General features: G+C 66.2%; 93 protein-coding genes and 1 other RNA gene (1 of these 94 cut by a window edge). 31 read left to right on the top strand and 63 right to left on the bottom strand.

Annotation, left to right across the window (positions count from 1 at the left end; all coding sequences use genetic code 11):
• Positions 1-528, top strand: partial view of a ribosome small subunit-dependent GTPase A gene (gene rsgA, locus AruCF_RS05105; protein ID WP_049072378.1) — the 3' portion only. It extends 435 nt beyond the left edge of the window; 528 of the gene's 963 nt are visible here — the last part of the coding sequence; its start codon lies off the left edge, out of view; its stop codon occupies positions 526-528.
• Between the two features lie 165 nt (positions 529-693).
• Here rsgA and AruCF_RS05100 read toward each other — a convergent pair whose 3' ends face one another.
• Both AruCF_RS05100 and rplS read right to left on the bottom strand, forming a co-directional pair.
• Positions 694-1,425, bottom strand: coding sequence for a CoA pyrophosphatase (locus tag AruCF_RS05100; RefSeq protein ID WP_049072377.1), 732 nt, complete (start codon positions 1,423-1,425; stop codon positions 694-696).
• 124 nt (positions 1,426-1,549) lie between these two features.
• On the bottom strand, positions 1,550-1,930 hold the full coding sequence (gene rplS / locus AruCF_RS05095; protein ID WP_006218237.1) for a 50S ribosomal protein L19: 381 nt from the start codon (positions 1,928-1,930) through the stop codon (positions 1,550-1,552).
• 239 nt (positions 1,931-2,169) lie between these two features.
• On the opposite strand from rplS, the gene AruCF_RS05090 reads away from it, so the two are divergent.
• Positions 2,170-3,042, top strand: a complete 873-nt coding sequence (locus AruCF_RS05090) for an EamA family transporter (protein ID WP_049072375.1) — start codon at positions 2,170-2,172, stop codon at positions 3,040-3,042.
• An 80-nt stretch (positions 3,043-3,122) separates the two neighbouring features.
• On the opposite strand, the gene AruCF_RS05085 is transcribed toward AruCF_RS05090, so the two are convergent.
• The 17 genes from AruCF_RS05085 to AruCF_RS05005 form a co-directional block, all read right to left on the bottom strand.
• Positions 3,123-3,578, bottom strand: a complete 456-nt coding sequence (locus AruCF_RS05085) for a hypothetical protein (RefSeq protein ID WP_049072374.1) — start codon at positions 3,576-3,578, stop codon at positions 3,123-3,125.
• Between the two features lie 72 nt (positions 3,579-3,650).
• Entirely contained in the window at positions 3,651-5,066 is a 1,416-nt protein-coding gene (locus tag AruCF_RS05080) for a PA0069 family radical SAM protein (protein WP_049072373.1), read from the bottom strand.
• A gap of 212 nt (positions 5,067-5,278) precedes the next feature.
• On the bottom strand, positions 5,279-6,577 hold the full coding sequence (locus AruCF_RS05075) for a sulfate adenylyltransferase subunit 1 (protein WP_049072372.1): 1,299 nt from the start codon (positions 6,575-6,577) through the stop codon (positions 5,279-5,281).
• 43 nt (positions 6,578-6,620) lie between these two features.
• Positions 6,621-7,529 (bottom strand): sulfate adenylyltransferase subunit CysD, encoded by a 909-nt coding sequence (gene cysD, locus AruCF_RS05070; protein WP_049072371.1) that lies wholly within the window; start codon positions 7,527-7,529, stop codon positions 6,621-6,623.
• A gap of 40 nt (positions 7,530-7,569) precedes the next feature.
• Positions 7,570-8,319: a phosphoadenylyl-sulfate reductase gene (locus tag AruCF_RS05065; protein WP_049072370.1), complete on the bottom strand. Its 750-nt coding sequence runs from the start codon at positions 8,317-8,319 to the stop codon at positions 7,570-7,572.
• The gene (locus AruCF_RS05060; protein ID WP_049072368.1) at positions 8,316-9,380 is read right to left on the bottom strand and encodes a sulfate/molybdate ABC transporter ATP-binding protein; all 1,065 of its coding nucleotides are present in this window, start codon (positions 9,378-9,380) and stop codon (positions 8,316-8,318) included. Before AruCF_RS05060 ends, AruCF_RS05065 begins: the two co-directional genes overlap by 4 nt.
• 25 nt (positions 9,381-9,405) lie before the next feature.
• Positions 9,406-10,305, bottom strand: a complete 900-nt coding sequence (cysW, locus tag AruCF_RS05055) for a sulfate ABC transporter permease subunit CysW (RefSeq protein WP_049072367.1) — start codon at positions 10,303-10,305, stop codon at positions 9,406-9,408.
• Positions 10,302-11,192: a sulfate ABC transporter permease subunit CysT gene (gene cysT / locus AruCF_RS05050; protein WP_049072365.1), complete on the bottom strand. Its 891-nt coding sequence runs from the start codon at positions 11,190-11,192 to the stop codon at positions 10,302-10,304. The genes cysW and cysT overlap by 4 nt, the downstream gene beginning before the upstream one ends.
• A 24-nt stretch (positions 11,193-11,216) precedes the next feature.
• Positions 11,217-12,245 carry a sulfate ABC transporter substrate-binding protein gene (locus AruCF_RS05045; protein WP_049072363.1) on the bottom strand — a complete coding sequence of 343 codons (1,029 nt, stop codon included), beginning with the start codon at positions 12,243-12,245 and terminating at the stop codon, positions 11,217-11,219.
• A 225-nt stretch (positions 12,246-12,470) separates the two neighbouring features.
• Positions 12,471-13,112, bottom strand: coding sequence for a peroxiredoxin (locus AruCF_RS05040; RefSeq protein ID WP_006388282.1), 642 nt, complete (start codon positions 13,110-13,112; stop codon positions 12,471-12,473).
• Positions 13,113-13,265: 153 nt separating this feature from the next.
• Positions 13,266-15,092, bottom strand: a complete 1,827-nt coding sequence (locus tag AruCF_RS05035; protein ID WP_049072362.1) for an acyl-CoA dehydrogenase — start codon at positions 15,090-15,092, stop codon at positions 13,266-13,268.
• A gap of 161 nt (positions 15,093-15,253) precedes the next feature.
• Complete coding sequence (aspT, locus tag AruCF_RS05030; RefSeq protein ID WP_063569844.1) at positions 15,254-16,957, bottom strand: aspartate-alanine antiporter; 1,704 nt, start codon at positions 16,955-16,957, stop codon at positions 15,254-15,256.
• Positions 16,958-16,992: 35 nt separating this feature from the next.
• A complete protein-coding gene (locus tag AruCF_RS05025; RefSeq protein ID WP_049072360.1) occupies positions 16,993-18,807 on the bottom strand; it encodes a bifunctional aspartate transaminase/aspartate 4-decarboxylase in 1,815 nt (604 codons plus the stop codon).
• A 98-nt stretch (positions 18,808-18,905) separates the two neighbouring features.
• Positions 18,906-20,597: an aspartate-alanine antiporter gene (aspT, locus tag AruCF_RS05020; protein WP_049072359.1), complete on the bottom strand. Its 1,692-nt coding sequence runs from the start codon at positions 20,595-20,597 to the stop codon at positions 18,906-18,908.
• A 200-nt stretch (positions 20,598-20,797) separates the two neighbouring features.
• On the bottom strand, positions 20,798-21,727 hold the full coding sequence (locus AruCF_RS05015; RefSeq protein ID WP_049072358.1) for an electron transfer flavoprotein subunit alpha/FixB family protein: 930 nt from the start codon (positions 21,725-21,727) through the stop codon (positions 20,798-20,800).
• A gap of 1 nt (position 21,728) precedes the next feature.
• Positions 21,729-22,478: an electron transfer flavoprotein subunit beta/FixA family protein gene (locus tag AruCF_RS05010; protein WP_006388274.1), complete on the bottom strand. Its 750-nt coding sequence runs from the start codon at positions 22,476-22,478 to the stop codon at positions 21,729-21,731.
• Between the two features lie 79 nt (positions 22,479-22,557).
• Positions 22,558-23,481, bottom strand: coding sequence for a histone deacetylase family protein (locus AruCF_RS05005; protein ID WP_080977347.1), 924 nt, complete (start codon positions 23,479-23,481; stop codon positions 22,558-22,560).
• 10 nt (positions 23,482-23,491) lie between these two features.
• Here AruCF_RS05005 and mltB point away from each other — a divergent pair, with 10 nt between their 5' ends.
• Complete coding sequence (gene mltB, locus AruCF_RS05000) at positions 23,492-24,649, top strand: lytic murein transglycosylase B (protein ID WP_049072356.1); 1,158 nt, start codon at positions 23,492-23,494, stop codon at positions 24,647-24,649.
• Between the two features lie 166 nt (positions 24,650-24,815).
• On the opposite strand, the gene AruCF_RS04995 is transcribed toward mltB, so the two are convergent.
• Positions 24,816-25,865, bottom strand: a complete 1,050-nt coding sequence (locus AruCF_RS04995) for a cyclase family protein (RefSeq protein ID WP_049072354.1) — start codon at positions 25,863-25,865, stop codon at positions 24,816-24,818.
• Positions 25,866-25,932: 67 nt separating this feature from the next.
• Between AruCF_RS04995 and AruCF_RS04990 the strand changes: the two genes are divergently transcribed.
• Both AruCF_RS04990 and AruCF_RS04985 read left to right on the top strand, forming a co-directional pair.
• A complete protein-coding gene (locus AruCF_RS04990; RefSeq protein ID WP_083036569.1) occupies positions 25,933-26,709 on the top strand; it encodes an IclR family transcriptional regulator in 777 nt (258 codons plus the stop codon).
• On the top strand, positions 26,706-27,686 hold the full coding sequence (locus tag AruCF_RS04985; protein ID WP_083036568.1) for a Bug family tripartite tricarboxylate transporter substrate binding protein: 981 nt from the start codon (positions 26,706-26,708) through the stop codon (positions 27,684-27,686). Before AruCF_RS04990 ends, AruCF_RS04985 begins: the two co-directional genes overlap by 4 nt.
• Before the next feature lie 147 nt (positions 27,687-27,833).
• Here AruCF_RS04985 and cysM read toward each other — a convergent pair whose 3' ends face one another.
• The 15 genes from cysM to gyrA all read right to left on the bottom strand — a co-directional run bounded on the left by cysM (position 27,834) and on the right by gyrA (position 44,549).
• Positions 27,834-28,745 carry a cysteine synthase CysM gene (gene cysM / locus AruCF_RS04980; RefSeq protein ID WP_049077573.1) on the bottom strand — a complete coding sequence of 304 codons (912 nt, stop codon included), beginning with the start codon at positions 28,743-28,745 and terminating at the stop codon, positions 27,834-27,836.
• A 94-nt stretch (positions 28,746-28,839) separates the two neighbouring features.
• A complete protein-coding gene (locus tag AruCF_RS04975; RefSeq protein WP_080977346.1) occupies positions 28,840-29,358 on the bottom strand; it encodes a ComEA family DNA-binding protein in 519 nt (172 codons plus the stop codon).
• A 191-nt stretch (positions 29,359-29,549) separates the two neighbouring features.
• Entirely contained in the window at positions 29,550-30,539 is a 990-nt protein-coding gene (gene rfaD, locus AruCF_RS04970) for an ADP-glyceromanno-heptose 6-epimerase (RefSeq protein ID WP_049072350.1), read from the bottom strand.
• Positions 30,536-31,477 carry a D-glycero-beta-D-manno-heptose-7-phosphate kinase gene (gene rfaE1, locus AruCF_RS04965; RefSeq protein WP_053085994.1) on the bottom strand — a complete coding sequence of 314 codons (942 nt, stop codon included), beginning with the start codon at positions 31,475-31,477 and terminating at the stop codon, positions 30,536-30,538. Before rfaE1 ends, rfaD begins: the two co-directional genes overlap by 4 nt.
• A complete protein-coding gene (lapB, locus tag AruCF_RS04960) occupies positions 31,474-32,691 on the bottom strand; it encodes a lipopolysaccharide assembly protein LapB (RefSeq protein WP_049072349.1) in 1,218 nt (405 codons plus the stop codon). Before lapB ends, rfaE1 begins: the two co-directional genes overlap by 4 nt.
• Positions 32,692-32,752: 61 nt before the next feature.
• The gene (locus AruCF_RS04955; RefSeq protein ID WP_049072347.1) at positions 32,753-33,067 is read right to left on the bottom strand and encodes a lipopolysaccharide assembly protein LapA domain-containing protein; all 315 of its coding nucleotides are present in this window, start codon (positions 33,065-33,067) and stop codon (positions 32,753-32,755) included.
• 191 nt (positions 33,068-33,258) lie between these two features.
• Complete coding sequence (locus AruCF_RS04950; RefSeq protein WP_049072346.1) at positions 33,259-33,618, bottom strand: integration host factor subunit beta; 360 nt, start codon at positions 33,616-33,618, stop codon at positions 33,259-33,261.
• A gap of 3 nt (positions 33,619-33,621) precedes the next feature.
• Positions 33,622-35,334 carry a 30S ribosomal protein S1 gene (gene rpsA, locus AruCF_RS04945; RefSeq protein ID WP_026382780.1) on the bottom strand — a complete coding sequence of 571 codons (1,713 nt, stop codon included), beginning with the start codon at positions 35,332-35,334 and terminating at the stop codon, positions 33,622-33,624.
• Between the two features lie 273 nt (positions 35,335-35,607).
• Positions 35,608-36,297 (bottom strand): (d)CMP kinase, encoded by a 690-nt coding sequence (gene cmk, locus AruCF_RS04940; protein ID WP_049072344.1) that lies wholly within the window; start codon positions 36,295-36,297, stop codon positions 35,608-35,610.
• A 30-nt stretch (positions 36,298-36,327) separates the two neighbouring features.
• A complete protein-coding gene (gene aroA / locus AruCF_RS04935) occupies positions 36,328-37,650 on the bottom strand; it encodes a 3-phosphoshikimate 1-carboxyvinyltransferase (protein ID WP_049072342.1) in 1,323 nt (440 codons plus the stop codon).
• A gap of 5 nt (positions 37,651-37,655) precedes the next feature.
• On the bottom strand, positions 37,656-38,558 hold the full coding sequence (locus AruCF_RS04930) for a prephenate dehydrogenase (RefSeq protein WP_049072341.1): 903 nt from the start codon (positions 38,556-38,558) through the stop codon (positions 37,656-37,658).
• Complete coding sequence (gene hisC / locus AruCF_RS04925; RefSeq protein ID WP_049072339.1) at positions 38,555-39,676, bottom strand: histidinol-phosphate transaminase; 1,122 nt, start codon at positions 39,674-39,676, stop codon at positions 38,555-38,557. Before hisC ends, AruCF_RS04930 begins: the two co-directional genes overlap by 4 nt.
• Positions 39,677-39,683: 7 nt before the next feature.
• Positions 39,684-40,769 (bottom strand): prephenate dehydratase, encoded by a 1,086-nt coding sequence (gene pheA / locus AruCF_RS04920; RefSeq protein WP_083036566.1) that lies wholly within the window; start codon positions 40,767-40,769, stop codon positions 39,684-39,686.
• Positions 40,762-41,892, bottom strand: a complete 1,131-nt coding sequence (gene serC, locus AruCF_RS04915; protein WP_049072336.1) for a 3-phosphoserine/phosphohydroxythreonine transaminase — start codon at positions 41,890-41,892, stop codon at positions 40,762-40,764. The genes pheA and serC overlap by 8 nt, the downstream gene beginning before the upstream one ends.
• Positions 41,892-44,549 (bottom strand): DNA gyrase subunit A, encoded by a 2,658-nt coding sequence (gyrA, locus tag AruCF_RS04910; RefSeq protein WP_049072335.1) that lies wholly within the window; start codon positions 44,547-44,549, stop codon positions 41,892-41,894. The genes serC and gyrA overlap by 1 nt, the downstream gene beginning before the upstream one ends.
• Before the next feature lie 413 nt (positions 44,550-44,962).
• Between gyrA and ompA the strand changes: the two genes are divergently transcribed.
• The 5 genes from ompA (at position 44,963) to ssrA (ending at position 49,140) form a co-directional block, all read left to right on the top strand.
• Positions 44,963-45,556 (top strand): outer membrane protein OmpA, encoded by a 594-nt coding sequence (gene ompA / locus AruCF_RS04905; protein ID WP_049072334.1) that lies wholly within the window; start codon positions 44,963-44,965, stop codon positions 45,554-45,556.
• A 148-nt stretch (positions 45,557-45,704) separates the two neighbouring features.
• Positions 45,705-46,433, top strand: coding sequence for a bifunctional 2-polyprenyl-6-hydroxyphenol methylase/3-demethylubiquinol 3-O-methyltransferase UbiG (ubiG, locus tag AruCF_RS04900; protein ID WP_049072333.1), 729 nt, complete (start codon positions 45,705-45,707; stop codon positions 46,431-46,433).
• Positions 46,430-47,104 (top strand): HAD-IA family hydrolase, encoded by a 675-nt coding sequence (locus AruCF_RS04895; protein WP_049072332.1) that lies wholly within the window; start codon positions 46,430-46,432, stop codon positions 47,102-47,104. Before ubiG ends, AruCF_RS04895 begins: the two co-directional genes overlap by 4 nt.
• Before the next feature lie 381 nt (positions 47,105-47,485).
• A complete protein-coding gene (locus AruCF_RS04890; RefSeq protein ID WP_049072331.1) occupies positions 47,486-48,661 on the top strand; it encodes an MFS transporter in 1,176 nt (391 codons plus the stop codon).
• A 90-nt stretch (positions 48,662-48,751) separates the two neighbouring features.
• Positions 48,752-49,140: a transfer-messenger RNA gene (gene ssrA, locus AruCF_RS04885) on the top strand.
• A 105-nt stretch (positions 49,141-49,245) separates the two neighbouring features.
• On the opposite strand, the gene AruCF_RS04880 is transcribed toward ssrA, so the two are convergent.
• Positions 49,246-50,139, bottom strand: coding sequence for a cation diffusion facilitator family transporter (locus AruCF_RS04880; RefSeq protein WP_049072318.1), 894 nt, complete (start codon positions 50,137-50,139; stop codon positions 49,246-49,248).
• 517 nt (positions 50,140-50,656) lie between these two features.
• Here AruCF_RS04880 and wecB point away from each other — a divergent pair.
• The 11 genes from wecB to AruCF_RS04825 are packed head-to-tail and all read left to right on the top strand — an operon-like array spanning position 50,657 to position 65,820.
• Positions 50,657-51,817 (top strand): non-hydrolyzing UDP-N-acetylglucosamine 2-epimerase, encoded by a 1,161-nt coding sequence (wecB, locus tag AruCF_RS04875; protein WP_049072317.1) that lies wholly within the window; start codon positions 50,657-50,659, stop codon positions 51,815-51,817.
• A 35-nt stretch (positions 51,818-51,852) separates the two neighbouring features.
• Complete coding sequence (locus tag AruCF_RS04870; RefSeq protein ID WP_083036562.1) at positions 51,853-54,066, top strand: cellulose biosynthesis cyclic di-GMP-binding regulatory protein BcsB; 2,214 nt, start codon at positions 51,853-51,855, stop codon at positions 54,064-54,066.
• Between the two features lie 18 nt (positions 54,067-54,084).
• Entirely contained in the window at positions 54,085-55,782 is a 1,698-nt protein-coding gene (locus tag AruCF_RS04865) for a glycosyl transferase family protein (protein ID WP_049072315.1), read from the top strand.
• Positions 55,779-58,508, top strand: a complete 2,730-nt coding sequence (locus AruCF_RS04860; protein ID WP_083036559.1) for an NfrA family protein — start codon at positions 55,779-55,781, stop codon at positions 58,506-58,508. The genes AruCF_RS04865 and AruCF_RS04860 overlap by 4 nt, the downstream gene beginning before the upstream one ends.
• 41 nt (positions 58,509-58,549) lie before the next feature.
• Positions 58,550-59,548, top strand: coding sequence for an alginate O-acetyltransferase AlgX-related protein (locus AruCF_RS04855; RefSeq protein WP_053086038.1), 999 nt, complete (start codon positions 58,550-58,552; stop codon positions 59,546-59,548).
• Positions 59,549-59,552: 4 nt separating this feature from the next.
• Entirely contained in the window at positions 59,553-60,653 is a 1,101-nt protein-coding gene (locus AruCF_RS04850; RefSeq protein ID WP_049072313.1) for an alginate O-acetyltransferase AlgX-related protein, read from the top strand.
• Positions 60,654-60,659: 6 nt separating this feature from the next.
• Positions 60,660-62,240: an MBOAT family O-acyltransferase gene (locus tag AruCF_RS04845; RefSeq protein ID WP_049072311.1), complete on the top strand. Its 1,581-nt coding sequence runs from the start codon at positions 60,660-60,662 to the stop codon at positions 62,238-62,240.
• A gap of 25 nt (positions 62,241-62,265) precedes the next feature.
• The gene (locus tag AruCF_RS04840; RefSeq protein WP_049072309.1) at positions 62,266-62,505 is read left to right on the top strand and encodes an acyl carrier protein; all 240 of its coding nucleotides are present in this window, start codon (positions 62,266-62,268) and stop codon (positions 62,503-62,505) included.
• A 22-nt stretch (positions 62,506-62,527) separates the two neighbouring features.
• A complete protein-coding gene (locus AruCF_RS04835) occupies positions 62,528-64,003 on the top strand; it encodes an AMP-binding protein (RefSeq protein WP_049072308.1) in 1,476 nt (491 codons plus the stop codon).
• The gene (locus tag AruCF_RS04830; protein ID WP_049072307.1) at positions 64,000-64,680 is read left to right on the top strand and encodes an alginate O-acetyltransferase AlgF; all 681 of its coding nucleotides are present in this window, start codon (positions 64,000-64,002) and stop codon (positions 64,678-64,680) included. The genes AruCF_RS04835 and AruCF_RS04830 overlap by 4 nt, the downstream gene beginning before the upstream one ends.
• A gap of 9 nt (positions 64,681-64,689) precedes the next feature.
• On the top strand, positions 64,690-65,820 hold the full coding sequence (locus tag AruCF_RS04825; protein ID WP_049072305.1) for an acyl-CoA dehydrogenase family protein: 1,131 nt from the start codon (positions 64,690-64,692) through the stop codon (positions 65,818-65,820).
• A gap of 12 nt (positions 65,821-65,832) precedes the next feature.
• On the opposite strand, the gene AruCF_RS04820 is transcribed toward AruCF_RS04825, so the two are convergent.
• From AruCF_RS04820 to AruCF_RS04800, 5 genes are all read right to left on the bottom strand, one after another.
• Complete coding sequence (locus AruCF_RS04820) at positions 65,833-66,699, bottom strand: DUF4434 domain-containing protein (protein ID WP_269449565.1); 867 nt, start codon at positions 66,697-66,699, stop codon at positions 65,833-65,835.
• Positions 66,700-66,842: 143 nt separating this feature from the next.
• Positions 66,843-67,256 (bottom strand): YidB family protein, encoded by a 414-nt coding sequence (locus AruCF_RS04815; protein WP_049072304.1) that lies wholly within the window; start codon positions 67,254-67,256, stop codon positions 66,843-66,845.
• Positions 67,257-67,378: 122 nt separating this feature from the next.
• Positions 67,379-68,575, bottom strand: coding sequence for a lytic murein transglycosylase (locus AruCF_RS04810; RefSeq protein ID WP_144419091.1), 1,197 nt, complete (start codon positions 68,573-68,575; stop codon positions 67,379-67,381).
• Positions 68,572-69,288, bottom strand: coding sequence for an MOSC domain-containing protein (locus AruCF_RS04805; RefSeq protein WP_049072302.1), 717 nt, complete (start codon positions 69,286-69,288; stop codon positions 68,572-68,574). Before AruCF_RS04805 ends, AruCF_RS04810 begins: the two co-directional genes overlap by 4 nt.
• 12 nt (positions 69,289-69,300) lie before the next feature.
• On the bottom strand, positions 69,301-70,131 hold the full coding sequence (locus AruCF_RS04800) for a ferritin-like domain-containing protein (protein WP_049072301.1): 831 nt from the start codon (positions 70,129-70,131) through the stop codon (positions 69,301-69,303).
• 106 nt (positions 70,132-70,237) lie between these two features.
• Between AruCF_RS04800 and AruCF_RS04795 the strand changes: the two genes are divergently transcribed.
• On the top strand, positions 70,238-71,377 hold the full coding sequence (locus AruCF_RS04795; protein WP_049072300.1) for a GNAT family N-acetyltransferase: 1,140 nt from the start codon (positions 70,238-70,240) through the stop codon (positions 71,375-71,377).
• A 4-nt stretch (positions 71,378-71,381) separates the two neighbouring features.
• On the opposite strand, the gene AruCF_RS04790 is transcribed toward AruCF_RS04795, so the two are convergent.
• Both AruCF_RS04790 and AruCF_RS04785 read right to left on the bottom strand, forming a co-directional pair.
• Positions 71,382-71,852: a cyanophycin metabolism-associated DUF1854 family protein gene (locus AruCF_RS04790; protein ID WP_049072299.1), complete on the bottom strand. Its 471-nt coding sequence runs from the start codon at positions 71,850-71,852 to the stop codon at positions 71,382-71,384.
• A 14-nt stretch (positions 71,853-71,866) separates the two neighbouring features.
• Positions 71,867-74,152 (bottom strand): cyanophycin metabolism-associated ABC transporter, encoded by a 2,286-nt coding sequence (locus tag AruCF_RS04785; protein WP_049072298.1) that lies wholly within the window; start codon positions 74,150-74,152, stop codon positions 71,867-71,869.
• 260 nt (positions 74,153-74,412) lie between these two features.
• Here AruCF_RS04785 and cphA (AruCF_RS04780) point away from each other — a divergent pair, with 260 nt between their 5' ends.
• The 5 genes from cphA (AruCF_RS04780) (at position 74,413) to AruCF_RS04760 (ending at position 81,070) form a co-directional block, all read left to right on the top strand.
• Positions 74,413-77,028, top strand: a complete 2,616-nt coding sequence (gene cphA, locus AruCF_RS04780) for a cyanophycin synthetase (protein WP_049072297.1) — start codon at positions 74,413-74,415, stop codon at positions 77,026-77,028.
• Positions 77,029-77,087: 59 nt separating this feature from the next.
• Entirely contained in the window at positions 77,088-79,658 is a 2,571-nt protein-coding gene (cphA, locus tag AruCF_RS04775) for a cyanophycin synthetase (protein WP_049072296.1), read from the top strand.
• A 598-nt stretch (positions 79,659-80,256) separates the two neighbouring features.
• Positions 80,257-80,457 (top strand): CsbD family protein, encoded by a 201-nt coding sequence (locus AruCF_RS04770; RefSeq protein ID WP_006389412.1) that lies wholly within the window; start codon positions 80,257-80,259, stop codon positions 80,455-80,457.
• 25 nt (positions 80,458-80,482) lie between these two features.
• A complete protein-coding gene (locus AruCF_RS04765) occupies positions 80,483-80,647 on the top strand; it encodes a DUF1328 domain-containing protein (RefSeq protein WP_006389411.1) in 165 nt (54 codons plus the stop codon).
• 84 nt (positions 80,648-80,731) lie between these two features.
• A complete protein-coding gene (locus AruCF_RS04760) occupies positions 80,732-81,070 on the top strand; it encodes a BON domain-containing protein (RefSeq protein WP_024068163.1) in 339 nt (112 codons plus the stop codon).
• A gap of 179 nt (positions 81,071-81,249) precedes the next feature.
• Here the strand turns inward: AruCF_RS04760 and AruCF_RS04755 are convergent, their stop codons facing one another.
• Complete coding sequence (locus AruCF_RS04755) at positions 81,250-82,122, bottom strand: PhzF family phenazine biosynthesis protein (RefSeq protein ID WP_049072295.1); 873 nt, start codon at positions 82,120-82,122, stop codon at positions 81,250-81,252.
• A gap of 114 nt (positions 82,123-82,236) precedes the next feature.
• Between AruCF_RS04755 and AruCF_RS04750 the strand changes: the two genes are divergently transcribed.
• A complete protein-coding gene (locus AruCF_RS04750) occupies positions 82,237-83,508 on the top strand; it encodes an IS256 family transposase (protein WP_116523155.1) in 1,272 nt (423 codons plus the stop codon).
• A 102-nt stretch (positions 83,509-83,610) separates the two neighbouring features.
• Here the strand turns inward: AruCF_RS04750 and AruCF_RS29030 are convergent, their stop codons facing one another.
• The 16 genes from AruCF_RS29030 to AruCF_RS04675 form a co-directional block, all read right to left on the bottom strand.
• Complete coding sequence (locus AruCF_RS29030; RefSeq protein ID WP_144419090.1) at positions 83,611-83,949, bottom strand: hypothetical protein; 339 nt, start codon at positions 83,947-83,949, stop codon at positions 83,611-83,613.
• Positions 83,946-84,188: a VENN motif pre-toxin domain-containing protein gene (locus AruCF_RS30180; protein ID WP_158324573.1), complete on the bottom strand. Its 243-nt coding sequence runs from the start codon at positions 84,186-84,188 to the stop codon at positions 83,946-83,948. Before AruCF_RS30180 ends, AruCF_RS29030 begins: the two co-directional genes overlap by 4 nt.
• A 200-nt stretch (positions 84,189-84,388) precedes the next feature.
• Complete coding sequence (locus AruCF_RS04740; protein WP_080977343.1) at positions 84,389-84,712, bottom strand: hypothetical protein; 324 nt, start codon at positions 84,710-84,712, stop codon at positions 84,389-84,391.
• On the bottom strand, positions 84,709-86,034 hold the full coding sequence (locus AruCF_RS04735; RefSeq protein ID WP_080977552.1) for a VENN motif pre-toxin domain-containing protein: 1,326 nt from the start codon (positions 86,032-86,034) through the stop codon (positions 84,709-84,711). Before AruCF_RS04735 ends, AruCF_RS04740 begins: the two co-directional genes overlap by 4 nt.
• Positions 86,035-86,226: 192 nt before the next feature.
• On the bottom strand, positions 86,227-86,547 hold the full coding sequence (locus AruCF_RS04730) for a hypothetical protein (protein ID WP_076468251.1): 321 nt from the start codon (positions 86,545-86,547) through the stop codon (positions 86,227-86,229).
• 45 nt (positions 86,548-86,592) lie between these two features.
• Positions 86,593-96,645, bottom strand: a complete 10,053-nt coding sequence (locus tag AruCF_RS04725; protein ID WP_080977342.1) for a hemagglutinin repeat-containing protein — start codon at positions 96,643-96,645, stop codon at positions 86,593-86,595.
• Between the two features lie 24 nt (positions 96,646-96,669).
• Positions 96,670-98,391, bottom strand: coding sequence for a ShlB/FhaC/HecB family hemolysin secretion/activation protein (locus tag AruCF_RS04720; protein ID WP_235432749.1), 1,722 nt, complete (start codon positions 98,389-98,391; stop codon positions 96,670-96,672).
• 171 nt (positions 98,392-98,562) lie between these two features.
• On the bottom strand, positions 98,563-99,960 hold the full coding sequence (locus tag AruCF_RS04715) for a 4Fe-4S binding protein (protein WP_049077546.1): 1,398 nt from the start codon (positions 99,958-99,960) through the stop codon (positions 98,563-98,565).
• Positions 99,961-100,008: 48 nt separating this feature from the next.
• Positions 100,009-100,854 (bottom strand): FTR1 family iron permease, encoded by an 846-nt coding sequence (locus tag AruCF_RS04710; protein WP_049072293.1) that lies wholly within the window; start codon positions 100,852-100,854, stop codon positions 100,009-100,011.
• Between the two features lie 13 nt (positions 100,855-100,867).
• Positions 100,868-101,218, bottom strand: a complete 351-nt coding sequence (locus AruCF_RS04705) for a cupredoxin domain-containing protein (protein WP_049072292.1) — start codon at positions 101,216-101,218, stop codon at positions 100,868-100,870.
• Positions 101,219-101,229: 11 nt separating this feature from the next.
• Positions 101,230-101,766, bottom strand: coding sequence for an iron transporter (locus AruCF_RS04700; protein WP_006389401.1), 537 nt, complete (start codon positions 101,764-101,766; stop codon positions 101,230-101,232).
• 213 nt (positions 101,767-101,979) lie between these two features.
• A complete protein-coding gene (gene phaR, locus AruCF_RS04695; RefSeq protein WP_049072291.1) occupies positions 101,980-102,549 on the bottom strand; it encodes a polyhydroxyalkanoate synthesis repressor PhaR in 570 nt (189 codons plus the stop codon).
• Between the two features lie 120 nt (positions 102,550-102,669).
• Positions 102,670-103,407, bottom strand: a complete 738-nt coding sequence (locus tag AruCF_RS04690) for a 3-ketoacyl-ACP reductase (RefSeq protein ID WP_006389399.1) — start codon at positions 103,405-103,407, stop codon at positions 102,670-102,672.
• Between the two features lie 75 nt (positions 103,408-103,482).
• A complete protein-coding gene (gene phaC / locus AruCF_RS04685) occupies positions 103,483-105,120 on the bottom strand; it encodes a class I poly(R)-hydroxyalkanoic acid synthase (protein ID WP_054416825.1) in 1,638 nt (545 codons plus the stop codon).
• Between the two features lie 112 nt (positions 105,121-105,232).
• Positions 105,233-105,997, bottom strand: a complete 765-nt coding sequence (gene pgeF, locus AruCF_RS04680; protein ID WP_049072289.1) for a peptidoglycan editing factor PgeF — start codon at positions 105,995-105,997, stop codon at positions 105,233-105,235.
• Positions 105,985-107,019, bottom strand: a complete 1,035-nt coding sequence (locus AruCF_RS04675) for an RluA family pseudouridine synthase (protein WP_049072288.1) — start codon at positions 107,017-107,019, stop codon at positions 105,985-105,987. Before AruCF_RS04675 ends, pgeF begins: the two co-directional genes overlap by 13 nt.
• A 107-nt stretch (positions 107,020-107,126) precedes the next feature.
• On the opposite strand from AruCF_RS04675, the gene AruCF_RS04670 reads away from it, so the two are divergent.
• Positions 107,127-107,915 (top strand): outer membrane protein assembly factor BamD, encoded by a 789-nt coding sequence (locus AruCF_RS04670; protein ID WP_049072287.1) that lies wholly within the window; start codon positions 107,127-107,129, stop codon positions 107,913-107,915.
• Between the two features lie 86 nt (positions 107,916-108,001).
• Here the strand turns inward: AruCF_RS04670 and yoaA are convergent, their stop codons facing one another.
• Positions 108,002-110,083, bottom strand: coding sequence for a DNA repair helicase YoaA (gene yoaA, locus AruCF_RS04665; protein ID WP_049072286.1), 2,082 nt, complete (start codon positions 110,081-110,083; stop codon positions 108,002-108,004).
• 227 nt (positions 110,084-110,310) lie between these two features.
• Here yoaA and tex point away from each other — a divergent pair, with 227 nt between their 5' ends.
• The gene (tex, locus tag AruCF_RS04660) at positions 110,311-112,692 is read left to right on the top strand and encodes an RNA-binding transcriptional accessory protein Tex (RefSeq protein WP_049072285.1); all 2,382 of its coding nucleotides are present in this window, start codon (positions 110,311-110,313) and stop codon (positions 112,690-112,692) included.
• Between the two features lie 311 nt (positions 112,693-113,003).
• A complete protein-coding gene (locus tag AruCF_RS04655) occupies positions 113,004-113,507 on the top strand; it encodes a hypothetical protein (RefSeq protein ID WP_049072283.1) in 504 nt (167 codons plus the stop codon).
• Positions 113,508-113,582: 75 nt separating this feature from the next.
• Here AruCF_RS04655 and AruCF_RS04650 read toward each other — a convergent pair whose 3' ends face one another.
• Both AruCF_RS04650 and AruCF_RS29420 read right to left on the bottom strand, forming a co-directional pair.
• The gene (locus AruCF_RS04650; RefSeq protein ID WP_049072282.1) at positions 113,583-114,935 is read right to left on the bottom strand and encodes a tryptophan--tRNA ligase; all 1,353 of its coding nucleotides are present in this window, start codon (positions 114,933-114,935) and stop codon (positions 113,583-113,585) included.
• A gap of 138 nt (positions 114,936-115,073) precedes the next feature.
• Positions 115,074-115,343, bottom strand: a 270-nt coding sequence (locus tag AruCF_RS29420; RefSeq protein ID WP_083036557.1) for a DUF3325 domain-containing protein, incomplete at its 5' end; no start/stop codon positions are given.

Here is a 115,343-nt window from a genome sequence, read left to right as displayed (position 1 = left end):
CTGCCCGCCGCCCGCGCGCGCCTGGCGCCGATCGCCGCGCTGGGCGTGGACATCATCGAACTGAGCGCGCTCGAACCCGAAAAGGTCCACACGCTGCTGGCGCCGCGCCTGGCCGGGCGCACCAACCTGCTGCTGGGGCAGAGCGGCATGGGCAAGTCGACCCTGCTGAACGCGCTGGTGCCGGATGCCGCCGCGCCCACCCGCGAGCACTCGACCGCGCTGGACATGGGCAAGCACACCACCACCAGCACCCGCCTCTATCACCTGCCCGCGCCGGGCGGCGACCTGATCGATTCCCCCGGATTCCAGGCCTTCGGCCTGCAGCACCTGAGCCGCGAAGACATCATTCGCGGCTTCCCGGAATTCACCAAGCCGATCGAATCCTGCCGCTTCTACAACTGCACCCATCGCCATGAGCCGGGCTGCGGCGTGGTCGCGGCGCTGGACGCGGGCGCGATCGACCCGGCCCGCTACGCGCTCTACCTGCGCATCCTGGACGAGAACCTGGCGGGACAACAGCGGTATTGAGCCGCCGGTTGGCGGCCTCCCGGCGTGGCCCGCGCAAGCGGCGCCATTGACGGGCAGGCACCGCCGCGGCGCGCGCGCCATCCGATCGGCGGGCGCACGGCAGATCGGCTCGCGGCAGTTGAAGCGGCGGGCAGCGGCCTGGCGAGCCGCCAGCCAGCGGGGGTCTCAACGCGGCTCGAAGCCGTTGCGCAGCAAGTGGTAAAGGTTGCGCAGCATGCCTGCGGTGGCGCCCCAGATGAAATGCCGGCCATACGGCATGCCGTAATAGTGGCGCACACGGCCGTCCTCCAGCCGCGCCTCGTACAGGCGATGGTTGGCCGGATCCATCAGGAACGCCAACGGCACTTCGAACACCTCGGCCACTTCGAACGCATCCGGCGCCAGCTGGAAGCCGGGCGTCACCAGCGACACCACGGGAATGATCGAAAAACCGGTGGCGGTCAGGTACGGGGGCATGCTGCCCAGCACCTCGACATGATTGGCCGGCAGACCGGTTTCCTCTTGCGCCTCGCGCAACGCCGCCGCGACCGGCGTGGCGTCGCTGGTTTCGATGCGGCCGCCGGGAAAACTGATCTGGCCCGCGTGATCATGCAGGTGCGCCGCGCGCTGGGTCAGCATGATGTGCACGCCGTCGTCGCGCGTCACCAACGGGATCAGCACGGCGGCGGGAACCGGCGCGCCCTCGCGCCCGGGATAACGCAGGTCGTTGTCGCGCGACAATTCCAGCGTCCAGGTGGATGGCTGGCTGAGCGTGCCGCGCAGCAGGTCGGGCGTCAGCAGGCCGGCCGGCACTGCCGGCAGGGAATCGTTGGCGACCACCCAGGGTTGCGACGCCGGATCGAACCCGGGACGCGCCAGCGGCCGGCGCGGCCGCGCAGAAGACGAGGAATCAGACATTCGGCTTTTCAAAAAGAAAAAAGGCACCCTCGCAGGTGCCTTTTTAACCCGGAAACCCGTGCCGAACGAAAACGCTGGATGGCGTGAGCGTCCGACACTGGTGGGGCCGTGTGCCGATAAGCGATCAAGCCGCCGAGGCTTGCTTGCTGACCAGCTTTTCCTTGATACGCGCCGACTTGCCCGAGCGGTTGCGCAGGTAGTACAGCTTGGCGCGGCGCACGTCGCCGCGGCGCTTGACTTCGATGCCGGCGATTTGCGGCGAGTACAGCTGGAACGTACGTTCCACGGCTTCACCCGACGAAATCTTGCGCACGGTGAACGCGGAGTTCAGGCCGCGGTTGCGCTTGGCGATCACGACGCCTTCGAAGGCCTGCACGCGCTTGCGGGTGCCTTCAACGACGTTCACGCTCACGATGACGGTGTCACCAGGAGCAAATTCAGGCTTGGCTTGGCCGCCGGTCAGGCGGGCAATCTCTTCCTGTTCCAGGATAGCGATAAGGTTCATTGAGAACTCCTAGATCATCATGCCTTTGCGGACTAAAGCGCTTTGCCGTTCGATGTTGTTCGGGCCGGGGCTGAAAAATGCGCCTGGCCGTGTACCGCAAGCAGAGGATGAGATTTGGCAAACCAATGATTCTACACCAAAAATTGGCGGATGCCTCAGGTAACATGGCGCCCTGCCCGCAGGTTTGCGGTACCCTAGCGGTTTCTGTAACAAACACGTCATAAGACGCTGTTCCCCTCATGTCGTACTCGTCCCTGTTATTGGTCGTCCTGGCGGCGATGGCCCACGCAACGTGGAATCTGCTCGCCAAGCGCGCGGCCATGGTGGGCGCTCCCTTTGTGTTCGCCTATGGGCTGTGCGCCTCGGTGCTGTATGCGCCTTGGGTCGTGTGGGTGCTGCTGCATGACGGCATGACCTGGACCTGGCCCGTGGTCGGGGCGATCCTGACCTCCAGCCTGTTGCACCTGGGCTACAGCCTGTGCCTGCAACGCGGCTATCAGGTGGCCGACCTGTCGGTGGTCTACCCCATCGCCCGGGGTACCGGTCCGCTGCTTTCCACCACCGGCGCCTTCCTGCTGCTGCGTGAACCGGCCACCGCCACGGGCATCGCCGGCATGCTCTGCGTGGTGATCGGGGTGCTGTTGATCGCCACCCAGGGGAGGCTGGCGATCTTCCGCAACGCGCAGGCCTGGGTGGGCGTGCGCTGGGGCATGGTGATCGGCCTGTTCATCGCCGCCTATACCGTAGTGGATGCCTATGGCGTCAAGGTGCTGCTGATCAGCCCGGTGCTGTTCGACTGGTTCACCTGTGTCACCCGCACCGCCATGATGACCCCCCATATGGTGAAGCGCCGCGCGCAGGCGTGGGAACTGATGCGCGGCCATTGGCACCTGGCCCTGGCGGTGGGCCTGCTGTCGCCGCTGGGCTACATCCTGGTGCTGTACGCGCTGCGCAATGGCGCGCCGCTGAGCCTGGTGGCGCCGGCACGGGAAATGTCGATGATGCTGGGCACCTTGGCTGGCATGTTCCTGCTGCGCGAGAAAGTCGGCCCCGGCCGTCTGGCCGGCTGCCTGTCTATCCTGGCCGGCGTGGTGCTGCTGGGTTCGAGCTGAAAGCGCGCCAGCCCTGGCGCGGGCCGGCGGCGTGAAGCGCCTGGATGCGTCCGCGCACCGGCCCGGACGGTGGCGCAACCTCAGAAGCCGCCAGCCACGCCCAGCCACATGAGCGCCGGGATCATTGCGCCCCACGCCAGCACCAGCACCACATCCAGCACCATGCTTTTCACGCTGACCTGATCCGACACGGGTTCGACCGTGGCGTTGCCCAGGCTGCGCTCGCGCGGGCCACGAACTGTGGGCGCGGCCTGCTCGGCTGCCGGCGGAAACGGCCACTTGCCCGGCAATGTGCCGGCGCGCTCACGTTGGCGCGGCGCGGTTGCGGCGGGTGCCCCCGCCTCGCCGCCAGCAGGCGACAGCAGATCCCCGGTCGTGGCGCTGGCGTGGCGCCCCGCCGGCACACCCCCCCAGGGCATGGCCAAGCCGGTGTAACGGGCACCCAGGGCGCGGACGCGCTGCACCGCACGGCGCAGCGGCGTCAACGAGACGACGGCAAGTTCATCCGGCAGGACGGAAAGTTGAGCGGTGTTCATGAGGAACTCCTTGTAACGCAATCAGGAACCGCGGCAATTCGCCACGGCGGCAACCCGTGGGCGAGCCACGGGTCAGTCGAACAACGACAATTGCCCCGCGACCATGGCGCGCAGTTGGCGCGCACCGCGCCCGTAGGCGCCGGCCACGGGCATGGCACTGGGAAAAGGGACCCCTGAAGACGCTTGCGCGCCAACCGGGGATGGAAAAACGGAGGCTTGGGCCGTACCGGCGGCGGCCGTGAACAACGAGGCGGAAGCGCCGGCGGACGCGGGCGGCTGGAAGCGGTCGCAGTCGAGCGACAGGCGGTGGCGATTCAGGCCCAGCTTGCGGGTCGCGACGGCGAAGCGCTGACGCAGCAGGTCGGCCCAGATGCCGGTGCCGCGCATGCGCGAACCGAAGTTGGGATCGTTGCGGCGGCCGTTGCGCAGGTCTTCGATGCGATGGAGCACCCGCTGGGCGCGGTCCGGGAAATGGGCGTTGAGCCAGTCCTCGAACAGCGTCTTGACTTCCCAGGGCAGGCGGATGACGGTGTAGCTGGCGTAGTGCGCGCCGGCCGCCTTCGATTCCTGCAGGATGTGTTCCATGGCGTCATCGTTGATGAACGGGATCACGGGCGCCACCAGCACGCCGACCGGCACGCCGGCGGCGGTCAGGGTGCGCACGGCCTCCAGGCGGCGCCACGGAGCGGCGGCGCGCGGCTCGAGCGTGCGGGCCATGTCGGCGTCCAGCGTGGTGATGCTCATGTAGACCACCACCAGCTTCTGCTCGGCCAGCGCGGCCAGCAGGTCGAGGTCGCGCGCCACCAGGGCGTTCTTGGTGACGATGGTGAGGGGGTGGCGGGTCTCGAGCATCAGCTCGAGCATGCCGCGCGTCAGGCGCCAGTCGCGCTCGATGGGCTGGTAGGCGTCGGTGGCCGAGCCGATGTTGATGGGCGACGGCTTGTAGCCGGGCCGGCTGATTTCCGCCCGCAGCGCCTGGACCGCGTTGGCCTTGGCCACCAGCCGGGTTTCGAAGTCGAGGCCGGGGGAATAGCCCAGGTAGGAATGGGTGGGACGGGCGTAGCAATAGACGCAGCCATGCTCGCAGCCACGGTAGGGATTGACGGCCACGTCGAAGGGGATGTCGGGCGAATCGTTGCGCGACAGGATCTTGCGGGCTTCTTCGGCGGTGACGGTGGTCTTGGGGGCTGCGGGCGCCCGGCGGACGTCGGGCAGGATGGGGATGACCGTGGCCGCCGCCCAGGCAGGGGCATCGACCTGATCGGCCAGGCCGGTCTTATCGATGGAATCGTCAGGGGAAATATCGGGGACGGTATCGACGAAATCAGCCGGAAGACCCGAGCCGGACCAGCCGTCATCGACCTGCGCGCGGTCGTCTTTCTGGAAGCGATGCCGAACATTAGTAACCGCACCCCGACCGCGCAAGGCGGCGGGGGCGGCAGCCGGGGACCCAGAACCGGCGGGAAAAGAATGATCGGTGCGTGCCATGAAAACTACTGTACAAAAACACAGTGGTTTTGACAAGCACCAAAAGCCTTTTCGTAAGACAGCCCCACTTTACCGCAAGACGAAGACGGCGTCCGGACAATTCGATTTCATCTTGCGATATCGCCCGGAAACCCGCGCCGGCATTGGGTTTGGAATAAAAACAACACCCAAAAACCGGTGCGGGGCGGACTCTTCCCGCCCCGACTTGCGGTTTACCGAAGCATGCCCGCCGCCGCGGTCTGATGCGTGGCTTCGTCGATCAGGATGAAGGCACCGGTGGCGGGCACATCGGCGTATCGATCGACCGCCAACGACTCGCGCGTGGTGAACGCGACGCGGCCAATGTCATTCATGCGCAGCGTGCCTTCGGTGTTCTCCACTTCCTGCAGTTCGTGGATGTCGCGATGCGAGAGCACCGCGCGGATCTTCGCCGACGTCAGTCGCGTGCCATGCTTGAGCAGATACTTGCGCGCGGGGTTGAGCGCCTGCGCATCGAGCCAGCACAGTTCCGCCTCGAATTCGCGCGCGACTTGCGCCGGCGCGGCCGCGTGCACGATCACGTCACCGCGCGAGACGTCGACGTCGCGGTCCAGTACCAGCGTCACCGAGTCGCCCGCCACCGCTTCATCGAGCGCGCGATCGAACAGCCGCACTTCCTGCACGCGCGCCGTCACGCCCGACGGCTGCACCACGATCTCGTCGCCGGGACGCAGCACGCCGCTGGCGATGCGGCCCGCGTAGCCGCGGAAATCGTCCCTGCTGCTGCCGTCGTGGCGCGACACCCACTGCACGGGAAAACGCAGCGGCCCCGCGCCGCCGTCACCGGCCAATTCCAGCGATTCCAGCAGCGTCAACAGCGGCTGGCCGGCGTACCACGGCGTCTTGTCCGACCGCGTCACCACGTTGTCGCCGTTCAACGCCGATAGCGGCAGCGCGTGGAAGTGCGCGATGCCAAGCCGGGACGCCAGATCGGCGTAGGCGTCGCGGATGCGCTCGAACACGGCCTGGTCCCAATCCACCAGGTCCATCTTGTTGACGGCCACCACGATGTGGCGGATGCCCAGCAGGCGGGCGATGGTGCTGTGGCGCTTGGTCTGCGGCAGCAGCTTGCCATCGGCGGCGCGGGTGGCGTCGATCAGGATCACGGCAACGTCGGCGGTGGAGGCGCCGGTGACCATGTTGCGGGTGTACTGCTCGTGGCCGGGCGCGTCGGCGATGATGAACTTGCGCGCCGGGGTCGAGAAGTAGCGGTAGGCCACGTCGATGGTGATGCCCTGCTCGCGCTCGGCCTCCAGGCCGTCGGTCAGCAGGGAGAAGTCGATGCCGCCCTCGGCCACGCGCTTGTACTTGGCGCGCGAGATGGCGTCGAGCTGGTCGGCGAACACGCCCTTGCTGTCATACAACAGGCGGCCGATCAGCGTCGATTTGCCGTCGTCCACCGATCCCGCCGTGATCAGGCGCAGCACGCCCGAGTCGGCGCCCGAAAGAAAAGAATCGTTTACTGCGTTCATATGCGTCCCCTGTCGGCCGGCCAGGCGCCGGCCACTCGTGCGATCAGAAATAGCCTTCCTTCTTGCGGCGCTCCATCGAGGCCTCGGAAGTCTGGTCGTCCATGCGCGTGGCGCCGCGCTCGGTGATATCGGTCACCGCTGTCTCGGCGATAATGGCGGCGGTGTCGGCGGCATCCGAGGCCACCGGGCAGGTGCAGGAAATGTCGCCCACGGTGCGAAAGCGCACCGACAGGCGCTCGACGGTGTCGCCGTCCTGCGGCGGCGTCAGGCGCGTGACCGGCACCAGCAGGCCCTTGCGCCGCACCACCTCGCGCTCGTGACTGAAGTAGATCGACGGCAGCGCCAGCTGTTCGCGCTGGATGTACTGCCAGACGTCCAGCTCGGTCCAGTTGGAGATCGGGAACACCCGCATGTTCTCGCCGCGGTGCACCTTGGTGTTGAACAGGTTCCACAGTTCCGGGCGCTGGGCCTTGGGGTCCCACTGGCCAAACTCGTCGCGGAACGAGAAGATGCGCTCCTTGGCGCGCGCCTTTTCCTCGTCGCGGCGGGCGCCGCCGATGCAGGCGTCGAAGCCGAATTCCTCGATCGCCTCCAGCAGCGTCACGGCCTGCGCCGCGTTGCGCGAATCGGTCTCGCGCCGCAGCACCACGCTGCCGCGCTTGATCGAGTCCTCGACGCTGCGCACGATCAGGGTCTCGCCCAGTTCGGCCGCACGCGCGTCGCGGAAGGCGATGACCTCGTCGAAATTGTGGCCGGTGTCGATGTGCATCAGCGGGAACGGAAAGCGCCCCGGCCGGAACGCCTTTTCGGCCAGGCGCAGCAGCACCACCGAATCCTTGCCGCCCGAGAACAGCAACACGGGCTTCTCGCTCTCGGCCGCCACCTCGCGCATGATGAAAATGGCTTCCGATTCCAGCCAGTCCAGGTGGCTGCGTTGAATCACTGCGGACATAGGTATTCCCCTAAAACGAATTCTTGATACGTGACGGGCGTCAGGCGCGCGTGGTTTCCGCGACGATGCCAATGACCCGGTTGCCTGCGTGCAGGCCGCATTCCTTGGAGTCCGACGACTCCCACCACCAGCGCCCGGCCCGCAGGTCTTCGCCCGGGCGGATAGCGCGGGTACAGGGCTCGCAGCCGATGGACGGATAGCCCTGGTCGTGCAGCGGGTTGTAAGGAATGCCCAGGCCGCGGATCACGCCCCAGACATCCTCTTCGCTCCATTCGGCCAGCGGGTTGAACTTGTAGAGGCCGAAGGTGGCGTCGTCCTCTTCCAGGTGCAGTTCACCGCGCGTGGTCGATTGCGCGCGCCGCTGCCCGGTGATCCAGGCGCCGCGTCCGGCCAGCGCGCGCTTGAGCGGCTCGACCTTGCGGATCTGGCAACAGGCCTTGCGCAGCTCGACGCTCTCGTAGAAGGCGTAGGCGCCGTGCTCGGCCACATGGCGCTCGACCGCCCCGGAATCGGGTCGATACACGGTGATCTCGCGTCCGTAGCGTTCGCGCACCGCGTCCAGCACGCCCAGCGTTTCCGCGTGCAGCCGGCCGGTGTCCAGCGTGAAGACCTCCAGGTCCAGGCCGGCGCTGTAGATGGCGTGCGTCAGCACCATGTCCTCGGCCGCCAGCGACGAGGCCAGCGCCGCGTCGGGATAGCGCTGGCGCGCGTCCGCCAGCCGCGCGGTCAGTTCGTGCCAGCGAACCGCAAGGGCCGGCGCCAGGCCGGCGGCGAGATCGGCGGCCGTCATGCTTGCACCGCGAAGACACGCGCCCGGCGCGGGCGGGCCAGCAGGATATCGCCATCGCGCAGCGCCAGTTCGCGATAGAGATGCTCGGGCACCTCGGCCTCGATGACGGCGTCGGAATCCTGGCTGGCCAATTCCAGGTAGGCGCTGGGGCCGGCCAGGTAGGCATGCGACAGGCGCACCGGGATGCCGGCGCCGCCAGCGTGATAGCGTTCGATATCGAATTCGTGCGGCCGCACGTAGGCGGTGGCGCGTTGCGACTCGGCCTGCGCCAGTTCAGGCGCCGGCAACGACAGCCCGGCGCCTTCCCAGACGCCGCGGCTCGCCACGCCCTGCAATTGATTGACGTCGCCCAGGAAGCCGTAGACGAACGGCGTGGCCGGTCCTTCCCAGACCTCGCGCGGGGTGCCGACCTGTTCGATCCTGCCGGCGTTCATCAGCACCACGCGGTCGGCCACTTCCAGCGCTTCTTCCTGGTCGTGGGTGACGAACACGCTGGCCACGTTCAGCTCATCGTGCAGGCGGCGCAGCCACCGGCGCAGCTCCTTGCGCACCTTGGCGTCGAGCGCGCCGAACGGCTCGTCCAGCAGCAACACGCGCGGTTCCACCGCCAGCGCGCGCGCCAGGGCGATACGCTGGCGCTGGCCGCCCGACAGCTGCGCCGGGTAGCGGTCGGCCAGCCAATCGAGCTGCACCAGGTTGAGCAGGTCATGCACCTTGCGCCGGATCTGGTCTTCCGGCGGCCGCTGCGAGCGATGCTTGACGCGCAGGCCGAAGGCAACGTTCTCGAACACCGTCATGTGCTTGAACAGCGCGTAGTGCTGGAACACGAAACCGACCTGGCGCTGGCGCACGTCCACCGCGGTGGCGTCCTCGCCGGCGAACAGCACGCTGCCCGTGTCGGCCGATTCCAGCCCGGCGATGATGCGCAACAGCGTGGTCTTGCCGCAGCCCGAAGGCCCCAGCAGCGCCACCAGTTCGCCCGTCTCGATGTGCAGCGATACGTCATTGAGCGCGCGGAACTGGCCGAAGCGCTTGGATAGATTGCGAACCTCGATACTCATGCTTGTCTCCGTCTGGCCGGCCGCGTCAGGCGACGGCCGGCTTGATGGCCGTCGCCGGCCCGGGATACTCGACCGGCAGCTCCGCCGCCTTCAGGTAGCGCGCGTTGCGCCACTCGACCACGTTCTTGGCCACCAGCGTCACCAACGCCAACAGCGCCAAAAGCGAGGCCACCGCGAATGCCGCCGAATACTGGTATTCGTTGTAGAGAATCTCCACATGCAGGGTCATGGTGTTGGTCAGGCCGCGGATCTGGCCCGACACCACCGAGACCGCGCCGAACTCGCCCATGGCGCGCGCATTGCAGAGAATGGCGCCGTACAGCAGGCCCCACTTGATGTTCGGCAGCGTCACCCGCCAGAAGATCTGCCAGCCGTTCGCGCCCAGCGTCAGCGCGGCCTGTTCTTCCTCGCTGCCCTGCGCCTGCATCAGCGGAATCAGCTCGCGCGCGACGAAGGGAAAGGTCACGAACAGCGAGGCCAGGATGATGCCGGGCACGGCGTAGACGATCTTCAGGTCGTGCGCCTGCAACCAGCCGCCGAACCAGCCCTGGGTGCCGAACAGCAGCACGAACACCAGGCCGGCCACCACCGGCGACACCGAGAACGGCAGGTCGATCAGCGTGATGAGGAACTGCTTGCCGCGGAACTGGAACTTGGTGATGGCCCAGGCGGCGGCCACCCCGAACACCAGATTGACGGGCAAGGCGATCGCCGCCACCAGCAAGGTCAGGCGGATCGCGGCCAGGGCGTCCGGCTCGACGATCGCTTCCAGGTAGAGCGCCCAGCCTTTGCGGAATGCTTCGTAGAACACCGCGGCCAGCGGCACCAGCAGAAAAAGCGCCAGAAAGCCCAGCGCCAGGAACAGCAGAATGCCGCGCACCCAGCGCGGCTCGGTCAGGTGGGCGGGACGGTCAACAAAGCTCATGCCTGTCTCCCCAGGCCGCGACGGGCCTGCCAGCCCTGCAGCAGATTGATGACGAAAAGCAGCACGAACGACAGCACCAACATCACGGTGGCGATGGCGGCGGCGCCGGCGTAGTCGAACTGCTCCAGCTTGGCGATGATCAGCAGCGGCGTGATCTCGGACACCATCGGCATGTTGCCGGCGATGAAAACCACCGAGCCATACTCCCCGACGGCGCGGGCGAACGCCAGCGCGAAGCCGGTCATCAGCGCCGGCAACAGGGTCGGCAGCAGCACGCGGCGGATGGTCTGCCAGCGATCCGCGCCAAGGCTGGCGGCGGCCTCCTCGATTTCGCGCTCGATGTCTTCCAGCACCGGCTGCACCGTGCGCACCACGAACGGCACGCCGATGAAGATCAGCGCGATCACGATGCCCAGCGGCGTGAACGCCACCTTCAGGCCGAACCAGTTGGCCAGCGGCGCGCCCAGCCAGCCCTTTTCGGCATACAGCGCGGTCAGCGCGATGCCGGCCACGGCGGTGGGCAGCGCGAACGGCAGATCCACCAGCGCATCCAGGATCTTCTTGCCGGGAAAGCGGTAGCGCACCAGCACCCAGGCCACGATGGTGCCGAACACCAGGTTCACCAGCGCAGCCAGCAGCGAGGCGCCGAAGGTGAGCTGATAGGACGCCAGCACCCGTGGCGCCGTCACCGCGTCCCAGAAGCCCTGCCAGCCCAGCGAGGCGCTCTTGATCGGCAGCGCCGCCAGGGGAATCAACACGAGCACGCTCAGGTACAGCACCGCGTAGCCCATGGAAATGCCGAAACCGGGCAGCACGCCCGGGCTGTTGCGCCGAACGGCAAAAGGCGCCTGCGCGCCCTTTGCCGCCGGAATCGAGGCTGAAGTCATGGCCGTCGTCCGCTGGTTGTCCGCTTACTTCTTCTGCGGCTGGTAGATCTGGTCGAAGGTGCCGCCGTCGCTGAAGTGGTCCTTCTGCGCCTTGCGCCAGCCGCCGAAGATCTTGTCGTCGATGGTCACCAGCTTGACCTTGGGGAACTTGCTTTCGTACTTGGCGGCCACGGTCTTGTCGATCGGCCGGTAGTAGTTCTTGGCGATGATCTCCTGGGCCGCTGGGGTGTAGAGGAATTCCAGGTAGGCCTGGGCCGCGGCACGGGTGCCCTTCTTGTCGACGATCTTATCGACGATGGCCACGGGCGGCTCGGCCAGGATCGACAACGACGGCACCACGATGTCGAACTTGTCCGGGCCCAGTTCCTCCAGCGCCAGGAAGGCTTCGTTTTCCCAGGCCAGCAGCACGTCGCCCACGCCGCGCTCGACGAAGGTGGTGGTGGCGCCGCGGGCGCCGGTATCGAGCACCGGCACGTGCTTGAGCAGCTCGCCGACATAGGCGCGCGCCTTCTCTTCGCTGCCACCGTTCTTTTCCAGCGCGTAGGCCCAGGCGGCCAGATAGTTCCAGCGTGCGCCACCCGAGGTCTTGGGATTGGGCGTGATCACCTGCACGCCGTCCTTGACCAGGTCGTCCCAGTCCTTGATGTGCTTGGGATTGCCCTTACGCACCAGGAACACGATGGTCGAGGTGTAGGGCGAACTGTTTTGCGGCAGGCGCGCCTGCCAGTTCTCGGGCAAGAGGCCGCGGTCGGCGATGGCGTCGATGTCGTAGGCCAGCGCCAGCGTCACCACGTCGGCTTCCAGGCCGTCGATGACCGAGCGCGCCTGGCGGCCGGAGCCGCCGTGCGACTGACGGATGGTCAGGTCGACGTTGGCTTTTTCCTTGTACTGCTTGATAAAGGCGTCATCGATGGCGCGATACAGTTCTCGCGTCGGGTCGTACGACACGTTCAAAAGAGTCTGCTTCTGCTGCGCCTGCGCCGGCGCGATCGCGGCGAGAGACATCGTCACTGCGGCCAAGGCGGCCAACCATCCGGCTTTCCTGAAAGACATTCCCTGCTCCCTTCGCGTGTTTGGCAATGTGGAAGCAAGTTTGCCGGGGGCCTGTTCTGAACGGAACGAATCATTCTTTGATTGCTCATCGCTCCCAGGCATATAGCGCGGCCGCCGCCCCCTGTGAAAAAGCCGCGCATTCCCAGGAAATACGCGGCTTTGCGGGTGGCTGGCGCCAGAATCCGGGCAAGCGGTGACGCACCGCCTTGCGCACGGATTTCTTATTTACTTATTCGGTTGGGGAGTAATGCGCAGATAGGGACGCACCGCCTTGTAGCCCTTCGGGAACTTCTGCTTGATCACCGCTTCGTCCTGCAGCGACGGCACGATGATGACGTCGTCGCCGTCTTCCCAGTTGACCGGCGTGGCCACGCTGTGGCTGTCGGTCAGTTGCAGCGAGTCGATGACGCGCAGGATCTCGTTGAAGTTGCGGCCGGTGCTGGCCGGATACGTGATGATCAGGCGCACCTTCTTGTTCGGGTCGATGATGAAGACCGAGCGCACCGTCAGCGTGGCGTTGGCGTTGGGGTGGATCATGTCGTACAGCTCGGACACCTTGCGGTCCTTGTCGGCCAGGATCGGGAAATTGACCTTGGTCGACTGGGTGTCGTTGATGTCCTCGATCCACTTGGTGTGCGAGTCGGTGCCGTCCACCGACAGCGCCAGCACCTTCACGTTGCGCTTGGCGAATTCGTCGGCCAGCTTGGCGGTGTATCCCAGCTCGGTCGTGCAGACAGGCGTGAAGTCGGCCGGATGCGAGAACAGCACGCCCCAGCTATTGCCCAGATACTCATGGAAACGGATCGGGCCGGCGGAGGATTCCTGTTCGAAATCGGGCGCGGTGTCGCCCAGGCGTAGATGGCTCATGGTGTCTCCTGCTTGCGGATTCGGGTTACGGAATCGACCGGCCGCCACGTCCGGCGGCCGGCCTGAAAAACGTTTCGGCGGCGGCCTGTGCCGCCCCTGGAAACGATTCTTCCATCAAACCTGTTGCAGGGGAAATACGCAAGACATATAACCTTATGCAATATTCGCGGCCGCGCCGCAGGCGTCCGCCACCACGCCGGCGCGCACCGCCGCCGATAGCGCCAGCGCGCGCGGCAGAATGTGGGCGGCGTAGAACAATCCGGTCGCCAGCTTCTCGCGATGGAACGGATCGGTCGATCCCCCCGCCAGGTGCCGGCGGCACGCCAGCACCGCGCGCGCCATCTGCCAGCCGCCATGCACCACGCCGGCCAGCATCAGGTACGGCACGCTGCTGGCGTATACCGCCCGGATATTTGCCGCGGATTGTTCAAGGATGAATTCCACGCCCGATTCATAGGCCTGGATGGCGCTGTCGAGGTTGTCGCGCAGCAAGCGCAGGCCGTCGCGGTCGGCGGCGGCTGCCCGCGACGACTCGGCCTCGACCGCCCGCAAGGTCTCGCGCATGGCCGAGATGGCGGCGTAGGCGGTGGCGCCGCCATCGCGCTGCGTCTTGCGGCTGACCAGGTCGTTGGCCTGGATCGCGGTGGTGCCCTCGTAGATCGGCAGGATGCGCGCGTCACGGTAATACTGCGCGGCCCCGGTCTCCTCGATATAGCCCATGCCCCCATGCACCTGGATGCCGAGCGAGGCTACCTCCACCGCCGATTCGGTCGAGAAGCCCTTGACGATGGGCACCATGTATTCGTAGAACGCGCGGTTGCGGGCGCGCTGTTCGGGATCCGGGTGATGCGTGCCTTTGTCGTGCGCGGCGGCGGTCACGTACGACACGGCGCGCGCCGCCTCGGTGAGCGCCTTCATGGTCAGCAGCATGCGCTGCACGTCCGGATGGCGCGCGATCGCGACCGCCGCGGAGGAACCTTCCACCGCCCTGCCCTGCACCCGTTCGCGCGCATAGGCCAGCGCGTGCTGGTAAGCCCGCTCGGACACGCCGATGCCCTGCTGCCCGACCGAATAGCGGGCCGCGTTCATCATGATGAACATGTATTCCAGGCCGCGATTCAACTCGCCCACCAGATAGCCGACCGCGCCCTCGCCCGCCTCGCCCTTGCCCGAACCGTACAGCAGCACGGCCGTGGGACTGCCATGGATGCCCAGCTTGTGCTCCAGCGAGGCGCACCAGACGTCGTTGCGCGCGCCCAGGGCGCCATCGGCGCCGACCAGGAACTTGGGCACGATGAACAGCGAGATGCCCTTGACCCCGGGCGGCGCGTCCGGCGTGCGCGCCAGCACCAGGTGGATGATGTTCTCGGCCAGGTCGTGCTCGCCGTAGGTGATGAAGATCTTCTGACCCGACAGGCGGTAGCTGCCGTCCTCCTGGCGCACCGCGCGCGTGGCCACCTGGGCCAGGTCCGAGCCGGCCTGCGGCTCGGTCAGGTTCATGGTGCCAGTCCATTTACCGCCGATCAGGTTGGGCACGAACGTCTTGCGCTGTTCTTCCGAGCCGACGGTGAGGATGGCCTCGATCACGCCGTCGGTCAGCATCGGGCACAACGAAAACGCCAGGCTGGCGGCCTGGATGTTTTCGCCAGGCGCGGCCGCGACCAGCTTGGGCAGCCCCTGCCCGCCCCAGGCCTGCGGATGCTGCAGTCCCTGCCAGCCGCCGGCGGCATAGTCCTTGAATCCCTGGGCGTAGCCTGGCGTCGCGGTCACATGGCCGTCGTTCCAGACGGGCGGGCGGGTATCGCCGGGTACATTAAGCGGCGCGATCGCCTGCTCGACGAAGCGGCCGTTCTCTTCCAGGATGGCGTCCACCAGATCGGGCGTCACCTCTTCGAATCCGGGCAGTTTGAGGACATCGTCCAGGCCGGCCAGTTCCTTCAGCGCGAAGCGGAAATCCTGCAGCGGGGTAAGGTAGGGCATCTTGTCTCCATGAGCCTGCGCCCGTGACGGCGGGGGCGGCGGGGTGCGATGGGATGCCGCCTTGGGTGACACGCATGGCGCGGTCGATGGCGGTCTCGGTAGTTTCCCTAGCCTATGTTAAACCCTGGCTCCGCCTCATGGGGCGACGCGCCCTGCCGGCCTCATCCACCAAGGTGATGCGCCAGCGACACAATGATCGGTCCCAGCACCGGCAACAGCACGTTGGCGATGGCGTAGGTCACGGTGTAACCCAGCAGCGGCACCGCGCTGCCGCTGGCCCCCAGGATGGCGCTGATCGCCGGCGTGCTGACGTGCTGGCCCGCGATGGCGCCGACCAGCAGCGGCCCCTCTATTTTGAGCAGCTTGTGCCCGACCCACAGCGACAGGCAGGCCGGCCCCAGCGACACCAGCAGGCCGATCAGCGGCAGCACCGCGCCGTGCTCGCGGATCAGCGCCACCGCCTCCGGCCCGGCCGACAGGCCGACGCAGGCGACGAACACCGCCAGCCCCAGATCCTTGAGCAATTGCACCGCCTGGTCCGGCATGTGCCCCAATGCGGGCCGCTTGGCGTTGATCCAGCCGCACACCAGGCCGCTGACCAGGGCGCCGCCGCCGCTGCCCAGCGACACCGGAATGCCCCAGAGGCGTGCCCCCAGCGCGCCGATCATCAAGCCGGCGAGAATGCCGAAGGCCAGGAACACCAGGTCGGTCACGCCGCTGCGCCGCAGTTCGTTGCCCAGCCCTGCGCCGGCCTGCGACAACTCGGGCTCGGCGCCCACCAGCGTCACCAGGTCGCCATACTGCACCACGGTGGCAGGCGTGAGCGGCAGCATGTGACCGGACCGCTGGATCGACTGCAGGAACACGCCCCGCGCCCGCTGCGCGCGCGGCCCCTTGGCCAATTCGCCCAGGGTGCGGCCATTGGCCGTCTTCCTGTTGACGATGACCTGCAGCTCGGCCAACTGCAGGTCATCGGCATGCGCCTCCGGCAACTGGATCTCCGGCCCGACGACCGAGCCGGCCCGCAATGCGAAGCGGCGCAGGCCCAGCACGACGACGATGTCGCCGGTGGCCAGGCGGTCCTCAGGCGTGGGCGCGATCGCCTCGCCATTGCGCAGGATGCGGCTGATGGCGGTGCGTCCGCCCAATTCGGCTTCGACCTCCCCCACCGTCCTGCCGTCCGCGTCCTTAACCACGTGCGAGCGGCCCACCAGCCGCGGCAGGGTCGGAAGCAGGTTCTCGTCGGGCTCGCCCGGTCCCCCGCCCAGTTTTTCCTCAAGCGCTTTGGAGGCTTCGCGCAGGTTGATGCGCAACAGGGCTGGCGCCACCTGGCTGGTGAAGAACACGATGCTGATCAGGCCCACCAGATAAGTCAGCGTGTAGGCGGTGGCGATATTGGCCTCCATGCGCTGCACGTCGGCGTCGGGCAGACCCAGGTGCTTGAGCGCCTCCGCCGCGGTCCCGACCACGGCCGACTCGGTTGCCGCCCCCGCCGCCAGCCCCGCCGCCGTGCCCGCGTCGAGCCCGAACAGCGGCACCGCCAGCAGCACGACGGTCAGCACCAGCAGCGCCTCGATGACCGGCAGCACGATGTAGCGCAGGCTGGAGCGGTTCAGATTGGCGAAGAACTGCGGCCCGCCGGAATAGCCCATGGCGAAGATGAACAGGGCGAACGCGACCTCCTTCAGGTCGCCGCGCATCTGGCAGCCGGTCTGGCCAATCAGCAGGGCGACGATGAGCGTGCCGCACACGCCCCCCAGCTGAATCGGCCCGACCTTGAGCTTGCCGATCAGGTATCCCAACCCCACCGTCAGGAACAGCACCGCGATGGGAACGTTATTGAAAAACCCGACTGAGCACGTCATGAGGTCATGTCACCCTGGATGTCCGACGATGGCGACTACTTCGCCCCTTTGGTGGCGGAACGCTCGGCCTTGGCGGCCTGCTTGACCGCCTGCTTCACCGCCTTCTTGGCGGCTTGCTTGCCGGCGGCCTTGCGCTTGGCGGCGGCGGGCTTGACCTTCTGGCCCTTGCCGGCGGTCGGACCCGAACGCACCAGTTGGCCGGCCTTCCAGGCCTCGACGTACTCCGTGGCGGCCTCGACCATATGCTTGCCGATCTTGGAATAGTCGCCATCGTCCAGGTTGGCCAGGGAAATGCGGATCGACCACGGCGGGCCGCCGAAGCCGCCGCCATCCATGAGCACCACGCCGGATTTCTCGGCCAGGCGGAACAGGAAGTCGACCGGCTCGTAGTTCGACGCCATGTACTTGCAGAAGGCGTCGCCATAGGTGTTCTTGGCCCACACCATGAAGTCCAGTTCGACGTAGTACCAGCCACGCATCGGATCTTCCGGCGGCAACGGCGCCCCCAGGCCACGCCACAACGCATCGCGGCGGGCGCGCACGATCTGCATGGTCAGGTGTTTGTACGCGTCCTTCAGGTCCAGCAGATGAGATAGCGCGAAAAAGCCCATCTGCACCTGCTGCGGCAACGACAGGCCGGCGGTGTGGTTCAACGCCACATTGCGGCTGTCGGCCACCAGCCGGTCGATGAACTTGAGCTTCTCGGGCTCCATGGTCATGGCGCCGTAGCGCTTGTTCAGCCGGTTTTTCCAGGATGCCGGCAATTCGGCGATGCGGCGGTCCATGGTGTTCTTCTCGTGGGTCGCGATCACGCCCAGGCGCCAGCCGGTGCAACCGAAGTTCTTCGAGAACGAATATACGCAGATAGTGTTGTGCGGCACCTCGGCCATCAGCGAACGGAAGTTGGGCACGAAGGTGCCATACACATCGTCCGTCACCAGCACCAGGTCCGGATTCTTGCGGATCAGCCCCACGATCTGTTTCATCTCTACCGGGCTGAAAGCCACCGACGGCGGATTGCTGGGATTGACGGTCACCGCCAGCTTGATCTTGGGGTTCTCCAGCTTGGCGATTTCCGAGGCGGGATAGTGCCAGTCGTGGGTGCCGTCAGCGCGCACGCTGCTGGCATTGATGGCGACAATCTTGAACTGGAAGCGCTCCAGATGCGCGATCTCGATATACGGCGTGAAGGTCGGCAGGAACAGCGCAATGGTGTCGCCCTGCTTGAGCAGGCCGTTCTGCATCAGCGAATCGAAGATGTAGCACATGGCCGCCGTGCCGCCTTCGACCGGGAACAGGTCAAACTTGCCCTTGGGCGGACGGCCATCGCACATTTCCTTGATCAGGTAGTCGTGCAGGATCTGTTCAAGGTGCACCAGTGCGCGCGGCGGCACCGGATAGTTATCGCCGATGATGCCGTCGGTCAGCTCGTGGATCCACTCATCCGGCACGAAGTTCTTGACCTTCACGCCATACTCCAGGACGCCGGCCAGGAAGTCCGCTCCCGCCGCGCCCTTGTTCTTGGACAGGAACTTGCGCAGGCGGTCGGCGCAGCCTTTCTTGGGCGGCATGCCCGCCAGGATGACGTCGTCGCGCACCCGGCGCGCTTCCTTCATCGCGAACTGGCCCAGCAGAAAGAAGGCGTCGCGCGGCTCGGTGGCGATCCAGTTCGGATTGCCACGCCCGGCGTTCAGCATGGTCAGCACGGCGGTCTGCTGGCTTTCCTTGGCCAACGTGATCAGGTAGTCCTTCAATTCGAAGGGCGACAGTTGCTCCAGGTCGCGCTGGCGCGAACGGGTGGTCTTGAGGGCCGAAGCCAGGCTGACGGTGAGAGGCGCGGTGGAAGCCATTATTCAGTACTCCTGGTTTGCGATTGACAGGCGCTTGCCCGGGGGCGCGGCCCCCGGAATCCGCAGGCCCGCCCGCATGCGCGCGGGCGGGAATCCCGCTAGGTCATGAGCATGACGATGACAATGCCCCAGATGATGAGCAGGGTATTGCCGATGGCGTAGGGCACGGTGTAGCCCAGGGCGGGCACCTGGCTCTTCGCGGTCTCGGTGATCTGGCCGATGGCGGCCGTGGTGGTGCGGGCCCCGGCGCACACGCCCAGCACGATGCCCGGGTGGAACTTGAAGACGTAGCGCGCGATGTACACCCCCAGGATCATCGGTACGCTGGTGGCGATGATGCCGGCGATGAACAGCTTGGCGCCGAGCTGCTGGAAGCCCTGCACGAAGCCCGGCCCGGAACTGATGCCCACTACCGCCACGAAGGCCGTCAGGCCGACCGAGGTCAGGAACCAATGCACCGGTTCCGGCACCCGGCCGAAGGTGGGATGCACCGACCGCAGATAGCCGAAGATCAGGCCGGCGATCAGCGAGCCGCCCGAGGTCGACAGCGTGATGGGAATGCCGCCGACCGTCAGCACCAGCGTACCGAACAGGCCGCCCAGCAGGATGCCGAAGCCCACGAACACCATGTCGGTCTGCTCGGTGGCGCGGTCCACGTAGCCCAGCTTGCTCACCACCCGTTCGACGTCGCGCTTGGCGCCGAGGATGAACAGGCGATCGCCGCGGTCGAGCTTCAGGCCCCAGTTGACCGGCATTTCGTGACCGCCGCGCACCACTTTGCGCAGGAACACGCCGCGCCCCAGCTCGCGCACCTGTTCCATTTCGGATATTTCCTTGACGGTCTTGCCGGCCAGGTTCTTGTTGGTGAGCACCACCTCGACAATCTCGGCGGGCAGGTTGATCAGGTCACGGTCCTCGACCTCGGTGCCGATGATCCCGGCCGCCTGCAGCACCAGCGCGTCATGCCTGCCGGCCACGCCCAGCACGTCGCCGGCCTGCAGCACGGTGGTGGAATCGGCGTCGAGGATCTGGTCGCCGCGGCGGATGCGTTCGATGAATACGCGCGCCTCGACGAAGCGCGATTCAATCTCGCCCACTGTCTTGCCGACGAATTCGGGATGGTCCAGCCTGTAGGCGCGGGAAATGAACTTGCGATAGCCCGACAGCTCCATCGAATCCGCCCCGCCGGACATCTTGGCTTCGTACTCCTTGCACTCCTTGACGATGTCCACGCGCATCAGCTTGGGGCCAAGCGAGGCCAGCAGCCAGGCGCTGCCCACCGTGCCGAAGATGTAGCAGACCGCGTACGCCACCGGGATGCTGTCGATCCATTTCTTCTTGGTGGCCGCGTCGATGCCCAGGCCGTTGATGGTATCGGTCGCCACCCCCATCACCGCCGAAATGGTCTGCGCGCCGGACAGCAGCCCCGCGCCGGTGCCGGCATCGAAGCCGAAACCCACGGCAGTGCCCCAGGTCACCAGCAGGCAGATGACGCAGATGATCACGGCGAAAATGACTTGCGGCAGGCCATCGCTTTTCATGCCGCGAAAGAATTGCGGCCCGACGCCATAGCCCAGGCCGAACAGGAACAGCAGGAAGAAAACCTGTTTGACGATCGGGGCGATCGTGATATTGAGCTGGCCGACCAGCACACCGACCAGCAAGGTGCCGGTCACCGCCCCCAGGTTGAATCCGAATATCTTCTTGGCGCCTATCCAATACCCCAGCCCGAGGGTAAGGAATATTGCCAGTTCAGGGTATTTCCGCAGAGTGTCAAATAACCATTCCATCCCGAATCTCCTTCGTTATGTACCGGCCAAGCACTTGCGCGAATCCTAGCTGCGCGCGGCATACATTATCAGAATCTTTCCAAAGATCAAAAGATTCCCACTATAAATATCAAATAGTTTCGTTTGCCAGGTGCAATAAAAAAGCCCGCGGACACATAATGTCCGCGGGCTTTTGGCATTAACGCCGGGGCGCGTCGGCTTTATAGCGCGCCGGTCAGTTCGGGAACCACCTGGAACAGATCGCCCACCAGGCCATAATCGGCCACGCCGAAAATCGGCGCTTCGGGATCCTTGTTGATGGCGACGATGACCTTGGAATCCTTCATGCCGGCCAGATGCTGGATGGCGCCCGAGATACCGACGGCCACGTACAGTTGCGGCGCAACAATCTTGCCGGTCTGGCCGACCTGCCAGTCGTTGGGCGCATAGCCGGCGTCGACCGCGGCGCGCGAAGCGCCCAGGGCGGCGCCGAGCTTGTCGGCCAGCGGATCCAGGATCTTGAAGTTCTCGGCGCTGCCCAGGCCACGCCCGCCGGACACGACGACGCGGGCGCCGGCCAGTTCGGGACGGTCGCTCTTGGCGACTTCGCGGCCGACGAAGCTCGACAGGCCGGAATCGGCCACGGCGGCAACGTCTTCCACGGCGGCCGAGCCGCCCTGCGCGGCCACGGCATCAAAGCCGGTGGTGCGCACGGTGATGACCTTGACCGGGTCGGCCGATTGCACGGTGGCGATGGCGTTGCCGGCGTAGATCGGGCGCTGGAAGGTATCGGCGGATTCGACACCGATGATGTCGGAGATCTGAGCCACGTCGAGCTTGGCGGCCACGCGCGGGGCGACGTTCTTGCCCGAGGCGGTGGCCGGGAACAGGATGTGGCTGTAGCCGGAGGCCACGGCCAGCACCTGGGCGGCGACGTTCTCGGCCAGGCCGTCAGCCAGTTGCGGCGCGTTGGCCAGCAGCACCTTGGCCACGCCGGCCGCCTGCGCGGCCTGGTCGGCCACGGCGCGGGCATTGGCGCCGGCGACCAGCACGTGAACGTCGCCTCCGATCTTGGCGGCGGCGGCGACGGCGTTCAGGGTTGCGCCCTTGAGCTGGGCGTTATCGTGTTCGGCAATAACCAGCGTCGTCATCTCAAACCACCTTCGCTTCGTTCTTGAGTTTGTCCACCAGGGCCGCGACATCGGCCACCTTGATGCCGGCCTTGCGGGCGGGCGGCTCGCTGACCTTGAGCGTCTTCAGGCGCGGCGCCGGATCGACACCCAGTTCTTCCGGGGTGACGGTGTCCAGCTGCTTCTTCTTGGCCTTCATGATGTTCGGCAGCGTGACGTAACGCGGCTCGTTCAGGCGCAGGTCGGTGGTGATGATGGCCGGCAGCTTGAGCGTCAGCGTTTCCAGGCCGCCGTCGACTTCGCGCGTGACCGTGGCCTTGCCATCGGCCAGCTCGACCTTGCTGGCGAACGTGGCTTGCGGCCAGTCCAGCAGCGCGGCCAGCATCTGGCCGGTCTGGTTGGCGTCGTCGTCGATGGCCTGCTTGCCCAGGATCACCAGTTGCGGCTGTTCCTTGTCGACGAGGGCCTTGAGCAGCTTGGCCACGGCCAGCGGTTGCAGTTCGGCGTCGGTCTGGACCAGCACGCCACGGTCGGCGCCGATGGCCATGGCGGTGCGCAGGGTTTCCTGGCATTGCGCAACGCCGCAAGAAACCGCCACGACTTCGGCCACGGCGCCCTTTTCCTTCAGGCGGGTGGCTTCCTCGACGGCGATCTCGTCAAAGGGGTTCATCGACATCTTCACATTGGCGATATCCACGCCGGTCTGATCAGACTTGACGCGCACCTTGACGTTGTAGTCAACGACGCGCTTGACAGGTACCAACACCTTCATCCCGCTGCCTCCAAATGGAAATAATTACCCGGCGGATCAACGACCCGCCGGGATCGCATTGCACAATTTTTTCCTGATTCTACAGCTTCGCCAGCGCCCGTATATGGGCCACGACGCTGCGCCCCAGGGCGGACAGGTTGTAACCGCCCTCGAGCGTGCTGACGATGCGCCCCTGGCAATGGCGTTCCGCCACCTCCACGAGCTGCTCGGTGATCCATGCATAGTCGGCCTCCACCAGCCCCATTTGACCCATGTCGTCCTCGCGGTGGGCATCGAAACCGGCCGAAATCAGAATAAGTTCCGGGCGGTGCGCCTCCAGCCGCGGCAGCCAGGTGTCCGTGACGATGGCACGGACAGCAGCGCCCGCCGTATAGGCGGCCACAGGCACGTTGACCATGTTGGCCGCCGGATGTTCGGTGCCGCTGTTGGGAAAGAAGGGATGCTGGAAAATGCTGCACATCAGCACCCGCTCATCGCCCGCGAAGACGTCCTCGGTGCCGTTGCCGTGGTGCACGTCGAAATCGACGATGGCAACCCGCGACAAGCCGTGGAAGTCCATGGCGTGGCGGGCCGCGATGGCCACGTTGTTCAGGAAGCAGAAGCCCATGGCCTGCGAACGGCAGGCGTGGTGTCCGGGAGGACGCACCGCACAAAACGCCGTGCGCGCCTCGCCGCCGATCACCGCGTCCACGGCCGCCACGCCCGCGCCGGCGGCGTACAGCGCGGCCTCGTAGGTGTGGGGGTTCATGAGGGTGTCGGGATCTATCGGGTAATACCCGTGTTCCGGGGTATGTTCGCGCAGACTGTCCAGATACTGGACAGTGTGCACCCGCAGCACGTCATGGCGCGACGCCTGCGGCGCCTGCCGGTCATCCAGATAGGGCATCAAACCGCTGGCGAGCAATTGGTCGGAAATGGCATCCAGCCTCTGCGGGCTCTCCGGATGCCAACTGCCCATTTCATGCAAGCGGCATGCCGGGTGGGTAAGATACATGGTCTCCATAAGGAAGATTATGTTCACCTGTCGGCGATTACTGCAACTCGGCACCTTGTCGGCCCTCCTGGCCGGCTGTGCCACCACCGCTCCCAGCTCCCCCAATCCGCCCGCCGGCCAACCGCCGGCCGCCACCCCCGGCACCACGCCCATCCGCATCGGACCCAGTACGCCGACACTCGGTGCCGAGCCCGCGGACGACGGCCCGGCCGCCCTGACGCCTAGCGGCGCCCTGCGGCCGGAGGTGCGCGCCTTCGTCGAAAGCCTGGCCGCCGAGCGCGACCTGCCGCTCAAGCCCATGGTCGCGGCGCTCGAGGGCGCCCGCTACAACGCCACCGTGGCGCGGCTGATCGCCCCGTCGCCGCCCGGCAAGAAGATCTGGCGCAGCTGGCTGACCTACCGTTCGCGCTTCGTCGAACCCAAGCGCATCGGCTGGGGCGTGGAGTTCTACAACGAGCACCGCGACCAGCTCAACCAGGCCGCGCAACGCTTCGGCGTGCCCGCCCCCATCATCGCCTCGATCATCGGCGTTGAAACGCTCTATGGCCGCAACATGGGCAATTTCCGCGTGCTGGACGCGCTGACCACGCTGGCCTTCGATTATCCGGACCCGGCCAAGCCCGAGCGCGCCACCATGTTCCGCGGCCAACTGGCCGACTTCCTCACGCTGGTGATGAAAGGCAAGCTGGACATGGAAACCCGCGGCTCATACGCCGGGGCCATCGGCATGCCGCAATTCATGCCCACCAGCATCAAGCACTACGCGGTGGACGGCGATGACAGCGGCCATATCGACCTGACCAACAACACCCGCGATGCCATCATGTCGGTCGGCAGCTTCCTGTCGCAGCACGGCTGGCAGCGCGGACTGCCGGTATTCGCGCCGGTGACGTTGCCGGCCGATCCCACCGCGCTGGTGGACGGCGGCCTGGAACCCAAGCAGACCTGGGGCACCCTGACCGCGGCGGGCGCGCGCCTGCAGCCCGGCGCCTCGGCCAACGGCTGGGGCAGCCAGCCCATGGGCGTGGTCGACCTGGTGGAAGAAGCCCGCGGCACCGCGCAATACCGCGTTGGCACGCCCAACTTCTTTGCCCTGACGAAATACAACCGCAGCTACTTCTATGCCACCGCGGTGGCCGACCTGGCCGCCGAGATCGAGGCGCGCGTCGGCCGCTGAGCGCCCGGGAGCCACTGCCCAAGGCCCGGGCTGCCCCGGGCTGTGAAGTCGGCGCAGTGCCGGTTAGCTCGTCCTGGGTCGGCGCGTGCCGCGCCGTTCCGAGCGGCGCCGGCTCGCCCGGCGCAGGCCCGATCCAGAGGCCTGCCCGATTGCGTCGCCTTCAGGCTCAGACCGTGGCCACCGGCGTGGCGGGCGAACCCACCGCCCCCGGCAGGTTCAACGGCGGCGCGGTCAACAGGAAACGGCTGCGCCCGTGGGCCGTCAGCCAGCGCGCCAGCGCCCCGAGGTACCACATCTCGCCGATCGGCAGGCCGAGCTTGAAAATGCAATGGTGATGCAGCGGCAACGCCGCGCAGCAGGCGTTGGGTTTTTGCGTCGGGTAGATTTCCAACGCATGGTTGTCCGAGGCCATCGCGGCCACCCTGGAATCGGTGATCCACTGCAGCAGCTTCTCGTCGCTGCCATCCAACCCGGCGCAGATCTCGTGCAAGGTGTGATGATCCGGCTGGCGCTGCTTTTCCAGCAGCGCATCGCCGAACTCGGTATGGAACAGCAAGATGTCGCCCTGCTCGATCTCGATGCGGTCGGCCTCGATGATCCGCATCAGGTCGTCGTAGCCCACGGACTTCTGCTCGCGTCCATAATGCCGCGCCAGGTCGATCATCACCCCGCGGCTCTGCAGACAGGACTCGGCCAACTGGGTAATGTCCAGTTTCTTGGCATGCGAGGCGCCGCCCTGGCCCAGGTCGGTCTTGGCAAAGCCGTTGTCCACGTCATAGTCGACCGGGCCGACAACGTGCTCGTTGGGTCGGTAGCCGTTGTAATAGACGCGTTCGGGCAGGCCGTCGCCGTTGGCGTCGAACAACGCGCCCACGTGCGCCAGCGAATCCCACTGGGTCGAGTACTGCAGGCTCATTTCGACGATGTCATCGCTCAGCACGTCGACACAGCCCGGACGCAGCCGGCCCAGGGGGAAGTTCAGGTACTGGTCGCCGTCGCGTTCGGTGGGGCGCAGCTTCGGAGGATGGCGGCGCACATTGACGCCGTTGCCGCCGGGATAATCCAGCGGCAGCGACAGACAGAAGTTCAACCCCTCGCGGACCTCCTGGATTCCCTTCATCACGTTCGCGGGAGTGATGTAATTCAGGCAACCTCGTTGGTCATCAGGACCGAAGTCTCCCCAGTTCGACCCTTCGGGACGGTTCTTCCATCTCATGCGGCGCGGCTCCTTGGCTGGAATTAAGAATTTGACACAAATTTATCACATATAGGATAATAACATCATGGATGTGAAAACAGCTGCCAGAGTCCTGGATGTCCTGAACCTCTTCGCCGAGGCGCAGAAGCCGTTGCTGTACAGCGAAATCGCCGCGCAGATGGAGATCCCGCTGTCCAGCTGCCATGGCCTGCTCAAGACCATGGTGGCGCGCGGCTATCTGTACGAGATCGGCAAGAAGCACGGTTATTACCCGACACAGAAGCTGATCCACGTCGCCACCCTGATCTGCCGCAGCGATCCACTGAAAGCGGTGATCGAGCCGGTACTGGCGCGGGTGCGCGATCTCACCGGCGAAACGGCCCTGCTGGCCAAGCTGGCGGACGACAAGGTGGTCTACCTGATCGTTGCCGAATCCAAGCAGACCATCCGCTTCTCTCACCAGCCGGGCGGTTTCAAGGCGGTGCACGCCACCAGTTCGGGCAAGGCCCTGCTGTCGGTGCTGTCCGAGGACGAGCGCCAGAAATGGTTCAAGACCTACCCCGGTTTCGCCTCGTATACCGAGACCACGCTCACCAGCCAGGCCGCCTTCGACCGCGACCTGCAGGCCGGCATCCAGCGCGGTTGGCAACGCTCGCTTGGCGAGAACGTCGAGGACGTGATGTCCATCTCGCTCGGCTTCAAGGCCTATGAACAACCCTTCGCCATCGTGGTGGCCGGCCCCCTGGGGCGCATGCAGAAAAACGAAGCCACCACGGGCCAGCAACTCAAAGAGGTCAAGGCGCTGCTGTACGCGGCCCTGCCCTCGGCCAACCTCACCTTTGTAGGAGAAGACAGCAGATGAACAAGCGCACTTTGCTCGCCGCGGCATGCTCGGCAATCGCCATCGGGACCTTGCCGCTCGCCAGCGCGCAGGCGCAGGACACCTATCCGGACAAGCCGATCCGCGTGATCATGCCGTGGGCGGCCGGTGGCCCGACCGACGTGGTGGGCCGCGTGATCGCGGTGCGCATGGGCGAGATCCTGGGCCAGCCGCTGGTGATCGAAAGCCGCCCTGGCGCCAGCGGCACGATTGGCGCCGCCCAGGTGGCGCGCGCGCCGGCCGATGGCTATACGGTGCTGATGAACCCGTCCGTGCAGGGCATCTACCCGGCCCAGTTCAAGAGCCTGACCTTCGATCCGATCAAGGACTTCCGCATGGTCGGCGTGCTCGGCACGGTGCCGATGGTGGCGGTGGTACCGCCGGACTCCAGGTTCAAGACCTTCGGCGAACTGCTGGCGCAGGCCAAGGCCCAGCCGGGTTCGCTCAGCTTCGCCTCGCCCGGCGTGGCCACGTTGCCGCACCTGGCCGGCGAGCTGATCAACACCACCACCAAAGCGTCGATCTCGCACGTGGGCTACCGTGGCAGCAGCCCGGCCCTGCCCGACGTCGCCGGCGGCCACGTCGACCTGATGTACGCGCCGCTGGCCCCCGCCCTGCCCTTGATCCAGAGCGGCAAGGTGCGTCCGATCGCCGTCACCACCAAGACCCGCCTGGCCGAACTGCCGGACGTGCCCACCATCGCCGAGAACGGCCTGCCCGGTTTCGACATCGTCACTTGGTATGGCATGTGGGTGCCCAAGGATACGCCGGAACCCATCATCGCCAAGCTCAACAAGGCCATGATCGAGGCGTCGCAATCGCCCAAGGTCGTCGAGGCGCTGAAGTCGCAGGGCACCCTGCCCAGCACCATGACCTACCAGGAAGCCGAAGCCTTCAACCTGGCCGAAAGCGCGCGCTGGATCAAGGTCATGAAGGACGCCAACATCCAGCCCGAGTAAGGCCTGGCGACGGCCCGCGCCACATGGCCGGGCCTTCGACGCGAACGCCCCACGCCCCGGACGGTTCCGGGACGTGGGGCGTTTTTTCTGGGCACGGGCAGCCGCCCGCGGTCGGCTATGGTCACGGGCGGTCGCCCGCCGGCGGCATCAGGCGTTGAAGACGCCCGTGGACAGGTAGCGGTCGCCGCGATCGCAGACGATGAACACGATGGTCGCGTCATTGACGCGCTCGGCCACGCGCAAGGCCGCGACCAGCGCCCCGGCCGACGAGATGCCGCCGAAGATGCCTTCTTCCGAAGCCAGGCGCCGCGCCATGGCCTCGGCCTCGGCCTGCTCGATCGATTCGTAGGCATCCACGCGGCTGCGGTCGAAGATCTTGGGCAGGTAGGCTTCCGGCCACTTGCGGATGCCGGGGATGGACGAACCCTCGGCGGGCTGCGCCCCCACCACCTGCACTGCGGGGTTGCGCGATTTCAGGTACGTGGATACCCCCATGATGGTGCCGGTGGTTCCCATCGCGCTGACGAAGTGCGTGACGCGGCCCTCGGTCTGGTTCCAGATCTCGGGGCCGGTGGTCTCGATGTGCGCGCGCGGATTGTCCGGGTTGGCGAACTGGTCCAGCACCACGCCACGGCCATCGGCCTGCATTTCGGTGGCCAGGTCGCGGGCGTATTCCATGCCGCCCTTGTCGGCCGGCGTCAGGATCAGCTCGGCGCCATAGGCCGTCATGGCCGCGCGCCGCTCTACCGACAGGTTGTCGGGCATGATCAGAATCATGCGGTAGCCGCGCATGGCGGCAGCCATGGCCAGCGCGATGCCGGTGTTGCCGCTGGTCGCCTCGATCAGCGTGTCGCCCGGCTTGATGTCGCCGCGCTCCTCGGCATGCTTGATCATGGACAGCGCGGGACGGTCCTTGACCGAACCGGCCGGATTATTGCCTTCCAGCTTGGCAAGAATGACGTTGCCCCGCGCCGCACCGGCGGCTCCGGGAATGCGCTGCAGGCGCACCAGCGGTGTATTGCCGACGGTCTGCTCGATGGTGGGATAGGTAGTAGTCATGCCGCCGATCATAACCCCGCCCGGCGCCGGGCGCCGCCAAAAGCCGCGCTCGCGCCAGGGGTTCAACACAGCGCCGGGATCGGGCCGGCGCGGATCAGGGGCGTGGCCGGGCCGCGGCCGGCCCACCCGCCCGCGTCGCCCCCGCCGCCTTCGCGGCCACGGGCGGTTTGACCGCCGCCGCGGCCGCGGGCGGATGGCCGACGGGTCGGGCACCGGCCGGCTTGGCCATGCCATCCGCGGCCTTGGACGCGGAACCGGCCTCGCCCACCGTCAAGCCGGCGGCGCCCAGGGCCTCGGCCTTCTTCTGGCTGATGCCGCGCACCCGCTCGGCCAGGTCCTGCAAGGACTCGAACCGGCCGGCTCGTTCGCGCTCGCTGACGATCATCTGCGCCGTGCGCGGGCCGATGCCGCGAATGGCCTCGAGCTGTTGCGCGGTGGCGTCGTTCAGATCGAGCGCCTGCGCCGGCGCGTGCGCCACGCCGGCGGCCAGCAGGGCGGCGCCCAACGCCCGGCGCAGGCCGGGCTGGCAGCGTCCTGTGACGGCGGCGCACGAACGCCGCCACGGCAACGCCGGCAGGCGACGGGCGATGGGGGAATAGAGGAAGGGATTCATGGACAGGTCTCCGGAAAAAAAGCGGCGCAACGGCTGTGGCGCCACCTCCGGATCATGGCCCGCCGGAACACGCCGGCGGGCGCGCAGTGAACGGTTTGATCCACCTCGGCAACCACGCAGGCAAGAAAAAAGCCGCCTGTCGCGGCGGCTTCTTACCCCGGGCGCCCCCCCCGGGACGGCCACGTGCCGGCTTACTTGCGGGCGCGCCAATAACGCACGTACTCGGACACGCCGGTCTGCACATCGCGCATGGGCGCCTTGAAGCCGGCCGCGCGCAGGCGAGTGACGTCGGCCTGCGTGTAGCTCTGGTAGCGCCCTTTCAGATCGTCGGGGAACGGGATGTAGCGGATCAGGTCCAGCTCCACCAGTTGTGCCAGCGTCAATTGCGCTTCGCCGCGTTCGGCGCGCAGGGTATTGACCACGGCCGCCGCGACGTCATTGAACGGCTGGGCGCGGCCCGTGCCGCAATTGAAGATGCCCGATTGTTCGGGATGGTCGAGGAAATGCAGGTTCACCGCCACCACATCCTCCACCGAAATGAAGTCGCGGCTCTGGCCGCCATCCACATAGCCGTCCCAGCCGGCGAACAGGCGCACGTGGCCATGTTCCAGGAACTGGTTCATGTTGTGGAAAGCCACCGAGGCCATGCGGCCCTTGTGCTGCTCGTGCGGGCCGTAGACGTTGAAATAGCGCAGGCCCACGACCTGCGCGGTCAGGCTGTCCATGCGCTTGCGCAGCACCTGGTCGAACAGCAGTTTCGAATAGCCGTAGACGTTCAGCGGACCTTCATTGGCCGGGTCTTCCACGTAGACCGAAGAACCGCCGTAGACCGCGGCCGACGAGGCATACAGGAAAGGAATGCGGCGCGCCTGACAGAACTCGAACAGCTCCAGCGTGACGCGGTAATTGTTGTCGAGCATGTAGCGGCCATTGCGCTCGGTGGTGTCCGAGCAGGCGCCCTGATGCAAAACGGCGCGGATCTCCGGCAGGCTGCCATCGGCGACGCGGCGGCGAAAGTCGTCCTTGTCCAGGTAGTCGGCGATCTTGCAGTCCACAAGATTGACGAACTTGTCGCCCTCGGTCAGGTCATCGACCGCGATGATGTCTTCGATCCCGCGGCGGTTCAGGCCGCGCACCAGGTTGCTGCCAATGAAGCCCGCGGCTCCGGTAACAACGATCATGAGAGTTCTCCTGCCAGTTCGGCGGCGGTGACAACGGACGTGCCCAGCTTGCCCACGGCGATGCCGCCGGCCCGGTTGGCCCAGCCCATGGCATCCGCCCACGGCAGGCCGATGGCGCGCGAGACGGCCAGCGTCGCCAGCACGGTATCGCCCGCGCCGGACACGTCGAACACCTCGTGCGCCTGCGCGTCGATGTGCTCGCGGCCCGTGTCGGTAAACAAAGTCATGCCCTGCTCGGAACGCGTCACGAGCAAGGCTTCCAGGTCCAGATCGGCGCGCAGGCGCTGCGCCCGATCGGTCAGTTCGGATTCGGAATTCCAGCGGCCCACGGCCTGCTGCATTTCGGAACGGTTGGGCGTGACCAGCGTGGCGCCGCGATAGCGCGAATAGTCATCGCCCTTGGGATCGACCAGCACCGGGATGCCGGCGCTGCGGGCCAGCGCGATCAGCGACTCGACCCGCGTCAGCACACCCTTGGCGTAGTCGGACAGCACCACGATGTCGTGATTGGCCAGGTGACGCGCCAGGGCGGCATCGATGCTGTCGAGCGCTTCCGGCGCCGGATGCTGTTCGAAGTCGACGCGCAGCAACTGCTGCTGGCGGCCCAGCACGCGCATCTTCAGCGTGGTGTGCAGGCTCAGGTCGGTGATCAGGTCGGCCTGGATGCCGGCCTCGGCGGCCAGGCGGCGCACGCTGTCGCCAGCCTCGTCCTCGCCCAGCACGCCCACCAGCGTGACATGACCGCCCAGCGCGGCGACGTTGCGCGCCACGTTGGCCGCGCCGCCCAGGCGGTCCTCGCGGCGCGCGACGCGCACCACCGGCACCGGCGCCTCGGGGGAAATGCGCTCCACCTCGCCAAACCAATAACGGTCCAGCATGACATCGCCCACCACGAGCACGCGGCTATGCGAAATGGATTCGGCGGGAAATTGGCTCATTCAAGTTCTTCCAGACGACGCGGCGCGTAGGTTTCCCAGGCATTGCAGCCAGGACATTGCCAGTAGAAACGGCGCGCTTGAAAACCGCAGCTCCGGCACGCGTAGCGGTCCAGTCGTTGCGTATGCTTGTGGATCAGGCTGCGCAGCAGCGTGAGGTCGGCTCCGGGCACGGGGCCCTCTTCGGTGGCGCCTTCCGAGTTGGCCAGTTCGGCCTCCAGCAGACGGTCCAGGCCAAGCAGCGAGGGATGGCTGCGCAGGGCGCCGCGGGCAAAGGCCCAGGCCGGCGCCGAGCCCTGCTGCACGCGCAACTCGCGGAACACAACATTGAACAGGTCGAGCGAGGCATGGCGGGCGTACTGGCGCTGCAACAACTCCAGCCCGGCCTCAGCCTGGCCCGCGGCGCGGTAGTTGGCCAGCAGCTGCTCGGCCACCAGGCCGGCGTACTCGGGGGCGTCGGTCATGACCGACTCCAGGTACAGGCGCTCGCGCTTGGGATCCTGCTCGATCAGCGCCAGGCGGGCGCGCAGCATCGCGGTGCGCACCATGGCGCCCTTGCTCGACATGCCGGCATCGGCGGTCGACAGGGCGTGGTCGGCGGCATCCAGGGCGGCGTGCGCGGCATCGGCATTGGGAGGCTTGGCGGCCAGCGCGGTCGCGGCCTGCTCGCAGTAGTAATGCACGATCTGCGGCACCGGCTCGTCGACCAGGCCATGCAGCGTCTTGACGGCCTCGATGGCGCGCGGCCAGTCGTGCTCGGATTCGTAGATGCGGATCAGCGAACGCAGCGCCGGCAAGGCGTAGCGCGTGTCCTTGAGCTGCTCGAAACCGGATTCGGCGCGGTCGAGCATGCCGGCCTTGAGGAAGTCCTGCGCCAGTTCGTGCTGGGCGTGCTCGCGCTCGGCGGCGGGCAGGTCGGAACGGTTCAGCAGGCTCTGGTGCACGCGGATGGCGCGTTCCATTTCACCGCGGCGACGGAACAGGCTGCCCAACGCGAAGTGCAGTTCGGTGGTTTCGGGATCGAGCTTGGCCACCTCGACGAACGCGTCGATGGCGCGGTCGGGCTGCTCATTGAGCAGGAAGTTCAGGCCCCGGAAATACGAATCGGGCAGGCTGCGGGTCTCCCGCAGCATCTGCCGGATGTCGAAGCGCGCGGCCAACCAGCCCAGCGCGAACAACACCGGCACGAATATCAACCACCAAGGTTCAAAATCCACTATGCGGGCTCTTGCGTAGATTCAATGCGGAAAAGAAAGGCCTGCGGATGGCGCGGCGCCGTCACAGCGGCGACATCGGGGCGACGGCTTCCGGCGGCACGGCCGGCGTGGTGCCGGCCACGGCGGCCTGCACGCGGTCGAGTTCGCGGCGCAGGCGGATGGCCTCGCGGCGGCGGCGCATGGCGGCGGGCACGGTCAGCAGCAGGCCGAACAGGGCGCCGACCACGAACACCACCAGCATGACGACGATCAGCGGCACGTCCTGCACCACGTAATCGGCATAGAACTTCACGGCGACGGGATCGGTGTTCTTCAACGCGAACATCAATACCGCCACGAACACGAGCAATCGCAGGGCCCAGACAAGGTAGCGCATGACGCATGCTCCTAAGAATTCGAGAGGGTCAATTGTAAGCGACCTCCACACCTCGTGTATCGCCCTTCAAAGGCACGCCTTCGATGGTCGCCACGCCCGTGGGCGGGAAGCCCAAAAACAAAGCCCCTTGATTGCTCAAGGGGCTTTGCTCGCGGTCCGATCCGCCCGCAGGCGGCTTGCTGGCCGTGCCGTCAATGCATGGCGTGCAAGCTTGCCATGGACGGCATCGGTTCGCTCGATCCAGAGGATTGAGCGTCCTCGTCGTTGCCGCCGACCAAGTCCACCCGCTCGCGCAATTCCTTGCCCGCCTTGAAGTGCGGCACCTGTTTGCCAGGCACCAGCACTTGTTCGCCGGATTTCGGGTTGCGGCCGATACGGGGAGACCGCTGCGACAGCGAGAAGCTGCCAAAACCGCGGATTTCGATGCGCTGGCCCGAGGCCAGGGCCTGGGTCATCGCATCGAGCACGGTCTTGACCGCGTAATCGGTGTCGCGGGCGGCCAGCTGAGGATAGCGGGCCGCCAAGGCGGCGATCAGCTCCGACTTGGTCACGAATTAACCGTCGTTGCGCTGTTGGTCCAGCTTGGCCTTCAGCAGCGCGCCGAGGTTGGTGGTGCCGGACGAAGCGCTGGCGTCGGACATGCGCTGGATCGTTTCGGCGGTTTCGGCGTTGTCGCGGGCCTTGATCGACAGCTGGATCGAACGCGTCTTGCGGTCGATGTTGACGATCATGGCTTCGATGTTCTCGCCGGCGGTCAGCACGGTGGTGGCATCTTCGACGCGGCCCGAGGAGATCTCGGAAGCGCGCAGGTAGCCCTCGACGTCCACGGACAGCGTCACGACGGCGCCCTTGGCTTCGACCGACTTGATGGTGCCCGGAACCACGGCGCCCTTGTCGAACGTGGCAACGAAGTTGTTGAAGGGGTCGCCTTCCAGCTGCTTGATGCCCAGCGAGATGCGTTCCTTGTCGGTATCGATGCCCAGAACCACGGCTTCGATCTCGTCGCCCTTCTTGAAGTTGCGCACGGCTTCTTCGCCGGTTTCCGTCCACGACAGGTCGGACAGGTGAACCAGGCCATCGATGCCGCCGGGCAGGCCGACGAACACGCCGAAGTCGGTGATCGACTTGATGGCGCCGCGGACCTTGTCACCACGCTTGAAGTTGGTGGCGAACTCTTCCCACGGGTTCTGGCGGCACTGCTTCATGCCCAGCGAGATGCGACGACGGTCTTCGTCGATTTCCAGGACCATGACTTCGACTTCTTCGCCCAGGGTCACGACCTTGCGCGGATCGACGTTCTTGTTGGTCCAGTCCATTTCGGAGACGTGCACCAGGCCTTCGATGCCGGCTTCGACTTCAACGAACGCGCCGTAGTCGGTCAGGTTGGTGACCTTGCCGAACAGGCGGGTGCCTTGCGGGTAGCGGCGAGCCAGGCCCACCCACGGATCTTCGCCCAGCTGCTTGACGCCCAGCGAGACGCGGCTCTTTTCCTGGTCGAACTTGAGGACCTTGGCTTCGACTTCCTGACCCACTTGCAGGACTTCGGACGGGTGACGCACACGGCGCCAGGCCATGTCGGTGATGTGCAGCAGGCCGTCGATGCCGCCCAGGTCCACGAACGCGCCGTAATCGGTGATGTTCTTGACCACGCCCTTGACCACCGCACCTTCGTGCAGGGTTTCGAGCAGCTTCTGGCGCTCTTCGCCCATGCTGGCTTCCAGCACCTGGCGACGCGACAGCACGACGTTGTTGCGCTTGCGGTCGAGCTTGATGACCTTGAATTCGAGGGTCTTGCCTTCGTACGGGGTGGTGTCCTTGACCGGACGCAGGTCCACCAGCGAACCCGGCAGGAACGCGCGGATGCCGTTGGTCATGACGGTCAGGCCGCCCTTGACCTTGCCGGTGATGGTGCCGGTGACCAGCTCGCCGTTTTCCAGGGCCTTTTCCAGTTGCAGCCAGGCCGACAGGCGCTTGGCGCGGTCACGCGACAGGATGGTGTCGCCGTAGCCGTTTTCCAGGGAATCGATGGCCACCGAGACGAAATCGCCGGGTTGCACTTCGAGCTCGCCCTGGTCATTCAGGAACTCTTCCAGGGGGATCAGCGCTTCGGACTTCAGGCCGGCGTTGACGACGACGAAGTTGTGGTCGACGCGCACGACTTCGGCGCTGATGACCTCGCCGGACTTCATGTCCTGGCTCTTGAGGCTCTGGGCGAAAAGGTCGGCGAAACTTTCGCCGCCGGTGGCGGTAGTGGAAACGGAAGACATGGGGTTGAAATCCATTGGGCCGAAATGGCCGTTAAAAACACACCGCAGCGGATTGCCCGCCACAGTGGAGTCAAAATACCTGCCTGCCGGTTTGCCCTTGCGGGGTGTCCCGTGGGGGTGTCGCCTGGCCAGGACAGGGCCGATAAAAAAGACTGGCGGGTGCCTGCGCCGTAAGCCTCATGCGTTTCATGTGCATCGACTCATGTGCATCGACTCATGCGCTTGATACACCGCGCTCGATACACCGCACTCGATACGCCACACTTGATACGCTTAATGCGTCGGACGGGCCTGCCAGAGATCCAGTATTGCCTGCACGGTTTCCGCAATCGTCAGATTCGACGAATCCAGCACGTGTGCATCCGCTGCGGGAGCCAAGGGCGCCGTGGCGCGCTGCGTGTCGCGGGCATCCCGCTCGCGCATATCCCGCAAAAGGTCGTCTAGATTAGCAGAAATTCCCTTTTCGATCAACTGCTTACGCCGCCGCTCAGCCCGCGCGACCACATCGGCCACCAGGAACACCTTCAGGGACGCATCAGGGAACACCACCGTGCCCATGTCGCGGCCGTCCGCGACCAGCCCGGGAAGCAGGCGGAAAGCGCGCTGGCGCCCGAGCAGCGCCTGCCGCACCCCGGGAAAAGCGGCCACGCGGGAAGCGAAATTGCCAACGGCCTCGCGCCGGATCTCATGGCCGACGTCGGCGCCCTCCAGGTAGACATGGGGGCCGTCGAAACGCACGTCCAGCGTCTCGGCCACGCGGGCCACGGCGGGCTCGTCGGCCGCGTCGACGCCGCGGTTGATCGCCGCCAGGGCGGTCAGCCGGTAGAGCGCGCCGCTGTCCAGCACCGCCCAGCCCAGCGCCTTGGCGACGCGGTGGGCGACGGTGCCCTTGCCCGAGGCGGTCGGGCCGTCGATGGTGATGACGGGAGCAGCGGAAGTCACGATCGGATCAGTCGAAGTCATGTAGGGAAAATGGGCCGGAGCCCGTGGTCGCTACGCCGACACCAGGCCGGCGTAGACATCAAAGTAACCCGGGAACGTCTTGCTGACGCAACCCGGATCCAGAATCCGCACCGCCGCCGGGCCAAACGCGGCCAGCGAGAAGCACATCGCCATGCGGTGGTCGTCCCAGGTGCCGATGTGCGCGCCGCGCCAGCCCCCCTCGGCGGGCGGCGTCACGCTCAGCCAATCCGGCCCCGATTCCACCCGCGCACCCAGCTTCTCCAGCTCGGTCTGCATGGCGTGGATGCGATCGGTTTCCTTGACGCGCCAGCTGCCGATATTGCGCAGGCGGCACGGGCCATCGGCGTACAGCGCCAGCGCGGCGGCCGTCATGGCGGCGTCGGGAATCAGGTTGAAATCGGTGTCAAAGGCCTTCAGGCGACCGCCCTCGGCCACGCGCACGCCGGTCACTTCGATCCAGCCGTCGCCGTAGGTCACGCTCGCGCCCATGGCAGCCAGAGTCTCGGCGAATTTGACGTCGCCCTGGATGCTGTCGGCGCCCACGCCGGTCACCCGCAGCGGACCGCCGCCGATGGCGCCCAGCGCCAGGAAATACGACGCGGTGGAGGCATCGCCCTCGACCGCGATGCGGCCCGGGCTGCGGTAGCGGGCGCCGCCGGCGATGGTGAAGCGGCTCCAGCCATCGCGCTGCACGGTCACGCCGAAACGCGCCATGAGATTCAGGGTGATTTCAATGTAGGGCTTGGAGATCAGTTCGCCCAGCACCTCGATCACCACCGGCTGGCCGCTCTGGCCGGCCTGCAGCGGCGCGGCCATCAGCAAGGCGGTCAGGAACTGGCTGGAGACCGAACCTTGCACCTGCGTCACGGCCGGCGTCGCGATCTCGCCGCGGCCGATATGCAGCGGCGGGTAGCCAGGCTGCCCCAGGTAGTCAATGCGGGCGCCGAGCGCCTTGAGCGCATCGACCAGGTCGCCGATGGGACGCTCGTGCATGCGCGGCACGCCGGACAGGCGGTAGTCCCCGCCCATCAGCGCCAAGGCCGCCGTCAGCGGCCGGATGGCGGTGCCGGCGTTGCCCATGAACAGGTCGGCGCTGTCGACCGGAAAGCGGCTCACGCCGCGCACGGTGACACGGCCCTCGGCCAGCTCGGACACCGCCACGCCCAACTGCCGCAGGGCGGCCAGCATCACGCGGGTGTCATCCGAATCCAGCAGCCCCGTGATGGCGGTCTCGCCCTCGGCGATGGCTGCCAGCAGCAACACGCGGTTGGAAATGCTCTTGGAGCCGGGCAAGGCCATGACGCCCTGCGCGCGCCGCACGCGCGGCAGATCCAGGAAAGGCAACGCGCCCATGTCGATTACTCCTTGCGCCAGTTGCGGCGCGCCTGCGCCGCCGTGTCCAGCAATGCCAGCAAGGCCGCGCCGTCGCCGCCATCGATCGCGCGCTCGGCCCGATCCAGCACGGCGCGCACGGCCGCCAGCTCGGCCAGCATGGCGTTGCGGTTGGATAGAAAGATATCGCGCCACATCTCGGGCGATCCCGCCGCGATGCGGGTGAAATCGCGAAAGCCGCTGCCGGCCAGCGCCAGCCGCGTGGCGGCGTCCTCGGCGGTCGCGACCTGTTCCATGTACACCGACGACAGCAGGTGCGGCAGGTGGCTGACCGACGCCAGCACCCGGTCATGCGCGCCGGCCTCCATGTCGATCACTTGCGCGCCACAGGCCCGCCACGCGTCGCGCACCAGGGCAATGGCGGCGGCACTGTTCTCGGCCAGCGGCGTCAGGATGACGCAACGGGTTTGATACAGGTCGGCATCGGCGGCCTCGGGGCCGCTGCGCTCGGCGCCCGCGATGGGATGGCCCGGCACGAACTGGCCGATGCGCGCGCCCAGCGCCAGGCGGGCGGCATCGACCACCTCGGCCTTGGTGCTGCCGCCATCGGTCAGCAGCGTCGCATCACGCAGATGCGGCAGCATGCGCGCCAGCATGTCCTTCAGGCCGCCCACGGGCGTGGCCAGGAACACCAGGTCGGCGCGGGCGGCGGCCTCTTCGGCGCTGACGGCTTCGTCGATCAGGCCCAGCTCCACCGCGCGCGCCAGCGACGCGGCATTGCGGCCCACGCCCAGCACCCGTCCCACCTGCCCCGCCCGGCGCAAGGCCGCGGCGAAGGAACCGCCGATCAGGCCCACGCCGACAACGGCCAACACAGGAATCAGGGGGCCAGCGGCCCCCTGATTCGGCTTGGAGGAAGCGCCGTTCATTCGGACAGGATGGCGGTCAGCGCGTCGATGAAGCGGGCGTTTTCCTGCGGCAGGCCGATGGACACGCGCAGCCACTCGGGCAGGCCGTCGCCGGCCACGGGGCGCACGATCACGCCGCGCTTGAGCAGCGCCAGATTGATGCGCGGCGCATCGCCCACGTGCACCAGCACGAAGTTGCCGTAGCTGGGCACGTAGCGCAGCTTGAGGCGGTCGAAGGCTTCGCACAGCTGCGCCTTGCCGGCCTTGTTGGACGTGTACGCCTGTTCCAGGTAGGCGGCATCGCCCAGCGCGGCCACGGCGGCGGCCTGCGCCAGCGTGTTGACGTTGAACGGCTGGCGCACGCGGTTGAGCAGGTCGGTCAGGGCCGGCTGCGCCACCGCGAAGCCCACGCGCAGGCCGGCCAGGCCGTAGGCCTTGGAGAACGTGCGCGAGACGATCAGGTTGGGATAGCGGCGCACCAGCGCGGTGCTGTCGAACCGGAATTGCGGTTCCAGGTATTCGTTGTAGGCCTCGTCCAGCACCACCGTGACGCGATCGCCGTGGGCGGCGTGGACGCGCTCCAGGAACGCGGCCACCTGGTCGCCCGGCACGAAGGTGCCGGTGGGGTTGTTGGGGTTGGCGATGAACAAAAGGCGCGTGTCGTCGGCGATGGCCTCGAACATGGCGTCCAGGTCATGGCCGTAGTCCTTGGCCGGCACCACGATGTGGCGCGCGCCGCGGGCCTGCGTGGCCAGGCGGTAGACCGCGAACGAATGTTGCGCGTAGACCGCCGACGTACCCGGCTCCAGCAGCGCCAGCGCTGCGATTTCCAGGATGTCGTTGGAGCCATTGCCCAGCGTGATCCAGTTCATCGGCACTTCGTAGCGCGCGGCCAGCGCGGCCTTCAGATCGAAGCCGTTGGGGTCCGGATAGCGCGCCAGCGACTCGGCGGCGGCCAGCATGGCGGCGCGCGCCGACTGCGGCATGCCCAGCGGGTTCTCGTTGGAGGCCAGCTTGACGATCCCGGCCGGATCCAGCCCGAATTCGCGGGCCAGTTCCTCGATGGGCTTGCCTGCCTGGTAAGGCGCGATGGCGCTGACGTGCGCGGGAGCGGCGAGAGGCTTGGAGGTGTTGGTCATGGAGGACTCACGGCGCCGGGTAGGAACCCAGCACTTTCAGGTAGGCAACCTGCGCCCGCAGGGTATCCAGGGCGAGCGCGACATTCGGATCGTTGCGATGTCCCAGGACATCGACGTAGAAATAGTATTCCCACTCGCCGGTGCGGGCCGGCCGCGACTCGAAGCGCGTCATCGACACGCCGTTGGCCGCCAGCGGCGCCAGCATTTCATAGACCGCGCCCGCGCGATTCGGCACCGCCAGGATCAGGCTGGTCTTGCCCTTGCCGCTGACCAGCGGCTCGATGTTGCCGATGGCCAGGAAGCGCGTGCGGTTGTGCGGATCGTCCTGGATGCCGGCGCTGACGACCTGCAGGTTCCAGGCCGGCGCGGCCACTTCGCCAGCGATGGCCGCGATGGTCGGATCGGACGCGGCCACGCGCGCGGCCTCGGAATTGCTGGCCGCGGCGACGCGTTCCAGGTCCGGGTAATTGCGCGTCAGCCAGCCCTGGCATTGGGCCAGCGCCTGCGGATGGGCAGAGATCGTCTTGATGCCGTCCATGTTGCCGGACTGCGACATCAGGCAATGGCGGATGACCAGCGAACGCTCGCCCAGGATGCGTAGCGGCGTGTTCAGCAGCAGGTCCAGGCTGCGGTTGACCGCGCCCTCGGTCGAGTTCTCGACCGGCACCATGCCGACGTCGGCCTGCCCCGCCTCGACGGCGCGGAAGACTTCGTCGAACGACACGCACGGCAGCTTTTGCACCGCGTGGCCGAAATGCTCCAGCGCGGCCTGCTCCGAAAACGAGCCCTGCGGGCCCAGGTAGGCGACGGTCATGCCGCGCTCCAGGCCACGGCAGGCCGAGATGATCTCGGTCCAGACCGAGGCCACGCCGGCCGCGGGAAACGGACCGGGGTTGAGTTGCTGCAGCCGACGGATGACCTCGGCTTCACGCTCGGGGCGCAGCACCGGGCCGTCGGCATGGGCGGCATGCTTGGCTTCGCCCACTTCCTGCGCGGCGCGGGCGCGCTGCGACAGGAGGTCCAGGATCTGGGCATCGAGCGCGTCGATGCGGTCGCGCAAGGGGCGCAGCTTGCGCTGCAGGTCGTCATCCATAGCGGCGCTCGAATTCCTTCAGGTACTCAACCAGCGCGGCCACGGCGGCCAGCGGCACGGCGTTGTAGATCGAGGCGCGCATGCCGCCCACGCTCTTGTGGCCCTTGAGCTGGGTCAGGCCGGACGCGTCGGCGCCTTGCAGGAAGGCGTCGTTGAGCGATTCGTCGCGCAGCACGAACGGCACGTTCATGCGCGAGCGCACGGGGGCGTGGATCGGATTGCGGTAGAAGCTGGTGCTATCGAGGTAGCCGTACAGCAGTTCGGCCTTGGCCTTGTTGGCCGCTTCCATGCCGGCCACGCCGCCATTGGCCTTGACCCACTTGAACACCAGCCCGGCGATGTAGATCGCGAAGGTCGGCGGCGTGTTGTAGCGCGAATGCTCGGCGGCCACGTTGGCGTAGTCGAAGGCCGACGGGCAGATCGGCAGTGCATGGCCGATCAGGTCGCGGCGGCAGATGGCCATGGTCACGCCGGCCGGGCCGGCGTTCTTCTGGGCGCCGGCGTACATCATGCCGCAGCGGCTCACGTCCATCGGACGCGACAGGAAATGCGAGGAGGCGTCGACCACCAGCGGCACGTCGGGCGCGCCGAGCGCGGCCGTGTCGGGCCAGTCCAGGAATTCGACGCCGCCGATGGTCTCGTTGCTGCACAGGTGCAGGTACGCCGATTCCTTGCGCACCTTCCAGGTGTCGACCGGCGGCACCCAGGTGAACGGCGCCTGTTCGCGCCCGTCCAGCTGCGTTGCCTGGCCGCTGGTGGCCGCGACCTGCGCGTCACCATAGCGGCCGGCTTCCTTGTGGGAACGCGAAGACCAGTGGCCGGTCACGACGAAGTCGGCCGCCGGCGTGCCGCGCCGCCCCATGAGATTCATGGGAACGATGGCGTTCTCCCCGGAACCCCCGCCCTGCATGAACATCACCGCGTAGTCGGGAGACAGGCCGAGCAGATCGCGCAGATCGCTTTCGGCTTCGTCGCAGATCTGCACGAAGTGCTTGCCGCGATGGCTCATTTCCATCACGGACATGCCGCTGCCGTGCCAGTCCAGCATTTCCGCAGCGGCTTGCTGCAGTACCACCTCGGGCAAGGCCGAGGGGCCTGCCGAGAAGTTCCAGGGGCGGGCCATTATTGCTCCGTAGGTTCCGTCGAATCCGTTGCAGCGGCGTCGCCGTTGCCCTCTTCCTGGCCATCGTCCAGGTCTTCGCTGTCATCGTCCGCGTCGCTCTCGACCACGCGGCGCACGCCGGACAGCGAGCTGCCGTCGTCGACGTTGATGAGGGTGACGCCTTGCGTGGCGCGGCCCATTTCGCGGATTTCCGCGACCCGGGTGCGCACCAGCACGCCGCCGGTGGTGATCAGCATGATTTCATCCGACGGCATCACCAGCACGGCGCCGACCACCTTGCCGTTGCGCGAGCTGGTCTGGATGGCGATCATGCCCTTGGTGCCGCGGCCATGGCGCGTGTACTCGGTGATCGGGGTGCGCTTGCCGTAGCCGTTTTCGGTGGCGGTCAGCACGCTCTGCGTTTCGTCCCCGGCCACCAGCAGCGCGATCACGTTCTGCGTGTCCTCGAGCATCATGCCGCGCACGCCGCGGGCGTTGCGGCCCATCGGGCGCACGTCGTTCTCGTCGAAGCGCACGGCCTTGCCGGCGTCCGAGAACAGCATGACGTCGTGCTTGCCGTCGGTGAGATCAGCGCCGATCAGGTAGTCGCCATCGTCCAGGTCGACCGCGATGATGCCGGCCTTGCGCGGGTTGGAGAAGTCGGACAGCGGGGTCTTCTTGACCGTGCCGCGCGAGGTCGCCATGAAGACGTAGTGGTCTTCGCTGAATTCCTTGACCGGCAGCACCACCGTGATCTTCTCGCCTTCGGCCAGCGGGAACATGTTGACGATCGGCTTGCCGCGCGAGTTGCGCGTGCCTTGCGGCACTTCCCAGACCTTGAGCCAGTAGACCCGGCCACGGTTCGAGAAGCACAGCAGGAAGTCATGGGTGTTGGCGATGAACAGCTGGTCGATCCAGTCGTTTTCCTTCATCGCCGTGGCCTGCTTGCCGCGGCCGCCGCGCTTCTGCGAGCGGTACTCGGACAGCGGCTGGCTCTTGATGTAGCCGCCGTGCGACAGCGTCACGACCATGTCGGTGGGCGTGATCAGGTCTTCGGTGTCGAGTTCGGTCGCGTTCAGCTCGATTTCCGAGCGGCGCGTGTCCTTGGCGCCGGTGGAGAACTCGGCCTTGATGGCCTGCAGCTCTTCGCCGATGATGGTCGTGATGCGCTCGGGACGGGCCAGGATGTCCAGCAGGTCGGCGATGGCGGACATGACGTCCTTGTATTCGCCGACGATCTTGTCCTGCTCCAGGCCGGTCAGGCGCTGCAGGCGCATGTTCAGGATTTCCTGGGCCTGGGTATCGCTCAGGCGGTACAGGCCGTCGCCCTGCAGGCCGAACTCGGCGCCCAGGTCGTCCGGGCGGAAGGCCGCGCGGCCTCCCGGCGTGTCGCCGTCGGCGCGCGACAGCATTTCGCGCACCAGCGAGGAATCCCACGACTTGGCCATCAGTTCCTGGCGCGCGACGGGAGGCGTCGGCGCGGCCTTGATGATGGCGATGAAGTCGTCGATGTTGGCCAGCGCCACGGCCAGGCCTTCCAGCACGTGGCCGCGTTCGCGGGCCTTGCGCAGCTGGAACACGGTGCGGCGGGTGACCACTTCGCGGCGATGCTGCAGGAAGTAGTCGATCATCTGCTTCAGGTTGAGCAGGCGGGGCTGGCCGTCGACCAGCGCCACCAGGTTCATCCCGAAGGTGTCCTGCAGTTGCGTGTTCTTGTAGAGGTTGTTCAGCACCACCTCGGGCACTTCGCCGCGCTTGAGCTCGATCACCAGGCGCATGCCGTCCTTGTCGGACTCGTCGCGGATGTCGGAAATGCCTTCGATCTTCTTGTCGTTGACCAGCTCGGCGATGCGTTCCTGCAGCGTCTTCTTGTTGACCTGGTAGGGGATCGCGTCGACCACGATGGCCTGGCGGTTGCCCTTCTCCATGTCCTCGAAGTGGGTCTTGGCGCGCATGATGACGCGGCCGCGACCGGTGCGATAGCCTTCGCGCACCCCGGACATGCCATAGATGACGCCGCCCGTGGGGAAGTCCGGCGCCGGGATGATCTCCATGAGTTCATCGACCGAGCACGCGGGATTGCGCAGGCAGTAAAGGCAGCCGTCGACCACTTCCTGGAGGTTGTGGGGCGGAATGTTGGTGGCCATGCCGACCGCGATGCCCGAACTGCCGTTGACCAGCAGGTTCGGCAGGCGCGAGGGCAGCAGCAGGGGTTCTTGCTCGCTGCCATCGTAGTTGGGACCGAAGTCGACCGTTTCCTGGTCGATGTCCGCGAGCAGCTCGTGGGCGATCTTGGCCAGGCGGATTTCGGTGTAACGCATCGCCGCGGCGTTGTCGCCGTCGATGGAACCGAAGTTGCCCTGGCCGTCGACCAGCATGTAGCGCATGGAGAAATCCTGCGCCATGCGGACGATGGTGTCGTAAACGGACTGGTCGCCGTGGGGGTGGTACTTACCGATGACGTCCCCGACGATACGCGCGGACTTCTTATAGGCGCGGTTCCAGTCGTTGTTGAGCTCGTGCATCGCGTAGAGCACGCGCCGGTGGACGGGCTTGAGCCCGTCCCGCACATCCGGTAGCGCCCGCCCGACGATCACGCTCATCGCGTAATCGAGGTAACTGCGGCGCATCTCTTCTTCCAGCGATACCGGAAGCGTCTCCTTGGCAAAGGAATCCATATATATAACGACAGAATCGTGTAAGGAGGAACCCGGGCCGGGTAAACAGGAAATTCTATCATTCGATTGGGATCGCGGCCCCAAGGGCCCCGAGCGGCCATCGGCGCGGCCCCGCACGCGGATGTCGGCGGCAAGCGGCACCGGCACGTTCGCCAACGTCCGGCGAGCCTGTTGTCAAAAACCAACATGGCAAACGGATGGAGCGCGGAAAACGTCATATCCAGCACCAATGCGGCTGTCCAGGGAAGCCAAAGCCCCCCAAATGCCTTAAGATTGTTTCCAGCACGCAGGAAACCCAGTAGCTATTCCTTTGAACCAGCTCTTGGCGTTGCTATACTGGCCCCGTTTTCCTGATATGCGGCGGGGGTTCGCTGCGAGTCACTTATCCAGCTTCAAGCTCAACGAGGAGAAACATGAACAAACCCTCCAAATTCGCTCTGGCGCTCGCCTTCGCCGCCGTCACGGCCTCGGGTGTAGCCTCGGCCCAGTCCTATCCGCAGACGGTGGACAACTGGCGCAATCCGTTCGGTAACGTTTGGAAGAACGGTACGAACGAACTGTGCTGGCGCGATGCGTTCTGGACCCCGGCCACCGGCATCCCCGGTTGCGACGGCGTTCCGGTCGCTCAACAGAAGGCGAAGCCGGCCCCGATGGCGGCCAAGGTCGTGTTCAACGCTGACACGTTCTTCGACTTCGACAAGTCGACCCTGAAGCCCGAAGGCCGTCAACTGCTGGACCAAGTCGCCCAGCAAGCTCGCGGTATCGAGCTGGAAACCATCATCGCCGTCGGCCACACCGACTCGATCGGTACGGACGCCTACAACCAGAAGCTGTCCGAGCGTCGTGCCGCTTCGGTCAAGGCCTACCTGGTCAGCAAGGGCATCGATCCGAACCGTATCTACACGGAAGGCAAGGGTAAGAAGAACCCGATCGCTTCCAACAAGACGAAAGAAGGCCGCGCCCAGAACCGTCGCGTTGAAATCGAAATCGTGGGTAGCCGCAAGTAATTGCCGGACTAGCTACAATAAAGGGCCTCGCATAGCGAGGCCCTTTTTTTCGCCCGGCTTGCACCAACACGGTGCAATCAACCCGGCGCCCGCGAGCGCCGCCGTCCCGCTCTATATATATAGAGTGCCGCCTTATGCTGGACCGCCCATGAGCCCCCACACTTCCGACTCCGCCCAAGCCACCATCAACGCCGACCAGGCCGAACTGGACAAGTTCGCCGCGCTGGCCAGCCGTTGGTGGGACCCCGAAAGCGAATTCAAGCCCCTGCACGCCATCAACCCCTTGCGCCTGGAATGGATCCAGGAAAGCGTGGGCAGCCTGGCGGGCAAGAAGGTGCTGGATGTCGGCTGCGGCGGCGGCATCCTGTCGGAAGCCATGGCCCGCGGCGGGGCGGACGTCACGGGCATCGACCTGGCCGACAAGTCGCTCAAGATCGCCAAATTGCACGGACTGGAATCAGGCGTCAAGGTCGAGTATCGCAAGGTGCCCGTAGAGCAATTGGCGGCCGAGCAGCCGGGCCAATACGACGTGGTCACCTGCATGGAAATGCTGGAACACGTGCCGGACCCGGCCTCCATCGTGCGCGCCTGCGCGGCGCTGACCAAGCCGGGCGGCTGGGTGTTCTTCTCGACCCTGAACCGCAATCCGAAGTCGTTCCTGTTCGCCATCATTGGCGCCGAATACGTGCTGCGCCTGCTACCGCGCGGCACCCACACCTACGACATGTTCATCAAGCCGAGCGAACTGGCATCAGCCGCCCGCGGCGCCGGCCTGGAACCGGTCGGCATGCGCGGCATGGAATACAACCCGATCACCCAGATCTATTCGCTGACGTCCGACACTTCGGTCAACTACCTGATGGCTACCCGCAAATGAGCGCCCTGATCCTGTTTGATTTCGACGGCACGCTGGCCGACACCGCTCCCGACCTGGCCGCCGCCGCCAACCAGCAGCGCACCCGCCGCGGGCTGGAACCCCTGCCCTACGAAACGCTGCGCCCGGTCGCGTCACAGGGCGCGCGCGGCCTGCTGCGCGTGGCGTTGGGGCTGAAGCCGGGCGATGACGAGTACGAGCCGACCCGCCTGCAGTTCCTGGAAGACTACGCCGCCAGCTCCACGGTCCACAGCAAGCTGTTCCCGGGCATCGAGGCGTTGCTGTCCGATATCCGCCAGCGCGGCCTGTCATGGGGCATCGTCACCAACAAAGTCACCTACCTGACCCTGCCGATCGTCGAGCACCTGAACCTGACCCGTGACAGCGCCGTGCTGGTCTGCGGCGACACCACAGCCCACGCCAAGCCGCATCCGCTGCCGCTGCAGCACGCCGCGCGCGAGGCCGGCTTCGCCACCGACCGCTGCGTCTACGTCGGCGACGACCTGCGCGACATCCAGGCGGCGCACGCGGCCGGGATGCCGGCGGTTGCCGCCGCCTACGGATACGTCGGCGAAGAAGACAACATCAGCACCTGGGAAGCCGAGACCTGCGCCAACACGCCAGCCGAACTGTGGACGGCGATCGCGCCGCTGCTGCCGCGCGATCTGCGTTGAAGCATCGTCATCCGCGCTGATCTCCCTCGACTCGCATCGCCGCCCTGCCCGGCGGCATGCGGGCCGGCATGACAGGAGCACGGTCGGATTAGTTGGCCTGACCGAACAATTTATCCGGCCCAAAAGGGTTTATCCCTGGCGGCCGGTGAATTAAAGTACCTTCAATGCAGGGCAATGCGGGTGCCTCCCAATTGCCTTTCCCGGCCAAGGCCGGATGCCGCGCGGCCACGCCCGCACGGCGATTCTCGTTACGCATCGACGGCTTGCCGCCCTCATGCGCCCGCGCGCCGACGTCTCCCCGGCGCGCAACCTGGACCTTTTAGACCTTTCATCCACTCACCGCGTGTTGCCTCACGGCTTCGCGCGTACCTGGAATTGCCCATGCTTTTGCCCATCCTGTTACTTTCGGCCGCCGGCTTCACCATCCTGACCACCGAATTCCTGATCGTCGGCCTGCTGCCCAGCCTGGCCCGCGACCTTGATGTGACGGTGTCCCAGGCCGGCCTGCTGGTCTCGCTGTTCGCCTTCACCGTGGCCGCCACCGGCCCGCTGCTGACCGCGCTGATGGCCAATATCGAGCGCAAGCGCCTGTTCATCAGCGTGCTGGTGCTGTTCGGGCTGTCCAATGCCCTGGCGGCCGTGGCGCCGAATATCTGGGTCATGGCAGTGGCCCGCTTCGTGCCGGCGCTGGCGCTGCCGGTTTTCTGGTCGCTGGCCAGCGCCACCGCGGTGGAACTGGTGGGCCCGGCCCGCGCCGGCCGCGCCATCTCGATGGTGGCGTTCGGCATCGTCGCCGCCACCGTCTTCGGCATTCCCATCGGCGTGCTGATTTCCGATGCGTTCGGCTGGCGCGCGGCCTTCGGCGTGCTGTCCGCGGTGGCATTCGCCAAAGCGCTGTTGTTGCTGCTGGCCTTCCCCAGCACTCGCATCCGCGCCGAAAACGTGAAATTGGTGACGCAGCTGCGCATCCTGCGCAATCCGATCGTGGTCGGCCACGTGCTGCTGTCGCTGCTGGTGTTCACGGGCATGTTCACCGCCTATACCTATCTGGCGGACATGCTGGAACGACTGGCCGGCTTCAATGGCCAGATCGTCGGCTGGACCATGATGGCGTTTGGCGCCGTCGGCCTGATCGGCAACACCCTGGGCGGCCGCATGGTCGACCGCAGCCCGCTGGGCGCCACCGCCCTGTTCTCGTCGCTGATGGCGGTCGGCCTGGCGTTCGTGGCGCCGGTGATGCAATCGCACGGCCTGCTGGCCGTGGCCCTGACGATCTGGGGCATCGCCCAGGCGGCCCTCTTCATCGTCTGCCACGTGCGGCTGATGAAGTCGGCGCCCGAAGCGCCCGCCTTCGCCGCCTCGCTCAACATCTCGGGCGCCAATATCGGCATCGGCCTGGGCGCGGTGGTCGGCGGCCACGTGATCGACCAGTACGGCCTGGCTTCGCTCGGTTGGGCGGCGGCGGTCATCGTGGCGATCTCGATCGCCCTGGCCTTCGTGCTGATGGCGGCTTCACGCGCGCGCCCCGCCGGCAAGGCGGCCTGCGCCAACGCCTGACCTCCGATTGAGGCCTGCGCGCCACGCCTCCCCCGGCGGGCGCGGAAACACAGCGGACTATCGCGTTTACCAGTACAATAGAAAGTTCTTGGGGCCGATCCGGATTCGACGTGGGTCGCGAAACAACTCAGGGCATGCCGAGCACCAGTACGCTCGTTAAACCACTGGAACACTACAAACGCCAACGACGAGCGTTTCGCTCTCGCCGCTTAAGCGGTGAGCCGCTGCACTGATCTGTCCTTGGGTCAGGCGGAGGAAGGCAACTTCCCAGGGGGGCAACCCTCGAACCGCAGCAGCGACATTCACAAGGAATCGGTTTGAACTGGGGTCACACGGTTCAAATTTAAATTACGTGAATCGCTCTGGTCCGGCCTGTCGGTTGGCTAAGTCCAGGGTTAAAACCAAATAGATCGACTACGCATGTAGAACTGGTTGCGGAGGGCTTGCGGACGGGGGTTCAATTCCCCCCGGCTCCACCAAATTTCCGCCATAGCGCCAAATGGCCGACCTTCACGGGTCGGCCATTTTTTTTTACAGCCGCCACCGAGCGGGCGTCCACAACGCTTGCTGTCCGCCCGCCGTGCTCAGTGGATATGCTCCTGTTCCGAACGGTCCGAACGCTCCATCTGCAGCGTCGTGTGATGCAGGTCGAAGCCCGCCTGCAGGCGGCGCTCGATCTCCAGCCGGACAGTCTCGCCGTCGGCGCCCGCGGCCAGCACCACGTGGCCGGTCAGGAGCGGCTGCTTCTGCGTGATCGCCCACAGATGGATGTCATGCACGCTGGCAACACCATCGGTGCCGGCAATGGCGTCGCGCACCGCATTCAGGCTCATGCCCGGCGGCACGCCTTCGAGCAGCAGGTTGATACATTCGCGCAGCAGCACCCAGGTGCGCGGGAACACCATGAAACCGATCGCCACGGCCAGCGCCGAATCGACCCAGCGCCAGTCCGTCAGCCAGATGATCACGGCCCCCGCGATGACGGCGACCGAGCCCAGCATGTCGGCCCAGACTTCGAGATAGGCGCCTTTCACGTTCAGGCTGTCGTCCTTGGAGCCGGCCAGCAGCCGCATCGACACCAGGTTGATCACCAGCCCGGCGATGGCGACGGCCAGCATGCCCGCGGACTGGATATCCGGCGGCGTCTCGAGACGCCGCCAGGCTTCGTACAGGATGTAGAACGCCACGCCCAGCAACACCAAGGCATTGACCGCGGCCGCCAGGATCTCGAAACGCGCATAGCCGTACGTGCGCATCAGGTCCGCGGCCTTGCGGCCCGCGCGGATCGCGATCAGCGCCAGCAACAGCGCGATGGCGTCGGTCATCATGTGCATGGCGTCGGAGATCAGCGCCAGGCTACCGGTCCACAGGCCTCCGACGATCTCCACCACCATGAAGGTGCTGGTCAGCCCGAACGCGAGCCATAGCCGGGATTCGGGCAGCGCCCGCGCGTCGGCGTGCTCATGGCCGCCGCTCATGCCCGCTCCCCCGAAACGGCCGTGGCGGGGGCGTGGATGTGGTGGCTTTCCAACAGTCTTTTCGGCGAATCCATGGCGCTACGCTCCGGCTGAGGTGGGGCGGCACCGTGGCGGGGGTGCCATGGCCGTATGAGAAAGCCTGAAGTCACTACAAGGTCAAGCGGTGTTCAGGCGCCCTTGAGGCAATCAAAGAATGCAAGTGTTTTGGAAACTTGACGCGTCCGAAGCAGGCTGGTGGATTACTTAATGCATTATCTACAGAGGGATAATGCAAGACATTAGTAACAAAAAGAAACGAAATAAAATAACAGCCGACACACAACTGACAGGCAATTGAAACCAGATATGGCCCCAATTTATGGCTCGCGGGGCCCGTCCCTTTCACCACCGTCAGAACGATCTCGCGAACTATTGCCAGCCATTCGGAATCTGGGGAAATACTCCGTCACATATTACGAATGCTCTCAAGACATAATAAACGCAAGAAAATGCCACCGGCTCGGGCCGCTCGATTGCGATGAAGATACTTTCCATTTTCGGAACGCGTCCTGAAGCCATCAAGATGGCCCCCCTGGTCGCCGCCCTGCAGAATGAATCCCAATTGAACAGTGTCGTCTGCGTGACCGGCCAGCATCGCCAGATGCTGGATCAGGTGCTGGCCTTATTCGACTTGCGGGCGCAGCACGACCTCGACATCATGGTGCCCAACCAGACCTTGAACGGTTTGTACGCGCGCCTGATCAGCCGGGTGGATGAGGTGCTGGAACAGGAGCAGCCGGACTATGTATTGGTACATGGCGACACCAGCACCGCATCGGCCTGCGCGCTGGCCGCGTTTCACCGCCGCATCCGCATCGGCCACGTCGAGGCCGGCCTGCGCACCGGCAACCTGGCGATGCCCTTCCCCGAGGAAATGAACCGCCGCGTGGTCGACGCGATCGGCGACTGGCTGTTCGCGCCAACCGCCGAATCGCGCGCCAATCTGCTGCGCGAAAACCTGGCCGGCCGTATCACCGTGACCGGCAATACCGTCATCGACGCACTGGCCATGACCTGTGCCAAGCTGGCCCCGGAGGCGCCGCTGGCGCGTGCGCTCGCGGCCCGTTACGACTGGCTCGATGCGCGACGCCGGCTGCTGCTGGTGACGGGCCACCGGCGCGAGAGCTTCGGCGGGGGCTTCAAGAATATCTGCGCCGCGCTGGCCGAACTGGCGCGCCGCGAAGACCTGCAGATCGTCTACCCGGTGCACCTGAATCCGCAGGTGCGCAATGTCGTGATGACCGATCTGGCCGGCCTGCGGCACGTCCACCTGATCGATCCGCTGGATTACCTGGACTTTGTCTGGTTCATGCAGCGCGCCTATCTCATCCTGACCGATTCGGGCGGGGTGCAGGAAGAGGCGCCGTATCTGGGCAAGCCGGTGCTGGTGATGCGCGAGGTCACCGAACGTCCGGAAGCCGTGCAGGCCGGCACGGTGGCACTGGTCGGCACCGATACGCAGCGCATCATCGCCGAGGTCAACCGGCTGCTGGACGACCCGGCGTTGCATGCCTCGTTTTCGCGTCGCATCAACCCCTACGGCGACGGCAAGGCCAGCGCGCGCATCGTTGACGCGCTTTGCGGCCGAACCGTTTCTGAATTCGATCCTTACGGAACGGCCGCCGGCACGCCAGCCTGATGCCATTCGACCTGAATCCGCTGCCTGGAGCACCCATGCCAAAACCCACTTCCCTCCCCGCCGCCCAGGCGCTCTGCCGCGCACTGATGGCCGCCGGCCTGCTGTTGCCGCTGGGCGCGATGGCCAGCCCGGCCGGTGACGCGCTGCGGCAATTGCAGGGCGACGACTGGGTCACCCGCAACACCACGCTGGCGGATCTGGGCATCAGCGAGCCCGTGGTCCTGAGCAACAGCGATGCGCGCCAGGAGTTCTACGTGCCGGTGCCACGCGGCGTGCCGATCGCCGACGCCACCCTGAATTTCGACGCCAAATACACCAAGGGCGAACCCGGCCGCACCAGCCTGGTGTTGTGGGCCGACGGCGTGCCGCTGAATGCACAGCGCATCGCCGATGGCGACGGCAACATCGCGCACGGCTACACGGTGGACCCGCGCAGCCGCGAGACCGGCTTTCTACGCGTGGGCGTGGACTGGCAGTCGGAAATCGCGCTGCGCCACTGCGAGAGCAACCGGGCTACCGCCAACGCGCTGACCATCTCGCCGCAGACACGCCTGACTTACCGTTACGACGCCTCGGCCATCGGCAACCTGGATGATGCCTGGGGCACCCTGCCCGGCAAGCCAACGCTCATCGTGGGCAGCGCCAAGCTCGATCAGCAGGCCTTCGACAGCGCCTGGCGTGTCGGCGTGGCGCTGGAACGCGCAGGCAAGCGCGTGGCGGTGCGCGCCTTCCCGTCGGTGGGCGACGAAATCGACACACGCGGCCTGCAGGCCCCGGCCGGGCTGGCACAGATTCCGGCCTTCGCCGCGCTGGCGGACAATGGCAAGCACAAGATCGCCAATGCCGCCGAGATCGGCGCCTTGCTGGTGCTGGGCGCGCCGGCGGTCGCCGGCGACGTGGAGATCGCCGACGCCACGCTGCGCGCCCGGTTGAACGAAGCGCTGGACGCCTTGCAATCGCAACTGGGCAACGACGCTGACGCCGCGGCGGCGTTCAAGTCCTGGCGCGAGCGCCGCGTGCCGCTGGCCGCCGCCGAGATGCCCTCCAAGGAGATCCGACTGGCCGCGATGGGCCGGCAGGCGGTGATCGCGCTGGCCGCGGACGCCGGCGCGCAGGGGGCGGGCGCGTTCGATAACGCCTGGCGCCGCATCCTGGTGACACGCCAGGTGCAGGTCAAGACGGCCACGCCGCCGGAAACCTTCAAGGACGGCGGGCTGCGCCTGACGGCGCTGGGCGGCTCGCCCAACAGTTTCAACGTGGTCGCCAGCGGCGACTGGAACACGACGTTCCCGCTGGCCGCGGTCTCGGCCGACGGCCAGATGCCGGGCGAGCTGGTCATGGACGTGTCGGCCGCGCCCGGCGCCTCGTCGACGCGCCCGGTGGCCTCGGTCTTCTGGAACGGCATCCTGCTGGCGGCCAAGCAACTGGACGCCGACGGACGCCCCGAGCGCCTGCGCGCGCGCGTGCCCGGCTACGTGCTGGGGGTCACCAACGCCGTGCGCGTCACGTTCCAGCGCCAGCCGGTCTCGGTGGACTGCAACGAAATCCCGCAGGGCTATCCGGTCAACGTGCTGCCGACCAGCTACGTCAAGCCTGAGAAGGCCGAGCCGGACGGCACCTTCGTCGGCCTGCTGCCGCTGCTGGCCGGCACCCCGCAAGTGATCGTGCCGGACAGCTACCTGGCCAGTGCGCCGGACAACCTCAAGCGCCTGATCGGCATCGCCTCGGCCAGTGGCATCTCGACCACCCGCGCCGAACTGTCGGTGGCGGCCGGCGGCCAGGCCGTCAAGCCGACCCGCCCATTCCTGGCCATGGAAGTGCCGGTGGAAGGCGCCAAGCCAATGGTGACCGTCACCGACCGCAAGCAGCTGCGCGTGGATGGCAAGAACACCACGTGGCTGGACATTTCCGGACTGGACCATCTGAGCTCGGCCGAGGTGGTCAGCGCCGGCGGCCAGGACGGCGTGCTGTGGCACACCCTGGGCCAGCAGGCCGGCATGCTGGATGCGCCGTTCGTGTTGAACCGCGGCAACATCGCGTTGATCGGCGCCGCCGGCCCGGTGGCCTGGATCGACAGTGGCAACCCCGACGCCAGCCATCCGCCCGGCGCCGGCGAAAGCGCCTTCTTCGAATGGCGCCGCTACATCTCGTGGAGCGTGCCGGCCATCAGCGTCGGCCTGCTGGTGCTGCTGCTGATCCTGATTTTCGCCATGCGCATGAGCCGCAGGAAGAACAAGGAAAACAAGTAAACCCGGATCCGGCTGCCCATGTCCTCGCTTTACTGGCCCTATCTCATCGCCGACTATTACCGCGGCCTTGAGATCGTGACCGCCGTCGTCGGCGTGATCATCCTGCTTTCGAGCCTGGATGATCTGTTCATCGACGGCTGGTACTGGGTGCGCGAACTGCGCCGCTCGCTGACGATCAAGCGCCGTTACGCACCCCTGACGGCGGCGCAATTGCGCGAGAAAGAGGAACAGCCGCTGGCCATCATGGTGCCCGCGTGGCTCGAGTATGACGTCATCGCCTCGATGCTCGAGACGATGGTGTCGACGCTCGAATACAAGAACTACATGATCTTCGCCGGCACTTACCAGAACGACGAGCGCACCATCAAGGAAGTCGAGCGCATGCGGCGGCGTTACCGCCAGTTGATCCGGGTGGAAGTGCCGCACGACGGCCCGACCTGCAAGGCCGACTGCCTGAACTGGATCGTGCAGGCCATCTTCGCCCAGGACGCCAAGCAACCGGTGCCGTTCGCCGGCGTCATCCTGCACGACAGCGAGGACGTGCTGCACCCGCTGGAACTGAAGTACTACAACTACCTGCTGCCGCGCATCGATTTCATCCAGCTGCCGGTGACCTCGCTGGAGCGCCACTGGTACGAACTGGTGGCCGGCACCTACATGGACGAGTTCGCCGAATGGCACACCAAGGACCTGGTGGTGCGCGAAAGCCTGTCAAAAATGGTGCCCTCCGCCGGCGTGGGCACGTGTTTTTCGCGCAAGGCGCTGGTCGAACTGGCCGCCGAAACCAATAACCAGCCCTTCAACACCGACACCCTGACCGAAGACTACGATATCGGCGCGCGGCTGGCGCAGCGCGGCATGCGGCAGATCTTCGGCAAGTTCGGCGTGGAATACGTGACCCGCCGCCGCGCCTGGTTCGGCCTGGGCCGGGAGAAAGTGTCCAGCATCCACATGCCGCTGGGGGTGCGCGAGTACTTTCCCAACACCTTCCGCACCGCCTACCGGCAGAAGGCGCGCTGGACGCTGGGCATCGGGCTGCAGGGCTGGCAACAGGTGGGCTGGACCGGCTCGCTGGCTACCAAGTACCTGCTGTTCCGCGACCGCAAGGGCCTGGTGACATCATTCATCGCGATCCTGGCCTACCTGCTGCTGGCCAATTTCTTCCTGTTCTACCTGGCCGACCTGTTCGGCTGGTGGACCGTGTATTACCCGTCGTACTTCCGTCCCGGCGGCTGGCTGGTGACGCTGATGTGGATCAACGCGGTGGCGCTGCTGTTGCGGGTGGTGCAGCGTGCCTATTTCGTCGGCCGCATGTACGGCTGGGAGCACGCGCTGCTATCGATTCCGCGCATGATCGTAGGCAACTTCATCAACGCCATGGCGGCCGCGCGCGCCTGGAAGCTGTTCATCGGCCACCTGATCACCGGCAAACGGCTGGCCTGGGACAAGACCATGCACGACTTCCCGTCCACCGACCAGCTGGCGCAACAACGCCAGCGCCTGGGCGAATTGCTGTTGTCCTGGCAGGCGATCGACGAGGACAAGCTGGCGCTCGCGCTGGAGATCCAGTCGCGCGACAAGCGGCCGCTGGGCGAAATCCTGATGGAACAGGGCTGGCTCGATGAAGGCACGCTGAAGGAAGCCATCCATTTCCAGCAGGGTGGGCAGGCCGACGCCGCGCCGACGCACTCCAAAGACAAACCCGCGACCCCATGAAGCCATTGACCCGTTCGCTCCTGCTGTCCGCCGCGCTGGCCTGCGCCGGGCCCGCCGCCGCCCAACCGGCGCCGCGCGCCGCCGAGGCGCCGCTGGAAGGCGCCGCCTATCAGTTCGCCGACGAGGGCTACAAGAGCTACGACGCGGGCAACTACGCGCTGGCGCAGCGGCAGGCCGAATCCGCCATCGCGCTGCGCCCGGACGTGGAACGGCTGCGCCTGCTGCTGATCTACGCGCTGCAGAAACAAGGCAAGCTGCAAGAGGCCGACAAGGCCGCCGCCGACGCCATCAAGAGCGGCCTGGATACCCCCGCCTTGCGCCAGGCGCGCGCCAACCTGCGGCCGCGCGCCGCCCAACCGGCCGCGGCCGGCGGCAGCGGCGCGCCCGGCACCACCGCCGCCTACCGCCGCGGCTTTCCGATCGCCACGCGCGCCTATGCCGACTACAACCGCGCCGACTACCCCGCCGCCCAGCGCGGCGCCGAACAAGCCTTCCGCATCGATCCCAAGCAAGGTGCCTGGGCCATGCTGTGGCTGGACGCGCTGGAAGCCCAAGGCAAGTACGCCGAGGCCGAGGCCGCGGCCGACAAGGCCATCGCGCTGGGCGCCCCCAACAAGAACGACCTGACCGCGCGCCGCACCACCATGAAGCGCCGCCTGGCGATCAAGCCCGCCGAACAAGGCTACCAGGCGCTGATCGCCAACCGCCCCGGCGACGCCGTGCCGCTGGCGCGCGAGGCCGTGGCGCTGGCGCCCGACACCGCCAGCCATCGCCTGTTGCTGATGACCGCGCTGATGCTGGACAACCAGCTTGCCGCGGCCGAGGACGCCGCCACCGACGCGCTCAAGCAGGACGACGAGAACACGGTGGCGCTGGTAATGCGCGCCTACCTGCGCCAACGCCAGGGCAAGACCGACCTGGCCAATGCCGACTTCGACGCCGCGCTCAAGCAGGACTGGCTCGACGACGACCAGCGCCGCAATGTGCGCCTGATCGCGGCCGATGCCGCGCTTGCCGGCGGCGAGACCAAGCGCGCGCTGGCGCTGCTGGAACCGCTCGGCGGCAAGGACGAAGCCGCCGCGGCGCGCGTCAAGCGGGCGCGCTCGAGGCCGGCGGTGCCGGCTACGCTGACGCTGGCCAACTACCCAGCGCCCCTGCAGGACTGCCGCGATACGCCCTATGGCACCTCCTGCGAGCTGCTGCCGTCGGACGCCGCCGGCAGCGGCGGCCCGGCCGCGCTGGCCTATGCCGCCTATGCGCGCGAGGACTACCAGGAAGCCATCGCCCAGGCGCGCAAAGCGGTCGAACAGGACCCCGCCAACAAGGAACTGCAGCGCCTGCTGACCACCACGCTGGCGGCCGGCAACGCGACGCAACTGGCGGAGGCCGAGAAACGCATGGGCGAGGCGCTGGCCGCGCAACCCGACGACCCCGCCCTGTTGATGCAGCGCGGCTATCTGCACCAGCGCATGGGCCAGCCCAGGCTGGCGCTGGAGGATTTCCAGGCGGCCCGCGCCACCGGCAAGGCGCCGCCGACCGTGATCCTGGACGAGGGCTACGCCCTGTCGGGCGTCGGCGACAAGCGCGGCGCGGTGGAAAAACTGAAGCAGGCCATCGACGAAGCCGACGCCGGCAGGCTCGAGCTGACGCCGCAGCAGCGTTTCGACACCCGCAGCGGCATCGCCGGACTGTCGCGCGAATGGGGCGGCTATGTCTCGGCTGGCTATCGCGGCGCGCGGCCGGCCTCGTCGGGATTGGGCGGCGCGGCCATCACCGTGCCCGGCGACGCGGTGTTCAGCACCGCCGAGATCTTCTGGCGTCCGTCGGACTTCCTCAATTCGTCGACGCGCACGTTCGAACTGTATGGACGATTGTCCAACACGCTCTACAACAAGGGCGGCAAGACCACCAGCCAGACGGTCTCGGATCCCTGCGGCGGCACCATCGACGTGGCCGAAACCTCGAACCAGGGCATCTCCGGCATTCCCACCACCGTGGGCTCGCTGGGCATGCGCTTCACGCCCTCCACCGAGGTGGGCCTGACCTTCGGCCTGGAACGCCAGTTCAATCTGGGCACCGCGACGCGCAAGGGTTCGTTCAGCCCGGCGCCGGCGGACCTGCGCTGCAGCCTGAACCGCAACAACCAGACCGCCTACTACAAGACGGACGCCGGCAGCGGCGGCTGGCTGGCCTACGTCACGTATGGTCTGTACGAAGGCACCACGCTGCGCATCGACCGTCCCGACTGGTTCACCATGGAAGGCTACGTGCAGGCGGGCTATTCCTGGCAGGACATGTCCGCGCGCCTGTGGAAGCGCAACAATTCCACCGGCGCCGATACCGACCAGACCTCGGGCAAGATCAAGCGCGACCAGGCCTTCGGCGCCGGCGAATTGCGTGTGGGCCGCAGCTATCGGGTGGACGCGATCAGTGACCGCCTGGTGTTCTTCCCCTACGCGGTGGTTGGCGCCGACTGGCTCTGGAACAGGAACCGCATGGTCGGGCTGGACATCGATGGCTCGGACTCGTATTCCCAGCTGGGCGACGGCTCGTCGTGGTCGATGGGCGCGGGCCCCGGCTTCAACCTGCGCTACTGGTTCCGCGAAGACCACTACAACGCCCCCCGGTCCTACCTGGACCTGACCACCCAATACCGTTTCAACATCGGCGGCGGCCAGGCCGACCGGGCCAAGGGTCTGTTCATCAACCTGACCCTGTCCTACTGAGCCGCGCCGATCGATACGCATTCATGAAGGAATCCATCAACATGACTACCCCGACCCCATCCCTGACCCGCCGTCCGCGCCTGGCGTCGGCCCTGTGCGGCGCGCTGCTGGCGCTGGCTGCCGGCGCCTCGCAGGCGCAGCAGGCCTCGTCCATCGTCATCCAGGGCAAGGATAACTGGCTGTTCCCCGGCTGGGGCAGCTTGACCCAGGTGGACACGCGCGGCATCGACGCCGCCACCCAGCTGGTGCGCGAGACCCGCGACGCGCTCGCCGCCAAGGGCGTCCAGCTGGAAGTGCTGGTCCTGCCCGACAAGACCCTGTTCTACCAGGACAAGCTGCCGGACGGCACGGCGCTGAGCGCCGAGGTCAAGAAGCGCTACCAGACCATCCAGGACAAGCTCAAGGCCGCCGGCATCTCCACCATCGACGACGAGGCGGTGCTGCGCCGCCTGAAGGATGGCGGCCAGGACGTGTTCTACCGCACCGACCAGCACTGGACCCAGGCCGCCGCCGACGCCACCGCCGAGGCCCTGGCCCAGCGCATCAAGCAGGACGTGAAGACGCTGGCCGGCAAGCCGGGCACCGGCATGGCGCTGGGCAGCGTGGTCAACGAACGCCGCTATGGCGACCTGGCCGAGCTGTTCTTGACGCCCGACCAGCGCAAGCAGGCCGGGCGCGAGACCTTCACCGTGCGCCGCCAGGCCGACAACCAGAGCCTGATCGATGACGCGCCCGCCCCGGTGCACGTGACCGGCCACAGTATGGTGCAGCCATACTTCGGCTTTCCGCAGAAACTGTCCAACGTGCTGGACCGGCCCGTTTCAGTGAACTGGAAACCGGGCAACGTCGGCCACTGGATCATGCTGCTGGAGTACCTGGAATCGCCCGCCTTCAAGCAGAATAAGCCGCAGGTGCTGGTGTGGCAGATGTTCGAGCCCACCTATGCGCAGGGTCCTGACGCCAAGGGGTTGTGGGACAACGCCTCCATCATGACCGCCGACGCCTGGCGCGGCCGCATGAAGGCGGCGGTGGGGCAATAACGCCGTGGCGCAAGCGGAGAAGACCGCGCCGCCCGAATCGGGCCATCGGCGCAACGCGATCGTGATCGGCGTGCTGCTGGCGCTCGGCCTGGGCTGGGGCGCCTGGTGCCTGGCGCAGGCCAGGCTGAGCGCCGCCGATGTCGCGCCCGCCGCCTGGATGAACGGCACCGCGGGGACCGCGTTGAACCAGTCGCTGCGCCTGCCGGCGCAGGGCGCGGTCAACACCTGGAACGCGGCGATCCGCTACCGTGTGCTCGGCGACCTGGGCGACCAGGTCGCGATGGGCTGCCCGCAATGGCTGTTCTATCGTGATGGCCTGCGCCCGCAACCCGGTGTGCATGTATTCAACGAACGCCTGCGCCTGATGCGCCACTGGGTCGACCAACTGCGCCAGCGTCAGGTGCAGGTGCTGGTGGTCGCCGTGCCCGACAAATCGCGCATCGAGGCCGATCACCTGTGCGGCCAGACCGTATCGTTGCCGATGCGACGCACGCTGGACGACTGGCAGGCCGCGCTGCGCGCGCAGGGCGTGCCGTTCGTCGATCTGCGCGATGCCCTGGCGCAGGCCGAGGCGCCGCGCTACTTCCGCACAGACGTGCACATGAACGCCACCGGCGCGCAGGCCGCCGCCGCGCGCGTGGCGCAAGCCGCGCTGCCGCTGCTGGGCGGCTCGGGCGCCCAGGCCTTCAAGGAAGATCCGGCGGGCGCGCCGCGGCCGCGCATGGGCGACCTGATCGTGCTGGCCGGGCTGGAACAGGCACGGCCTGGCTGGCGTCCCGAGCTGGACCTGGCCGCGCCGCAGAAGATCGAACCGGTGCGCGGCGGCGGGCTGCTCGACGACACGCCACCGGTGGAAGTGTTGCTGGCCGGCAGCTCCAACGGCCGTCGCAGCAATTTCGCCGAGCGGCTGGGCATGGGGCTGGGCCGCGAGGTCTGGAACCTGAGCCTGGATGGCGGGCAGTTTTCCGGGGCTTTGCTGGTGGCGCTCAAGCAACTCGAGCAATGGCCCAAGAGCCTGAAGCTGGTGATCTGGGAGTTTTCGGAAATGGCGCTGTCGCTGCCGCTGACCGACGACGAAAAATCCGTGCTGGCCCGACTGCCCTGACCCGAGATGCTATTCAACTCTTATCTGTTCCTGCTGATCTTCCTGCCCGTCACGCTGGCCGTGTACTACGGCGCGGGCCGCTTCAACCTGCGGCTGGCGGCGCTGTGGCTGTGCCTGACGTCCTTCGTGTTCTACGGCTGGTGGAATCCGCAATTCGTGGTGCTGCTGGCGGGTTCGATCGCCTTCAACTTCCTGGTCAGCCTGCTGATCCTGCACACGGCGGCGCGGCCGAAGCTGCAGGGGCTGATCACGGGCCTGGGCGTGGGCGCCGACCTGGCGCTGCTGTTCCACTACAAGTACTTTGCCACGCTGCTCAATTTCCTGACCGACCTGGGCATGACCAGTTCGACCATGGACGCGATCATCCTGCCGCTGGGCATTTCGTTCTTCACCTTCACGCAGATCGGCTATCTGCTGGATTGCCGCGCCGGCGTGGTCAAGGAACGCAGCCTGCTCAGCTACGTGTTGTTCGTGACCTTCTTCCCGCATCTGATCGCCGGCCCGATTCTGCATCACAAGGAGATGATGCCGCAGTTCGCGCAACCCGAGAATTACCGCTTCAAGGCCGAGAACCTGTCGGTGGGCGGGATGCTGTTCGTGATCGGACTGGCCAAGAAGGTGCTGCTGGCCGACGGTATCGCGCCCTACGCCGACGCCGGTTTCGCCGCGCCGGGCGAGTTGCAGTTCTGGGGCTCGTGGGGCGCCAGCCTGTGCTACGCCTTGCAGCTGTATTTCGACTTCTCCGGCTATTCGGACATGGCGCTGGGCCTGGCCAAGATGTTCGGCATCCGCTTCCCGCTGAACTTCAACTCGCCCTACAAGGCCGGCAGCATCATCGAGTTCTGGGCCCGCTGGCATATGACGCTGACGCGCTACCTGACCGCCTATCTCTACTATCCGGTGGCCATGGCCGTCTCGAAGTGGCGCACCGACCGTAACCTGCCGGTCGGCGCCCAGGGCGTGGCCACGGCGGGCGGCTTCCTGGCCAGCATCGTCACGCCGACGCTGTTCACGATGGCGCTGGCGGGCGTGTGGCACGGCGCCGGTTTCCAGTTCCTGGTGTTCGGCCTGCTCCATGCCATGTACCTGTCGGTGAACCACGCCTGGCGCATCTTCGTGGTCGGCCGCAAGCCCGCCGCCGCGCGCAACCTGAATGTGGTCAAGCGTGCCGCCTGCGTGCTGCTGACCTTTGTCGCGGTGCTGGTGGCGCAGGCCTTCTTCCGCGCCCACGGCGTCGGCGACGCCATGCTGCTGATGCAGGGCATGATCGGGTTGCGCGGCGTGGAAACGCTGGACCTGGCCACCCACGTCAGCGGCCTGGCCTGGGGCGATGCCTGGCGCGTGCTGGTCGGCCATCACCTGCAGTTGATCTATGCTGTGGTGCTGCTGGGCATCGCCTGGTTCGCGCCGAACGCGCACCAGATCCTGGGCCGTTACTCGCCCGCGCTGTTCAAGCCCCAGGAAGCGCCCTCGCCCTGGATGCGCTGGCGCCCCAACCTGGCCTGGCTGGCCGTGATGCTGGCGCTGCTGTTCTTCTGCCTGGTTAACCTGCACAAGGAAACCCGGTTCCTCTATTTCCAATTCTGACCGCGACGCGGTCGCGGAGTACGCGATGGACATCAAAGAAATCGAAACCAAGGTGGCCGACCTCATCGAAGGCATCATCCTCACCAAAGTCGATCCCGACACCCTGCTGATCGATTCCGGCCTGGTGGACTCGCTGGCCGCCGTGGACGTGGCGCTGGCGGTGGAACGCCAGTTTGGCTGCAAGATCCCGCCGACCGAGATCGACGTGCACCTGGAATCGGTGCACACGCTGGCCACGTTCATCGCGGAGCGCGCCCGCGCCTGACGATTCTCCTGGGGGCAGCACCATGCGTTTCGATTTCAATGCCTACGATTTCGCCGACACGTCCGTCGGCGCCGATGCCATCGCGGTGGTCGACGCGCAGGGCACGCTAACCTGGGACGCGCTGCGGGCCGCCACGCTGGCCTGGGAGCAGGAAGCCTTGCGCGCCGGCGTCACCGCCGGCGTGCCATTGGTGATTTCCGGCCACAAGGAAGCGGCCTTCCTGGTGGCGATCCTGGGCTGCCTGCGGTTGCGGGTGCCATTCGTGCCGGTCGACGTCATCAACCCGCCCGAACGCATCGCCCGCATCGGTGAACTGGTGCGCGCCGGCCTGCGCTATGACGCCCAGGCCCGCACCTTCGCCGCCGGCTGCGCCAGCCCCGCGCCGCTGGCCGAGGCCGGCCTGGCCTACATCATGTTCACCTCCGGCAGCACGGGCGATCCAAAGGGCGTGCAGATCGGACGCGAAAGCGTCAGCCTCTTCGCCGGCTGGATCCGCGACTGCCTGGACCTGGGCGCGGCGCCCGCATTCATGGACCAGATGCTGTTCAGCTTCGACTTCTCGCTGTTCAACTGGGTCGGCGCGCTGGAACTGGGGGGCGCCTGCGTCCTGTGTCCGCGCGAGACCATCGCCCAGCGCGACCGCTTCGTGCAATATCTGGCCGACACGCACATCAATGTCTGGGCCTCGACCCCGTCGTTCGTGCGCCAGCAGCTGTTCAACCCGGACTTCGACCACGCCCATCTGCCGCGGCTGCGCGTCTTCGTGTTCGGCGCCGAGTCGCTCACGCCGACGCTGGCCGAGGAGCTATGGCAGCGCTTTCCCGATGTGCGCATCATCAACTCGTACGGTCCCACCGAGGCGACCTGCTCCACCACCTGGGTCGAGATCGACCCGGCCCTGCGCGCCGAGGCGCCCAACCCCTTCCCCATCGGCCGCGCCAAGCCGTATGCCGAGGTCTTCATCGAGAACGGCGAGATCAGCATCGCCGGCGATCACGTCATGCGCGGTTACCTCAACCGTCCCGACCTGAATGCCTCGCGCATGTTCACGCGCAACGGCAAGCGCGGGTACCGCAGCGGCGACCTCGGCGACATCGACGCGCGCGGGCTGGTGACGTTCCGCGGCCGCATCGACGACCAGATCAAGTTGCACGGTTACCGCATCGAACTGGCCGAGATTGACGCCGCCATCGCCGCCCTGCCGGGCGCGCGCGCCGGGGCCACCGTCGCGCTGCGGCGGCCCGATGGCACTATCATCCGTCTCATAGGATTCGTCGAACCGGCCGAAGCCGGCCCCGAGGGCCTGCAGCCCCTGCCCGCGACGCTGGCCGACTGGAAGGCCGTACTGGGCCGCCGGCTGCCCCCCTACATGATCCCGTCCGAGCTGATAGCCTGCCATCGCTTCCCGACGACCAGCACCGACAAGGCGGACCGCAAACAGCTCGAGCGCATGTACCTCGACGCCCGCCTCAGCAAGAAACCGGAGCCGCAAGCATGACCCGTCGCATCCCTTTCCCCGCCCTGGCATTGGCGCTGGCATTGGCCACCGCCGCTGGCGCCACCCAGGCCGAAGGCGTGCTCGCCCAACTGTATGCCGCCCGCCCTCCGGCGGGCTCGTCGTTCGTGCGCGTCATCAATCCGGAAACCGGCCCCGTGCGCGTGCAGATCGCCAACGGCCCGTCGCAGGAGATCAGCCCGACCCAGCCCGCCAGCACCTACGCCATCGTCAAGGGCAACCAGCCGTTCAACCTGCTGATCGACGGCAAGCCGGCCGCCAGCCTGCAGGTCAAGCCCGATACGTTCACTTCGCTGGTGGTGCGCCGCGACGGCGTCAACGTGACCTATGTGGCGATCGACGACAGCAACGGCGCGCAGGACGCGCTTAAGGCCGAGCTGCGTTTCTACAACCTGGCGGCCGCTTGCCCCGGCGCCAGGCTCGAAGTCAGCCCGACCGGGCCCGTGCTGTTCCAGGACATCAAGCCGGGCGCCTCGGCGGCGCGTGCCATCAACCCGGTCAGCGCCACGCTGGCGGCCGGCTGCGGCACGGTGCTGTCGCCCTCGCTGGCGCTGCCGGCCCTGCAGCCAGGCGACCACTACAGCCTGTTCCTCACCGGCAGCGCCACCGCGCCCACGCTGCACGGCCAGACCAGCGCCACCGACCCCTATAGCAAGTAAGGAGGCCGCATGCGCCGCGTATTCCGGGACGACCACGAACTCTTTCGCGACCAGGTGCGGCGCTTCGTCGCCGAGGAGATCGCGCCACACTACGCCGAGTGGGAAAAGGCCGGCATCGTGCCGCGCGCGCTGTGGCGCCGCGCCGGCGAGGAAGGCCTGCTCAACTGCGCCCTGCCCGAGCCCTACGGGCTCGGCGGCGACTTCGGCCATGCCGTCGTGGTGATCGAGGAACTGGCGCGCGCCAATTTCCTGGGCATCGGCTTCTCGATCCATTCCGACATGGTCGCGCCCTACCTGAACGCCTTCGGCACGACCGCGCAAAAGGAACGCTGGCTGCCCGCCATGACACGCGGCGACATCATCGGCGCCATCGCCCTGACCGAACCCGACGCGGGCAGCGACCTGAAGGCGGTGCGCACGCGCGCCCGCCGTGAGGGCGACCACTACATCCTGAACGGCCAGAAGACCTTCATCACCAACGGCGTCAACGCCGGCCTGGCGATCGTGCTGGCCAGCACCGACCCCGACCTCGGCGCGCGCGGCCTGTCGCTGTTCTGCGTCGAGGAAAGCCTGCCCGGCTACACCAAGGGCGCGGCCTTGAACAAGATCGGCCAGCACTGCCAGGACACCTGCGAGCTGTACTTCGATGACGTGCGCCTGCCCGCCGATTGCCTGCTGGGCCAGGAAAATGGCGCTTTCGAATACCTGACGCAGGAACTCGCGCGCGAACGCCTGGCGATCGCTCTGCGCGCCGGGGCCTCGCTCGAGGGCATGCTGGACGAGGCCGCCGACTACACCCGCAACCGCAAGGTATTCGGCCGCCGGGTGTTCGACTACCAGAACTCGCGCTTCAAGCTGGCCAGCGCGCGCGCCCAGAGCACCATGCTGCGGGTGTTCCTGGACGATTGCCTGGCGCGCCACATGGCGGGTGAACTCGACGCCACCAGCGCCGCCATCGCCAAGCTCAACGCCACCGAAATGCAGGGCGCGGTGCTGGACGACCTGCTGCAGCTGTACGGCGGCTATGGCTACATGGCCGAATACGGCATCGGCCGCGCCTGGGTCGATGCGCGCGCGCTGCGCATCTTCGGCGGCACCAGCGAAATCATGCGGGAAATCATCGGCCGCAGCTTCCTCTGAGCGCCCGCGGGCTCAGACGCGCGCCGCCATCCAGGCATCCCTGAGCGCGCGGGCCTCGGGCGTATCGCCGATCACCCACGGGTCCATCGTGAATGCCACGATGCGCTTGGCGCCATAGCCGCGCGCCACATCCCACTGCTGCTTGACCCGGCCGAAATCGGCGGAGCGCGCCTTGAACGTGGTGCCGTCCGTGCTGCCCGAGGGCAGTTCCTCGAACAGCTCCATGATCAGGTCGAACGAGGCGCGGCGCTTGAGCAGCATGTCGTGCAGCGGCTCCAGCGCCCGGTAGTTGGCCAGGCCCGCCACGCCCACGCCGTCCTGGATCATGGGGTGGATACGCACCGCGTCCAGCACCCGCGACCATAGCTGCATCAACGAGCCGTCCCCGGCAAGCCGGCTGTGGTAGGTCGAAATGGACGGAATGCGATGACAACTGGCCAGCGAGGCGCGGGTGAAAGCGTCCAGCCACGGCACCAGCAGCGCCTGGCGCTCGGGCCGGGCCCAGTTGTATTGCTCCAGCTCGTACGGCACGTACCAGCCGCGGAAATTGCGGCGCTTGGGCCAGGCGGCGGTGCGCATGTAGGCCACGCCACGGTCGCGGGTATGGTCCAGGTAGGACGCCAGCGCCGTGTCGTCGGGCGCGGCCAGCACGTTCCACCAACGCTGGTCATAGGGCAGGCCCACGTGCACACCCAGGCCGTTGTGGTCGGCTTCCTCGAAGATGATGTCCAGCATCGATGGCGGCGCCATCCAGTCATCCGGCCGGCCGCCTTCCAGGCCGACCCACTGCAGGAACAGCTCGCGGCAGCCCAGCCGCCGGCAAGCGGCGAGGCGGCGGCGCCATTCGTCACGCGTCAGGTCCCGGTGGCTGAGCCACAGTTGCAGGAAAGTCGCATTCAGCGAGATGGGCGGTGCACAGGCCGCCAGCGGGATGAGCGCGCCCAGCGCCGCCGCCTGCAGCAGGCGGCGGCGCGCGAGGGATTGAAGCCGCGGGCGCGTCAGGGGAACAATCCTTGCCGGAATCAGCCGCGATTGCCGAACAGGCCCGACAGCGATGCCAGCAGGTCGGTCGGGTTGAAGGACTGGCCCGGCTGGACGGCGCCTTCGGGCGTGGCCTTGTCGATCAGTTGCGGCAACAGCGAGGACAGCGAGCCCAGCACCGAACCGGTGTCCTGGCCGGTCTTGGCGGCCAGTTCGTTGACCACGCCCGGATCCAGCACCTGGCCGAGCTGGTCGGCGCTGACCGGCAGGTTCTGGCCCTTGCCAATCCACGATGCGACGATTTCCCCCAGGCCGCCCTGCTGGAAGCTGGCGATCAGGCCCGACAGGCCGCCCGGGTATTTGTTCAGTTGTTCGATCAGGGCCGGCAGCAACGAGGCCGAGCCCCCTTGCTGACCGCCTCCGGCCATCGAGGCCAAGGTATCCAATAGACTCATCGCCGTACTCCAGGAAAATCGGAAATCCAGTATAGGCCCATGGCGCCGCGGACACCGTCATCCAACGGATACCGGCCCCGATCTTTGCAAAACTTGTCCTTTGCCGCGGACTGGCCTGCGCCTCAGCCCGCGCCGCGCAGCGCCTGCAATGCCTTCTGGCCGGCGCGGCCGTCGGCGGGCAGGCCCAGCGCGCGCTGCGCCGCGCGCAAGGCCTCGCGGGTGCGTTCACCGATCATGCCATCGGGTTCGCCCAGTTCATAGCCCCGGGCAATCAGCAGCCGCTGCAGCTCGCGCCGCTCGGCCCGCGACAGGCCCGGATCGTCGGTTGGCCAGGCCTGCGCCAGCGGCCCGCCGCCGCGCAGGCGGTCGGACAGGTGCGCGATCGCCAGCGCGTAGCTCTCGGCCGCGTTGTACGAGTAGAGCGCGTCGAAGTTGCGCGTCACCAGGAAGGCCGGCCCCTGGGGGCCGGCCGGCAGCAGCAGGCCGGCCGGCGTCTCGCCCGGCGGCAGCGGCGTGCCATCGGCGCGCGTCACGCCCTGGCCGCGCCAGAATGCCAGCGGGCGCTTGTTCTTGCGTCCCGCGCCGGCGGTGCCCAGGCCGGGCGGCAGCCTGACCTCGTAGCCCCAGTCCAGCCCGCTGTTCCAGCCGGCGCGCTTGAGGAAATTGGCCGTGGACGCCAGCGCGTCCGGCACGCTGTCGATCAGATCGCGCCGGCCGTCGCCGTCGAAATCCACCGCCAGCCGCAGATAGGTGGACGGCATGAACTGGGTCTGGCCAAAGGCCCCGGCCCACGAGCCCTTGAGCTTGTCCGGATCGATATGCTCGTCCTGGATGATCTTGAGCGTGGCGTAGAACTCGCCGCGGAAATAGGCCTGGCGGCGGCCGAAGCACGACAGCGTCGACAACGACGTCAGCAGCGGCCGTCCGCCCAGGGTACGGCCGTAATTGCTCTCCACGCCCCACACCGCCGCGATGGTGGCGGGATCCACGCCGTAGCGCGAGGCGGCGCGATCGAGCTCGGCGCGCCAGCGCGCGATGCTGTCCTTGCCGTCGGCGACACGCTCGTCATCGACCAGGGCCGCCATGTAATCCCAGATCGGCGTCTTGAATTCGGGCTGGGCATCAAGCAGGCCGATCACCGCCATGTCGGGCGCCAGGCTGGCGGTGTGCCTGTCGAACGTGGCGCCGGACACGCCGGCCTTGGCCGCGGGCGCGCGCAGGCCCGCCAGGCAGGTCGCGAAGGCGTCCGCGGCCTGCGCGGCGCCGCTGGACAGCGCCAGGGCGAAGACCGCCAGGGACGCGGTATAGCGGATTTTCATGTCGTGGAGGTTCCTGTGGAGGGATCGGCCGCGTCGCCTTGCAGGCGCCGTTGCCAGTCTTCGACCTGGCCCAGCCTGGCGCGCTTCTCGAACAGCGCGCGCCAGTTGGGCGACAGCGCCGGCAGCGCGGCCAGCTCGGTCAGCGTGGGCACGTCCAGCACCCGGCGGTTGAGAATGTCCTGGATGCGGGCCAGCGTCCATTGGGGATAGGGCCGGTCACGCAGCGACAGCGTATCGCCCGGCGCCAGCCAGCCCTCGCGCAGCACGCGGTAGTACCAACCGGTCCTGCCGCTGGCCTGCACCCGGGCCGACATGCCGGCGTGGTCGAAACGGTGGTTCAGCTTCCAGCACGGCTGGCGCGCCTGCGACACCTGGATCAGGGCCTGGCCCACGGCATAGGTGTCGCCGACGCAGACGTCGTGCTCGGTCATGCCCGTGGTGGAAAGGTTCTCGCCAAACGCGCCCGGCGCACGCAACACGGCGCGTTCGCCCAGATCGCGCAGCCAGGCCGCATAGTGTTCCCGCGCGTAGTGGTGCAGCGCCTTCTCGGGGCCGCCGTGGAAGCGCCGGTCGGCCTGTTCATCGCCGCGCAGCCCGTGCGCGCCGAGCCACAGCGGCGCGGCCGCCGGATGCTTGTCGATGCCGCTGTCGCGGCCGGAATCGCCCAGCGGGCGCACCGCGCCCGTCAGCAGCGCATCGATCACGATTTCCATGCGCGTGCATCCTCAAGCCAGCAACGCGGCCAGCTCGGCCTCGTCGAAGCCGGCGGCGCGCCGCGCCTGCAGGTTAAAGGGTCCGCGCAGGCGTGGCGCCTTGTAGCGCGCGGCCAGTTCGGCATAGCAGGCCACGGGCTCCCTGCCCTGCTCGGCGCAAAGATGCTTGTACCAATGATTGCCGATCGCCACATGGCCGATCTCGTCGCGCAGGATGATGTCGACAATGGCCGCGCTCTGCGCATCACCGGCGCCCGCCAGCTTGTTGCGGATCAGCGGCGAGGCATCCAGCCCGCGCGCCTCCAGTGTTCGCGGCACCAGCGCCAGCCGCGCCAGCAGGTCGTCACAGGTGCGCTCGGCCATTTCCCACAAGCCGTTGTGGCCGGGAAAATCGCCATAGGCGTAGCCCAGGTCGGCCAGGCGCCGGTTCAGCAGTTCGAAATGGCTGGCCTCTTCATGCGCCACGCGCAACCAGTCGCGGTAGAAGGCATCCGGCATCCCCGCGAAGCGCCAGAGAATATCCAGCGCCAGGTTGACCGCGTTGAACTCGATATGCGCCAAGGCGTGCAGCAGCGCGGCGCGGCCCTCGAGCGTGGCCATGGAACGCTGCGGCACCTCGGCCGGCGATACCAGCGCGGGCGCGGCGGGCCGTCCCGGCAGGGCGGCATGCGCGACATAGCGCCGCGCGCCATCCAGCGGCGCATCGGCGCCGATGGCGCGCACCCGCGCCAGCTTGTCCGCCCAGCCGGTGGCGGCCAGCGCTTGCAGCGCCTGCGCCCGCAGGCAGGCCGCGCCGCCGTCCGGGCCGCTCCCGCCCGGGGAAAGGATCGAATTGCTGTCCATGAGAATTTCCGCTGCGTGGCGACCCCGCGCCGCCCGCAAGACAATAACCCTGCGCACTCATCAGGCGCGGTGCGCCACGCGCCAACGAAGACTTTATCATTCGTCCATGGATTCGCCGCTCCGCCTGACCATCGAGACCGACCTTGCCCGCGTCGACGCCCGCCAGTGGGACGCGCTGGCCGGCGACCAGCCGTTCCTGCGGCACGCCTTCCTGCACGCCCTGCACGACAGCGGCTGCGCGGCGCCGCGCACCGGCTGGTCGCCGCACTACCTGATGCTGTGGCGCGGCGCGGCGCTGGCCGGCGCCGTGCCGCTCTATCTGAAATCGCATTCGCGCGGCGAGTACGTATTCGACTACGCCTGGGCCGACGCCTTCGAGCGCCATGGCCTGCGCTACTATCCCAAGCTGCTGGCGGCCGTGCCGTTCACCCCGGTCTCGGGCCCGCGCCTGCTGGCCGCCAGCGACGAAGACCGCGATACCCTGGTGCGCGGGCTGGTGGCCTTCGCCGAAGAGATCCAGGTGTCCTCGCTGCACCTGCTGTTTCCCGCCGTGGCCGATCTGCGCGCTCTGCGCGAGGCCGGTTTCATGGTGCGCGAAAGCGTCCAGTTCCACTGGACCAACCCGGGTTACGCCGACTTCGACGCCTTCCTGGCCACAATGAGCCACGACAAGCGCAAGAAGATCCGCCAGGACCGCAAGAAGGTGGCGCAGGCCGGGCTGGCGTTCCGCTGGCTGCGCGGCGGGCAGATCGAGGCGGCCGACCTGGATTTTTTCTACCAGTGCTATTGCCATACCTACTTCAACCACGGCAATCCGCCCTACCTGAGCCGCGAGTTCTTCCTGCGCGCCTATCGCGACCAGCCCGATGCCTTCGTGCTCATCCTGGCCGAGCGCGACGGCCAGCCGGTGGCCGCCGCCCTGAACCTGGCGGGCGGCGACACGCTGTACGGGCGCTATTGGGGCGCGACGGAATACGTGCCGGGGCTGCATTTCGAAACCTGCTACCTGCAGGCCATCGCCTATTGCATTGCCCATGGCATGACGCGCTTCGAGGGCGGCGCGCAAGGGGAACACAAAATGGCGCGCGGGCTGCTGCCCACGCCCACCTGGTCGGCGCACTGGGTCGCCGACGCGCGCTTCGCGGCAGCGATCCAGCACTTTCTGGATGAGGAAACCGCCGCCGTGGACGATTACCTGGGCGAGCTCGAGGCCCACACGCCATTCAAGCGCGCGGCTCCGGACTGACCGGTCAGAGGAAGCGATCCAGCAGCTTGCGGCTGTGCTTGTCGAGCGACAGGATATCGCGCACCAGGTAGAAAATGCCGTGGCTGTCGGCGATCAGCAGCGTCTGCGGGCTCAGGCGGCGGATGTCCTCCTCGCCCCGCAACGTGAAGCTGGTGGCCCCGCGGTCGGTCTCCACCTTCCAGACGCTGGGCGTGGCAAAGGTCGACACGCTGGCGAGCTTGCGGATCTCGGGCATGAATTCACGCCCGGCCAGTTCTTCTTCGATCAGGGCGCGTTCGGCGGCGGGCACATCGGCCAGCCGTTCGATCCACAACAGTTCGCGACCTTCGCCGGTCACCAGCGACAGCCCGCGATCGGCCTCGCTGATCGGAAAGGCCCGCACCGGAATCACGCCTTCGTGCGCGACGCCGTCGGCGCCCTGGAACACCAAACGCCCGAACGCATTGCGTCGCAGCTGAAAAACGGGAAGCGTCATGACGGTTATCTCGCTCAGGCCACGGCGGCCATGTCTTCGCTGCCGGAGGACTGCGCGTCCGCCTCATTCTGGCGCGCCTGCGCCTGGTACAGCCGGTAGTAGGCGCCCTCGCGCGCCATCAGTTCCTCGTGCGGCCCCTGCTCGACGATCTGGCCACGGTCCAGCACCACCAGCCGGTCGGCCTTGCGCAAGGTGCTCAGGCGGTGGGCGATGGCGATGGTGGTGCGGCCGCGCACCAGGTTGTCGAGCGCCTTCTGGATTTCCTTCTCGGTGGTGGTGTCCACCGACGAGGTGGCTTCGTCCAGGATCAGGATGCGCGGGTCGATCAGCAGCGCGCGCGCGATCGAGATGCGCTGGCGCTCGCCGCCGGACAGCGCCTGGCCGCGCTCGCCGACCAGCGAGTCGTAGCCATGCGGCAGACGCAGGATGAATTCATGGGCATGGGCGGCGCGCGCGGCGGCCACGATCTCGTCGCGGGTGGCGTTGGGCTTGCCGTAGGCGATGTTCTCGGCGATGGTGCCGAAGAACAGGAAAGGTTCCTGCAGCACCAGCCCGATGTTGCGGCGGTAATCCGCCACCCGCACCGAGCGGATGTCGGCGCCGTCCACCAGGATCGCGCCTTCCGACACGTCGTAGAAGCGGCAGATCAGGTTGATCAGGGTGCTCTTGCCCGAACCGCTATGCCCCACCAGGCCGATCATTTCGCCGGGCGCGATGCTCAGGTCCAGGCCGCGGATGACCTGGCGGTTGCCGTAGCGGAAGCCGACGTCGCGCAATTCGATGCGGCCATTGATCTGCGGCAGCTTGGCCGGGTTCTGCGGCTCCGGCACGCTCGAAACGTGGTCCAGGATGTCGAAGATACGCTTGGCGCCGGCGGCCGCCTTCTGCGTCACCGACACAATGCGGCTCATCGAATCCAGCCGCGTGTAGAAGCGCCCGATGTACGCCAGGAACGCCGCCAGCACACCGACCGTGATCTGCTTCTGCGAGACCTGCCAGATGCCGAAGATCCACACCACCAGCAGCCCGACCTCGGTCAGCAGCGTGACGGTGGGCGAAAACAGCGACCACGTGGTATTGACCCGGTCGTTCACTTCCAGGTTGCGGTTGTTGGCCTCGCGAAAGCGCGCCACTTCGCGCTTTTCCTGGGCAAACGCCTTGACCACGCGAATGCCGGGAATGGTATCGGCCAGCACGTTGGTGATCTCCGACCAGATCCGGTCGACCTTCTCGAAGCCATGGCGCAGGCGGTCGCGCACCGCGTGGATCATCCAGATGATGAACGGCAGCGGCACCAGCGTGACCAGCGCCAGCCACGGATTGATCGACACCAGGATCGCGGCGGTCATGGCGATCATCAGGATGTCGTTGGCGAAGTCCAGCAGGTGCAGCGACAGGAACACGCAGATGCGATCGGTCTCGCTGCCGATGCGGGAAATCAGGTCGCCAGTGCGCTTGCCGCCGAAATACTCCAGCGACAGCTGCTGCAGGTGTTCATACGTGGTGGTGCGCAGGTCGGCGCCGATGCGCTCGCTGACCCAGGCCAGGATGTAGGTACGCGCCCAGCCCAGTCCCCAGGCCAGGAAGGCCGAACCGAGCAGCCCGCCCAGGTACAGGCGAACCTTGCTGTAGTCGATGGGCGCGCCGTTCTGGAACGGGATCAGCACGTCGTCCATCAGCGGCATGGTCAGGTACGGCGGCACCAGGGCCGCCGCGGTCCCCATCAGGGTCAGCAGGAAACCGGCGAGCAACGGCAGGCGGTAGGGCCGCGCGAAACGCCACAGGCGCAGCAGCGCCCAGGTGGTGGACGGCGCCGCCTGTTCCTGGTTGCAGGTGGGGCATTCGTCCTGGCCCGCGGGAATGGCGTTGTTGCAAATGGTGCACTGGCGCTCGCCCGCCTCGGCTTGCGGCTGGCCGGACAGGCGGATCGCCTGCTGGGCCTCGAACTGACCCAGCAGCCGCAGCGCCGCCGGGTTGCAGGCCAGCGTGAAGCGCCAGATGCCCAGGCGCGCGCTGTCGTCGTGCAATTCCAGCACGGCGGCGCCGGCGTGGTCGGAAAGATTCAGGGACAGTTGGGGACCGTAGGCCCAGGATTCCCAGCCGGTATCGGCCGGATTGCGGGCGATCAGGCGGCGGTCGGTGACCGCGACCAACCCGGGCTGGAACTTCAGCCGCTGGTCCAGGTCTATTTCGAGCCAGGCCAGCAGGGTCTCATCCTGCGCGAGTTCCGCGCGGATGTCATCCCGCCAGCGGGCAGGAAAGGCTTCGGCTAGGCCGGAAAGCAGGTGTGGTTTTTTCATTAGAACGCATACCGGGCCAGGACTCTGCCCTACAAGGCGGCGACGGGCTGCCGGCCCGAGGCCGGCAACGTGTCCCTTCCTTACAACACAACGAGTTCACGCCTTTGAAGGCGTCGTATAGTATCAGCCGATTTTTCTAATTAGGAATATCTGGGATCCCCCACTCGTTGGCATTATTCTTAAGGCGCAACCCCAATAAATTCGCGGTCTTGCATAGGGGCGTCCGCGCGTGCCAACCTGCTTCTCAAGTAAATTAAAACATGAAAAAGAAAGACATTGAATTCCTCGATGTCGTGGCTTTGCGCGGCCCGAACATTTGGACGTACCGTCCGGTACTTGAGGCGTGGGTGGATATCGGCGAGCTGGAGGACTACCCCTCCAACACGATCCCCGGCTTCTACGAACGGCTGACTGCCTGGCTGCCGACCCTGATCGAGCACCGCTGCAGCCCGGGCGTGCGCGGCGGCTTCCTGTCCCGCGTCAAGGAAGGCACCTGGCCCGGCCACATTCTCGAACATGTCACCCTTGAGCTGCAGAACCTGGCCGGCCTGCGCGGCGGCTTCGGCAAGGCCCGTGAAACCTCCACCCGCGGCGTGTATAAAGTCGTCGTGCGCGCCTGGCAGGAACAGGTCACCCGCACCGCCCTGAACGAAGGCCGCGACCTGGTGATGGCCGCGATCGAAGACCGCCCGTTCGACGTCGACGCCGCCGTGGCGCGCCTGCGCCGGCTGGTCGACAAGCACTGCCTGGGTCCCAGCACCGCCTGCATCGTCGATGCCGCCGATGACCGCGACATCCCCTACATCCGCCTGTTCGAAGGCAACCTGGTGCAGTTCGGCTACGGCTCGCGCCAGCGCCGCATCTGGACGGCCGAGACCGACCGCACCAGCGCTATCGCCGAAGGCATTTCGCGCGACAAGGACCTGACCAAGGAACTGCTCTCGACCTGCGGTGTGCCGGTGCCGGAAGGCCGTCTGGTCGACAGCGAGGACGACGCCTGGTCGGCCGCCGAGGATATCGGCCTGCCGGTGGTGGTCAAGCCGTATGACGGCAACCACGGCCGCGGCGTATTCACCAACCTGACCACGCGCGAGGAAGTGGTTTCCGCCTACCGCGTCGCGGTCGACGAAGGCAGCGGCGTCATCGTCGAGCGCTTCGTGCTCGGCAACGAACACCGCCTGCTGGTGGTCGGCAACCGCATGGTGGCCGCCGCCGCCGGCGAGCCGGCCTGGGTCACGGGCGACGGCAAATCCACCATCACCGAACTGATCGACAGCCAGATCAACACCGACCCGCGCCGCGGCCGCACCGAAAACCATCCGCTCAATCCGGTGCGGCTGGATTCGGCCGCGCGCCTCGAGATCGCCCGCCAGGGCCTGTCGGAAGACAGCGTGCCGGCCGACGGCCAGCGCGTGCTGGTGCAGCGCAGCGGCAACGTCGCCTTCGACGTCACGGACCGCGTGCATCCCAGCGTCGCCGCCACGGTCACCCTGGCCGCCCGCATCGTCGGCCTGGACATTGCCGGTGTCGACCTGGTGGCCGAGGACATTTCGCGACCGCTGGACGAACAGCGCGGCGCCATTGTCGAGGTCAATGCCGGCCCCGGCCTGCTGATGCACCTCAAGCCTGCCGACGGCACCCCGCGCCCGGTCGGCCGCGCCATTGTCGACCACCTGTTCCCCGAAGGCGATGCCGGCCGCATCCCGATCGTCGGCGTCACCGGCACCAACGGCAAGACCGTGGTCGCGCGCCTGGTGGCGCGCCTGCTGCACCTGTCCGGCAAGCGCACCGGCCTGGCCTGCAGCGAAGGCCTGTACCTCGACCGCCGCCTGGTGCAGAAGGGCGACCGCGCCGATTTCGCGTCCGGCACTCGCGTGCTGATGAACCGCAACGTCGACGCCGCCGTCATCGAGAACGACAGCGGCGTCATCCTCGGCCAGGGCCTGGCCTACGACCGCTGCCAGGTCGGCGTGGTCACCAACATCGACGACGCCGACCACCTCGGCGATTTCGACATCAACGAAACGGAGCGCATGTTCAATGTGTTCCGCACCCAGGTCGACGTGGTGCTGCCGACCGGCGCCGCCGTGCTCAATGCGCGCGACCCGCGCGTGGTCGAAATGGCCGAGCTGTCCGACGGCGCCGTGATCTTCTTCGGCATCGATCCCGCCCTGCCCGCCATCACCGCCCACCTGCAACAGGAGGGCCGCGCGGTGTTCGTGCGCGACGGCGCCATCGTGCTGGCGCAGGGCGCGCACGAGGAACGCCTGGCCGACGTCGCCGCGATCCCGCTGACGCATGGCGGCCGCGTCGCCTTCCAGGTCGAGAACGTGCTGGCCGCGGTCGGCGCCGCCTGGGCGCTCGACATCCCCGTCGAGCTGATCCGCGCCGGCATCGAGACCTTCGACATCGACCAGGCCGACGCGCCCTGGCAGTTCACGCTGTTCGAACGCAATGGCAGCACCGTGGTGGTGGACGACGTCCACAACGCCTCCGCGCTGCGTCCGCTGATCACCGCCATCGACCAGTTCCCGTCGACCACCCGCGCCGCCGTCTATTCGGCCGGCGCCGACCGCCGCGACGTGGACCTGATCGAACAGGGCAAGCTGCTGGGCGACGCCTTCGACCGCGTCGTGCTGTACGACGACACCACCGTCACCAGCAAGCGTCCCGCCGGCCAGGCGCGCGCGCTGCTGCGCCGGGGGCTGGAGCAAGGCAGCCGCGTCAAGCAGATCATCGACGAGCCAGACCACGGCAAGGCCATCGAGAGCCAGCTGTCCGGCATCGCCGCGGGCGACTTCGTGCTGCTGCAATCCGACGAAGCATTTTCCGGCCCCACCATCGATCTCGTCCGCCGCTGGATCCAGCAACACTGACATCACCGCGCGCCGCGCTCATCGCCGCGGCGCGCCTAAGCTAGACAGGAATACCTGCCATGGAAGTTTCCCGTATCCGAGCGCTGCGCGGCCCCAATCTGTGGAGCAAGAACACCGCGATCGAAGCCATCGTGTCGTGCGCCGACGCCGAATGCTCGATCGACAGCCTGCCCGACTTTGAGGCCCGCCTGCGCGCGCGCCTGCCCCAGACCGGCCTGCTGCGCCCCGAGGGCCACCAGGGCGCGGTGTCCATCGCGCACGTGCTGCAGATCGTCGCGTTGACGCTGCAGGCCTACGCCGGCTGCCCCGTCACCTTCGGCCGCGCCTCGTCCACCATCGAACCCGGCGTGTTCCAGGTGGTGGTGGAATACAGCGAAGAAGAAGTCGGCCGTCTCGCCATGGATCTGGCGCAGCAGCTGGTGCAGGCCGCGCTGGACGACACGCCGTTCGACCTGGCCGACGCCCTCAAGCGCCTGCGCGAACTGGACGAAGACGTGCGCCTGGGCCCCAGCACCGGCGCCATCGTCAACGCCGCCACCGCCCGCAACATCCCGTACCGCCGCCTGACACAAGGCAGCATGGTGCAGTTTGGCTGGGGCAGCAAGCAGCGCCGCATCCAGGCCGCCGAGACCGACCTGACCAGCGCCATCTCCGAATCGATCGCGCAGGACAAGGACCTGACCAAGATGCTGCTAGACGCCGCCGGCGTGCCGGTGCCGCTGGGCCGCTCGGTCACCACCGCCGAAGACGCCTGGGCCGCGGCCCAGGAACTGGGCGGCCCGGTCGTGGTCAAGCCGCGCGATGGCAGCCAGGGCCGCGGGGTGGCGGTCAATATCGAGACGCGTGAACGCGTGATCCAGGCTTTTGAAGTGGCCGAGGAAATCAGTTCCGAAGTCATCGTCGAGCGCTACATTCCCGGCCACGACTTTCGCCTGCTGGTGGTGGGCGGCGCGCTGGTCGCGGCCTCGCGCCGCGATCCGCCGCAGGTCACCGGCGACGGCGTGCACACCATCCGCCAACTGGTCGAGCAGGTCAACGCCGACCCGCTGCGGGGCGATGGCCACGCCACCTCGCTGACCAAGATCCGCTTCGACGACATCGCGCTCGCTACACTGAAAAAACAAGGCTTCGATGCCGAGTCCGTGCCCGCGCCGGGCACCCTGATCTTCCTGCGCAACAACGCCAACCTCAGCACGGGTGGATCGGCCACCGACGTCACGGACGAGGTCCATCCGGAGATGGCGGCGCGCGCCGTTTCGGCCGCGCGCATGATCGGCCTGGACATCTGCGGCGTAGACGTGGTGGCCGAAAGCGTGCACTACCCGCTCGAAGAGCAGAACGGCGGCGTGGTCGAAGTCAACGCCGCGCCCGGCCTGCGCATGCACCTGAACCCCTCGTTCGGCAAGGGCCGCGCCGTGGGCGAAGCCATCATCGCCAACATGTTCGCCGACGGCGAGGACGGCCGCATTCCGCTGGTGGCGGTGGCCGGCACCAACGGCAAGACCACCACCGTGCGCCTGACCGCCCATATCCTCGGCGTGGCCGGCAACCGCGTCGGCATGACCAACTCCGACGGCGTCTACGTCGACAACCTGCGCATCGACACCGGCGACTGCAGCGGCCCGCGCAGCGCCCGCAGCGTGCTGATGCATCCGGACGTCGATGCGGCGGTGTTCGAAACCGCGCGGGGCGGCATCCTGCGCGAAGGCCTCGCCTTCGATCGCTGCAACGTCGCCATCGTCACCAACATCGGCATGGGCGACCACCTCGGCCTGGGCTACATCAGCACCGTCGAGGACCTGGCCGTGGTCAAGCGCGTCATCGTGCAACACGTGCACCCGAGCGGCACCGCCGTGCTTAACGCCGCCGACCCCATCGTGGCGGAGATGGCCTCCAGTTGCCCCGGTTCAGTCACCTACTTCGCCGAGGATCGCAACCATCCCATCATGGCGACGCACCGGGCCCAGGGCCTGCGCGTGGTCTATCGTGATGGCGACGCCATCGTCGCGGCCCAGGGCAGCGAGGAAACCCGGTTCCCGCTGGCCGAGATTCCGCTCACGCGCAATGGCACCATCGTCTTCCAGGTCGAAAACGCCATGGCCTCGATCGCCGCGGCCTGGGCGCTGAACCTGGACTGGAGCATCGTCCGCCGGGCCCTGGCGACTTTCGTCAACGACGCCCAGACCGCGCCCGGCCGCTTCAACGTGTTCGACTACCGCGGCGCCACCGTGATCGCGGACTACGGCCACAACCCCGATGCCATCCAGGCCCTGGTGCGCGCGGTCGATGCCATGCCCGCCAAGCGCCGCTCGGTGGTCATCAGCGGCGCCGGCGACCGGCGCGATGAAGACATCCGCATGCAGACCGAGATCCTCGGCGAGGCCTTCGACGACGTGCTGCTGTACCAGGACCAATGCCAGCGCGGCCGCGCCGACGGCGAAGTGCTGGCGCTGCTGCAGCAAGGCCTGGTCAACGCCAGCCGCGCCCGCCACATCGAAGAGATCCACGGCGAATTCCTGGCGATCGACAAGGCATTGGCGCGCCTGAATGCGGGCGATCTCTGCCTGATCCTGGTCGACCAGGTGGAAGAGGCGCTGGAACACATCGCCCAACGCATCCGCGAAGCCTGAGTCCGTCAGCGGCTCGAATGTGAAAACGGGGCGCGCAAGCTCCCCGTTTTTTTCTGCCCGCCGATAACGCCTAGCCGTGGGCCAGGCCGTCCGGCGCGGCTGCCTGGTAGCGGTCCGTCACGTGCGTGCATCCCTGCGCGGCCACCAACGCCAGCGCCAGCAGGATCGTGCCGAGGAATCGTTGCGTCATGCCTGTCCTTTGAGTGAAATCGCCTGGCCGCGCCGGCCACGAGACCATGGCCGGCACGTGCCTCGACTATACCGTTGCGCCCGCCACGCAACCAGCGGCGCGATGCGCGGCACGGCTTCGCGATCCGCCTCGCCAAACGCGTATAGGTCCCGTTACCAGCCCCGCTCAAAACGGCTCAATACGTTGCTCAGATGTAACTCCCCCTCTTGGTACGCCTGCGCTACCCCTCGTCGAAGGACGCGCGATTTGCCCCGTCCCCGGCAGTTACATTTACCCACAGCGTCCTTTGACAGGGCTCGCGGCCGCCCTGTACCTTGAACCCAAGCTGATCAGTGCCCAACTCAACCGCGAATGCAGAAGCTTATCGGCCATAAGCCCCGGCATTCGCCCCACAGAAGAGAGGTCACCATGAATAACGACATCATCGCTGGCAAGTGGAAGCAACTGACCGGTAAGGCCAAGGCGGCCTGGGGTGAACTCACCGACGACGAATTGACCCGTACCGAAGGCAACGCCGAACGCCTCGCTGGCCTGATCCAGGAGCGCTACGGCAAGACCAAGGAACAGGCGGAAAAGGAAGTGCGCGATTTCTTCGATCGCAACCCCTGATCCCGAGCCACCAGGAGAAGCCGACATGTTGCACTACGCCGTAGTTTTCTTCGTCATTGCGATCATCGCGGCGGTCCTGGGCTTCGGCGGCATCGCCGCCGGCGCCGCGGGCATCGCCAAGATCCTGTTCTTCGTCTTCCTGGTTCTGGCGCTGCTGTCCATTCTGGGCGGCGCATTCCGCAAGAAATAGAAGAAGAACATCGCACCCAAAGAACTTTCGCTTAGCCGTTGCGTCCTGAACGCGCTGAAAACCACATACACAAGGAGCACAACTATGGAATTTCGCAAGCTGATCGCCGCCGCCGCACTGGGTACGGGCGCTGTCTTCACTTCCATGGCCTTTGCCGCCAATGACGGCAAGCCCAAGCAATCCGTGGGCGAATACGCCTCCGACGCGACCGTGACCACCAAGGTCAAGGCCGCCTTTGTGGCCGACAAGCAACTGAGCGCGCTGGACATCGCCGTTGAAACCACCGATGGCGTGGCCAAGCTGACCGGCACCGTCGGCACCGCCGCCGAAGCCGACCACGCCGCCACCGTCGCCCGCGGTGTCGAGGGCGTGAAGCAGGTGATGAACAACATCAAGGTCGACCCGGCCAAGAACAAGAAGTAACCCGCCGGGCCTTGATGGCCATGCAATGAAAAACGGCGCCTGTGCTCACACACAGGCGCCGTTTTTCATTGCGCGCGGGAGGCCGACAGTCCAAAGTCCGCACCGGACCGCTTTGCCGCCAGCGGCGCCGCGGCCCGCGTGACAGGCACAGCCCGGTCATGCCCGACCCGCGCGCACACTCAGACGTCCACCGTGCCGCGCCCGATCTCCAGCGCGCGGCCGCCCACCTGGATGCGGCCATCGGCCTGCACATCCAGCAGCAACCGGCAAGGACGGCCCATCTGGTCGCCCTGCTCCACCAGGAAACTGGCGGGCAGCGCATGCTGCCGATGCCGCAGCCAGCCGCCCAGGTTGGCGCAGGCCGATCCGGTCCCGGCATCTTCCTGCACCCCGCCGCCGGGCTTGGCGTAGAAATAACGCGTCACCACGACATCGCGCCCGTCCTCCTGGCGGTTCGGGTCGAAGGCGAACAGATAGCAGACCTTGCGCCCCAGGCTGTTGGCCTGCCAGCGATCCAGCCGCGAGGCATCCGGATTCGCTCGCCGCAACGCGTCGACGTTCTTGAGCGGCACCAATAGCTGGTCCGCGCCCGTATCCACCCAGAGGGGATCATCCGCCAGGTCATCCAGGTCCAACCCCATCAGTGCGGCAATATCAGCGGCCGGCAGCGTCGGCGCCGCCGTGCGTACGCCATTCGGGCAAGGCGCGGTGAAAGTCCAGGCGTCACCCTGCGCGGTGACCGGCACGACGCCGGCCTTGAATTCCAGCGTCAACGCATCGCCGCGCTTGAGCAGGTCGCGCACCACCTGCGACGTGCCGATGGTCGGATGGCCCGCGAAACCCATCTCGAAGCCAGGCGTGAAAATGCGCACCCGCGCATCGGCCACGTCGGACGGCAGGATGAAAGTGGTTTCGGAAAGATTGAACTGCGCCGCCAGCTCGCGCATGGTGGCATCGTCCATGCCACGCGCGTCTTCGAATACACAGAGGGGGTTGCCGGTGAAGGTGCTGGAGGCGAAGACGTTCAGAAGACGGAATGCGTAGGTGGCCATGGGCTGGGGGAGGTTGGCGTGGGGAGGAAGGCCATTACTTTATCGCAACGGGCCGGCAGGGCCTATCCGCAATTTTGTGTGCGGGGCATATCATGAGGACTAAAGATCATGGATATGCCGATGAAGAAGAGACGCACAGCAGCCGCTCAGGCGGCGGCCCGTGGGCCGCTGCCTGAAGTCCCAGCCGAACTGCTGGATCATCTGGTCAAGGGACCGATGACGCCCAGCGAGGTTCAAGACCTGTTCCTGTCGTTCCAGAAGGCGGTGATCGAGCGCACGATGGCCGCCGAGATGAACCTGCATCTGGGCTATCGGCCAGGCGAGGACAAGCCCGAAGGCCAGGCCAACGAGCGCAACGGCGCCAGCGGCAAGACGGTGCTAACCGAGCATGGCCCGGTGCGCGTGGAGCTTCCGCGCGACCGGGACGGCTCCTTCGCCCCGATTCTCATCCCCAAGCACGAACGACGCTTCACCGGGTTCGATGACCGGATCATCGCCATGTACGCCCGGGGCATGAGCGTGCGCGAGATCCAGGCGTTCCTGGCTGAGAGCTACGGCACCGAGGTCTCGCCGGACTTCATCAGCTCGGTCACCGACGAGGTCATGGCCGAGACGATTGCCTGGCAGAACCGGCCGCTGGAGGCGATGTACCCGGTGGTGTTCTTCGACGCGCTGCGGGTCAAGATCCGCGACGACGGCGGGGTCAGCAACAAGGCGGTGTACCTGGCGCTGGGCGTGCAGGCCGACGGCCAGCGCGACGTGCTGGGCTTGTGGGTCGAGCAGACCGAGGGGGCCAAGTTCTGGCTCAAGGTCTTCAATGAACTCAAGACCCGAGGGTGCCAGGACATCCTGATCGCCGTGGTCGACGGCCTGAAGGGCCTGGCCGACGCCATCGCCACGGCCTTCCCGCGCACGACGGTGCAGACCTGCATCGTGCATCTGATCCGCAATAGCCTGGATTACGCGGGCTGGAAGGATCGCAAGGCCGTGGCCGCCGCCCTGCGCCCGATCTACGCGGCCGCCAGCGCACAAGCGGCCGAGCAGGCGCTGCAGGCGTTCGCCGATGGACCTTGGGGAACCAGGTACCCCACGATCGTCGCTGCCTGGCAACGGGCCTGGGAGAACGTCACGCCGTTCTTCGTGTTTCCGCCAGACATCAGGCGCGTGATTTACACGACCAACGCCATCGAGAGCTTGAACATGCAATTGCGCAAGATCATCAAGACGCGAGGCCACTTCCCAACGGATGAGGCCGCCATCAAGCTCCTATGGCTGGCGCTACGCAACGTGCTGGCCAAGTCCGTCAGAGCGACCTTCGACTGGAAAGTCGCCATGAACCAGTTTGCTATCCTGTTCGGCGAACGGTTTACTGCGGCACGGGGATAACAACTTTTAAAACGCCTCGCCCACAAAAATACGGACAGGCTCGGCCGGCAAAGAGACGCTGCCAATGCCGCCGGGTCCGCTCTCACCCCGAATCAATACAAATCAATGATTACTGGCCAAATCAAGTGCAATTAACATCTTCAGGTTACTACGCTTTCCTCGAAGTTTTTTTGAATAGACAGCAACAGAAGTCTCCTCAACATCGCTAATTTCACCGGATACCCTAGATATTTCGAACCCCAGAACAAACTCACCGTTTATCAACACCTCGTACAAATCCTCCCCTTGCTCCGGCGTGCAGGTTAGAACATAAGCAGAACGAACGTTTCCATAATATTCCCGCAGGAAATCCATCATTTGTTTATCTTCTTTTATTGACAAATAAGATGCCATCAACATCTCTCTTATAGAAATTTCAACTCGAGTTCCTCTTAGTTTCATTTCATCTTCCCTGGCGTTGCCGTAATGAGATTTCCTTCTACATCAGTCAGCAGCTCCATCTCCTCGATGACTTGATGGCAATCGCCGCGAGCGCCGCAACCTCGTGCGCGCTCCGCGAACTCGTCCAACTGAGGTGCGCGCAGATTGTTATTCTCGACCGCATTCCTGCCCGCCTGCGCACCAGTTGCCCCGCCGGCCGCATCCCCCGTGGAAATGCCACCCGCAACTCCCGCAGCCAAATGGCTCAGCGCGCTTATCCGCTACGTTTCGATATTCCACACAAGTCGTCACCTTGCCGCAGAATCAAGCCAACGCATAGGCCGACCTTACCAACAGTGCATACAAAATCAGTCTATCCCTTGTCATTGGCTCAGCAAGGATTCTTTGCACTTTCACTCTAACCCCCCTTAAAATCTAGCACTTCTTCGCCGCTTCAGAGTTACACACCATATACATAATTCCAAATTCCGAGCATTACCTTATCAAACCTGAGAATTTCGAGAAAACGGGAAAATGCCTCAGAATCCCCTTCTAGAAGATCATCAATAATCCCCTCATCGACTATGGACTTATAAAATACACCATCTTTTACGTAAACATAATCACCCAACAAAGATGCCTCCATTATCTCCACCTCTTGAGAATCATGCGCAAGAAGTCCATCATACCCCTTGGAAAGCCCACAAAAATACGTTTTTCCGTCAACCCAGTAAATGCCAAACACTTCTACGTTAGTACCCGAATCGATTCTTTTTACTCTCATTTCCGCTCATCCCTAATAGATACTCCAGGTTGAAATTCAGATCTCTTCGGAGTTGTAATTTTTATGTCGTAGGCCTTTTCGGATATTGAATTATATTGATAGTGAATTGTTATATTTGATCCATCCGGCAACTCATGCGTCATTTGCATTTTTTGAAAACCTGCATCTTTAGGGAAGTTTTTATCATTATTCATATCCATTAAGGCCTGCCCATAAGCAGGCGACTCCTTCACCTTGTTCCACAAAATCTGCTCATTTAAATCACGCGGAGCCGTGAACTGCTTCCCGGACTTCGCAGTCGATATACTTTCCGCATTTCTGATCAGCTCCTGGTAATCAGTGCGAAATTTCCTCTCGATTGGAATTATCTCGCTTTTATTACCCCTAGAAACCCTGCCCGCTTCAGATTTAGGAGTTACGGTACTCTTCCGTGCAAATCCACCACCAGCCCCTTTACTTCCCTTACCCCCACCCACACTACTAACCACCGCCGGCAGCGTCGCAGCCATCACTCGTGCCGTATCGGCATCAAAACCCAAGGCTTCAAAACGCTTGGTCCAGCCGTGCTCGGCGACAACCCCTCCCGCATCCACGTCCGACATATACACCGCCGGCATATAGTCGCGAAAATCATTAGGTAGCGACTGGTCCTTCGCCAGCCCTTTTATCGTGTCGTCGAACAACTCCCACTCGTCAAGCAAATAGCCATATCGTTGCTGGCATTGCTGAGGTGATGTGGTGCAGACCTCCCTTATCTCATCCTGCTGGCGGACATTGGTATCCACCATGTCCCGAATGACTTTTTTGCGTTCTTCTCCTGTGCCAACCTTCGCCCGATGCGCGAAGTCTTCCAACTCGGCAACATCTAAAAAGTTATTCTCGACCGCATTCCTGCCCGCCTGCGCGCCAGTCACCCCGCCGGCCGTATCCCCCGTGGCAAGGCCCCCCGCAATCCCCGCCGCCAACTGGCTCAGCGCGCTTACCTGCTGCTTCTCGGTTTCGCTCAGCGCGTCGGGGTATTTACCTGGAAACAGCTGCCGCGCGACCACCCGCGCCGCCAGTTCGCCGCCGCCCGCGCCCAGGCCGCCGGCCAGCGGCGATTGACCATTCAGCTGCGCCGTCACCGCGCCCAGCACCGCGTGCGCCATGGCGTTGGCCGCGGGATTGTCCTCGCCGATCCGCCGCTTGATTTCGGTCGCCAGGTAGGGCGCGGCGCCGCTGCCCAGTGCGCCGGCCAGGTTGTCGCCCGCCAGCGCCGTCAGCGCGCCGGTCACCGCCTGCGCCGCTTTCTGCAGGTCGCTGCCGGTGCCGTAGCGCTTCATGGCATTGGCGTACGCCCTGTCCATCACGTCCGCATCGGTGTAGAGCCGGCCCTCCTTGCCCAGCTGTGCCCTCGCCTCGGCCAGCGCCTTCGGGTCCGTCTGCGCCTTCAGGCCCGCGATCTACTTACGGACTCTGCAAATTCGCTCAAAGTTCGACCTAAGGAATCTTCCTTTCGATATGAAAGTTTTTATTTAATAAAATTCATCATCTAATTGCCCCTCAGACTTCAGAATACCCAAGAACCTTCTATAGGCATTTTCATCCAACTCAAGCAAATCATCCAACAACCGTTCTTTTACTAGGGCCCAATGAAGAACACCGGGAATCCCTCCACCATCTTTACAATAAATCAATTCAAAATTTAACGTAGCATCCACCACTTCAACTTTAGAAAGGTCATATGCAGCCAACCCACCATAGTTTCTCGGAAAACCCAGACATAGATTTTTATCATTTACCCAATATATGGCAAAAACATCAATTATTTCACCATTCAATTCTTTAATTTTCATTAAATACCACCTTTTTTTCGCACCCACCAATTAAATTAAAATCAATCAATCCTGAACCCTCTGAGGAGAGGTAATTTTCATATCATAAGCCTTACCTGTATTCGAATTATATTGATAGTGTATTACTATTGCCTTCCCATTCGGTAGAACATGCCTCGCTTCCATTTTCCGAAATCCAGCGGACGTAGGAAAACGAGAATCCCTATTTAAGCCAGGAATTTCCACGCCCTGCAACGGATTAGACTGCACCGATTTCCAAAATATTTTCTCATTTAAATCTCTTGGCACAGTCGTTTGAGACCCGGGCTTAGCCGTGGATATTTTCTCGGCATTTTCAATCAACTTCCCGACGTACGCAGACTTTACCTTTTCTCGACTTAACCGCGGCTTATTTGTAGTTTTTCCATCGGTATATTTATTATCACCTTTGGCGTATCCCGTTCGCTTGGACGCTGCGCTGTCCGCTCCTACCTTATTTCCTTTTCCTCCTCCCCCACCCGCACTACTCACCACCGCCGGCAACGTCGCAGCCATCACCCGTGCCGTATCGGCATCAAACCCCAAGGCTTCAAAACGCTTGGTCCAGCCGTGCTCGGCGACAATCCCTCCCGCATCCACGTCCGACATATACACCGCCGGCATATAGTCGCGAAAATCATTAGGTAGCGACTTGTCCTTCGCCAGCCCTTTTATCGTGTCGTCGAACAACTCCCACTCGTCAAGCAAATAGCCATATCGTTGCTGGCATTGCTGAGGTGATGTGGTGCAGACCTCCCTTATCTCATCCTGCTGGCGGACATTGGTATCCACCATGTCCCGAATGACTTTTTTGCGTTCTTCTCCTGTGCCGACCTTCGCCCGATGTGCGAAGTCTTCCAACTGGGCAACATCTAAAAAGTTATTCTCGACCGCGTTCCTGCCCGCCTGCGCGCCAGTCACCCCGCCGGCCGCATCTCCCGCGGCAAGGCCACCCGCAATTCCCGCCGCCAACTGGCTCAGCGCGCTTACCTGCTGTTTCTCGGTTTCGCTCAGCGCGTCGGGGTCTTTACCTGGAAACAACTGCCGCGCGATCACCCGCGCCGCCAGTTCGCCCCCGCCCGCACCCAAGCCGCCGGCCAGCGGTGATTGGCCGTTCAACTGCGCCGTCACCGCGCCCAGCACCGCGTGCGCCATGGCGTTGGCCGCGGGATTGTCCTCGCCGATCCGCCGCTTGATTTCGGTCGCCAGGTAGGGCGCGGCGCCGCTGCCCAATGCGCCGGCCAGGTTGTCGCCCGCCAGCGCCGTCAGCGCGCCGGTCACCGCCTGCGCGGCTTTCTGCAGGTCGCTGCCGGTGCCGTAGCGCTTCATGGCATTGGCATAGGCCCTGTCCAATACGTCCGCCTGGGTATAGAGCCGGCCCTCGGTGCCCAACTGCGCCTTGGCGTCGGCCAGCGCCTTCGGGTCGGCCTGCGCCTTCAGGCCCGCGATATCGCCCTGCGTGCGGATGACGTCCATCGCCTGGCTGCCGATCTCGCCTATCAACTGCACCTGCCTGAGGCGGTTCTGCTCTTTCTCCTTGTTGAAGATCGGACTGATGCTGCCGTCGTTCGCGTGCGCGGCGTCACGGTTCAATTCGGCCAGGTCCTGGCGTTGGCCGGCCTGGTCGCGCACCTGCAGGCCGCCTTGGCTCAACGCCGCCTTGGTGGTGCCCGACGCATGTCCGCTGCGGTTGGCGTTGGACAGCATGCCGCCGGCCGCGTTGGTCAGCAGGTCCTTGCCCACCGGGCCGCCCGTGCCCATCGAAACGCCGCTGTGCTGCGCCTTGAAATCCGCGCGGTTGTCGATGTCGCGCCAGCCCAGGGTTCCGGTATCCAACCGGTTTTGATCCGGAGCGGCCGTGCTTGCGATGACCGCGCCGTCCAGCTGGGTGTGACGGCCCACTGTGACGTCGTAGCCGCCCCGGCCGGCGAACAACCCGGTCTGCTCCTTGACCGAGTCAAAATCGCTGCGCAGTTTGTCCTGGCTTGCGCTGATATTGGCCGAGCCGGTCATCGAGCCAAAGGTGAAGCTGCCGCCGGCGCTGACGTTGCGCTGCTGTGCGGCGTAGCGGCTGCTGTCCTGTTCGCTTTGCAACGTCAGGTCGCCGCCGACGTCGACGCCGAGCCGTCCGCCACTGGCCTGGGCGCCCTTGAGCAGGGTGTCGCGGCCGCTGCGCAGCGCCAGGCGGCGGCCCGCATCCAGCGTGGTCTCGGCATGGGTCAGCCCGTTCCCTTTCTCGCTGCCCTTGCCGGCGTTGATGCCGGCCGACACGCTGATGCCATAGCCGCCAGACCCTACGCCGATACCGACGCCGATATTGCCGCCGTGGCTGCTCTGCCTGCCGTCGGTATGCTCGGTGTTCTGCGCCGACAGCAGGGAGATATCGCGGTCAGCCGTCAGCGAGACATCCTGGCCGGCCTTGAGCCGCGCGCCCACCAGCGCGATATCGCCGCTGCCGGCGGCCTCGCCGGTGCCAGTGGCCGCTATCGACACGCTGCGCGCCGCGTTCAGCGTGCTGCCTTGCGCTTGCTGGCTTTCGGAGCGGGTTTCGCTCCGGGACGACTGGCTGCCATAGGACAGACTGACACCGATGGTGTTGGTCGCTCCCTGCGCCGCGTCCTTGTCGCCCGGCGCCACCCCGGCGGCAGCGTTCCTGGCATCGGCGGCCTGCGTTTGCAGGCCGTCGCGCTCGAACGCCTGCGCCGCCTGGACGCCGGAAAGCGCCGCCTTGGCGCCCTGCAACGTCCGCAGGCGTCCGTCGCTCTCCTGCCTGGCCTGCTGCGCCGTGCTGACCGCGGTGTTGAGCGCGCTGCCGACGGTCCCGGACAGCGCGACGGTCAAACCGCTTTGTTTCGACTCGAACGTCTCTTGCCGGGTGCGCTTGTCATAGCCCGGATCGATGCGCACGCTGTCCGCGGCAATGTCCAGATCCTGTCCTGCCACCACGTCGGCGCCGCCCAGGTGCACGCGCTTGTCCGCGACGATGGTGACGTCGCCTTGGGTGCTCCCGACGGTGCTCACGCTCTGGCTCTGGACGGTGCCTTTCTCGTCCGCTTCATGGCGCGAGGACTGGCTGCCGATGGTGAAGCCGATGCCGCCGCTATCCAGCAATCCGCTCTGTTTCTTCTTTTCCAGCAGGTAGTGGGATTCGGTTTCGGTAGCCGCTGAAATATCGACGTCGCGCCCCGCGCGCAGAGTGACGTCGCGGTCGCCGACAATGGCCGACCCGGTCACGGTCAGGTCATTGCCCGCCACGATGCTGACCCGATCGCCGCTCAGCATGCTGCCGGCCTCGCGCGTCACGCGGTCGTCCTTGACCGTATCGCTGCTGCTTTTGCGCAGGAAGCCCTTTTTCTCGGCGTGTTCCCGCGACTGCCGCGTCTCGCTCTCGGTGCTGCTGGCGATCCGCACATCCTGCCGCGCCTGCAGGGCGAGGTCTCCGCGCTCGCTGTGCAGCGTGCTGCCCGTCATGGCGATATCGCCAGTGCGGGCGACGATCGTCATGCCGTCCTGGCTACTGAGCGTGCTGCCGGCGGCCTCATTGCGCGAGGATTCCATCTCGCGCCAGCCTTTGGTCTTGCCGTCGCGCGTATGCTCGACGTCCTGATCCGTCACCCGCCGACGTGCGCTGCCGACGGAGACGTCATTGGCCTCCAGGCTTATGTGTCCCTGCCGGCTGTCGACCTGCGCGCCTTCCAGCACCGCGGCGTTGCCCGCGAGTACCGTGACGCCTTTATCGCCGCTCACGCTCGTCAGGCTCAACCGCTGCTCTTCCCGCTGGTTGTCGACCGAAGACGTGCTGCTGCCCGCCCTGAGCCGGGTCGTGTTGGTGGCGGAGGCCGCCGACAACCGCACATCGCCCCCGGCCTGCAAGCGCGCCGAACCACCCGCGGCGACCTGGCTGCCCTGCAGGACCAGATCCCGACCCGCCGTCACGCTGACGTTATTGCCCGCGTTCAGGGCGCTGCCCTGCGACAGCTGCCATTCGCCGCTGACTTGCGCCATTCGCTGGCCGGCGGCTTCCATGCCCGAACGGGTGCGGTTGCCCATGGCGCCGGAAATCACGTCGACGCTGCCCATGTGGCGGCTCTGCGCGACGCCGATGTCCAGGCCGTCACGCGCCTTCAGGGTCAAGTCGTGCGCGGCGTCCAACCTGGCGCCCCGCAGACGGATATCACCGCCGCTCAAGGCAATGTCGTTGGCGTTCATGCTGGCCTGGCGCAGCGCATCCTGCAGATTGCTGCTGATCGCCAGGTGATCCGCCCGTATGTCAATGCGGTCGGACTTGATGTCGCCGCCACGATGCAGGAAGCGGTCCGCTTCGATGTCGAGCGCCCGGTCGGCGAAGAGATTGCCCGCGTTATCGACGCTGCCTGCCGACAGCTGCAGGGCGCCGCCGCCAATCAGCGCGCCATCGCCAGTGAGGCGCAGCGTGGATGCGGCCAGGTAGACCTTGGGTACCCATACGGTCTGCGGACCGGTGGCGGTATCGACCGATTCGCTCACCATCCATACGATATCCTGCTGCAGCGCCGCGATCTGCGCCGGCGTCAAGGCCACGCCTGGCACCAGCTGCAGGTCTTGCGCCGTTTTTGCGCCACTGGCCATTAACGCCTGGTACTGGTCCATCGCGCTTTCACCGCGCGCTGACGGCCGTCCGGTCAATTGCAGCAGCTGTTCCCGCACCAGGCGCTGCTCAAAAAAGCCATCTCCCAAACGCTTGTGCGCCCGCGCCGGGTCGAATCCGACCTGCTTCAACAGATAATCACTGCTGATGAATCTGCCGCGGCTGGTGAAGCGGTCATCGGTCACGACCAGGTATGGACTGTCCGGGGCCGCCGGCTGGCGGAACAGGCCGTTATCCGGGATCGAGGTTGCCACGCGGCTCACATGCCGCTTCTGCGTCAACGCCTGCTCGGCGGGCAGGAGCGGACGGTCGATCGCCAATTGCGTATCGCCGCCGACGCGGTCCGCGTCCGGCACCGTGACCGCCAGCGGGTTGCGCTGCCATTCGGCGCGTTCGACCTGCACCGCCTCGAAGGCGGCGGCCACGTCGCTGATCTGCGCTTGGGCGACTGTAGTGTTGGCGATGCTGGCGCCGCGGATGGTGACGTTGCCGTTGCCGCTGATGACGCCATCGACCGTACTCAGCGCGGTGGTGACGTCGCGATTGAAGGTCGGATACCAGTGCACCGTGTCTTTGTCGTAATGATCGACAATAATTTCCTGGCGCCGCTCGTTCACCGAATACCCGCGGTTGTCGACCACGCCGCCGTCGGCGATATCGAGGCTGCCGTTCGCGGTGATGACGCTGGCGTCGTTCAGCAGGCTGCCGGAGATGCGCAACGCCATGTCGCCGCCCGCCAGGATCCGGGCGCCCGTGCCCTCGGAGACCAGGCTGTCGCGCGAGACGGTGCCGGTGACGGTGCGCTCGCGGAAATTGCTGTAATCGGTCACGAACGGCGCGGCGGCAATGTCGATGTGCTTTTCCGGATCCCACTGTTCCAGGCGCCCCCAGTCGGACTCGCGCCAGACGGTGTTTTGATACGGCGTCGGCACGAGGCTCTGCCGATGCCCGCGCGTCTCGTAGAAGGTCATGGCATAGCTGCCATCCGCGCCAGGCACCAACGCCAGATAGTTGACCCATAGGTCTGTCAGCGTCCCCCACCGGTTGCGAACGCGCAGCTGTGCGCGCTTGGCCGGCGCATCGATCGCCAACAGGGTGCCGTACCGGTTGTTTTTGGCGGCATCCTCATCCTGGAAGGTCAGGCGTTGCGTGGTCGGTGCCACGCTGCTCAGGTCGGGGTTGACCTTGGAGCCGTAGGAACGCCAGTAGTAGTTGTAGCGTTGCCATTTGGTGGCGGGATCTGTCTGTGCATCCCGGGCGATCACCAGGCCTTCGCGCAGATTCTCCAGCCGCTTGGCTTCGATTGCCGCGTCGCCATCGGCTTCAATGACGCTGGCACGGTTCTCCAGCAGATCGCCGCTGCCCAGGTTCAGCGCGCCGCCGCTATACAGCAGGCCGCCGTCCCGGTTGCTCAATCGTTCGCGCGCCAGCAACGACAGTTGTTGCGTCGCGGCCACCACGCCATCGCGGCCATGGTTGTCGATCACGCGGCCACGCACGACGACGTCATCGCCCATCACGCTCGCGGCGTTGTCCAACGTATCGACATCGAGCGCCATGCGGTCGGCTTCCAGCCGCCCCTGGTTGCGCAAGATGCCCGTCGTCACTTGCAAGCGCTTGGCCGCCAGGGCGCCCGGGTTGGTCAGGTGCGTGGCGCGCACGGCCAGATCGCCTGGCAGCAGCCATTCGGCCTGGTTGGTCAACGCGCCATCCACGGCAAGCGTGACCCGCGCATTGCTGCTGATCGTGTCACCGGCTTCGTGGGTGTAGTCCTGCCCTATCGAAAGAGACAGCGCGTCCTGGCTGCGCAGGGTGCCCGCCCGGTTGTCCAGGGCATGGGCATCGATGGCCAGCGCGCCAGCGCTTTGCACCAACCCGTCCTGGTTGAACAGGAACAGCGTGGAAGGCGAATGCGCTTCGTCCGCCTGAATCCGCAGCGCCCCGTTGGCCTGGATGCTGCCGTGTCGATTGTCCAGGCTCTCCAGCCCCGACAGCGTGAGACTGCCGACGCTCTGCAAACGTCCCGCCGTGTTGTCCACCGAGCGGGCCGCCACGCCGGTATGGGTTGCCCCCAGCAACCGGCCGCCATCACGGTTGTTCAACCAATCCGCCGTGATGTTCAGCCGATCCTGGCTGGTGATGTCGCCGCGCCCGCTGTTGTCCAACCGCGCCGCATTCAGCAGGAATGTCCCGGTGGCAACCATCTGGCCGGCCTGATTGTCCAATCGCGCGCTGTTCAGCGTCAGGGCACCGCCGCTATGCACCTTGCCTTGCCGGTTATCCAGCGTGGCGACGCGATAGTCGCCCGCGGCCAGGCTGATGAGCATTCCATCGGCGTTGGTCAGCTGGTCCGCGGCCACGGCCAGCGCGCCCCGGCTGCTGAACACGCCAGCCCCATTTCCGACCTGGGCGGCAACGATCCGCTGATCACCATTGCTGCGCACGGCGCCACGGTCATTGCCCAATCGTCCGGCAATGCTTAGATCGAGCTCGCGCTGGCTGTCGAGCGCGCCGCCTTCGTTCAGCAACTGTCTCGCATCGAGGTGCAAGGCCTCGCCGCTCCGCACCTGGCCGCCGCGGTTATCCAGCGATTCGCGCAGGTCGAGCCGCAGGCGGCGCTCACTGTGAATCAGGCCTTGCTCCGTGTTGTCCAGGCCTTGCGCGGCCAGTGTCAATCCCGCGCCGGTCGATATCCGCCCCGCGGCGTTGTTGATGTTGCCGGTGCGCGCGCCCGCCTCGGCGCCTTGCACATCGAGCCGCCCGCCGGCGCTGACATCGCCGGCCTGGTTATCGATGTCCTGCGCGACGCGCAGCGTCAGATTCGTGGCCGACCGCAGCGCGCCCTTGGCGTTGTCCAGGGAATTCGCGGCAAGCGTGGCGTCGCCTAGCGTCTGTATGGTCCCGCCCCGGTTGCTGAACGCGCCGCCAACGGCGGACCAGTCCCCCTGGCTGCCCATCCATCCTTGGGCGTTGAGGATGTCCTGCGCATGCAACTGCTGGCTTTCACGGCTGAAAATGCGGCCATCGCCGTTGTCCAACGTGCCCGCGAGCCAGAGATCCAGGCCGGCCAGCGACTGGATGCTGCCTTGCGCATTGCGCAGCTGCCCGGCGCGAACCGCCGTATGGCCCTGGCCGGCCAGTCTGCCTCCCTGGTTGTCCAGCGTTCCTTCCAGCGTCAACGCCAATGCCTGCTGGCTCTGGACGACGCCTTGGTGCAGATTGCGCAACGCCCCGCCCGTCAACGACATGGCGCCGCCGCTTTGCAGGGAGCCGGCGCCGTTGTCGAGCTGGCTCGCCGCGCCTCCCTGCCAGGTCAGCGCTTGCCCGGCCGTCAGGACGCCCTGCCGGTTGACGAGATCGCCGGCGGTATTCAGGCGCAGCTCGCCGCCCGACTGCAGTCTTGCGGCGGTGTTATCGATCCCGTCCACCGCTACCTGGACCCGCTCGCCGCCCTGGGCGGTTGCGTCGCGGTTGTTCCAATGGCCGCCTGCCTGGACGGCCAGCGTCCGCCCGGCTTCGAGCCACCCCCGCGCGTTGTCCAGCGCCTGGCGCGCCGTCAGGCGCAGGTCGCCCTGGCCAATGAGCTGCCCTTGCTCATTGCGGACGCGCTGCGCCGTCACGTCGACCTGCGCGGCGGCAATCATGCCGCCGGCGTTGTCGAGCACGCCCTGGGCATTCAATTTCAGCGCCTTGCCAACCCGAAGCGTACCTTCGCGGTTATGGAAATCACCGCCTGACATGATCTCCAGCGACTCCCCGCTGGAGATCATGCCGGACTGGTTATCCAAGCGCCCGGCACTCAGCGCCAGATCGCCGTTGCCGCCCAGTTCGCCGCCGCGGTTATCCAACAGGCCAACGATGCGTCCACGTGAGGCGGCGCCGCCCAGCATCACCAGGCGCCCCTGTCGGTTGTCCAGGGACGCGGCCTCCAGCTCCAATTGGCGGGCTTCGATCACGCCGTCGCTGTTGTCCAAGGCGCCCGTCAAGGCGAAGCGGCTTTCTCCGTCTTCCACCTGGGTCCAGACCGCGGCCCGGTTGAACAGGCCGTTGCCGCCGACCTGCCAGCTGCCGGCGCGGACCTTCGCCTCTTGCGCATCGATAGCCCCGGTCGTGCGCAACGCCAATCGGCGGCTGTCGATCGTGGTTTGCCGTAGCGCGATGTCGCCGTCTTGCGCGTGGATCCGCAATTGATCGGCCGCGAGCGTGCCCTGGCCCAGGTCGACGCTGTTTCCCTGTATGTCGATTGATTTCCTGCTCAGCAGATTGCCGCTGGCCCGCACCTCCTGCTGGCTGGTCAATACCAGGTCCGCCATCCGAGTCAGCGAGCTGTTGATGTCGCTGCCGGCCAGCAGGTTGCCACGGCTCTGGATGCCTTGCCCAGCCGTCAGCCGGACCTCACCCGCGGCCGCCAGCGTGCCCGATTGTTCGATGCTCCCGGTACTGCTTCCGACCGACAGCGCGCCGCCCCCATACAGCTTGCCGTGATGCTCCAGGCCATCCCGCGCGGCCAGGGAAACATCGCCCCCCGCCTGGGTCACTGCCTCGGAGGGGCCGGATAACCAACTGAGCTTGCCTTCGCTGCTGACCGTCAGCGTTCCCGCCGCCTGCAGATGGCCGCCCTGATTGCGCACGCCCACCCCGGCCTCAGTGCCGATCATGCGGATATGGCCGCTGTACATGCCGCCCAGCTGGCCCATGTCTATCGCCAGCTCCGGCCTCACGGCTTCAGGGGCCAGCGGCTCGGCCGTTTTCGCATCAGCGCTGACGCGGTTGCGCCCGGCGATCACCGACACGGTTTCCCTGGCCCAGACGCCGGCGTTTATCTCGACCGCACGCGCCAGGAGGTCCACATAGGCAGTGTCATGGCGCGCATCGCCGTTCAGGCCGCCGCCTTCGATGCGCACGACGCCGCGTTCGATCCGGAGCCCCGCCAGGCTGCCATCGACGTTGCGCTGCGGACTGCCGGTGCTTAGCGTCATGCGCCCCGCATTGATCGTGCCGCAACCGTCGCACACGATGCCCGCCGGATTCGCCACGATGACCTGCGCCTTGTCGCCCGCGACCTCCATGAAACCGCGCAGCACGCTGGGGTTGCTGCTGTTGATCTCATTGAGAATGACACGCGCCGCGGCGCCGTTCGGACCGAAGTTGGGATTGCCCTGGATCATCCCTGCCAACCCGGTGGAGGTCATCTTGGCCGAGTTGTTCAGAATCGCGCCACGCCGATCGACGTCGAACCGCAGGTAGCGGTTGTGCGACAAGCCGCCCTGATCAGGCGCGGCAATGTTGACCTGCGGCAGACCGTTCTGCGTGCTCACTACATGCGGGCGCTGCCCAGTTGGCGCTGCGCCATCTGCAACGATTCCGTCCGCGGCCGCCGGCCTGCCTGGCGTGATCAAGCCCGCCAACCAGACGGCCCAAAGGATGACGGCGAAACGGTAGCGGTATTGCATGAGCAAGGTCTTTGAAAAGCGGGATCAGATCTCCAGATTCATGCTGAATCCGATCGTAATTCCGGCGGTGTGAAAATCACGCGGTTTGTAGAGGGGCGCACCGGCAAACAAGTCATAGCCAAGTTTTTCCCAGAGCGCGCCACGCAGTCCCAAGGCCGCGCCCGCCAACTGGCGCCCCACCAGATATCGGGCGCCCTGGCCGCCTACCCACCCATAGTCCAAAGCCACGTACAGCGCATCGCCGGATGAAAATCCATGCCATGAGAATTCATTGCGCCAGAGCAGCCCGTTTTCGCCGGACAACGTCTGTTCGCCATCGAAGCCGCGCACCGTGTAACGGCCGGCAATGGCCATGCGCTCCTGGGGCGTCAGCGCGTCCGGGCTCCATTGGCCCCGCACGACCGCCAGATATCGCCAAGGCTGCCGTCCCCAGGCAAAGGGTTGACTGAGGCTGACGTCGCCCGACAGCACAGCGCCGCGGGCACTGCCGCTACGCGACGCTTCCTCGGGTGCCGTCAGGGCGCCGAATGCGCCGGTGCCATGCCGCCAGCCAAGGTTCGCATCCAGCGTGGCGCTGCCGAGATAACTGTGCTGGTTGACGCCGAACTCCCACCCGGCCGTGCGACGCCGCTGCTGCTCGATGGCAATGTCATTGACGGCGTTGGTGGAATGCTTGCGATACCCGCGCAGATTGAGCGTGGTCTTGTGGGACTGGTCGCGGTACGCCAGCCACGACACGGCGACCTGAAGGCTTGCGCTTTTCCCGCTGTATCTGAGGACTTCGTTGGCGCTGGGGAGGTTCTGGTGGTAGGCGTAATTGCTGTAATTGACGGAGTAAGCCCAATAACCGACCGGGAACACGTAGTTCAAGGCATGTGAGCGGTTGCCGAGCGGCGCATGCTGGAACAGATCCCTGCCAGCGTTGGCGTAGAACAGATCGTTGTGCGCAAAGGGGGCGTCCACGGCCAGGGTGGCCGACCCCAGGTAACGGCCGGTGCTGTCCGAACCGCTATCGTCCAGGCCGAGGCTCAGCCGGATGGGCCGGCTTTCCTGCCAACTCACCAACAGATCGCTGGTGGCTTCGCGCTGCCCTGGCGTGATCCGGATATCGGCGGCGGCGCTGGGGACGCGCTTGAGATTTTCCAGGCCCTGCTCGATATCACGCAGATTGAGAATATCGCCGGACGATGCCGGGATGGCATTCCATAGCCGGCCGCGCCACGACACCGGCTGGTCGAACCGCATATCGCCAATGCGGCCGGGCAGCAGCATCAATGTCAGGAAGCCGCGCGTCAGGTCCTGCTCGTGCGCCATCACCCGTGTGGTGACGTAGCCTTTGGCGAGAATGGCGTTCTGCACCTTGTTGATGGCCGCCGTGATGCCCCGGCCGCCCAGGCAATGGCCCATCACATCCGCGGCGGCATCCAGCGCCCATTGAAAGCTGGCGGACGAATCGCCGGTCAGCCGCAGGGCATCAATGACGAAGCAAGGGTTTTCATCAGCGGGATAATCGGATGGGGATGCGTCGGGACGGGGCAGGCGCTCGTTGACCTGCGGCATATTCTGCTGTTGCAGGACACGTTCACGCTCTTGTTGGCGCAGTTGCTCGCGAGCATCGATGGAGATTGCCGGCGGTGTCGGCGCCTCGGTGCCCGAGGCGCCGAAGACCGGCGAAACGACGGCGGCGAAAGCCAGAAACACTGGCCACAGGAAGAACGACAGCTCGCCGCGACGACCGCACTGCATCTCTGCTCCTTGATTGCGCGGAGCCAGAGTAGCAACGAATTACCCGCCTACGTAATTGTTAAATGGTCGTACAAATTCACGCACCGCCGCGGATGCGGGCAACGGCGCGTGATATTTTCCGCGCGCGGCGGCGCGCTTGTTTTCGCCTGCGATCTTGTTATCTCGCGGGCGTTACCAGATGGCGAAGAACAGCACCCAGGACCAACAGAAAGGCACCAGGCCGGCCGCCAGCACCAGCCATGCGGTGGTCTTCCTGACCATGCCGACCGGACGCTGGTTCAACAGGCGCGCGAACAGGCGCAGGGTCCACAGCACCGCCAGCGTCAGCAGCGTGAAACGCACTGGCGTGGCCCACGCGGCGCGCACGCCTTCGTGCTTGAGCAGGTTGATGGTGGTAGCGGACAGGCCCAGGAATACGCCGATGCCGGCCGAAGGAATCAGCCCCTGGGCCAGCTTGTGCAGGCCCGGACGGAACCAACCGCCCGCAGGCTGCCCGTCCACCGGGGCCGCCGGCGCCAGCCGGTCGGCGATCCACAAGGACAGGAAAGTGGCGCCGCCCACGCACACGGTGGCGCCGACCACGAACATCAGGATGCCCGCGCCATCCAGCCACGAGAAGCTGTCGTTCACTTCCGGATAATGCGTCAGGATGAACCACGGCGCATTGTCCAGCAGCGGCCACATGATGTCGTGCTCGACCAGCCAGGTCGCCGCCCATTGCTTGGCGGTCACGTACCACGGACTGGCGCTCCACAGGAAGGCCCCCATGGCGATGCCCATCAGGCCGAAGCACAGCAGCACGGTCTGCCAGGGTTCGCCGTCGGTGACGCTGACGACTTCTTCCTCGGGCGAGCGCGGCGTCAAGGCAATGGCACCGCGATAGCCGCTGCAACGGCCGCATACGTGACAGTCGCCGGCGCCCTTCATGTGTCGCAAGGGCACCAGCGGCGCACAGTTGATGGGTTCGATGCGGATGACCGGGTGACGCCACTTTTCCTCGTCCACCTTGAAGTGCCAGGGCGCCAGCTTGGCCAGCAGGTTGAACACGCCATTGACCGGACACAGGTACTTGCACCAGACCCGCTTGCTGCGGCCGTAGCGCCAGCCGACGATCATGGCCGCCACCGTGGAGCCGCCCAGCACGGCGAGCACCGCCAACGGATACTGGTACACGCTGACCAATTGGCCATAGATGGTGGTCAGCGCGAAGGCCACGAAGGGCCAGCCGCCCCAGCGCATCCATTTGGGAATGGCATGCCCCTGGCCGCGTTCGCTGGCCCACTCGGTGAGCATGCCCTCCGGACAGAACCAACCGCACCATGCCCGTCCCAGAATGGGCATGGAGACCAGCACGAACGGCCACCACACGCCCCAGAACGCGAACTGCGCCACGATGGTCAGGTTGTTGAATACCGAGGCCGAATTGTCCGGCAGCGGCATGATGGCCGGCACGATCAGGAGGAAAGCGTATATCGCAACAATGCCCCACTGCAGCTTGCGCAACAGCGGGGCATGGTCTCGGAGAAAGTCGGCGATACGGGAAGTTGCCCTCCCGAGTGCAGCTGCCATGGTCAAACCTTCATTAATTCAATCCGATGAATGCGTCGGTTTTCGCGATCAGGACGTGGCGCGCGCCGCCGCCGGAGCGGGCTTGCCGCCCACCCAGCGCAGCATTGCCCACACCACGATCCAGTAAGCAACCCACAACAGTACCGAGATCAGGGCCGGCAGGGCGCGGTAGCCAGCGAAATCAGCCAGAATCTTGCCCACGCCCGTGCTGTCGCTCAGCAGCCACGAGCTGTCCCAGACCGGATCGATGATGGTCGGCAGCACGTCCAGCGAGATCAGGTGATCCAGCCCGCCCACCAGCAGCGAACCGGCCAGCAGCAGCAGCAGGATTTCGGTGACGCGGAAAAAACGGCGCCAGGTGATGAGCTTGCCGCCCAGCTGCAGCAGCCAGAAGGTCAGCAGGGCCACCACGAAACCCGCCACGCCGGCCAGCGCCAGCATCAGCATGTTGCTGCCGCCTTCGCCCGCCGCCACGGTGCCGTACAGGAACACCACGGTTTCGCTGCCTTCGCGGGCCACCGCGATGGCCACCAGCAAGAACAGGCCCCACCAGTTGTCGTTGGCCACCGACGAGCGGGCGCCGCTTTCAAGCTCGCCCTTGAGCGTGCGGCCGTGCTTTTTCATCCACACGACCATCTGCACCACCAGCGCGCACGCCGCCAGCGACATGATGGCCTGGAACCATTCCTGGCCCTCGTCGCTGAGCCAGGTGGACACGCCCAGCAGCACCAGCGCCAGCGCGATCGCCAGCGCCAGGCCGGCGCCCACCCCGCCCCACAGATACTTCAGTCCGCGTTTGCCTTCCGGCGTCGAGCGCAGCCAGGTGTACAGAATGCCCACCACCAGCATGGCTTCGACGCTTTCGCGCCAGACGATGAAAAGAACCTGTTCCATGAAATGCGGCTGCCTATTCCTTGGGCTTGACGATCAGCGTGCCTTTCACCGATTGGTGAAAGTCATCGAAGAAGGGATACTCGCCCGGACGCGAGATGGTGATGACCACGAACGACTTGACCCCGGGGCCCAGGACTTTTTCCTTGCGCAGCGGAATGCTTTCGAATTCGACCGGCTCGTTGCTTTCGTTGATCAGTTCGATCTTGAAGCGGCCGGCCGGGACTTCCAGCGTGGCCGGTTCAAACGTGCCATTGGGCTTGAACGTCAGCGTGAACGTGGGCAGTTCGTCCGCCTGCGCGGGCGCGCCGGCCATGCCCGCCAGGCCGATCAGCAGCGCGACGCAGAGGCGGCGCAGGGGACGCATGCTATGCACGATCAGTAGCCGCCCTTCTTGCCGGTGCCGGCATAGACGAATTCATATTCGAGGTCGAACGGCTGGAACCAGTCGCCCACGCCGGTTTCCTTGTCGATGTGACGACCGAAGTGGCTCATCTTGTCGGCGGTCGGCGGCAGGATGGTGTACTTCAGCTTGTACTTGCCCGGGCCTTCGAGCTTGATGTTCTCGCCATAATGCGGGCCATCATTGGCGACCATGGGCATGAAGGTGCCCTTCTGCACGTTCTGGCTGCCGACCTTCTGGATTTCGTATTTGACGACCAGGTAGGGCATCCACTCGCCTTCGGGAAAACCGGTGGGATTGCCGGCCGTGGCGTGGATGTCGGCTTCGAGGTGGATGTCGGAATCCTTGGCGGGACGCATCATGCCCGGCGGGTCCATTTCGATCGGCTGCAGGTAGACCGCGCCGATCTCCATGCCGCCCTTTTCCACCGGCTTGCCGATGGGGTATTCAGCCGCTTGGGCGGCGGACACGCTCAAAGCGACAATGGCCAGGGCCAAGGCTTTCTTCATCATTGGGTATCCTCGAAGCTCGATTGAAACGACGGATTCTAAAAACATAAACAAGAACCGTTTGCATTAATGTAACGAAAAAATCTGACATCTCCCTGAATCAGATCAGTCTGAAATTCTCTGGTTTTTGCGTCCCATCAAGCCAAACAAAAGCCGGCGGGCAATGCCACGCCGGCTGACAAGGGTCGGACCCGCGGCAATGCCGCACTCCCCTTTTTACGACTTGCGTCCGCCGCCTTGCACGCCCCCGGGGTTGAAGGGGAAGTTCGAGAACATGGCGCGCGTCTGGTCCTGCATCTGGTCCTGCATCTGCACGAACAGGTTTTTGCTCTGGTCGATGTAGTTGTTCATCATGTTCTGCAGCATCGGCGTCTGCACGTTCATGAATTGGGCCCAGGCTTCGGGACCGAACTGGCTGCCATACAGGCCCTTGGACTGCTCGGCCATGCGCTGCTGGATCTCCATGAAGGCCTGGATGTTCTTTTCCAGGTACGAGCCCATGATGCCCTGCATCGCGTGGCCGTAAAAACGGATGATCTGCGACAGCATGTTCGACGAAAACATGGGCATGCCGCCGCTTTCTTCTTCAAGAATGATCTGCAGCAGGATGCTGCGCGTGAGGTCTTCGGCGCTCTTGGCGTCGACCACCTGGAATTCTTCGTTGGCCAGAACCAGTTGCTTGACATCCGCCAGGGTGATGTAGGTGCTGGTCCGGGTGTCGTACAGACGACGGTTGGGGTACTTTTTAATCAGGCGCAGGCTGGCGCCGGTTTGTGCTTGCGTCATGGTTGTCCCCGGATCGGGCGATCTCTAAGACTTCGAATAGGGTGAAGTGTAATGCCGCGGCGCCGTCTCCCCGAGGCACCGCGGCGCGGATGGGCCGCCCGCCGGGCGGCCCGCGAGGCGTCAGCCCATGTGCAGGCCGCCGTTGAGCGAGAAATCCGCCCCGGTGGAAAAGCCGGATTCATCCGAAGCCAGCCACGCCGTCATCGACGCGATTTCCTCGGGCGTGCCCAGGCGGCGCACCGGGATGGTGGCGACGATCTTTTCCAGCACGTCCGGACGGATGGCGCGCACCATGTCGGTCCCGATGTAGCCGGGCGAGATGGTGTTGACGGTGACGCCCTTGCTGGCGACTTCCTGCGCCAGCGCCATGGTGAAGCCGTGGATGCCGGCCTTGGCGGTGGAGTAGTTGGTCTGGCCGAACTGGCCCTTCTGCCCGTTCACCGAGCTGATGTTGATGATGCGCCCCCACTGGCGCTCGACCATGCCGTCGATGACCTGCTTGGTCACGTTGAACAGGCTGTTCAGGTTAGTGTCGATGACCGCGCGCCAATCGTCGGCGGTCATCTTGCGGAACAGCCCGTCGCGGGTGATGCCCGCGTTGTTGACCAGCACGTCGACCGGGCCGAGTTCCGCCGTGACGCGCTCGAACGCGGCCACGGTGGAATCCCAGTCGGACACATTGCCGACGGAAGCATGGAAGGTATATCCCTGCGCCGCCTGCTCATCCAGCCATTGCTGGTAATTGCGGCTCGGGCCGCAGCCTGCCACGACGCGAAAGCCTTCCTTGGCCAGGCGTTGGCAAATAGAGGTGCCGATCCCGCCCATCCCGCCTGTAACGTAAGCCAGTTTTCCGCTCATTGGACTTCCTCCTGTGTGCGACGGACGCCTCGTTGATTGACTTCTTATTGGCCTGGGCCCACCGCGTGCGCGGCTTCAGGCAGCCCTGACCTTCACATACCTGCCCGGCGCCGGCTCTATCGGCCGATACCGGGCGTTACCTGATTTTGCACGCGCCTTGACCTGCTTGCCGGAATGCCCCGCCAGCCAGGCGGCCCAATCGGGCCACCAGCTGCCCGGTATTTCCTGCGCCTGCGCCAGCCAGGCGTTGGGGTCGCCCGGCAGCGGCTGGCCGGCGCCGCCCAGATTGTCCGCCACCCAGTAGCTGCGGCGCTTCTTGGCGGGCGGATTCACCACGCCGGCGATATGACCCGAGGCGCCCAGCACGAAGCGCTGCGGACCGCGCAGCACCTGGGTGGAAGCATAGGCCGACACCCACGGCACGATATGGTCTTCGCGTGAACCGAAAATATACGCCGGCATCGACAGGCGCGTCAGGTCCAGCGGCAGGCCGGCGGCCTGGGCGCGGCCGGGCACCTTCAGGTTGTTTTCGAGATACGTGTTGCGGAAGTACCAGGAAAAGAACGGGCCCGGCAGATTGGTGCTGTCGCCGTTCCAGAACAGCAGATCGAAGGCTGGCGGCTTCTGGCCTTTCAGGTAGTTGCCGACGACGTAGTTCCAGACCAGTTCATTAGGCCGCAGGAACGAGAAAGTGGTGGCAAGGTCGCGTCCGGGCATCAGGCCGCCGTTGCCCAGCTGATGGTCGCGCAGCAGCGCGTGGGCCTCGTCGACGAAGACGTTGAGGATGCCGGTATCGTGGAAATCGAGCAGCGAGGTCAGCAGCGTCAGCGCCGCCACCGGATGCTCGCCGCGCGCTTCGGCCAGCGCCAGCGCCGAGGCCAGCATGGTGCCGCCGACACAGAAGCCGAGCGCGTTGACCTGCGGCTGGCCGGAGATGTCGCTGGCCACGCGCAGGGCCTGCAGCACCGCATCGTCGAGATAGTCGGACCAGGTCGCGCGATCGATGCCGTCGGTATCACTGGCCAGCGGGTTGCGCCAGGAGATCAGGAACACCGTGAAGCCCTGCTCGACCGCGTGGCGCACGAACGAGTTGTCGGGTTGCAGGTCGAGGATATAGAACTTGTTGATGTTCGGCGGCACGATCACCAGCGGCCGCTCGTGCACCGTGGCCGTGGCGGGCTTGTACTGGATCAGCTGGAACAGCGCATTTTCGAACACCACGTCGCCGGGCGTCACCGCCACGTTGCGGCCGATCTCGAACTGGGTCTCGTCGGTCTGGGTGATGCGGCCTTTCTTGACGTCGCCCAGCAGATTGGCCAGCCCTTCGTTCAGGGCGCGGCCGGCGCTTTCGACGATGGATTGTTGGGCATCGGGGTTGAGCGCCAGGAAGTTCGACGGCGACAGCGCGTCGACCCATTGCATGATCGAGAACCGCAGGCGGTCGCGCATCGGCTCGCTGACCTGCGCCGCGTCGACCATGCGCGACATGGCGCGGGCCGACAGCAGGTAGGTGTGCGCCATCAGCAGATGCTGCCCATTGGCGGCCCAGGCCGCGCCGGCGAAGCGGCGGTCGGCCGGCGGGGCCAGCGCGCCACGGCGGGCGTCGTCGCACAGCCGTTGCCATTCGCGCGAGAATTCAGCCTGGATATCGGCCAGGACGTCCGGAGCCACGCTCACCGGATGGGGCCCTGAAGCGGAGAGATTGGCATTCACTTCGACACCTTGTTATCGAGACTTCCCGATTGATGTTGCATGTCGGGTTAAGGGCTGTCAATGCGGGTATTCAATGAGGGGCGCAAGGCATTTGCGGCCGCCTTGCGCGGGATCAAGCCGGATCCAGCCAGGCCAGCAATGCCATCCGCCCGGTTTCACCGTCGCGGCGGTAGGAAAAGAAGCGCGCCGCGTCGGTGACCGTGCACAGGCGACTCAGGGTGACCTCCTCCACCCCGGCGCGGCGCAGGCGGAATTCGGCCAGGCCGGCCAGGTCGGCCAGCCATTTGCCGGGCACGCCGGGCCGCGGCCGGAAATAGCGTTCGGCGGCGGGATCGTCGGCCAGGAAGGCGTCCAGCACGTCGCGCCCGACCTCGAAGGCGTCCGGCCCGATGCCGGGACCGACCCAGGCGCGCCAGGCGGTGGCCTGCGGCGCCTTGGCGCGCATCGCCGCCAGGGTGTGTTCCAGCACGCCGCCGGACAGGCCGCGCCAGCCGGCGTGCGCGGCGCCCAGGACCCGGCCGTCGGCGTCGGCAATGACCACCGGCAGGCAGTCGGCCACCATCACCGCCAGCACCCGACCGGGACGCGCGGTGACACTGGCGTCCAGCGCGGGCTCGTCCGGCAGGTCGGCGGCATCGGCGTCGACCACCTCGCTGCCGTGCACCTGGCGCAGCCACAGCGGTTCGGCCGGCAGCGCCGCGCGCAGGCGGCGGCGGTTCTCTGCCACGGCGTCGGGATCATCGCCGGCGCGGCGGCCGAGATTCAGCGTGTCGTGCGGGGCCACGCCCACGCCACCGGCGCGGGTGGTGCAGAAATAGTTGACGCCCGGCCACGCGGGACCGGTCACCACGGGCAAGCCTTGCGTCACGCGTTCCATGCGATCGCTTCCTGGACCAGGGTCATGTCGGCCGGCACCGGCGCGGCGAACTGGACCTCGCCACGCCCGCCCGGATCGTCGAAATGCAGGGCGCGGGCGTGCAGCATCTGCCGCTGCGCGCCCGCGATGTTCTTGCCGCCATAGAGGGTGTCGGCCAGCAGCGGGTGCCCCAGGCTGGCCAGGTGCACCCGGATCTGGTGGGTGCGGCCGGTTTCCAGGCGACAGACCACCTCGCTGACGCGGCCGCCGGGGTCGACCTGGCCGCGCCGCGCGGGAGCGTAGTGGGTGACGGCCGGCTTGGGCGCCACGGGACGCTCGACGCTCATGCGCACCGGCACGCGCGGATCGCGGCCGATGGCGCGGTCGACCCGACCGGCGGCGGGCAGCCAGCCGTGCGCCAGCGCCACGTATTCGCGGCCCATGCTGCGGGCCTGCAACTGGCGCACCAGGTGGGTCTGCGCGATTTCGTTGCGGGCCACCACCATCAGGCCGGAGGTGTCCTTGTCCAGCCGGTGAACGATGCCGGCGCGCGCCACCTGGGCCAATTCCGGGTAGCGGTGCAACAGGCCGTTGAGCAGCGTGCCGCTCCAGTTGCCGGCGCCCGGATGCACCACCAGGCCGGCGGGTTTGTTCACCACGATCCAGTCGGGGCTTTCGTCCACCACCGGAAAGTCGATGGGTTCGGGCGCGAATGCCAGGGATTCCGGCGCGGGCTGGGGCCAGACGGCGATCTCGTCGCCCGGGCCGACCGTCTGGCGCACCTTGCCGGGCGCGCCGTTGACATGGACGTTGCCGGCTTCGATCCAGCCCTGCAGACGGCTGCGGGAGTGGTCTGGCAATAGCCCGGCCAGCACCTTGTCGAGCCGGTCGGCCCGGGTGCCCGCGGGCACCGTTACAAGTTGCGCGTTTTCAAGCGACCCGCCGCGCGATTTTCCACCTGGGTTTTCGCCGGAATCACCATCGGAAAGGTCCAGGAGTTCATCGTCGGAAACGAGATCTGCGCTGAAGGCTGTAGCGGACATGGAGACAAATCATATAATCAGCCTGCCATGCTACCACCAAGGATACGATTCTCGTGATTCACCACCCCGCAGCTCCCACGAACCCCGCCTCCCGAAGCGGGTCGGTCTTGCGCGTGGTTATCGCGCTATTTGCCGTCATCGCGATCGCCGGTTGCGGTTCGACCAACAGCAAATACGACAAGACCGCCAACTGGAGCGCCGAACAGCTCTACGCCGACGCCAAGGCCGAAATCTCCTCGGGGGGCTGGAAGGAAGCCCGCGAGCGCCTGACCGCCATCGAAAGCCGCTATCCGTTCGGCGTCTACGCCCAGCAAGCCCTGCTCGAACTGGCCTACGTCAACTGGAAGGACGGCGAAAACGAACAGGCGCTGGCCGCGATCGACCGCTTCCAGCAGCTCTATCCCAACCATCCGGGAACCGACTACGCGCTGTACCTGAAGGGCCTGATCAATTTCACGCCGGCCAGCGCCTTCATGAGCAGCATCACCGGCCAGGATCCCGCCGAGCGCGATCCCAAGGGCCTGCGCGCGTCGTACGACGCCTTCAACGAGCTGATCAAGCGCTACCCGGACAGCAAATACACCCCGGACGCCGAAAAGCGCGTGGCCTGGCTGGTCAACACCATCGCCATGAACGAAGTGCACGTGGCCCGCTACTACTTCGAGCGCGGCGCCTACGTGGCCGCGGCCAACCGGGCGCAGACGGTCATCACCGACTTCGAAGGCGCGCCCGCCACCGAGGAAGCGCTGTACCTGATGGTCGCCTCGTACGACAAGCTCGGCATGACCGAGCTGAAGAACGACTCGGAACGCGTGCTCGACAAGAACTTCCCCAACAGCACGTTCAAGAACAAGGGCCTGAAGGCCGACAAGAGCTGGTGGAATCCGTTCAACTGACCTGACCGGCCACCGCATGGGAAAAAGCCCCTCGAGCAATCGAGGGGCTTTTTGTTGGCTGGCGGTCGTGGTGGCGACTGGCGGGGCTATGCCTGCTTGCGACGGTAGAACGCCAGCACTTCCTCCAGTTCGCGCGTGCGCGCGAACGGCGGCAGGCCGCGCCACAGGCGCTTGCCGTAGGGCTTTTCGACCAGGCGCGCATCGCCCACCATCAGCACGCCCCAGTCCGATTCCGTGCGGATCAGGCGGCCGGCGCCCTGCTTGAGCGAAATGGCGGCCTCGGGCAGCTGGTATTCCGAGAACGGATTGCCGCCCTGGGCGCGACAGGCCCGCAGGCGAGCCTCGATCACCGGATCGTCCGGCGGCGCGAACGGCAGCTTGTCGATCGCCACCAGCGTCAGCACGTCGCCGGGCAGGTCGATGCCCTCCCAGAAACTGGCGCTGCCCACCAGCACCGGATGGGTCAACTTGCAGAAGCGGTCCAGCAGGTCGCGGCGCGTGCCTTCGCCCTGCTTGAGCAGCGGCCAGTCGTGGCCGGCGTCATCGAACGCGTCGGCCAGCAGGTTGGCGACCTTGTCCACGGCGCGCAGCGTCGTGCACAGCACCAGCGTGCCGCCCGGACTGGCCTCCAGCAGCGGCAGCAGCGTCTGCACGAAGCGGTCCAGGAACTGCGGCGATTGCGGTTCGGGCATGCCGCGCGGCACGAACAGCAGCGCCTGTTCGGGATAATCGAACGGCGACTCCCACTTGCCGGTGCGGGCCTGATCCAGGCCCAACTGGCCGGTGAAGTGGGTGAATTCGCCATTCACCGACAGGGTGGCCGAGGTCATGATCCAGGCCTGGCCCGGCTTGCGGTACTTGGAGAAGGCCTGCGCCACCGACAGCGGCGCGGAGTGCAGGCGCACGTGGTGCTGGCCGTGTTCGACCCAACGCACGGCCGGGCCGGTCCATTCGCCCGCCGCCGCCGCGCCTTCAAGGATCGCGACCGGCGTCGACAGGCCATCGCCCAGCGCCGCGGGCAGCCCGGGCGCCTGGTCGTCGCGGCCCCAGCCTTCATCGTCTACGCCCGATGCATCGCGCGCCGGCGTGGCCCAGCGCTTCAGGCGCACGGCGATTTCGGCGCCGCTGCGCGCGGCGGCCACCAGGTCGGGATGGCGTTCGGCCACCGAGCCTAGCGCGTTGGTGGCGACGTCGATCGCTTCGCGCAGCACCGCCAGCGCGGCATCGAATTCCTCGGGATTGGGAATGGCCTCGAAGGTGGCCTTGCGGCCCGGCATGCGGTCCAGCGGCGCACAGACCAGGCGCAATTCGCGCGCCGCCGTTTCCAGGTGACGCGCCACGTCGCTCCATTTGGTCGCTTCGCGCGCATAGGCCAGGCCGGCGGCCTCCAGCGCCCGGCCGAAGTCCAGCAATTGGTGGGTCGACACGCTGCTGCCCAGGAAGCGGGTGGCGGTGTCGGGCAACTGATGGGCTTCGTCGAAGATGACGGTGTCGGCCTCGGGCAGCAGGTCGGTGACGCCCTCTTCGCGCAGCACCAGGTCGGCCATGAACAGGGCGTGGTTGACCACCACCACGTCGGCCTCCTGGGCCTGGCGGCGGGCCTTGACCACGAAGCAGTCGCGAATGCGCGGGCATTCCTGGCCCAGGCAGTTTTCGCGGGTCGAGGTGACGCGCTGCCAGATGTCGGCGTCTTCGGGCACCTGCGCCAGATCGCCACGGTCGCCGGTCTTGGAAATGCCGGCGAACACCTGGATCTGGCGCAACTGCTGGATCTCGGTGCGCGACTTCAAGGCGCGTTCGTCGCCCTGCAGGCGTTCCAGGTGGTAATGGCAGACGTAGTTGCCGCGGCCCTTGAGCAAGGCGGCCGTCACCGGCGCGGCCAGCGCCGCCCGCACGCGCGGCAGGTCGCGCGTGAACAACTGGTCCTGCAGGGTGCGGGTACCGGTGGAGATCAGCACCTTGCCGCCCTGGATGAAGGCGGGTACAAGATAGGCCCAGGTCTTGCCGATGCCGGTGCCGGCCTCGGCCACCAGCGTGGCGCGGTCCTGGATGGCCTGGCCGATGGCCTGGGCCAGTTCCACTTGGGAAGGGCGCGGCTTGTAGCCGGGCAAGGCCGACGCGAGCGGGCCGTCCTCGGCGAAGAATTCGGAGATGTCCAGGTCCAGCATGGAAACAGCCGGGCGTCGCGATCGACCGCGCGGGTCGACGGCGGGGGCGCCAGGCCCTGATAGGGTGGGAAAGGATCAAATGATACCCGCTGGCGCTGCCCTTTTACGGCGAACGCGTCGCAAACGGCACAGTCGATGGGGACGGATGCATCCTGGTTGGCACTTTTTGTAACAGCGGCTTATGGCACAATCCGCCCCTTGTTTTTCCTTTTTGCCGTCGTATCGAGATGTCTGAAACTTCCGTTATCACGAACGTCGCCGCCGGCGTCGACAATGCCCGTATCGTGGCCCAGCTCGCCACCGAGCTTGGCGCCCGCGCCTCCCAGATCGCCTCGGCGGTGGAACTGCTCGATGATGGCGCCACCGTGCCGTTCATTGCGCGCTACCGCAAGGAAGCCACCGGCGGCCTGGACGACACCGTCCTGCGCAACCTGGAAGTGCGCCTTGGCTACCTGCGCGAACTCGAAGAACGCCGCGGCGCGATCCTCGAATCGATCTCGCAGCAAGGCAAGCTGACGCCCGAACTGCAGCAGGAAATCGCCACCGCCGACACCAAGCAGCGCCTGGAAGACCTGTACGCGCCCTATAAACCCAAGCGCCGCACGCGCGCCCAGATCGCCCGCGAGGCGGGCCTGGAGCCGCTGGCCGACGCCATCCTGGCCGACGCCGCCTGCGACCCGGCCGCGCTGGCCGCGCAGTACCTGAATCCCGAAGCCTCGATCAACGACGCCAAGGCGGCGCTGGACGGCGCCCGCGACATCCTGGCCGAGCGCTACGCCGAGAACGCCGACCTGCTGGCCGACATGCGCGAGCACCTCTGGTCCACCGGCTATCTGTATTCCAAGATGGTCGACGGCAAGGAGACCGAAGGCGCCAACTTCCGCGACTGGTTCGACTTCAACGAACCGCTGCGCACGCTGCCGTCGCACCGCATCCTGGCGCTGCTGCGCGGCCGCCAGCAAGGCGTGCTGGAAATCCGCCTGGGCCTGGAAGCCGAACTGGAGGCGCAGACCCCGCACCCCTGCGTCGCGCGCATCGCCAGCTTCCTCAAGCTGGGCAACGGCCTGTTCGCGCTGGATGCCTCGCCGCGCTCGCGCTGGCTGGGCGAAGTGTGCCGCTGGACCTGGCGCGTCAAGCTGGTGACGGCCTTCGAGAGCGAACTGATCGGCCGCCTGCGCGAAACCGCCGAGGCCGAAGCCATCCGCGTGTTCGCCGCCAACCTGAAAGACCTGCTGCTGGCCGCGCCGGCCGGCCCCAAGGCCGTGCTCGGCCTGGACCCTGGCATCCGCACGGGCTGCAAGGTGGCCGTGATCGACCGCACCGGCAAGGTCGTCGACACCACCACCGTCTACCCGTTCGAGCCGCGCCGCGACCGCGACGGCACCATCAACACCCTGGCCGCGCTGGTCGCGCGCCACAAAGTCGACCTGATCGCCATCGGAAACGGCACCGCCTCGCGCGAAAGCGAGAAGCTGGTGGGCGACATGCAGGAACGCTTCCCCGACCTGAAGGTGACCCGCGTGGTGGTGTCCGAGGCCGGCGCGTCGGTGTATTCGGCCTCCGAGACCGCCGCGCAGGAATTCCCCGACCTCGACGTGACGCTGCGCGGCGCCGTGTCGATCGCGCGCCGCCTGCAGGATCCGCTGGCCGAGCTGGTCAAGATTGATCCCAAGGCCATCGGCGTCGGCCAGTACCAGCACGACGTCAACCAGCGCGAGCTGGCGCGTTCGCTGGACGCGGTGGTCGAGGACTGCGTGAACGCGGTCGGCGTGGACGTCAACACCGCCTCCGCCGCGCTGCTGGCGCGCGTGTCGGGCCTGAACTCGCTGCTGGCCAAGAACATCGTGGCCTGGCGCGACGAGAACGGCGCTTTCCCCACCCGCGAACAACTGCGCAAGGTGCCGCGCTTCGGCGACAAGGCTTTCGAGCAGGCCGCCGGCTTCCTGCGCATTCCCAACGGCGACAACCCGCTGGATGCCTCGTCGGTGCACCCCGAAGCCTATCCGGTGGTCGAGCGCATCGTGGCCAAGATCAAGGCCGAGGTGAAGCAGATCATCGGCCAGCGCGACGCGCTCAAGGGCGTGTCGCCGTCTGATTTCACGGACGAACGCTTCGGCCTGCCGACGGTGCGCGACATCTTCGCCGAACTGGAAAAGCCCGGCCGCGATCCGCGTCCCGAGTTCAAGACGGCGCAGTTCAAGGAAGGCGTCGAGACGCTCAACGACCTGTACCCCGGCATGGTGCTCGAAGGCGTGGTGACCAACGTCGCCAACTTCGGCGCGTTCGTCGACATCGGCGTGCACCAGGACGGCCTGGTCCACATTTCCGCGCTGGCCGAAAAATTCGTGAAGGATCCGCGCGACGTGGTGCGCGTGGGCCAGACCGTCAGCGTGAAGGTGCTGGAAGTGGATGTGGCGCGCAAGCGCGTGGCGCTGACCATGCGCATGAACGACGCCGCCGTGCCAGCCCGCCGCGGCGCCGACGCGCCCAAGGGCGGCGACCGCCCGGGCCGTCGTCCGCAGGGCGACAGCGGCCGCGGCAATGGCGGCGGCGGCGGTGGCGCGATGAACAGCGCCATGGCCGACGCCTTCGCCAAGCTCAAACGTTGAGCGCCGCCCTGGCCGCTTCCTCCGGAGCCGGCCAGGCGCCTCTTGCAAGTCCCCGACCGGCGCCTCAGGCGCCGGTTGTCATTCAACTAGGGACTTTCCCGCAATTGCCCGTTTTCCTTGCGATGCCGCAAGCCCGACGCAACAAAAATAAGGGAAAATATCGAATTGTGTCCAAATAATAAAAGCCGGCGAAGTCGGGCACGCACGGCGAAGGCAAACCCATGATCAGGCGAGCTGCGGCGCAAGCGTCTATCGGGTAGAAGCACTAGAAAAACAGCGCCATCCCCTGAGAGACCGGAGATCCGTCCGCCATGCGCAATACGATTACGCTTGCCGCCAACGAAACGGCAACCATTACCGAAAAAGAAGCCAGCCTGAGCGGCGCCTACAACGAAGTCACCCTGGGTCAATACGCTCACCTGACCGTGGATGGCGCCGAAGTCAACTTCAAGCACATCACTCTGGAACGCCTGGGCAGCCGCGTCATCGAACTGACCAACGGCGCGCAATTGCACGTCGGCGCGCTTGGCTTTGCCAGCATGGGCGCCAGCATCGTCTACCGTATCGGGGCCGGCTGCGCACTGACCTTCGACGCCAGCCAGTGGGATCCGGAAGTGGTCGCCAACACCACCTTCGATTTCGTCAGCCAGGGCAGCGGCGCGCTCAAGTACTTCCCGTTCATCAACCCCGAATGGCTGGATTGTCCGACCGTCACCGGTTATTCGGAAGGTGACCTGCTCGAGATCGCCGGCCAGGGCAGCGCCCAGCGCTTCCAGGTGCAGGACGGCCGCATCGTATCGAGCGCGCGTCGCTGAAAAAAGCATGCCCGGCACAGTGGCCGGGCGATTCCATCACGCAAGAGAGGCGGCGCGCGCGCCGCCCGCGTCGCGCTACTCCTGCGACATCGAGGCCAGCGCTTCGCTTGCCTTGGCCAACTGCGCCTGCGCGTCGCCCTGGGCGCCAGCGGGCGCCGTCGCCACGGCTACCCCATCGAGCACCGCCGCCACGCCCTGCGCGGTGGCCTGCAGCAGGGCCTCGGGCGCTTCCGATTGCAGGCGGCGCATCAGGGCCCCGGCTTGCTTGGGATCGGCAAAGCGCTGCGACAGCAGCAGTTCCTCGCCATCGGCCGCCAGCAGGCGGAAACGGAAACCGCCGTCTTCGTCGCGGAAGCTGACAAAGCGCGCGCCCTTGCCCTTTTCCTTCTTGGCCTGCGCCTGCTTGCCCGGCGCCTGCGCATTCAGATTGCGCAGGCCGACGGCCTCGCGCAGCTCGCGCATCATCGGCACGGCCAGCTTGCGCGCCTTGACGGCGCCAGCCTGCAGCACGTCTTCGATCCGGCCGGGGTTGGCCATCAGGTCGAAGTAGCGTTCACGCATCGGCGCCAGCAGGTTCTCCAGGTGGTCGTAGAGCGCCTGCTTGGCCTCGCCCCAGCCCAGGCCTTCCTCGAGCTGCTTGCGGAACGCCGCGGCCTGTTCATGCGTCGCGAAGGCGCGGTAGATGGTGTACAGGTGCGAGCCTTCGGCGTCCTTGGGCTCGCCCGGTTCGCGCGAATCGGTGACGATGCGCATGATCGAGGCGCGCAGCGCCTTGGCGCCGCCCTCGAACAGCGGGATGGTGTTGTTGTAGCTCTTGGACATCTTGCGGCCATCCAGGCCCGGCAAGGTGGCCACGTCCTCTTCGATGGCGACCTCGGGCAGCGTGAAGTAGTCGCGGCCGTACAGGTGATTGAAGCGCTGGGCGATGTCGCGCGCCATCTCCAGATGCTGGATCTGGTCGCGGCCCACCGGCACCTTGTTGGCGTTGAACATGACGATGTCCGCGGCCATCAGGATGGGGTACGAGAACAGGCCCATGGTCACGCCATCGTCCGGGTCCACGCCCTTGGCCGTATTCTGGTCGACCGAAGCCTTGTAGGCGTGCGCGCGGTTCATCAGGCCCTTGGCCGTGACGCAGGTCAGCAGCCAGCTCAATTCGGGGATCTCGGGGATATCCGACTGACGGTAGAAGGTCACGCGTTCGGGGTCCAGCCCCACCGCCAGCCAGGTGGCGGCGATTTCGAGGCGCGAGCGGGCCACTCGGGCCGGATCATCGCACTTGATCAGGGCGTGGTAGTCGGCCAGGAAGAAAAACGCGTCGACACCCGGTTGTGTGCTGGCCTGGACCGCCGGGCGGATCGCGCCAGCGTAGTTGCCGAGGTGAGGGGTTCCGGAGGTGGTGATGCCAGTGAGGACGCGGGTGTTCATGGACGATGAAGGCGTTTGCTTGGAGAAACGCCCAGTGTAACGTGCCGCGCGCGACACCCGGATGGCGCGGGCAGCGCCCGGGCCTGGCGCAAGCGCGCCCGGCCGGCCCGCGGCGCGGACGCCCTGCCCACGGTGCGCCTACAGCACGGCGAGCAGCGGCGCGGCCACCGCGCACAGCCCGCCGGCCGTCAGCGCGGCGCGGGGCCGGAAAGTCAGGAACCAGATCAGCAGCAGGCCGGCGATGCTGAGAATGCCGATCCATTCAACGGTGCCATAGCTCCAGCCCCAGACCGCGGCCGAGGCGCACAGAGAGAGGGCCAGCGCCAGCCAGCCGAAGGCCCGCAACGGCACCCGATGACGGCGTGGCAACGCGCGGTCGAACAGGTCTTCGTAGTGACGATCCATGCC

The sequence above is a fragment of the Achromobacter ruhlandii genome (genome assembly GCF_002082135.1).
Lineage (GTDB): Bacteria > Pseudomonadota > Gammaproteobacteria > Burkholderiales > Burkholderiaceae_B > Achromobacter > Achromobacter ruhlandii.
Note: the sequence above shows the minus strand (reverse complement) of the source record. Positions and strands in the feature narration are given on the sequence as shown.

Excerpts from the sequence above, each read along its gene's own strand:
- AruCF_RS05085 (WP_049072374.1), bottom strand. The coding sequence starts at position 3,578 with ATGAACACCGCTCAACTTTCCGTCCTGCCGGATGAACTTGCCGTCGTC.
- aspT (WP_063569844.1), bottom strand. The coding sequence starts at position 16,957 with ATGACGTGCTCAGTCGGGTTTTTCAATAACGTTCCCATCGCGGTGCTG.
- AruCF_RS04755 (WP_049072295.1), bottom strand. The coding sequence starts at position 82,122 with ATGGCCACCTACGCATTCCGTCTTCTGAACGTCTTCGCCTCCAGCACC.
- phaR (WP_049072291.1), bottom strand. The coding sequence starts at position 102,549 with ATGACGCAAGCACAAACCGGCGCCAGCCTGCGCCTGATTAAAAAGTAC.
- AruCF_RS04650 (WP_049072282.1), bottom strand. The coding sequence starts at position 114,935 with ATGAACACCCGCGTCCTCACTGGCATCACCACCTCCGGAACCCCTCAC.
- AruCF_RS04715 (WP_049077546.1), bottom strand. The coding sequence starts at position 99,960 with ATGGCAGCTGCACTCGGGAGGGCAACTTCCCGTATCGCCGACTTTCTC.
- AruCF_RS05100 (WP_049072377.1), bottom strand. The coding sequence starts at position 1,425 with ATGTCTGATTCCTCGTCTTCTGCGCGGCCGCGCCGGCCGCTGGCGCGT.
- rfaD (WP_049072350.1), bottom strand. The coding sequence starts at position 30,539 with ATGATCGTTGTTACCGGAGCCGCGGGCTTCATTGGCAGCAACCTGGTG.
- AruCF_RS04895 (WP_049072332.1), top strand. The coding sequence starts at position 46,430 with ATGAGCGCCCTGATCCTGTTTGATTTCGACGGCACGCTGGCCGACACC.
- cysM (WP_049077573.1), bottom strand. The coding sequence starts at position 28,745 with ATGACTACTACCTATCCCACCATCGAGCAGACCGTCGGCAATACACCG.
- AruCF_RS04735 (WP_080977552.1), bottom strand. The coding sequence starts at position 86,034 with ATGAAGCGCTACGGCACCGGCAGCGACCTGCAGAAAGCGGCGCAGGCG.
- cmk (WP_049072344.1), bottom strand. The coding sequence starts at position 36,297 with ATGACTTCGACTGATCCGATCGTGACTTCCGCTGCTCCCGTCATCACC.
- AruCF_RS04835 (WP_049072308.1), top strand. The coding sequence starts at position 62,528 with ATGCGTTTCGATTTCAATGCCTACGATTTCGCCGACACGTCCGTCGGC.
- AruCF_RS04705 (WP_049072292.1), bottom strand. The coding sequence starts at position 101,218 with ATGCGTCCCCTGCGCCGCCTCTGCGTCGCGCTGCTGATCGGCCTGGCG.
- aroA (WP_049072342.1), bottom strand. The coding sequence starts at position 37,650 with ATGGGCGCGTTGCCTTTCCTGGATCTGCCGCGCGTGCGGCGCGCGCAG.
- AruCF_RS04700 (WP_006389401.1), bottom strand. The coding sequence starts at position 101,766 with ATGATGAAGAAAGCCTTGGCCCTGGCCATTGTCGCTTTGAGCGTGTCC.
- AruCF_RS04880 (WP_049072318.1), bottom strand. The coding sequence starts at position 50,139 with ATGAGCGGCGGCCATGAGCACGCCGACGCGCGGGCGCTGCCCGAATCC.
- cphA (WP_049072297.1), top strand. The coding sequence starts at position 74,413 with ATGAAAAAGAAAGACATTGAATTCCTCGATGTCGTGGCTTTGCGCGGC.
- AruCF_RS04725 (WP_080977342.1), bottom strand. The coding sequence starts at position 96,645 with ATGCAATACCGCTACCGTTTCGCCGTCATCCTTTGGGCCGTCTGGTTG.
- AruCF_RS04865 (WP_049072315.1), top strand. The coding sequence starts at position 54,085 with ATGTCCTCGCTTTACTGGCCCTATCTCATCGCCGACTATTACCGCGGC.
- ompA (WP_049072334.1), top strand. The coding sequence starts at position 44,963 with ATGAACAAACCCTCCAAATTCGCTCTGGCGCTCGCCTTCGCCGCCGTC.
- AruCF_RS04805 (WP_049072302.1), bottom strand. The coding sequence starts at position 69,288 with ATGGAAATCGTGATCGATGCGCTGCTGACGGGCGCGGTGCGCCCGCTG.
- AruCF_RS04710 (WP_049072293.1), bottom strand. The coding sequence starts at position 100,854 with ATGGAACAGGTTCTTTTCATCGTCTGGCGCGAAAGCGTCGAAGCCATG.
- AruCF_RS04930 (WP_049072341.1), bottom strand. The coding sequence starts at position 38,558 with ATGAACGGCGCTTCCTCCAAGCCGAATCAGGGGGCCGCTGGCCCCCTG.
- tex (WP_049072285.1), top strand. The coding sequence starts at position 110,311 with ATGTCTGAAACTTCCGTTATCACGAACGTCGCCGCCGGCGTCGACAAT.
- AruCF_RS04825 (WP_049072305.1), top strand. The coding sequence starts at position 64,690 with ATGCGCCGCGTATTCCGGGACGACCACGAACTCTTTCGCGACCAGGTG.
- rfaE1 (WP_053085994.1), bottom strand. The coding sequence starts at position 31,477 with ATGAGCCAATTTCCCGCCGAATCCATTTCGCATAGCCGCGTGCTCGTG.
- AruCF_RS04815 (WP_049072304.1), bottom strand. The coding sequence starts at position 67,256 with ATGAGTCTATTGGATACCTTGGCCTCGATGGCCGGAGGCGGTCAGCAA.
- AruCF_RS05090 (WP_049072375.1), top strand. The coding sequence starts at position 2,170 with ATGTCGTACTCGTCCCTGTTATTGGTCGTCCTGGCGGCGATGGCCCAC.
- pgeF (WP_049072289.1), bottom strand. The coding sequence starts at position 105,997 with ATGGAACGCGTGACGCAAGGCTTGCCCGTGGTGACCGGTCCCGCGTGG.
- AruCF_RS04770 (WP_006389412.1), top strand. The coding sequence starts at position 80,257 with ATGAATAACGACATCATCGCTGGCAAGTGGAAGCAACTGACCGGTAAG.
- AruCF_RS04845 (WP_049072311.1), top strand. The coding sequence starts at position 60,660 with ATGCTATTCAACTCTTATCTGTTCCTGCTGATCTTCCTGCCCGTCACG.
- AruCF_RS05060 (WP_049072368.1), bottom strand. The coding sequence starts at position 9,380 with ATGAGTATCGAGGTTCGCAATCTATCCAAGCGCTTCGGCCAGTTCCGC.
- AruCF_RS04990 (WP_083036569.1), top strand. The coding sequence starts at position 25,933 with ATGGATGTGAAAACAGCTGCCAGAGTCCTGGATGTCCTGAACCTCTTC.
- AruCF_RS04985 (WP_083036568.1), top strand. The coding sequence starts at position 26,706 with ATGAACAAGCGCACTTTGCTCGCCGCGGCATGCTCGGCAATCGCCATC.
- pheA (WP_083036566.1), bottom strand. The coding sequence starts at position 40,769 with ATGGATGACGACCTGCAGCGCAAGCTGCGCCCCTTGCGCGACCGCATC.
- AruCF_RS29030 (WP_144419090.1), bottom strand. The coding sequence starts at position 83,949 with ATGAAACTAAGAGGAACTCGAGTTGAAATTTCTATAAGAGAGATGTTG.
- AruCF_RS05015 (WP_049072358.1), bottom strand. The coding sequence starts at position 21,727 with ATGACGACGCTGGTTATTGCCGAACACGATAACGCCCAGCTCAAGGGC.
- AruCF_RS04870 (WP_083036562.1), top strand. The coding sequence starts at position 51,853 with ATGCCAAAACCCACTTCCCTCCCCGCCGCCCAGGCGCTCTGCCGCGCA.
- cysT (WP_049072365.1), bottom strand. The coding sequence starts at position 11,192 with ATGACTTCAGCCTCGATTCCGGCGGCAAAGGGCGCGCAGGCGCCTTTT.
- AruCF_RS04675 (WP_049072288.1), bottom strand. The coding sequence starts at position 107,019 with ATGTCCGCTACAGCCTTCAGCGCAGATCTCGTTTCCGACGATGAACTC.
- AruCF_RS04760 (WP_024068163.1), top strand. The coding sequence starts at position 80,732 with ATGGAATTTCGCAAGCTGATCGCCGCCGCCGCACTGGGTACGGGCGCT.
- AruCF_RS05065 (WP_049072370.1), bottom strand. The coding sequence starts at position 8,319 with ATGACGGCCGCCGATCTCGCCGCCGGCCTGGCGCCGGCCCTTGCGGTT.
- rplS (WP_006218237.1), bottom strand. The coding sequence starts at position 1,930 with ATGAACCTTATCGCTATCCTGGAACAGGAAGAGATTGCCCGCCTGACC.
- AruCF_RS04765 (WP_006389411.1), top strand. The coding sequence starts at position 80,483 with ATGTTGCACTACGCCGTAGTTTTCTTCGTCATTGCGATCATCGCGGCG.
- AruCF_RS04720 (WP_235432749.1), bottom strand. The coding sequence starts at position 98,391 with ATGCAGTGCGGTCGTCGCGGCGAGCTGTCGTTCTTCCTGTGGCCAGTG.
- AruCF_RS04740 (WP_080977343.1), bottom strand. The coding sequence starts at position 84,712 with ATGAGAGTAAAAAGAATCGATTCGGGTACTAACGTAGAAGTGTTTGGC.
- AruCF_RS04955 (WP_049072347.1), bottom strand. The coding sequence starts at position 33,067 with ATGCGCTACCTTGTCTGGGCCCTGCGATTGCTCGTGTTCGTGGCGGTA.
- AruCF_RS04890 (WP_049072331.1), top strand. The coding sequence starts at position 47,486 with ATGCTTTTGCCCATCCTGTTACTTTCGGCCGCCGGCTTCACCATCCTG.
- AruCF_RS05075 (WP_049072372.1), bottom strand. The coding sequence starts at position 6,577 with ATGAACGCAGTAAACGATTCTTTTCTTTCGGGCGCCGACTCGGGCGTG.
- AruCF_RS04795 (WP_049072300.1), top strand. The coding sequence starts at position 70,238 with ATGGATTCGCCGCTCCGCCTGACCATCGAGACCGACCTTGCCCGCGTC.
- AruCF_RS05045 (WP_049072363.1), bottom strand. The coding sequence starts at position 12,245 with ATGTCTTTCAGGAAAGCCGGATGGTTGGCCGCCTTGGCCGCAGTGACG.
- mltB (WP_049072356.1), top strand. The coding sequence starts at position 23,492 with ATGTTCACCTGTCGGCGATTACTGCAACTCGGCACCTTGTCGGCCCTC.
- AruCF_RS05040 (WP_006388282.1), bottom strand. The coding sequence starts at position 13,112 with ATGAGCCATCTACGCCTGGGCGACACCGCGCCCGATTTCGAACAGGAA.
- AruCF_RS05080 (WP_049072373.1), bottom strand. The coding sequence starts at position 5,066 with ATGGCACGCACCGATCATTCTTTTCCCGCCGGTTCTGGGTCCCCGGCT.
- AruCF_RS05025 (WP_049072360.1), bottom strand. The coding sequence starts at position 18,807 with ATGGCTTCCACCGCGCCTCTCACCGTCAGCCTGGCTTCGGCCCTCAAG.
- AruCF_RS04730 (WP_076468251.1), bottom strand. The coding sequence starts at position 86,547 with ATGAAAATTAAAGAATTGAATGGTGAAATAATTGATGTTTTTGCCATA.
- AruCF_RS04810 (WP_144419091.1), bottom strand. The coding sequence starts at position 68,575 with ATGAAAATCCGCTATACCGCGTCCCTGGCGGTCTTCGCCCTGGCGCTG.
- wecB (WP_049072317.1), top strand. The coding sequence starts at position 50,657 with ATGAAGATACTTTCCATTTTCGGAACGCGTCCTGAAGCCATCAAGATG.
- cysD (WP_049072371.1), bottom strand. The coding sequence starts at position 7,529 with ATGTCCGCAGTGATTCAACGCAGCCACCTGGACTGGCTGGAATCGGAA.
- gyrA (WP_049072335.1), bottom strand. The coding sequence starts at position 44,549 with ATGGATTCCTTTGCCAAGGAGACGCTTCCGGTATCGCTGGAAGAAGAG.
- AruCF_RS04855 (WP_053086038.1), top strand. The coding sequence starts at position 58,550 with ATGACTACCCCGACCCCATCCCTGACCCGCCGTCCGCGCCTGGCGTCG.
- AruCF_RS04785 (WP_049072298.1), bottom strand. The coding sequence starts at position 74,152 with ATGAAAAAACCACACCTGCTTTCCGGCCTAGCCGAAGCCTTTCCTGCC.
- cysW (WP_049072367.1), bottom strand. The coding sequence starts at position 10,305 with ATGAGCTTTGTTGACCGTCCCGCCCACCTGACCGAGCCGCGCTGGGTG.
- AruCF_RS04860 (WP_083036559.1), top strand. The coding sequence starts at position 55,779 with ATGAAGCCATTGACCCGTTCGCTCCTGCTGTCCGCCGCGCTGGCCTGC.
- AruCF_RS04790 (WP_049072299.1), bottom strand. The coding sequence starts at position 71,852 with ATGACGCTTCCCGTTTTTCAGCTGCGACGCAATGCGTTCGGGCGTTTG.
- AruCF_RS05010 (WP_006388274.1), bottom strand. The coding sequence starts at position 22,478 with ATGAAGGTGTTGGTACCTGTCAAGCGCGTCGTTGACTACAACGTCAAG.
- AruCF_RS04655 (WP_049072283.1), top strand. The coding sequence starts at position 113,004 with ATGCGCAATACGATTACGCTTGCCGCCAACGAAACGGCAACCATTACC.
- AruCF_RS05035 (WP_049072362.1), bottom strand. The coding sequence starts at position 15,092 with ATGCCCTACCTTACCCCGCTGCAGGATTTCCGCTTCGCGCTGAAGGAA.
- serC (WP_049072336.1), bottom strand. The coding sequence starts at position 41,892 with ATGGCCCGCCCCTGGAACTTCTCGGCAGGCCCCTCGGCCTTGCCCGAG.
- aspT (WP_049072359.1), bottom strand. The coding sequence starts at position 20,597 with ATGGAATGGTTATTTGACACTCTGCGGAAATACCCTGAACTGGCAATA.
- AruCF_RS05005 (WP_080977347.1), bottom strand. The coding sequence starts at position 23,481 with ATGGAGACCATGTATCTTACCCACCCGGCATGCCGCTTGCATGAAATG.
- ubiG (WP_049072333.1), top strand. The coding sequence starts at position 45,705 with ATGAGCCCCCACACTTCCGACTCCGCCCAAGCCACCATCAACGCCGAC.
- AruCF_RS04830 (WP_049072307.1), top strand. The coding sequence starts at position 64,000 with ATGACCCGTCGCATCCCTTTCCCCGCCCTGGCATTGGCGCTGGCATTG.
- AruCF_RS04995 (WP_049072354.1), bottom strand. The coding sequence starts at position 25,865 with ATGAGATGGAAGAACCGTCCCGAAGGGTCGAACTGGGGAGACTTCGGT.
- rpsA (WP_026382780.1), bottom strand. The coding sequence starts at position 35,334 with ATGTCTTCCGTTTCCACTACCGCCACCGGCGGCGAAAGTTTCGCCGAC.
- AruCF_RS04840 (WP_049072309.1), top strand. The coding sequence starts at position 62,266 with ATGGACATCAAAGAAATCGAAACCAAGGTGGCCGACCTCATCGAAGGC.
- AruCF_RS04800 (WP_049072301.1), bottom strand. The coding sequence starts at position 70,131 with ATGGACAGCAATTCGATCCTTTCCCCGGGCGGGAGCGGCCCGGACGGC.
- AruCF_RS04975 (WP_080977346.1), bottom strand. The coding sequence starts at position 29,358 with ATGAATCCCTTCCTCTATTCCCCCATCGCCCGTCGCCTGCCGGCGTTG.
- AruCF_RS04690 (WP_006389399.1), bottom strand. The coding sequence starts at position 103,407 with ATGAGCGGAAAACTGGCTTACGTTACAGGCGGGATGGGCGGGATCGGC.
- yoaA (WP_049072286.1), bottom strand. The coding sequence starts at position 110,083 with ATGCTGGACCTGGACATCTCCGAATTCTTCGCCGAGGACGGCCCGCTC.
- cphA (WP_049072296.1), top strand. The coding sequence starts at position 77,088 with ATGGAAGTTTCCCGTATCCGAGCGCTGCGCGGCCCCAATCTGTGGAGC.
- AruCF_RS04750 (WP_116523155.1), top strand. The coding sequence starts at position 82,237 with ATGCCGATGAAGAAGAGACGCACAGCAGCCGCTCAGGCGGCGGCCCGT.
- hisC (WP_049072339.1), bottom strand. The coding sequence starts at position 39,676 with ATGACCAACACCTCCAAGCCTCTCGCCGCTCCCGCGCACGTCAGCGCC.